This window comes from Anaerococcus obesiensis ph10 (assembly GCF_000311745.1).
Classification (GTDB): Bacteria; Bacillota; Clostridia; order Tissierellales; family Peptoniphilaceae; genus Anaerococcus; species Anaerococcus vaginalis.
The window spans coordinates 1,010,301-1,125,643 of sequence record NZ_HE978531.1 but is presented as its reverse complement, the minus strand read 5'-3'; the positions used below and the strand labels follow the sequence as shown (position 1 = coordinate 1,125,643).

At 29.2% G+C, this 115,343-nt stretch carries 109 protein-coding genes, 1 tRNA gene, 10 pseudogenes and 2 other annotated features (1 of these 122 only partly in view); of the genes and pseudogenes, 102 read left to right on the top strand and 18 right to left on the bottom strand.

All coding sequences use genetic code 11. The annotated features are described in order from the left end of the window. The 17 genes and pseudogenes from nifJ to HGAG_RS05645 all read left to right on the top strand — a co-directional run. Positions 1–1,514 carry the 3' end of a pyruvate:ferredoxin (flavodoxin) oxidoreductase gene (gene nifJ, locus HGAG_RS05720; RefSeq protein ID WP_019118279.1) on the top strand. 2,020 nt of this gene lie to the left of the window's left edge, so 1,514 of the gene's 3,534 nt are visible here — the last part of the coding sequence; its start codon lies off the left edge, out of view; the stop codon is at positions 1,512–1,514. 552 nt (positions 1,515–2,066) lie between these two features. Further along, positions 2,067–3,887, top strand: a complete 1,821-nt coding sequence (gene glmS / locus HGAG_RS05715; protein ID WP_019118278.1) for a glutamine--fructose-6-phosphate transaminase (isomerizing) — start codon at positions 2,067–2,069, stop codon at positions 3,885–3,887. 267 nt (positions 3,888–4,154) lie between these two features. Further along, positions 4,155–4,378, top strand: a binding site (T-box leader). A 62-nt stretch (positions 4,379–4,440) separates the two neighbouring features. Next, positions 4,441–4,761, top strand: coding sequence for a zinc-binding metallopeptidase family protein (locus HGAG_RS12090; RefSeq protein ID WP_244263827.1), 321 nt, complete (start codon positions 4,441–4,443; stop codon positions 4,759–4,761). Continuing rightward, entirely contained in the window at positions 4,761–5,654 is an 894-nt protein-coding gene (locus HGAG_RS10705; RefSeq protein ID WP_234287419.1) for an amidohydrolase, read from the top strand. Before HGAG_RS12090 ends, HGAG_RS10705 begins: the two co-directional genes overlap by 1 nt. Further along, positions 5,647–6,674, top strand: a pseudogene (locus HGAG_RS12415) (methionine ABC transporter ATP-binding protein). The gene HGAG_RS10705 and the pseudogene HGAG_RS12415 overlap by 8 nt, the downstream one beginning before the upstream one ends. Then, positions 6,661–7,326 carry a methionine ABC transporter permease gene (locus tag HGAG_RS05700; RefSeq protein WP_019118277.1) on the top strand — a complete coding sequence of 222 codons (666 nt, stop codon included), beginning with the start codon at positions 6,661–6,663 and terminating at the stop codon, positions 7,324–7,326. The pseudogene HGAG_RS12415 and the gene HGAG_RS05700 overlap by 14 nt, the downstream one beginning before the upstream one ends. Before the next feature lie 20 nt (positions 7,327–7,346). Next, the gene (locus HGAG_RS05695; RefSeq protein ID WP_019118276.1) at positions 7,347–8,219 is read left to right on the top strand and encodes a MetQ/NlpA family ABC transporter substrate-binding protein; all 873 of its coding nucleotides are present in this window, start codon (positions 7,347–7,349) and stop codon (positions 8,217–8,219) included. A gap of 16 nt (positions 8,220–8,235) precedes the next feature. Further along, the gene (locus tag HGAG_RS05690) at positions 8,236–9,081 is read left to right on the top strand and encodes a MetQ/NlpA family ABC transporter substrate-binding protein (RefSeq protein WP_019118275.1); all 846 of its coding nucleotides are present in this window, start codon (positions 8,236–8,238) and stop codon (positions 9,079–9,081) included. Between the two features lie 314 nt (positions 9,082–9,395). Beyond that, positions 9,396–9,899 carry a GNAT family N-acetyltransferase gene (locus HGAG_RS05685; RefSeq protein ID WP_234287420.1) on the top strand — a complete coding sequence of 168 codons (504 nt, stop codon included), beginning with the start codon at positions 9,396–9,398 and terminating at the stop codon, positions 9,897–9,899. Beyond that, positions 9,896–12,484 (top strand): ATP-dependent DNA helicase, encoded by a 2,589-nt coding sequence (locus HGAG_RS05680; protein ID WP_019118273.1) that lies wholly within the window; start codon positions 9,896–9,898, stop codon positions 12,482–12,484. Before HGAG_RS05685 ends, HGAG_RS05680 begins: the two co-directional genes overlap by 4 nt. A gap of 40 nt (positions 12,485–12,524) precedes the next feature. Then, positions 12,525–12,860 carry a PadR family transcriptional regulator gene (locus tag HGAG_RS05675; protein WP_004838007.1) on the top strand — a complete coding sequence of 112 codons (336 nt, stop codon included), beginning with the start codon at positions 12,525–12,527 and terminating at the stop codon, positions 12,858–12,860. Continuing rightward, complete coding sequence (locus HGAG_RS05670; RefSeq protein WP_019118272.1) at positions 12,841–13,551, top strand: pseudouridine synthase; 711 nt, start codon at positions 12,841–12,843, stop codon at positions 13,549–13,551. Before HGAG_RS05675 ends, HGAG_RS05670 begins: the two co-directional genes overlap by 20 nt. A gap of 261 nt (positions 13,552–13,812) precedes the next feature. After that, on the top strand, positions 13,813–14,385 hold the full coding sequence (locus tag HGAG_RS05665; RefSeq protein WP_004838009.1) for a glycerol-3-phosphate responsive antiterminator: 573 nt from the start codon (positions 13,813–13,815) through the stop codon (positions 14,383–14,385). Between the two features lie 11 nt (positions 14,386–14,396). Further along, positions 14,397–15,902 carry a glycerol kinase GlpK gene (gene glpK, locus HGAG_RS05660; RefSeq protein ID WP_019118271.1) on the top strand — a complete coding sequence of 502 codons (1,506 nt, stop codon included), beginning with the start codon at positions 14,397–14,399 and terminating at the stop codon, positions 15,900–15,902. Positions 15,903–16,029: 127 nt separating this feature from the next. Further along, positions 16,030–17,451 carry an NAD(P)/FAD-dependent oxidoreductase gene (locus HGAG_RS05655; RefSeq protein ID WP_019118270.1) on the top strand — a complete coding sequence of 474 codons (1,422 nt, stop codon included), beginning with the start codon at positions 16,030–16,032 and terminating at the stop codon, positions 17,449–17,451. A gap of 11 nt (positions 17,452–17,462) precedes the next feature. After that, complete coding sequence (locus tag HGAG_RS05650; protein ID WP_019118269.1) at positions 17,463–18,722, top strand: NAD(P)/FAD-dependent oxidoreductase; 1,260 nt, start codon at positions 17,463–17,465, stop codon at positions 18,720–18,722. Then, positions 18,719–19,078 carry a DUF1667 domain-containing protein gene (locus HGAG_RS05645; protein WP_019118268.1) on the top strand — a complete coding sequence of 120 codons (360 nt, stop codon included), beginning with the start codon at positions 18,719–18,721 and terminating at the stop codon, positions 19,076–19,078. Before HGAG_RS05650 ends, HGAG_RS05645 begins: the two co-directional genes overlap by 4 nt. A gap of 70 nt (positions 19,079–19,148) precedes the next feature. On the opposite strand, the gene HGAG_RS05640 is transcribed toward HGAG_RS05645, so the two are convergent. Together HGAG_RS05640 and HGAG_RS05635 are read right to left on the bottom strand one after the other, a co-directional pair. Further along, the gene (locus HGAG_RS05640) at positions 19,149–19,574 is read right to left on the bottom strand and encodes a DUF3021 domain-containing protein (protein ID WP_019118267.1); all 426 of its coding nucleotides are present in this window, start codon (positions 19,572–19,574) and stop codon (positions 19,149–19,151) included. Positions 19,575–19,583: 9 nt separating this feature from the next. Then, positions 19,584–20,024, bottom strand: a complete 441-nt coding sequence (locus HGAG_RS05635) for a LytTR family DNA-binding domain-containing protein (RefSeq protein ID WP_019118266.1) — start codon at positions 20,022–20,024, stop codon at positions 19,584–19,586. Between the two features lie 337 nt (positions 20,025–20,361). On the opposite strand from HGAG_RS05635, the gene HGAG_RS05630 reads away from it, so the two are divergent. The 8 genes from HGAG_RS05630 to HGAG_RS05595 all read left to right on the top strand — a co-directional run bounded on the left by HGAG_RS05630 (position 20,362) and on the right by HGAG_RS05595 (position 29,240). Next, entirely contained in the window at positions 20,362–21,291 is a 930-nt protein-coding gene (locus HGAG_RS05630; protein ID WP_019118265.1) for an ABC transporter permease, read from the top strand. Position 21,292: 1 nt separating this feature from the next. Beyond that, the gene (locus tag HGAG_RS05625) at positions 21,293–22,318 is read left to right on the top strand and encodes an ABC transporter permease (RefSeq protein WP_019118264.1); all 1,026 of its coding nucleotides are present in this window, start codon (positions 21,293–21,295) and stop codon (positions 22,316–22,318) included. Positions 22,319–22,325: 7 nt separating this feature from the next. After that, the gene (locus HGAG_RS05620; protein WP_019118263.1) at positions 22,326–23,333 is read left to right on the top strand and encodes an ABC transporter ATP-binding protein; all 1,008 of its coding nucleotides are present in this window, start codon (positions 22,326–22,328) and stop codon (positions 23,331–23,333) included. Next, positions 23,323–24,324: an ABC transporter ATP-binding protein gene (locus HGAG_RS05615; RefSeq protein WP_019118262.1), complete on the top strand. Its 1,002-nt coding sequence runs from the start codon at positions 23,323–23,325 to the stop codon at positions 24,322–24,324. Before HGAG_RS05620 ends, HGAG_RS05615 begins: the two co-directional genes overlap by 11 nt. After that, a complete protein-coding gene (locus HGAG_RS05610) occupies positions 24,308–25,966 on the top strand; it encodes a peptide ABC transporter substrate-binding protein (RefSeq protein WP_019118261.1) in 1,659 nt (552 codons plus the stop codon). The genes HGAG_RS05615 and HGAG_RS05610 overlap by 17 nt, the downstream gene beginning before the upstream one ends. Before the next feature lie 255 nt (positions 25,967–26,221). After that, positions 26,222–26,938, top strand: coding sequence for an ABC transporter ATP-binding protein (locus HGAG_RS05605; RefSeq protein ID WP_019118260.1), 717 nt, complete (start codon positions 26,222–26,224; stop codon positions 26,936–26,938). Continuing rightward, the gene (locus HGAG_RS05600; protein ID WP_019118259.1) at positions 26,928–27,905 is read left to right on the top strand and encodes a COG1361 S-layer family protein; all 978 of its coding nucleotides are present in this window, start codon (positions 26,928–26,930) and stop codon (positions 27,903–27,905) included. Before HGAG_RS05605 ends, HGAG_RS05600 begins: the two co-directional genes overlap by 11 nt. Before the next feature lie 6 nt (positions 27,906–27,911). Next, the gene (locus HGAG_RS05595; RefSeq protein WP_019118258.1) at positions 27,912–29,240 is read left to right on the top strand and encodes an ABC transporter permease; all 1,329 of its coding nucleotides are present in this window, start codon (positions 27,912–27,914) and stop codon (positions 29,238–29,240) included. Between the two features lie 293 nt (positions 29,241–29,533). Here the strand turns inward: HGAG_RS05595 and HGAG_RS05590 are convergent, their stop codons facing one another. Both HGAG_RS05590 and HGAG_RS05585 read right to left on the bottom strand, forming a co-directional pair. Beyond that, positions 29,534–31,021: an NAD(P)/FAD-dependent oxidoreductase gene (locus tag HGAG_RS05590; protein WP_019118257.1), complete on the bottom strand. Its 1,488-nt coding sequence runs from the start codon at positions 31,019–31,021 to the stop codon at positions 29,534–29,536. A gap of 33 nt (positions 31,022–31,054) precedes the next feature. Next, positions 31,055–31,771 (bottom strand): MIP/aquaporin family protein, encoded by a 717-nt coding sequence (locus HGAG_RS05585; RefSeq protein ID WP_019118256.1) that lies wholly within the window; start codon positions 31,769–31,771, stop codon positions 31,055–31,057. Between the two features lie 213 nt (positions 31,772–31,984). Here HGAG_RS05585 and HGAG_RS05580 point away from each other — a divergent pair, with 213 nt between their 5' ends. The 5 genes from HGAG_RS05580 to HGAG_RS05560 all read left to right on the top strand — a co-directional run bounded on the left by HGAG_RS05580 (position 31,985) and on the right by HGAG_RS05560 (position 37,855). Next, positions 31,985–33,016 (top strand): M42 family metallopeptidase, encoded by a 1,032-nt coding sequence (locus HGAG_RS05580; protein ID WP_019118255.1) that lies wholly within the window; start codon positions 31,985–31,987, stop codon positions 33,014–33,016. Between the two features lie 98 nt (positions 33,017–33,114). Then, positions 33,115–34,188, top strand: coding sequence for a BMP family lipoprotein (locus HGAG_RS05575; protein WP_019118254.1), 1,074 nt, complete (start codon positions 33,115–33,117; stop codon positions 34,186–34,188). A gap of 104 nt (positions 34,189–34,292) precedes the next feature. Next, positions 34,293–35,816: an ABC transporter ATP-binding protein gene (locus HGAG_RS05570; protein WP_019118253.1), complete on the top strand. Its 1,524-nt coding sequence runs from the start codon at positions 34,293–34,295 to the stop codon at positions 35,814–35,816. Further along, entirely contained in the window at positions 35,809–36,927 is a 1,119-nt protein-coding gene (locus HGAG_RS05565) for an ABC transporter permease (protein WP_019118252.1), read from the top strand. Before HGAG_RS05570 ends, HGAG_RS05565 begins: the two co-directional genes overlap by 8 nt. Then, a complete protein-coding gene (locus HGAG_RS05560) occupies positions 36,920–37,855 on the top strand; it encodes an ABC transporter permease (protein ID WP_019118251.1) in 936 nt (311 codons plus the stop codon). Before HGAG_RS05565 ends, HGAG_RS05560 begins: the two co-directional genes overlap by 8 nt. Positions 37,856–38,354: 499 nt before the next feature. Here the strand turns inward: HGAG_RS05560 and HGAG_RS05555 are convergent. Together HGAG_RS05555 and HGAG_RS05550 are read right to left on the bottom strand one after the other, a co-directional pair. Continuing rightward, positions 38,355–38,431: transfer RNA gene (locus HGAG_RS05555), tRNA-Pro, on the bottom strand. A gap of 82 nt (positions 38,432–38,513) precedes the next feature. After that, positions 38,514–38,966 carry a 2-thiouracil desulfurase family protein gene (locus tag HGAG_RS05550; protein ID WP_019118250.1) on the bottom strand — a complete coding sequence of 151 codons (453 nt, stop codon included), beginning with the start codon at positions 38,964–38,966 and terminating at the stop codon, positions 38,514–38,516. A 43-nt stretch (positions 38,967–39,009) separates the two neighbouring features. On the opposite strand from HGAG_RS05550, the gene HGAG_RS05545 reads away from it, so the two are divergent. The 12 genes and pseudogenes from HGAG_RS05545 to HGAG_RS05490 all read left to right on the top strand — a co-directional run bounded on the left by HGAG_RS05545 (position 39,010) and on the right by HGAG_RS05490 (position 46,748). Further along, positions 39,010–39,459 carry a ribonuclease domain-containing protein gene (locus tag HGAG_RS05545; protein WP_019118249.1) on the top strand — a complete coding sequence of 150 codons (450 nt, stop codon included), beginning with the start codon at positions 39,010–39,012 and terminating at the stop codon, positions 39,457–39,459. Beyond that, positions 39,460–39,714 carry a barstar family protein gene (locus tag HGAG_RS05540; RefSeq protein WP_019118248.1) on the top strand — a complete coding sequence of 85 codons (255 nt, stop codon included), beginning with the start codon at positions 39,460–39,462 and terminating at the stop codon, positions 39,712–39,714. A gap of 28 nt (positions 39,715–39,742) precedes the next feature. After that, positions 39,743–40,093: a hypothetical protein gene (locus HGAG_RS05535; protein WP_004838035.1), complete on the top strand. Its 351-nt coding sequence runs from the start codon at positions 39,743–39,745 to the stop codon at positions 40,091–40,093. After that, the gene (locus tag HGAG_RS05530) at positions 40,086–40,784 is read left to right on the top strand and encodes an ABC transporter ATP-binding protein (protein WP_019118247.1); all 699 of its coding nucleotides are present in this window, start codon (positions 40,086–40,088) and stop codon (positions 40,782–40,784) included. The genes HGAG_RS05535 and HGAG_RS05530 overlap by 8 nt, the downstream gene beginning before the upstream one ends. Beyond that, on the top strand, positions 40,781–41,569 hold the full coding sequence (locus HGAG_RS05525; protein WP_019118246.1) for an ABC transporter permease: 789 nt from the start codon (positions 40,781–40,783) through the stop codon (positions 41,567–41,569). The genes HGAG_RS05530 and HGAG_RS05525 overlap by 4 nt, the downstream gene beginning before the upstream one ends. A gap of 9 nt (positions 41,570–41,578) precedes the next feature. After that, the gene (locus HGAG_RS05520) at positions 41,579–42,313 is read left to right on the top strand and encodes a hypothetical protein (protein WP_019118245.1); all 735 of its coding nucleotides are present in this window, start codon (positions 41,579–41,581) and stop codon (positions 42,311–42,313) included. A 7-nt stretch (positions 42,314–42,320) separates the two neighbouring features. Beyond that, complete coding sequence (locus HGAG_RS11605) at positions 42,321–42,485, top strand: hypothetical protein (protein ID WP_004838039.1); 165 nt, start codon at positions 42,321–42,323, stop codon at positions 42,483–42,485. 25 nt (positions 42,486–42,510) lie between these two features. After that, a pseudogene (locus tag HGAG_RS10695) lies at positions 42,511–43,249 on the top strand (NAD-dependent protein deacylase). Positions 43,250–43,251: 2 nt separating this feature from the next. Next, on the top strand, positions 43,252–43,626 hold the full coding sequence (locus tag HGAG_RS05505; protein WP_004838041.1) for a hypothetical protein: 375 nt from the start codon (positions 43,252–43,254) through the stop codon (positions 43,624–43,626). 67 nt (positions 43,627–43,693) lie between these two features. Next, positions 43,694–44,875, top strand: coding sequence for a coenzyme F420-0:L-glutamate ligase (locus HGAG_RS05500; protein WP_019118244.1), 1,182 nt, complete (start codon positions 43,694–43,696; stop codon positions 44,873–44,875). A gap of 55 nt (positions 44,876–44,930) precedes the next feature. Continuing rightward, entirely contained in the window at positions 44,931–45,905 is a 975-nt protein-coding gene (locus tag HGAG_RS05495) for a YitT family protein (protein WP_019118243.1), read from the top strand. A 12-nt stretch (positions 45,906–45,917) separates the two neighbouring features. Continuing rightward, a complete protein-coding gene (locus HGAG_RS05490) occupies positions 45,918–46,748 on the top strand; it encodes a glycosyltransferase family 8 protein (RefSeq protein ID WP_019118242.1) in 831 nt (276 codons plus the stop codon). Positions 46,749–46,780: 32 nt separating this feature from the next. Here the strand turns inward: HGAG_RS05490 and HGAG_RS05485 are convergent, their stop codons facing one another. Together HGAG_RS05485 and rd are read right to left on the bottom strand one after the other, a co-directional pair. Beyond that, positions 46,781–47,377 carry a TVP38/TMEM64 family protein gene (locus HGAG_RS05485; protein ID WP_019118241.1) on the bottom strand — a complete coding sequence of 199 codons (597 nt, stop codon included), beginning with the start codon at positions 47,375–47,377 and terminating at the stop codon, positions 46,781–46,783. 61 nt (positions 47,378–47,438) lie between these two features. Next, on the bottom strand, positions 47,439–47,597 hold the full coding sequence (gene rd / locus HGAG_RS05480; protein ID WP_004814307.1) for a rubredoxin: 159 nt from the start codon (positions 47,595–47,597) through the stop codon (positions 47,439–47,441). A gap of 135 nt (positions 47,598–47,732) precedes the next feature. Here rd and HGAG_RS05475 point away from each other — a divergent pair, with 135 nt between their 5' ends. The 9 genes and pseudogenes from HGAG_RS05475 (at position 47,733) to HGAG_RS05435 (ending at position 54,889) form a co-directional block, all read left to right on the top strand. Next, positions 47,733–48,131, top strand: a complete 399-nt coding sequence (locus HGAG_RS05475) for an ATP-binding protein (RefSeq protein ID WP_019118240.1) — start codon at positions 47,733–47,735, stop codon at positions 48,129–48,131. 118 nt (positions 48,132–48,249) lie between these two features. Next, positions 48,250–50,076, top strand: a complete 1,827-nt coding sequence (typA, locus tag HGAG_RS05470; protein ID WP_019118239.1) for a translational GTPase TypA — start codon at positions 48,250–48,252, stop codon at positions 50,074–50,076. A 10-nt stretch (positions 50,077–50,086) separates the two neighbouring features. Then, complete coding sequence (locus HGAG_RS05465) at positions 50,087–50,527, top strand: hypothetical protein (protein WP_004838049.1); 441 nt, start codon at positions 50,087–50,089, stop codon at positions 50,525–50,527. Positions 50,528–50,538: 11 nt separating this feature from the next. After that, positions 50,539–51,177, top strand: coding sequence for a redox-sensing transcriptional repressor Rex (locus HGAG_RS05460; RefSeq protein WP_019118238.1), 639 nt, complete (start codon positions 50,539–50,541; stop codon positions 51,175–51,177). A 7-nt stretch (positions 51,178–51,184) separates the two neighbouring features. Next, positions 51,185–53,106 (top strand): annotated as a pseudogene (gene abc-f, locus HGAG_RS12305) (ribosomal protection-like ABC-F family protein). Positions 53,107–53,160: 54 nt separating this feature from the next. After that, positions 53,161–53,700: an alkaline shock response membrane anchor protein AmaP gene (gene amaP / locus HGAG_RS05450; RefSeq protein WP_019118237.1), complete on the top strand. Its 540-nt coding sequence runs from the start codon at positions 53,161–53,163 to the stop codon at positions 53,698–53,700. 8 nt (positions 53,701–53,708) lie between these two features. Continuing rightward, positions 53,709–54,014 carry a hypothetical protein gene (locus HGAG_RS05445; protein ID WP_019118236.1) on the top strand — a complete coding sequence of 102 codons (306 nt, stop codon included), beginning with the start codon at positions 53,709–53,711 and terminating at the stop codon, positions 54,012–54,014. Between the two features lie 18 nt (positions 54,015–54,032). Next, positions 54,033–54,476, top strand: a complete 444-nt coding sequence (locus HGAG_RS05440; RefSeq protein ID WP_004838054.1) for an Asp23/Gls24 family envelope stress response protein — start codon at positions 54,033–54,035, stop codon at positions 54,474–54,476. Positions 54,477–54,535: 59 nt separating this feature from the next. Next, positions 54,536–54,889 (top strand): Spx/MgsR family RNA polymerase-binding regulatory protein, encoded by a 354-nt coding sequence (locus tag HGAG_RS05435; protein WP_019118235.1) that lies wholly within the window; start codon positions 54,536–54,538, stop codon positions 54,887–54,889. A gap of 16 nt (positions 54,890–54,905) precedes the next feature. Here HGAG_RS05435 and HGAG_RS12065 read toward each other — a convergent pair whose 3' ends face one another. Together HGAG_RS12065 and HGAG_RS10685 are read right to left on the bottom strand one after the other, a co-directional pair. Continuing rightward, on the bottom strand, positions 54,906–55,073 hold the full coding sequence (locus tag HGAG_RS12065; protein WP_244263841.1) for a motility associated factor glycosyltransferase family protein: 168 nt from the start codon (positions 55,071–55,073) through the stop codon (positions 54,906–54,908). 38 nt (positions 55,074–55,111) lie between these two features. Continuing rightward, complete coding sequence (locus tag HGAG_RS10685) at positions 55,112–55,528, bottom strand: thiamine diphosphokinase (protein ID WP_019118233.1); 417 nt, start codon at positions 55,526–55,528, stop codon at positions 55,112–55,114. Between the two features lie 101 nt (positions 55,529–55,629). On the opposite strand from HGAG_RS10685, the gene HGAG_RS05425 reads away from it, so the two are divergent. The 13 genes and pseudogenes from HGAG_RS05425 to yihA all read left to right on the top strand — a co-directional run bounded on the left by HGAG_RS05425 (position 55,630) and on the right by yihA (position 71,691). Then, positions 55,630–56,826, top strand: a complete 1,197-nt coding sequence (locus tag HGAG_RS05425) for an AI-2E family transporter (RefSeq protein WP_004838057.1) — start codon at positions 55,630–55,632, stop codon at positions 56,824–56,826. Then, positions 56,827–57,441, top strand: coding sequence for a hypothetical protein (locus HGAG_RS05420; protein WP_019118232.1), 615 nt, complete (start codon positions 56,827–56,829; stop codon positions 57,439–57,441). Positions 57,442–57,467: 26 nt separating this feature from the next. Further along, complete coding sequence (locus HGAG_RS05415; protein WP_019118231.1) at positions 57,468–59,831, top strand: glycogen/starch/alpha-glucan phosphorylase; 2,364 nt, start codon at positions 57,468–57,470, stop codon at positions 59,829–59,831. A 19-nt stretch (positions 59,832–59,850) separates the two neighbouring features. After that, on the top strand, positions 59,851–60,645 hold the full coding sequence (locus tag HGAG_RS05410; protein ID WP_019118230.1) for a ZIP family metal transporter: 795 nt from the start codon (positions 59,851–59,853) through the stop codon (positions 60,643–60,645). Between the two features lie 380 nt (positions 60,646–61,025). After that, positions 61,026–61,535, top strand: a complete 510-nt coding sequence (locus tag HGAG_RS05395) for an RDD family protein (protein ID WP_019118228.1) — start codon at positions 61,026–61,028, stop codon at positions 61,533–61,535. Between the two features lie 916 nt (positions 61,536–62,451). Next, complete coding sequence (cdaA, locus tag HGAG_RS05380) at positions 62,452–63,267, top strand: diadenylate cyclase CdaA (RefSeq protein ID WP_004838061.1); 816 nt, start codon at positions 62,452–62,454, stop codon at positions 63,265–63,267. Further along, a complete protein-coding gene (locus tag HGAG_RS05375) occupies positions 63,260–64,192 on the top strand; it encodes a CdaR family protein (RefSeq protein WP_019118225.1) in 933 nt (310 codons plus the stop codon). Before cdaA ends, HGAG_RS05375 begins: the two co-directional genes overlap by 8 nt. After that, positions 64,192–65,520, top strand: coding sequence for a CCA tRNA nucleotidyltransferase (locus HGAG_RS05370; protein WP_019118224.1), 1,329 nt, complete (start codon positions 64,192–64,194; stop codon positions 65,518–65,520). The genes HGAG_RS05375 and HGAG_RS05370 overlap by 1 nt, the downstream gene beginning before the upstream one ends. A gap of 49 nt (positions 65,521–65,569) precedes the next feature. Further along, on the top strand, positions 65,570–66,904 hold the full coding sequence (gene tig, locus HGAG_RS05365) for a trigger factor (protein ID WP_019118223.1): 1,335 nt from the start codon (positions 65,570–65,572) through the stop codon (positions 66,902–66,904). A gap of 32 nt (positions 66,905–66,936) precedes the next feature. Beyond that, a complete protein-coding gene (gene clpP, locus HGAG_RS05360) occupies positions 66,937–67,524 on the top strand; it encodes an ATP-dependent Clp endopeptidase proteolytic subunit ClpP (RefSeq protein WP_004838066.1) in 588 nt (195 codons plus the stop codon). 2 nt (positions 67,525–67,526) lie between these two features. Further along, positions 67,527–68,735 (top strand): ATP-dependent Clp protease ATP-binding subunit ClpX, encoded by a 1,209-nt coding sequence (clpX, locus tag HGAG_RS05355; RefSeq protein WP_004838067.1) that lies wholly within the window; start codon positions 67,527–67,529, stop codon positions 68,733–68,735. 43 nt (positions 68,736–68,778) lie between these two features. Then, a pseudogene (gene lon, locus HGAG_RS10680) lies at positions 68,779–71,107 on the top strand (endopeptidase La). Beyond that, entirely contained in the window at positions 71,104–71,691 is a 588-nt protein-coding gene (gene yihA / locus HGAG_RS05345; RefSeq protein ID WP_019118222.1) for a ribosome biogenesis GTP-binding protein YihA/YsxC, read from the top strand. Before lon ends, yihA begins: the two are co-directional and overlap by 4 nt. An 83-nt stretch (positions 71,692–71,774) precedes the next feature. Here yihA and HGAG_RS05340 read toward each other — a convergent pair whose 3' ends face one another. After that, positions 71,775–72,347: a xanthine phosphoribosyltransferase gene (locus HGAG_RS05340; RefSeq protein ID WP_026074055.1), complete on the bottom strand. Its 573-nt coding sequence runs from the start codon at positions 72,345–72,347 to the stop codon at positions 71,775–71,777. 103 nt (positions 72,348–72,450) lie between these two features. Here HGAG_RS05340 and HGAG_RS05335 point away from each other — a divergent pair, with 103 nt between their 5' ends. Together HGAG_RS05335 and HGAG_RS05330 are read left to right on the top strand one after the other, a co-directional pair. After that, positions 72,451–73,737 (top strand): M18 family aminopeptidase, encoded by a 1,287-nt coding sequence (locus tag HGAG_RS05335; protein WP_019118220.1) that lies wholly within the window; start codon positions 72,451–72,453, stop codon positions 73,735–73,737. A gap of 9 nt (positions 73,738–73,746) precedes the next feature. Beyond that, complete coding sequence (locus HGAG_RS05330; protein ID WP_004838072.1) at positions 73,747–74,046, top strand: MTH1187 family thiamine-binding protein; 300 nt, start codon at positions 73,747–73,749, stop codon at positions 74,044–74,046. A gap of 60 nt (positions 74,047–74,106) precedes the next feature. Here the strand turns inward: HGAG_RS05330 and HGAG_RS05325 are convergent, their stop codons facing one another. Continuing rightward, positions 74,107–75,432 carry an NCS2 family permease gene (locus tag HGAG_RS05325; protein ID WP_019118219.1) on the bottom strand — a complete coding sequence of 442 codons (1,326 nt, stop codon included), beginning with the start codon at positions 75,430–75,432 and terminating at the stop codon, positions 74,107–74,109. Between the two features lie 99 nt (positions 75,433–75,531). Between HGAG_RS05325 and HGAG_RS05320 the strand changes: the two genes are divergently transcribed. From HGAG_RS05320 to HGAG_RS05285, 8 genes and pseudogenes are all read left to right on the top strand, one after another. After that, positions 75,532–76,785 carry a hemolysin family protein gene (locus HGAG_RS05320; RefSeq protein WP_019118218.1) on the top strand — a complete coding sequence of 418 codons (1,254 nt, stop codon included), beginning with the start codon at positions 75,532–75,534 and terminating at the stop codon, positions 76,783–76,785. Positions 76,786–76,792: 7 nt separating this feature from the next. Beyond that, positions 76,793–78,448: a putative manganese-dependent inorganic diphosphatase gene (locus HGAG_RS05315; protein ID WP_019118217.1), complete on the top strand. Its 1,656-nt coding sequence runs from the start codon at positions 76,793–76,795 to the stop codon at positions 78,446–78,448. Between the two features lie 286 nt (positions 78,449–78,734). After that, positions 78,735–79,745: a 3-deoxy-7-phosphoheptulonate synthase gene (gene aroF, locus HGAG_RS05305; protein ID WP_019118215.1), complete on the top strand. Its 1,011-nt coding sequence runs from the start codon at positions 78,735–78,737 to the stop codon at positions 79,743–79,745. 1 nt (position 79,746) lies between these two features. Beyond that, a complete protein-coding gene (locus tag HGAG_RS12060; RefSeq protein ID WP_019118214.1) occupies positions 79,747–80,334 on the top strand; it encodes a chorismate synthase in 588 nt (195 codons plus the stop codon). Further along, positions 80,270–80,820 (top strand): annotated as a pseudogene (locus HGAG_RS12055) (chorismate synthase). Before HGAG_RS12060 ends, HGAG_RS12055 begins: the two are co-directional and overlap by 65 nt. After that, a complete protein-coding gene (locus tag HGAG_RS05295; protein ID WP_019118213.1) occupies positions 80,813–81,853 on the top strand; it encodes a prephenate dehydratase in 1,041 nt (346 codons plus the stop codon). The pseudogene HGAG_RS12055 and the gene HGAG_RS05295 overlap by 8 nt, the downstream one beginning before the upstream one ends. Before the next feature lie 8 nt (positions 81,854–81,861). Then, positions 81,862–82,130 (top strand) — a binding site (T-box leader). 52 nt (positions 82,131–82,182) lie between these two features. Then, on the top strand, positions 82,183–82,710 hold the full coding sequence (locus HGAG_RS05290; RefSeq protein WP_019118212.1) for a tryptophan transporter: 528 nt from the start codon (positions 82,183–82,185) through the stop codon (positions 82,708–82,710). Positions 82,711–83,141: 431 nt separating this feature from the next. After that, a complete protein-coding gene (locus HGAG_RS05285) occupies positions 83,142–84,497 on the top strand; it encodes an alanine/glycine:cation symporter family protein (protein WP_456151203.1) in 1,356 nt (451 codons plus the stop codon). Positions 84,498–84,543: 46 nt separating this feature from the next. On the opposite strand, the gene HGAG_RS05275 is transcribed toward HGAG_RS05285, so the two are convergent. Continuing rightward, positions 84,544–84,759: a DUF1858 domain-containing protein gene (locus tag HGAG_RS05275; protein WP_004838081.1), complete on the bottom strand. Its 216-nt coding sequence runs from the start codon at positions 84,757–84,759 to the stop codon at positions 84,544–84,546. Between the two features lie 280 nt (positions 84,760–85,039). Here HGAG_RS05275 and HGAG_RS12045 point away from each other — a divergent pair, with 280 nt between their 5' ends. The 4 genes from HGAG_RS12045 (at position 85,040) to HGAG_RS05255 (ending at position 88,822) form a co-directional block, all read left to right on the top strand. Then, entirely contained in the window at positions 85,040–85,189 is a 150-nt protein-coding gene (locus tag HGAG_RS12045) for a hypothetical protein (RefSeq protein ID WP_019118208.1), read from the top strand. Positions 85,190–85,250: 61 nt separating this feature from the next. Further along, the gene (gene htpG, locus HGAG_RS05265) at positions 85,251–87,095 is read left to right on the top strand and encodes a molecular chaperone HtpG (RefSeq protein WP_019118207.1); all 1,845 of its coding nucleotides are present in this window, start codon (positions 85,251–85,253) and stop codon (positions 87,093–87,095) included. A gap of 9 nt (positions 87,096–87,104) precedes the next feature. Next, positions 87,105–88,490 (top strand): aminopeptidase, encoded by a 1,386-nt coding sequence (locus HGAG_RS05260; protein WP_019118206.1) that lies wholly within the window; start codon positions 87,105–87,107, stop codon positions 88,488–88,490. Between the two features lie 92 nt (positions 88,491–88,582). Further along, positions 88,583–88,822 carry a Veg family protein gene (locus tag HGAG_RS05255; protein WP_019118205.1) on the top strand — a complete coding sequence of 80 codons (240 nt, stop codon included), beginning with the start codon at positions 88,583–88,585 and terminating at the stop codon, positions 88,820–88,822. A 149-nt stretch (positions 88,823–88,971) separates the two neighbouring features. On the opposite strand, the gene HGAG_RS05250 is transcribed toward HGAG_RS05255, so the two are convergent. The 3 genes from HGAG_RS05250 to HGAG_RS05240 all read right to left on the bottom strand — a co-directional run bounded on the left by HGAG_RS05250 (position 88,972) and on the right by HGAG_RS05240 (position 91,478). Next, positions 88,972–89,193: a hypothetical protein gene (locus HGAG_RS05250; RefSeq protein WP_019118204.1), complete on the bottom strand. Its 222-nt coding sequence runs from the start codon at positions 89,191–89,193 to the stop codon at positions 88,972–88,974. Positions 89,194–89,332: 139 nt separating this feature from the next. Further along, positions 89,333–90,673 carry an MATE family efflux transporter gene (locus HGAG_RS05245; protein ID WP_019118203.1) on the bottom strand — a complete coding sequence of 447 codons (1,341 nt, stop codon included), beginning with the start codon at positions 90,671–90,673 and terminating at the stop codon, positions 89,333–89,335. A gap of 16 nt (positions 90,674–90,689) precedes the next feature. Next, the gene (locus HGAG_RS05240; protein ID WP_019118202.1) at positions 90,690–91,478 is read right to left on the bottom strand and encodes a bifunctional hydroxymethylpyrimidine kinase/phosphomethylpyrimidine kinase; all 789 of its coding nucleotides are present in this window, start codon (positions 91,476–91,478) and stop codon (positions 90,690–90,692) included. Between the two features lie 157 nt (positions 91,479–91,635). On the opposite strand from HGAG_RS05240, the gene cls reads away from it, so the two are divergent. From cls to HGAG_RS05165, 14 genes and pseudogenes are all read left to right on the top strand, one after another. Then, the gene (gene cls / locus HGAG_RS05235; RefSeq protein WP_019118201.1) at positions 91,636–93,237 is read left to right on the top strand and encodes a cardiolipin synthase; all 1,602 of its coding nucleotides are present in this window, start codon (positions 91,636–91,638) and stop codon (positions 93,235–93,237) included. Positions 93,238–93,387: 150 nt separating this feature from the next. Continuing rightward, positions 93,388–93,780 carry a GntR family transcriptional regulator gene (locus HGAG_RS05230; RefSeq protein ID WP_019118200.1) on the top strand — a complete coding sequence of 131 codons (393 nt, stop codon included), beginning with the start codon at positions 93,388–93,390 and terminating at the stop codon, positions 93,778–93,780. Beyond that, positions 93,752–94,615, top strand: a complete 864-nt coding sequence (locus tag HGAG_RS05225; protein ID WP_019118199.1) for an ATP-binding cassette domain-containing protein — start codon at positions 93,752–93,754, stop codon at positions 94,613–94,615. Before HGAG_RS05230 ends, HGAG_RS05225 begins: the two co-directional genes overlap by 29 nt. Continuing rightward, entirely contained in the window at positions 94,615–95,868 is a 1,254-nt protein-coding gene (locus tag HGAG_RS05220) for a membrane protein (RefSeq protein ID WP_019118198.1), read from the top strand. The genes HGAG_RS05225 and HGAG_RS05220 overlap by 1 nt, the downstream gene beginning before the upstream one ends. Positions 95,869–95,965: 97 nt before the next feature. After that, entirely contained in the window at positions 95,966–96,406 is a 441-nt protein-coding gene (locus HGAG_RS05215; RefSeq protein WP_004838093.1) for a deoxycytidylate deaminase, read from the top strand. Between the two features lie 7 nt (positions 96,407–96,413). After that, the gene (locus HGAG_RS05210; protein ID WP_019118197.1) at positions 96,414–98,048 is read left to right on the top strand and encodes an ABC1 kinase family protein; all 1,635 of its coding nucleotides are present in this window, start codon (positions 96,414–96,416) and stop codon (positions 98,046–98,048) included. 1 nt (position 98,049) lies between these two features. Next, positions 98,050–98,748, top strand: a complete 699-nt coding sequence (locus HGAG_RS05205) for an acyl-ACP thioesterase domain-containing protein (RefSeq protein ID WP_019118196.1) — start codon at positions 98,050–98,052, stop codon at positions 98,746–98,748. Next, positions 98,741–99,343 (top strand): HD domain-containing protein, encoded by a 603-nt coding sequence (locus tag HGAG_RS05200; protein WP_019118195.1) that lies wholly within the window; start codon positions 98,741–98,743, stop codon positions 99,341–99,343. Before HGAG_RS05205 ends, HGAG_RS05200 begins: the two co-directional genes overlap by 8 nt. Positions 99,344–99,578: 235 nt before the next feature. After that, positions 99,579–99,740 (top strand): hypothetical protein, encoded by a 162-nt coding sequence (locus HGAG_RS11320; protein WP_019118194.1) that lies wholly within the window; start codon positions 99,579–99,581, stop codon positions 99,738–99,740. Positions 99,741–100,450: 710 nt separating this feature from the next. After that, positions 100,451–101,239, top strand: a pseudogene (locus HGAG_RS10660) (VirD4-like conjugal transfer protein, CD1115 family); the annotation flags it as partial. A gap of 83 nt (positions 101,240–101,322) precedes the next feature. Beyond that, the gene (locus HGAG_RS05175) at positions 101,323–101,793 is read left to right on the top strand and encodes a GNAT family N-acetyltransferase (protein ID WP_019118191.1); all 471 of its coding nucleotides are present in this window, start codon (positions 101,323–101,325) and stop codon (positions 101,791–101,793) included. 294 nt (positions 101,794–102,087) lie between these two features. Continuing rightward, positions 102,088–102,204: pseudogene (locus tag HGAG_RS12505) on the top strand (single-stranded DNA-binding protein); the annotation flags it as partial. 199 nt (positions 102,205–102,403) lie between these two features. After that, positions 102,404–102,559: a hypothetical protein gene (locus tag HGAG_RS05170; protein ID WP_019118190.1), complete on the top strand. Its 156-nt coding sequence runs from the start codon at positions 102,404–102,406 to the stop codon at positions 102,557–102,559. A gap of 96 nt (positions 102,560–102,655) precedes the next feature. Beyond that, positions 102,656–102,859 carry a P-loop NTPase family protein gene (locus tag HGAG_RS05165; protein ID WP_019118189.1) on the top strand — a complete coding sequence of 68 codons (204 nt, stop codon included), beginning with the start codon at positions 102,656–102,658 and terminating at the stop codon, positions 102,857–102,859. A gap of 302 nt (positions 102,860–103,161) precedes the next feature. Here HGAG_RS05165 and HGAG_RS11120 read toward each other — a convergent pair whose 3' ends face one another. Beyond that, positions 103,162–104,406, bottom strand: a complete 1,245-nt coding sequence (locus HGAG_RS11120) for a DUF4062 domain-containing protein (protein ID WP_019118188.1) — start codon at positions 104,404–104,406, stop codon at positions 103,162–103,164. Positions 104,407–104,601: 195 nt separating this feature from the next. Next, positions 104,602–104,817, bottom strand: a complete 216-nt coding sequence (locus tag HGAG_RS05155; protein WP_019118187.1) for a helix-turn-helix domain-containing protein — start codon at positions 104,815–104,817, stop codon at positions 104,602–104,604. Between the two features lie 239 nt (positions 104,818–105,056). Between HGAG_RS05155 and HGAG_RS12040 the strand changes: the two genes are divergently transcribed. The 10 genes and pseudogenes from HGAG_RS12040 (at position 105,057) to HGAG_RS05115 (ending at position 115,037) form a co-directional block, all read left to right on the top strand. Next, positions 105,057–105,209 (top strand): hypothetical protein, encoded by a 153-nt coding sequence (locus HGAG_RS12040; protein ID WP_244263821.1) that lies wholly within the window; start codon positions 105,057–105,059, stop codon positions 105,207–105,209. 12 nt (positions 105,210–105,221) lie between these two features. Continuing rightward, a pseudogene (locus HGAG_RS12500) lies at positions 105,222–105,290 on the top strand (GMP synthase (glutamine-hydrolyzing)); the annotation flags it as partial. Between the two features lie 1,005 nt (positions 105,291–106,295). Next, complete coding sequence (locus HGAG_RS11720; protein WP_026074052.1) at positions 106,296–106,670, top strand: hypothetical protein; 375 nt, start codon at positions 106,296–106,298, stop codon at positions 106,668–106,670. 145 nt (positions 106,671–106,815) lie between these two features. After that, a complete protein-coding gene (locus HGAG_RS10645; RefSeq protein ID WP_208853644.1) occupies positions 106,816–107,814 on the top strand; it encodes a hypothetical protein in 999 nt (332 codons plus the stop codon). A 457-nt stretch (positions 107,815–108,271) separates the two neighbouring features. Further along, positions 108,272–109,110 (top strand): annotated as a pseudogene (locus HGAG_RS10640) (KilA-N domain-containing protein). A 636-nt stretch (positions 109,111–109,746) separates the two neighbouring features. Continuing rightward, a pseudogene (locus tag HGAG_RS12495) lies at positions 109,747–110,231 on the top strand (DUF4256 domain-containing protein). 692 nt (positions 110,232–110,923) lie between these two features. After that, positions 110,924–111,859 carry a hypothetical protein gene (locus tag HGAG_RS11705; protein WP_019118185.1) on the top strand — a complete coding sequence of 312 codons (936 nt, stop codon included), beginning with the start codon at positions 110,924–110,926 and terminating at the stop codon, positions 111,857–111,859. Positions 111,860–112,035: 176 nt separating this feature from the next. Further along, positions 112,036–113,367 (top strand): hypothetical protein, encoded by a 1,332-nt coding sequence (locus HGAG_RS11700; RefSeq protein ID WP_208853642.1) that lies wholly within the window; start codon positions 112,036–112,038, stop codon positions 113,365–113,367. Continuing rightward, a complete protein-coding gene (locus tag HGAG_RS05120) occupies positions 113,360–114,238 on the top strand; it encodes a hypothetical protein (RefSeq protein WP_019118183.1) in 879 nt (292 codons plus the stop codon). The genes HGAG_RS11700 and HGAG_RS05120 overlap by 8 nt, the downstream gene beginning before the upstream one ends. A gap of 79 nt (positions 114,239–114,317) precedes the next feature. After that, positions 114,318–115,037, top strand: coding sequence for a hypothetical protein (locus HGAG_RS05115; protein ID WP_019118182.1), 720 nt, complete (start codon positions 114,318–114,320; stop codon positions 115,035–115,037). The last annotated feature ends 306 nt before the right edge of the window (positions 115,038–115,343 follow it).

The following is a 115,343-nucleotide window of genomic DNA, read 5'->3' as shown; positions in this document are numbered from 1 at the left end:
ATGAAAAACGTGGTATAGCATTATTTGTTCCAGAATGGAATATAGATAATTGTATCCAATGTAACCAATGTTCATATATCTGCCCACACGCAACAATTAGACCATTCTTATTAGATGAAGATCAAAAAGCAAAAGCTCCAGAAGGATTTGAAACTAAAAAAGCTATAGGCAAAGGACTTGAAGGTTACGAATTTAGAATTCAAGTTTCTCCATACGATTGTATGGGATGTGGAAACTGCGTTGACGTATGTCCTGCTCCAAAGAAAGCTTTGGCTATGAAACCAATAGATGAACAAATCGAAAAACAAGCAGAAAATTGGGAATATGCTCATGGCGAAGTTGGATATAGAAATGATGAAATAGCTCCAACAAATGTTAAAAATTCTCAATTTAGCCAACCATTGCTTGAATTCTCAGGTGCATGTGCAGGCTGTGGAGAAACTCCTTATGCTAAATTAATCACTCAATTATATGGTGATCATCAAATTATTTCAAACGCAACAGGATGTTCATCAATTTGGGGTTCATCAGTTCCATCAATGCCATATTGTACAAATAATAATGGCGAAGGACCAGCTTGGGCATCATCATTATTCGAAGATGCAGCAGAATATGGTTATGGAATGTTGCTTGCAACAAAATCAAACAAATTCTTACTAGAAACTTTGATGAAAAAATTCTTAGAATTAAAAGTTTCTACACCATTAAATGATGCATTTAACGAATGGTTAGAAAATAACGATGACTTTGAAGAAAGCAAAAAAGCAGCCATAAAAATTGAATCATTAATTGCAAATGAAACTGATAATGAAGAAGCTAATAAAATTATCGAAAGAATTAAATCATTAAAAGATTATTTAGTTAAAAAATCAGTTTGGATTTATGGTGGAGATGGTTGGGCTTATGATATAGGATTCTCAGGAGTAGACCATGTTCTTGCAAGTGGCGATGACATTAATATTATCGTATTTGATACAGAAGTTTATTCAAATACAGGTGGACAAAGCTCAAAGGCAACTCCTCTTGCAGCAGTAGCAAAATTTGCAGCAAGTGGTAAAAAAGTTAGAAAGAAAGACCTTGGATTGATGATGACAACTTATGGTTATGTTTATGTTGCACAAGTTGCAATGGGAGCAAACCAAGCTCAAACATTAAAAGCAATAAAAGAAGCAGAAAGCTATCATGGTCCATCATTAATAATTGCTTATGCTCCATGTATTAACCACGGACTAAAAGCAGGAATGGGCAAGACTCAAAGAAGAGAAAAAGAAGCTGTAGCAAGTGGATATTGGCACTTATGGAGATTTAACCCACTTCTTAAAGAAGAAGGAAAGAATCCATTTAGCCTAGATTCAAAAGATCCTACAGAATCATTCCAAGAATTCCTACAAGGCGAAGTAAGATACGCTTCCCTTAAAAAAGCCTTCCCAGAAGATGCAGATAGATTATATGCAGAAGCTGAAGAAGCTGCAAAGGAAAGATTAGAATCTTACAAAAAAATGGAAAATAAATAAAAATTAAATCCTAAAAATAGTATATGAATCACTAAGTGTTTTAATAAACCAGACTTTCAAAAGTCTGGTTTATTTTTTTATATTATTTTCTATTTAAGTTTTCAAATCGCTTGCTATTTAATTTTTAAAATTATTTTTTGCTTAATTTTTTGATGTTTAATTTTTTGATGTTTAATTTTTGAAATTTTAAAAATTTAAGAGATTGTATTATTTTTGCTTTTATTAAATAATATTTTTAGCGTATGGATATTTTTAGACTGCCAAAAAATTTAAATTTTCTTTTTTTATTTTTTAAAGTTTTATTTAAAAATTTTATAAAAATAATTAGTTTTATGGCACTTTTTTAACTCATAATTTTAGTGTATAATTAAAAAACGAGGTAAAAATATAACAAGCGCCAGATCCTTTTGGGATGACGAGGAATGGAGTTATCGAAAATTCGGCGGGTGCTCCATAGCTTTCACAGGCTCAGTATTTTACAAAAATAAGAAGCAATTCTTATGACAAAGAAAATAAAGTGATACCTCTAAAATTTAATATTAGGAGGATACTATGTGCGGAATAGTATGTTATAAGGGAAGGCTAAATGCCAGAGAAGTTATTATGGATGGTCTTGAAAGGCTTGAGTATAGGGGATATGATTCGGCGGGAATCTCACTTATTGATGGTGGTTTAATTAAAACTGTCAAAAAAAGCGGCAAGGTTAAAGTTTTAAAAGACGAGCTTTCAAAAAATCCTATCGATGGAAATATCGGGATTGGTCATATTAGATGGGCAACTCACGGTGGTCCTTCAGATATAAATTCTCATCCACATCTTTCAAATAATGGGAAAATTTCTGTAGTTCACAATGGAATTATTGAAAATTATAATGAGCTAAAAGAAAATCTAAAAAAGGAAGGATATAGCTTTAAGTCTGATACTGACACAGAAGTTATTGCAGTTTTGATTGAAAAATATTATAAAGATGATATTTTAGAGGCTGTAAAAAAAGCAAAAAATGACTTGAGAGGATCTTTTGCTCTTGGAATTTTGTGCCAAGATGAAAGCGATAGACTTATAGTTTTAAGGGAAGAAAGTCCACTTGTTTTGGGAATAACAGATGACGGCATTCTTGCAGCAAGCGACCTTCCTTCAATTATAAAATATACAAAAGATGTAATTTATCTTGAAAATGGAGATTTGGTTGATATTAAGGGCGAATCTTTTATAATTTATGATAGAAATTTCCAAAAAATCCAAAGAAAAATTTCAAAAGTTGATTTTTCTTTTGAAGATTCAACTAAGGAAGGCTTTGATCATTTTATGATTAAAGAAATATTTGACCAACCAAAGGCGATTTCTGATACAATAAGATTCAAAATGACTGATGAAATGATTGATTTTAAAGAAAATGCCTTTAGCAAAAAAGAAATTGAAAATTTCAATAAAATTTATATAGTTGCTTGCGGAACAGCTTATCATGCTGGTCTTGTTGGTGCCTATGCTTTGGAAAAATTTGCAAAAATTCCTGTAATTTGTGATATTGCAAGTGAATTTAGGTACAATGACCCATTTATTGACGAAAATACTTTGATGATTTTGGTAAGCCAATCTGGAGAAACTGCCGATACTCTTGCAGCTTTAAGACTTGGAAAGATTAAGGGAGCAAAGACTTTGGTTTTGACAAATGTAGTTGCATCATCTCTTGATAGGGAAGCTGACAAAACCATTTATTGTTATGCAGGGCCAGAAATTGCAGTAGCATCAACTAAGGCTTACACTACACAAATAATTTCTCTTTATATGCTTGCCCTAGATTTTTCTTTAAAGCTTGGAACAATTGATGAAGAAAAATACAAGGAAATAATTTCAGAAATGAAAAAAATGCCTGAAAAAATAAAAGAAATTTTGGATGACAGTGAAAAAATAAAAACTTACGCGAATGAGATAAAAGATTTTGATTCTATGTTTTATATAGGACGTGGTCTTGATTATAAATCTGTAATTGAAGGTTCTTTGAAATTAAAAGAAGTTTCTTATATTCACTCTGAGGCTTTGGCTGCAGGGGAATTAAAACATGGAACAATAGCTTTGATTGAAGAAGGAACACCGGTTGTAGTTGTTGCAAGTCAAGAAAATATAATGGAAAAAACCATATCAAATGTAAAAGAAATCATTTCAAGAGGAGCCAATATTTTTTCAATTTCAAGAAAAGATGATCATCTAAAAGAAATTTCTAATTTTACTTTTGAATTGCCAAAGACAATTGACCCTCTTTATCCAGTTTTGTCGGTTGTTCCTCAACAAATTTTGGCATATTATGTTTCCTGTGCCAAAGGACTTGATGTGGATAAGCCTAGAAATTTAGCAAAATCAGTAACGGTGGAATAACTTGCACAAATAATTAAATACAGTATATTATAAATGAATTTATTTTACCAAAACCATGAGAAGCCTTAGGGCTTCTTTTTTTTATCTAAAATTAATTTTAATTTGTATTCTCTTAAAAAATCTGAATAAATTATTTTTAATTTACATGAGCAAAAGTTTGAAATTAATGGGTTTTTATTTATAATATACTAAATAAATTTATAAAAATAAAAAAAGACTTGACAGGATTTTTCAATCATAGTATTATTGACTTATCAAATAGATTTTAAAAACCAGATAAAGAGAAGAGTAGTCGTATGGATTATTGTACAGAGAGCCCTGTTTAGCTGAGAGGGGTGAATAAAAAGTGTGATGAAGATGGTCTCAGATGGGATAAGTCGATATTTAGACTTATACGGGAACTCCCGTTATAGAGTTAGGATATGATAGTATCTGAAGAGGCATTTTTTAGTGCAAAAAAGGTGGTAACGCGGAAAAATTTCGTCCTTATTGTAGTTTATCTACAGTAAGGACTTTTTATTTTGCATAAATTTAGAAAGGAAAGGTTTTGGAAATGACAAATATAAGTGCAAAAGAGATTAAAAATTTGGTAAAGGAAAATTTAGATTTTGCAAAAAAAATCAAAAATTATTTACACGAAAATCCAGAGCTTTCAAGCAAGGAATTTGAAACTCGCAAATTTTTAATAAATGAGTGCAAAAAAATTGGTTTGGAAGTTGAAGAAGTAGAAAATTCCACAGGCTTTGTGGCAATTCTTGATACAAAAAGAAATGGTAAAATTTTGGGACTTAGAACTGATATAGATGCTCTCCCAATTTTTGAAAATGAAAATAATTTAAAAAAAAAGAAGTTGTATCAAAAAATCCTGGCGTGATGCACGCTTGTGGTCACGATTTTCACATGGCTCTTGCCCTTACAAGTGCAAAAATTCTTTCAGAAATAAAAAATAACTTAAATGGAAAAATTTATTTTATTTTTGAAGAAGGCGAAGAAACAGGAGCTGGAATTTATCCAATGGTTAAGCATTTAAAAAATATAAAATTTGATGCAATTTATGGAAATCATATTGATACAGAAATTCCTACAGGAAAATTTGCCATTTCCAAAGGAAAAGTTTATGCGGGTTGTGCAGGGGTTGATTTTGATGTAATCGGCAAGGGCGGTCACGGCTCAAGACCTGATTTATTAATTTCTCCAATAAATGCTCTTGTTGCAATTATAAATAACCTAAACCAAACATGGGCGAGTGGACTTAATCCAAATGAAATTGTAACTTTGGGAATTGGGTCGATAAATGCAGGGGTTGCTTCAAATGTAATTCCTGATAAGGCGAATTTAAAGGCTACCTTGAGATTTTTTGAAGATGAGGTTGGAGAAAAAGCCTTGGAAAAATTAAAAAATGTAGCAGAAAAAACTGCAAGTATTTATGATTGCAAGGTTAAATTTAATGATTACACAAGAGTAGTTGCCTATCCAGTTATAAATGATGAAAAACTTGCTGATTTTACAAGATTTTCTTTGGATGAAATTTTTCCAAATGCAAGAGTTGATGAAGAAATTTCTTTTGGATCTGAATCATTTTATGGCTATGGGAAAATTGCTCCAAGCGTTTTTGTAAAAATCGGTGTAAAAAATGAAGAAAAAGGATGTGGAGCGGGAGCTCACACTGAAAAATTTGATGTAGACAACGACGGTCTTTATTATGGACTAGCTTGTGCCTTAAATTTTTTGATAAATTTTGATAGAAAAGAGAGAGATAATGATTGAACTAAAAAATATAAGCGTAGACTTTGATGGTTTTAAAGCAGTTGATGGAGTTAATCTTAAAATTGAAAAGGCCGATGCCTTTGGCATAGTTGGATTTTCAGGAGCTGGAAAATCAACTCTTGTAAGGTGCATAAATCTTTTGCAAAAACCATCTGAGGGAGAGGTTTTAATAAAAGGAGAAAATCTTTTGAACTTATCTGAAAAAGATTTGAGAAAAAGACGTAAAAAAATTGGTATGATTTTCCAACACTTTAATCTTTTGAACAATCTTTCGGTAATTGATAATGTAATTTTTCCAATAAGAAAGGAAAAAATTTCAAAAGAAGAAAAAATTCAAAAAGCAAAAAACTTTTAGATTTGGTTGGGATTGGAGATAAGGCAAAATCTTTTCCAAGAGAACTATCTGGAGGTCAAAAACAAAGGTGTGCCATAGCAAGAGCCCTTGCATCTGATCCAGAAATTTTACTTTGCGATGAGGCAACAAGCGCCCTTGATCCAAAAACTACCAAGCAAATTTTAAAACTTTTGGGAGAAATCAAAGAAAAAATTGGAATAACAATTGTAATAATCACTCATCAAATGGAAGTTGTAAAAGATCTTTGCAACAAGGTTGCGGTAATGCAAGATGGAAAAGTGATTGAAAAAGGCACAACTCTTGAAATTTTTTCAAATCCAAGACACAAACTCACAAAAGATTTTGTAGAAACTTCAACAAATGTAAATCAAACCCTTGAGGAAGTTAAAAATAATTTAAAAGTTTTGAAAAAAGATGAATTTTTGGTAAAACTTTCTTATGTTGGAGAAGCTACAACTCAGCCGGTTATAAATGAAATTTATGAAAAATTTAAAGTCAAAACCAATGTTTTGGCAGGAAACATAGAATTTATTACAAATGTTCCAGTCGGAAATCTTATAGTGACTTTTAAGGCAGAAAGAGAAAATATCGACAAGGCGATTGAATATTTAATAGCCTGTGGAACAAATGTACAACTTTTAGGAGATAGTAATGGGATACTTTGATTATGCATTTTCAATAAAAGATAGAATTTTTGAAGATATTGGTCTTACTTTTTATATGTTATTTTTATCAGCCATATTTTCAGGAATTTTTGGACTAATAATAGGAGTAATACTTGTAGTAACAAATGACGGAGGAATTTTAGAAAACAAAAAAGTTTATAGAATTTTGGATAAGATAACAAATCTTTTTCGTGCAGTTCCTTTCATAATTTTACTTGCAGTAATTAGTCCTATAACAAATTTAATTGTAGGAACGAGGATTGGACCGACAGCTGCAATAGTTCCTTTAGTTTTTTCTTGCGTGCCATTTTTTGCAAAGCAAGTTGAGCAAGCTTTGGCAGAAGTTGATCCGGGAGTAATAGAGGCGGCGGAAGCTATGGGAAATTCACCATTTGAAATTATAACAGCAGTTTATTTAAGAGAGGGACTTCCATCACTTGTAAGAGCTTCATCAATAACTTTGATTTCGCTTTTGGGACTTACAGCGATGGCTGGAACAATTGGAGCAGGAGGAATAGGAAATCTTGCAATAGCAGTCGGATACAACAGATACAAAAACGATGTAGTTATTATATCGGTCATAGTTATTTTGATAATTGTCTATGCCATCCAAGGCATTGCCAATTTAATTATAAAAAAGACATCACATTAAAAAATATTAGGAGAAAAATGATGAAAAATTTAAAGAAAATTGCCCTAGGCTTGTCACTTGTACTAACTTTAACAGGATGTGGAAATAAAAAAGAAGATACAAATTCAAATAGTAATCCATCAAATCAAGCAAAAAGTGAAGACAGATTTGCCGATGCAAAAGAAATTAAAATAGGAGTTTGTGGCGAAAAAAATGAAGTTTTAGAAGATGTGGCAAAAAGATTTGAAAAAGATACGGGAAAGAAAATAAAAATCGTACCATTTTCAGATTATAACCAACCAAATGAAGCGTTAAATTCTGGAGATATTGATATAAATTCCTTCCAACACAAAAAATTCTTGGAAGATTATAATAAATCACACAAAACAGATATAGTTTCAGTTGGAGACACCTTGCTTGCACCAATGGGAATATATTCTAACAAGATAAAAAATGTAAAAGAAATAAAAGATGGGGATAAAATTGCAATTCCAAACGATCCAACAAATGGAGCAAGAGCACTTTTTCTTTTACAATCAGCAGGATTAATAGAAGTTGAAGGAAAAGAAGGAGATGCAATTACTATTGATAATATCAAGAAAAATCCAAAAAATTTGGAAATAATTGAACTTGATGCAAGCCAAACAGCAAGAAATCTTACAGAAGTTGCTGCATCAGTTATAAATTCTGGAATGGCAGTAGATGCTGGATTTATTCCGACACAAGATTCAATTTATTTAGAAGATAAAGACGATCCAGCAAAAGCAATTTATGTAAATATATTTGCAGCAAGAAAAGAAGATAAAGATTCAAAAACATTAGAAAATTTTGTAAAAAATTATTATCAAACAGAAGAAACTAAAAAATTAATAGAAAAAGAAACAAAGGGATCAGAAATCCCAGCTTGGAAATAAAAAAAGGAGATAAAAAATGAAAAAAATAGGAAAAATTGCTTTAGGACTTGCCCTACTCCTAGGACTTAGCTCATGTGGAAACAAGGAAGAAAAAAATACATCAAATTCAAACGAAAACGCAAAAGAAAAACAAAGCATAAAAATCGGTGTGGTTGGAGAATATAACGACGTATTAAATGAAGTTATAAAAAGATACGAAGAAAAAACGGGAAATGATGTAGAGCTTGTAGTTTTTACAGATTATAATCAACCAAATGAGGCTTTGGAATCTGGAAATATTGATTTAAATGCTTACCAACACAAAAAATTTCTAGAAGAATTTAACAAAGACCACAAGACAGAACTTGTTTCAATAGGAAATACAATGCTTGCACCGCTTGGGATTTATTCCAAAAAATATAAATCACTAGACGAAGTAAAAGAAAATGACGAAATAGTAATTCCGAATGATGCATCAAATGGAGCAAGAGCCTTGTTTTTATTACAAGATGCAGGCCTTATAAAAGTAAAAGGCGAAAAGGGAGATCCGGTAACAGTTGAAGATATTAAAGAAAATCCAAAAAAATTAAAAATCACAGAAGTTGACGCAGCACAAACAGCAAGAAATCTCGATTCAGCTGCTCTTGCAATAGTAAATGATACTTTTGCCCTAGATTCAAAAATTGCAACCGAATATCCAGCTTTAAAATTTGAGGAATCAAAAGCAGATGACACTAATCCATACGTAAATGTATTTGCAGCCAAAAAAGAAAGAAAAGACGATAAAGTTTTAAATGATTTTGTAAAAAATTATTACCAAACAGACCAAACCAAAAAAGACTACGAAAAATTAACAGGAGGAGCATGGATTCCTGCTTGGTAAAAATTAAATAAGACCACCTTAAATATATATAGGCTATGAGTTTTGCTCATAGCTCAGAGTGTAGACAAAGTCTAATTATTAAGAATTATTAGTAATTTAGAATTAAATTAATAATAACCCATCTCGACTAAGTGAGTGAAACGAACGCACGGAGAGATCTCATGAGATTTCTCCGCTCACTACGTTCGGTCGAAATGGGCGAATTTTTAGTTTGTCAACAGACTGGGCTATGAGTTTTCTCATAGCTTTTTTATTTTCAAAACCAAAAGAAATTTTGAAAATTTAATAAAAAATTTTTAATGTATAATGATTGTATGAGAATAGCAGAAATTAAAGATTTAGATGAAATAATGGTAATAATAAATGATGGGAAAAAAGCTTTGAAAAAAGATGGAGTTGACCAATGGCAAAATGGACTTCCTGATAGAAAGGGGATTTTGGAAAATATTTTGACGGGAGAAAGTTTTGTTTATGAGGAAAATGGAGAAATTTTATCTTTTGCTTTTTTAAAAAAATCTTACGAAGAAGATTACAAAAACATTGAAAATGATTTTAAAAATCATGGACCATTTTTTACTATTCACAGATTGAGTGTGAAGGAAAGTGCAAAAGGCAAGGGTCTTGCTAATAGATTTTTTGAAGAAATTATTTCTTATGGAAAAAATTCAAAAATGGAGTCGATTAGGATTGACACTCATCCTGATAATTATAAAATGCAAAGTTTAATTAAAAAATTTTCTTTTGAAAAAATTGGAATTTGTACTGTTGATGACAAAATTAAAAGGTCTAAAAGATTTGTGTATGAGTTGATTTTATGATAAATGAAAAACAAAAATTGATTGTGGAAGATGCAAAATATCCTTGTGCAGTTTTGGCAGGGCCTGGTACGGGAAAAACTTTCACAATTGTTCAAAAAATTATTTCTTTAATAAAAAATGACGGAATTAGTCCTAACAAAATCCTTGTAACTACTTTTACAAAAAAAGCAGCGAATGAGCTTATTGAAAGGGTGGAGTCAGGTCTTAAAAAAGAGAAAATTTTTGCTGATACTTCAAATATGTTGATTGGAAATTTCCATTCCCTTGCTCTTTCTTTTTTGAAAGAATATAAATCCTTTACGAATAAAATTTTTGATCCTTTGGTTATCGACTCTCATATTGAAGGATATTTGATTGAAAAAAATATGGATATTTTTGAAAATCTTCCAAATTTTTCAAAATTTATTTCTTATAATGAGGTCGGACAAATTCAGGGGATTTTTGCGAATATTACCAATAATTTGGTCGACTTGGATGAACTTCGTAATTCTAATAATCCTCGTGATATTCTAGCTTTGGAAATTTATTTGGCATGGGCAAATTTTCTAGATGAAAATGACCTTATAAATTATCAATTGATTTTAAAAAAATTTTATGATCTTTTAAAAGATCCTTTTTATGGAAAAAAAATTAGGGATAGGATTGATTTTGTAATAATTGATGAGTACCAAGACACAAATACTATTCAAGAAGAAATTTCTTTTAGCCTTTGTAAGGGCAAAAACCTTATGGTTTTTGGAGATGATGATCAGGCTCTTTATTCATTTAGGGGAGCAAGTCCTAAAAATTTGAGAGATTTTGATAAAACTTGCAAGATGAAGATGAAAAGAAAGGCTAATTTTTATCATATTGATATTAATTACAGGTCTAATCAGGAAATAATTGACAAATCCAGACAATTTCTTGTAAATTCTAATGCTTTTGACCTTGAAAAAATAAAAAATCTTAAGGCTAATGATGGCGAAAAAAATGAAAATTCTGTTGTAAGGGCTAGGGCAAATGAATATGAAAATATTGAATATATAGTAAAATTTTTGAACAAAAAAATAAATTTGAATCAAATAGCATTTTTGTTTCCGTCTTTAAATAGTGATTATCCAAAATCTTTGCAAACTTATTTTGAAAATCACGGAATAAATGTTTTAAATAAATCATCGAAATTGTTTTTCAAAAGAAGAGAAATTAGACTTTGCCTTTATGTTCTTATTTCAATTTTTTCAAAAAAACCAAAAAAACTTACTGGTTCAAATCCAGATAAGTACAAATGGACTCAAGAAACGAATTTCAAAAAATATATTGTTAGCATTTTCGATGATAAAGAATTTACAAAAAATGAAGAATTAAATGCCTATATAAAGGAAGAAAAATTAATTATTGAAGAAAATAAATCCTACACGGATATTTTATACAAAGCTTTTGGACTTGAAATTTTTAGGGAGATTTTGGATAAAAAAATTGACAAATTAAATTCAATAAGAGAGCTTTCAAATATTGGGAAATTTACATCAATTTTATCAGATTTTACAAATCTTTGTGGCTATGATATAAATTATTACAAAAAATCAGTGGATTTAATTTATGGATATATTTTTTATCTTTTCAAAAATTCAGCCGTAAGCGAATTTGAAAATTTTGATGCTCCAAAAAATTCTGTAATATTTTCTACAATTCATCAAGCAAAAGGACTTGAGTATGATGTGGTATTTGTATCAAGTTTAAATGATAATCCAAGAAAAGATATGCGCGCATTTAGTCCAAAACTAGAGGCTGCAAAAGAAAGTGATTTTTTAAAAAATTATTATAGGAAGTATTATACAGCCTTTACCAGAGCAAAAAATCTTTTGGTTTTATTGGATAATTCCAAAAATTCCTACATTAAAAATTTTGCCTTTTCATTAAATTCGTCTTCAATATTAAAAACCATAGATTTTAAATTCAAAGAAGATATTGTAAAAAAAGAAATTTTGGCATATACAACGGATATTTCAATTTACAAATCTTGTCCATTAAAATATAAATTTATAAGAGTTTTGGATTTTAAAAAAGAAAAATCAAAATCTTTGGAATTTGGTTCAAAAGTTCACTCTCTTGCCGAATATCTTACAAATTTAAAAAAAGAAAATCTTTCTTACCATGCAATAAATGACTTTATAAAGGAAAACAAAGAATTTCAAAAACCAATTGAAAATTTTGTAAATAGAAATTTTCCGATAAAACATTCGGAAATGAATATAAAACTTGATAGATTTTCCTATATTTTGCAAGGAAATATTGATATAATCCTTGAAGATGGAACAATTATCGATATAAAAACTGGAAAGGCAGATGAAAATAATTTAATTTCCTACAAAAACCAACTACTTACTTACTACAATTTGTTAGTTTATAATAATAAAAAAGTAAACAAGATGATCTTATATTTTATTGAAGAAGACAAACTTATAGAAGTAGAAAAATCGGATTTTGATATGAAAAATATAGACGAAATAGGAAAAAATATAGTAGAAAAAAATATTGAAATAAAAACTCAAGATAAGAAACAATGCAAATTTTGTCCTATGGCATATTTTTGCAAAAGAACTTGATTAAGTCCTACTAAAGAATACAATTTTTTAAGGTGATAAAATGAAATCTCAAATGTTAAAAGGAGTTATCGAAGGGGTAATTCTAAAAATAATCAAAGACAAAGAAACTTATGGATATGAGATTGTAGAAACCCTAAGACTTAACGGTTTTTATAATATGACCGAATCTACAGTCTATCCTATTTTGCAAAGATTATCGAAAAAAGGTCTTATATTTTCTTCAAAAGAAAAATCAAAAGTTGGACCAAAAAGAAAATATTATTATATAACAGCAAAAGGCGAAGAATATTTATTAGGATTTATAGAAGATTTCCTAGAATTAGAAGAAAATGTAAGAAATATTTTAGGAGTTAAAAATGATAATGAGAGTAGATAAAATGATTGGAAACGCCAATCTTGATACTAGAAAAAATATAAAGAAAAATGCAAAAAAAGGCGGGCTTGTAATAAACGGAGAAATTATAAAAGATTCATCAGTAAAAGTTGATCCAAATATTGACGAAGTAATCTATATGGGAGAGCTTGTAGATTATTTTGAAAATATTTATATAATGATGAACAAAAGAGAAGGATTAATTTGCCAATCAAACGAACTTGATGGAACTGTAATGAGTGACTTGGATGAATTTTATTTAAATTTAGATTTGGCAATAGCGGGTCGTCTTGATAAAGATACAACAGGACTTTTGTTAATGTCAACCGATGGAAAATTTATCCACAGAGTAATAAGTCCAAATTCAAATATTTGGAAAAAATACGAAGTAGAAACATCAAAAAAAATCGAACCTGCCCTAGTAGAAATTTTTAAAGAAGGCGTATATATAAAAGAAGATGATTATTATGCAAGAAGTGCAAAGCTTGAAATAATTGAAGATAAAAAAGCCTACGTTTACGTAACAGAAGGAAAATTTCATTTAGTAAAAAGATTATTTTCAAATAACGATAACGAAGTAGTAAAATTAAAAAGACTTGCAATAGGAAAATTGCAATTAGATAAGACCTTAAATCCAGGAGATTACAGAGAACTTACACAAGAAGAAAAAGAATTATTTACAAAAGAACAATAAAGATGGATTATTTCCATCTTTTTTATTTGAAAAATTTAAAATTTAAAATGATTTCAAGATTTTATTTTAAAAAATAATAATTAAAAAATAAAAAAATCTTTGAATTTACAATGATAAGAGAAAAATTTAAAAAATAAAAAATATTAGATGAAATTGTTTGCATTTATAAATTTTATGTGCTACAATGAGGGTGTAATAAATATATTTGGAGAAGCGAGCACTTATTTTTTATAAGGCTCGCTTTGTGTATTTGGAGGAAAAATGATTGATATAGTGGATTTGCTTTTTGATAATCCTTGTATTATGGCAATAAAAGATAATACGGATTTGAAAGAATGTATTAAAGATGATTACAAGAATAATAAAATAGTTTTTGTTCTTTATGGAAATATTGAAAATATAACCAATATTGTTGAAAAATTAAAAGACCATGATAAGATTGTTTTTGTTCATGAAGACCTTATTGAGGGACTTTCTTCATCATCTCTATCTTCATCATTTATCAAAAAATACACAAATGCCGATGGAATTATTACAACAAGAAGTCAAAATGCGGCTTATGCAAGAAGAATAGGACTTTTATCCATACTAAGATTTTTTGTACTTGATTCCTTGTCCTATAAAAATGTAAAAGAAACTTTAAAAAAAGCAAATTGTGATCTTGTTGAAATACTTCCTGGTATTATGCCAAAAATACTAGATGATATAGAAAAAAGAACATCTATCCCAATTATTGCTGGAGGGCTTATTAGAGATAAAAAAGATGTTTTTGATGCCCTAAATTCAAAGGCGATTGCTGTATCATCATCAAATTATAATGTTTGGAAAATGTAAAAGGAGTTTGTATGACAAAGTATATTATGGCGTTGGATGCTGGAACCACAAGTAACAGAGCAATTATTTTTAACAAAAAAGGCGAAATAATGTCTGTTGCTCAAAAAGAATTTACTCAATTTTTCCCACACCCTGGTTGGGTTGAACATGATGCTACAGAAATTTGGTCTACTCAACTTGGAGTTTGTACTGAAGCGATTGCAAAATTAGGAATTGAATCAAAAGATATTGAAGCTATAGGAATTACAAACCAAAGAGAAACAACAATAGTTTGGGAAAAAGCTACGGGCAAACCAGTTTATAATGCAATCGTTTGGCAATGTAGAAGAACAGCTGATATGGCTGACAAATTAGTAGAAGATGGTTACAGAGAAACAATTCAAAATAAAACCGGACTTGTAGTTGATCCATATTTTTCAGCAACAAAAATTAGATGGATTTTAGACCATATCGAAAATGGACAAGAAAGAGCAGAAAACGGAGAGCTTTTATTTGGTACTGTTGATACATGGTTAATTTATAATTTAACTCGTGGAAAAGTTCACGTAACAGATTATACAAATGCTTCAAGAACTATGATATTTAATATTCATACTCTTGAATGGGATGATGAACTTCTAGAGATTTTAAATATTCCAAAATGTATGCTCCCAGAAGTTAAACCATCAAGCTATGTTTATGGAAATACTTTTGCTGGATATTTTGATGGCGAAATTCCTATAGCAGGAATCGCAGGTGACCAACAAGCAGCTTTGTTTGGACAAACATGCTTTAACAAAGGGGATGCAAAAAATACTTATGGAACAGGTGCATTCTTACTTATGAATACTGGAGAAGAAGCTGTAAAATCTGATAACGGACTTGTAACAACAATTGCTTGGGGACTTGAAGAAGGAAAAGTAAATTATGCTCTTGAAGGTTCAATCTTTGTTGCAGGTTCTGCAATTCAATGGTTAAGAGATCAATTAAGAATTGTTGATGCAGCTGATGATACAGAATATATGGCTACAAAAGTTGATGATACAAATGGTTGTTATGTAGTTCCAGCTTTCACAGGACTTGGTGCTCCATATTGGGATGCTTATGCAAGAGGAGCAATCGTAGGAATTACAAGAGGAACTAGCAAATACCATATTGTAAGAGCAACTCTTGAGTCCCTTGCATATTTAACAAATGATGTTCTAACAGCTATGGCAAAAGATTCTGGTGCGCCACTTAAAGAATTAAAAGTTGATGGTGGAGCAAGTGCAAATAATTTCTTAATGCAATTCCAATCTGATATGATTCAAACAAAAGTTGAAAGACCAGAAACTCTTGAAACAACAGCTCTAGGTGCTTGCTACTTGGCAGGACTTGCTGTAGGATTCTATCAAGATCTTGAAGAAATTAAAGAAAACAGACTTGTTGATAGAGAATTTACACCAGAAATTTCTGTTGAAGAAAGAGATAAAAAAGATAGAAACTGGCAAAGAGCTATGCAAAGAGCCTTTGGTTGGGCAAATCATTACGAAGAATAATTTTACAAAGATTATATAATGTAATATAATAAAATTAACAATAAAATAAGACGATGAGAAAGCGAGTTAAAGTAGGCCCTACTTTAACTTGCTTTTTTTCATTTAAATTTATTTGAAAGGAAGAAATATGTTTGATGCAATAATTATAGGAGCAGGAGTAACGGGTACTTCTATTGCCTACCAACTATCAAAGAAAAAAGGAAAATTTCTAGTTTTAGAAAAAAATGAAGATGTATGCACAGAAACCTCAAAAGCAAATTCAGCAATTTGCCATGGTGGTTATGATGCAGAGCCTGGAACAATGAAGGCAAAAATGAATGTAAGAGGAAATCACATGATGGAAGATGAAGCCAAAAAATTATCTTTCCCTTACAAAAAAATTGGAACTTTTGTTCTTTGTCACAGCGAAGAAGATATGCCAAAATTGCAAGCTCTTTATGATCAAGGAATTGAAAATGGCGTTTCTGGAATGGAAATTTTAAACAGAGAAGAAGTTTTAAAAATGGAGCCAAATATAACAGATGATGTTGTGGCTGCTTTGTATGCAAAAGAGGCAGGAATTGTTGATCCATTTTTGATGAACATTGCCTTTGCAGAAGTTTCTAATATTAATGGAGTTTCCTATAAATTTTACGAAAAAGTTATAAAAACTGAAAAGAAAGACGGATATTGGGAAGTTTCTACTGAAAATAATACATATCAAACTAAGGCAGTTATAAATGCTGCTGGAGTATATTCAGATGAAATCCACAATGCTGTTTCAGATGAAAAATTTGAAATAAAAGCAAGACGTGGAGAATATTTACTTTTGGATAAGGATACAAAAGGCTTTGTAAATCACGTTATGTTTAATCTTCCTACTGAAAAAGGTAAGGGAATTTTGGTATCTCCAACAATCGATAACAACACTCTTGTAGGACCAACTTCAGATTTTATTGATGATAAACATGATAGACGTTCAACAAGAGAACACATTGAAGAAGTTATAGAAAAATCAAATCACACTGTAAAAAATGTTCCTGTAAGAATGGTTATAACATCTTTTTCTGGAAACAGAGCTCATGAAGTAGGTGGAGATTTTATTTTAAAAGAAAGTCTTGATGGATTTTTTGACTGTGTAGGAATTGAATCCCCTGGTCTTACATCAGCTCCAGCTATTGGGGAATATATGGCAAATCTTGTAAGCGAAAAATTAAATCTAGAAGAAAATAAAGATTTTACTTATGATAGAAAACCTACTCCAAAAACTAGCGAATTAAGTCTTGAAGAACACGACGAATTAATCAAAAAAGACAAGAGATATGGAAAAATCATTTGTAGGTGTGAATCTATAACAGAAGGTGAAATTGTAGATGCAATCAATCGTCCTCTTGGGGCAAGAACTGTTGATGGAATCAAAAGAAGGGTAAGAGCTACAGCAGGAAGATGCCAAGGAGGATTCTGTTTGCCAAGAGTTATGGAAATACTTGCAAGAGAATTGGGCGAAGACTATGACGATGTAGTAAAAAATGGAAAAGATTCTTACTACATAAAAGGACATGTAAAGTAAGGAGCATTTAAATGAAAAATTATGATTTAGTAATAATAGGTGGAGGTCCTGCAGGACTTGGAGCTGCTGCTCGTGCCTATGATGAAGGAATTGAAAATATACTTATAGTTGAAAGAGATGAAATGCTTGGTGGGATTTTAAACCAATGTATCCACAATGGTTTTGGTTTACACAGATTTAATGAAGAACTTACAGGTCCAGAATATGCTCAAAGATTTATTGATGAAGTTGAAAAAAGAAATATTGATGTTTTATTAAATACAATTGTAATAGATTTTGCAAATGATAAAACTATAACTTTGATGAATGAAGAAAATGGAATGTTTACTTTAAAACCAAAGGCAGTTATTCTTGCTATGGGTTGTAGGGAAAGACCAAGAGGAGCGTTAAATATTCCAGGAAGTAGACCGGCAGGAGTATTTTCAGCAGGAACAGCCCAAAGAATGATAAATCTTGAAGGCTATATGCCAGGAAAAAAAGTAGTTATTTTGGGTTCTGGTGATATTGGTTTAATTATGGCAAGAAGAATGACCTTAGAAGGAGCAGATGTTCAATGTGTTGCTGAAATTATGCCTTTTTCTGGAGGATTAAAAAGAAATATTGTTCAATGTTTAGACGATTTTGATATTCCACTTTATTTTAATACAACAATTTCATCAATCGAAGGAGATGAAAGAGTTACAGGTTGTACCCTTTCACAAGTAGATGAAAATATGAAAGTAATTCCTGGAACAGAAAAACACTTTGACTGCGATACAATTTTACTTTCAGTAGGACTTTTGCCAGAAAACGAACTTACCAAAGAAGCAAAAATTGAAATTGATCCAAAAACTAAGGGAGCAGTAGTCTCAGACAGGTTAATGACAAATGTTGATGGAGTATTTGCAGCAGGAAATGTTCTTCATGTTCACGATTTGGTAGATTATGTAACAGAAGAAAGTGAACTTGCAGCCAAAAACGCAGCAGATTATATTAAAGATAATTTCCAAAAATCTCAAAAAGAGCCAATATATTTAAAGGCAGGAGATGGAATTTCTTATACACTTCCACAATATATAAATCCAGATACCATGCAAGATGAAGCTATAATTAGGTTTAGGGTAAACAATGTTTATCAAAATAGAATTTTAAAAATGTTTGTCGACGGCAAAGAAGTAACAAAGAAAAGAAAATTAGTTTATGCTCCAGGAGAGATGGAAAATTTAATTTTAAAGAAAAAAGATATAGATGAAAATGCAAAAGAAATAGAAATTAAATTGGAGGAAATATGAAAAAGGATTTAACTTGTATAAATTGTCCTCTAGGCTGCCTTGTGACAGTAACAATGGATGAAGAAGGAAATATAAGCGATATTACAGGAAATACCTGTAAAAGAGGGGAAGTTTACGCTAGAAACGAAGTAAAAAATCCAGTAAGAGTTGTTACATCAACTGTAAAACTTGATGGTGGAAAAGAATATTCAGTTTCAGTAAAAACTGCCGATGCAATTCCAAAAAATAAAATGAAAGAAGCTATGGTAGAAATAAATAAGGCAAGTATCAAAGCTCCGGTCCATGTTGGAGATATTGTTATAGAAAATATAGCAGATACAGGAATTTCCTTAATAGCTACAGCAAATAGAAAATAAAATTAAATTAAAATTGCATTAACTAATAAAAGTGATGAAAATAGAATTTTCTATTCTCATCACTTTTCTTTTACTTAAATTTTTTATTTAATTTTTCTATATCAGCCTTTATTGAAAAATATATTAATGTCCAAATAATCAAGTAAATAATGATAAAAAATACTAAAGAAATAACAGCAGATTGTATATTTGGTAGCCATTTTAGATAAAATCCTACTATTATAAAATATATGGCTAAAACTGAAAAATGTAAAAGACTTGCCTTTAACAAATTATCTTCTCTTATTATCTTATCTCCGATAAAAGATACTATTCCAAAACCACCGTATAAGATTATCTCAATAATTCTTGCTTTTAAAAGAGAGTCTTGTCCATTTAAAAATTCTGGAACTCCCAAAGTGATTTCTCCTATAGCAAGGGAGATAAATATTTCTATGATACTTCCAATTCCAACTCCTATCAAAAATGATTTTAATAAATTTTTTAAATCTTCCATAATTTCCTCCTAAAATCCTAAGGCTTTTTTAAATTCTTTTAAATATCTTCTAGAAACATAGGAAATGCTTCCATTTTTAAATTCCACTGCTATTGTTCCTTTAAAAGAAAGGTCTAGTTTTTTTACATAATCAAGATTTATAATTTCATATCTTGATATTTTTATAAATTTATTTTTGTTTAGCCTTTCATAAAGTTCATAAAGTCTGATTCTAGATTTATACTCACCGTTTTTGCTTTCAATAAATACATTTTTATCCTTAGTTATGCACCTAATAATTTCTTCATATTCCAAAAGATAAATTTCATCATCTTTAAAAACAACAAGTTTATCAATATTGGTAGTTTCAAGACTTCTTTTTATATTTTCAATATCTTCGTTATATGAAGGAGCATAAATTTTTACAAGACTTTCATCTAAACTTTCATCAATTATTAATTCGACTTTCATTAAATCCTCCCTGTGTTTATATAATACATAAAAATTTTTGCCTTGACTACAATATTTGGATAAGCGGTCATTAAATTTATATAAGCGGTTTTTATCGAAAAATTTGAAGAAAATAAGTGTAGAATAAATAAATATTAAAATAATATTTAGAACCTAGTTTTTATAAGAAAAAATTAAAATAAATTAATTTTTTTGGAAAAATATTTCAACTTTTCGTTTTTTGAAATCGGCGAAAAGTATTGATAAATCTTAATTTATAACGTTATCACATTAATAATTTACTGTGCTTGCAATTTATCTTGATAAAGTATATAATTAGATAAAACAAGGAGGAAATATGATTAAGTACATAATAAAGAGAATTTTACAAGCGATAGCAGTTTTGCTTTTGGTAACTTGTATTACTTTTTTTCTCATGAAGCTCGTGCCTGGTTCACCTTTTGCAAGTGAAAAATCTCAATCGCCTGAGGTGCTAGAGGCTTTAAATAAAAAATATGGATTAGACCAACCTTATTCTGTGCAACTAAAAAGATTTATTGTAAATGCTCTTCACGGAGAATTTGGCGTATCTTTAAAAATGCAAAAAAACAGACCAGTTATCGATATTATAAAAGAAATGCTTCCAACAAGTGTAAAACTTGGACTTATCGCACTTTTGTGGGCGACTTTGGTGGGAGTTCCTTTAGGTGCTCTCGCAGCTTATCACAGAGGCGAAAAGTTGGATTCATTTTTGAGGGTTTTGACAACCATAGGAATTTCCGCTCCTGGCTTTGTAGTAGCAACTCTCCTACTTTTATTTTTTGGTGTAAAATTAAAAATTTTTCCAACAATGGGACTTAACACTGTTGGCTCTTATTTTATGCCATGTTTTTCTTTAGGATTTTATCCTATGTGCTACATAGCAAGGTTGTCAAGATCATCAATGCTTGATGCAATTGGTCAAGATTACATTAGAACTGCAAGAGCAAAGGGAGTTTCTGAAGGAAAAATTTTATTTAAACACGCCCTAAAAAATGCTTTTATTCCAGTTTTAACTTATCTTGGACCACTTACTGCTGGAATTATTACAGGATCTATGGTAGTTGAATCAGTTTTTTCTGTTCAAGGACTTGGTAGATATTTTATTAACTCAGTTTTAAATAGAGATTATCCAATAATAATGGCGACAACACTTTTTTTTGCCTTTATGGTAATTGTTATGAATATGGTTGTTGATATTTTATACAGATTTATAGATCCAAGAATAGACTTAACTAAAGGAGATTAGTATGGAAGATTTATTTAGTTTAAATTCAAAATTAAAATTAGAGGAATATGAATTTTCATCTGATGATTTTGAGCTTGCATCTGAAAGCTCAAAAGAAAATTTCATGACAAAAACTCCTCCAACTTCCTATCTTCAAGATGCCTTACGAAGGCTAAAAGAAAATAAAGTAGCTATGGTTTCTATTGGATTTTTGATAATTGTTTGTATCTTTGCTTTTATCGGACCATTTTTGGTAAAAGGAGATTACACAACTCAATACAGAGGCGATGAAAATTTATTTCCTTGTCTTAGGTATCCTTTTGGAACTGATAAATTAGGAAGAGATTTGATGGTTCGTACAATGTATGGAACTAGAGTTTCACTTATAGTTGGAATTTTTGCATCATTTATTGTTTTGATAATAGGAACAATTTATGGAGCAATTTCAGGATATTTTGGTGGAAAAGTAGATGCTATAATGATGAGAATTTTGGATTTGATTTATTCAATTCCAGATGTACTTGTAGTAATTTTACTATCAATTGGTATATCACAACCTATGAAATCTTTTGTAAATTCCTCATCATCAGAATTTGCAAAAAAAATTGGTGTCCTAGGACCTGCTCTTATTTCAATATTTATTGCCTTTGGTCTACTTTATTGGGTAGGAATGGCAAGAATTATAAGAGGACAAGTTTTAATGCTAAAAAAACAAGAATTTGTTACAGCAGTTGAAGCTTTGGGTGGTTCTAAAAAAAGAATAATTAGAAGACACTTATTTCCAAATTGTATTGGACAAGTAATAGTTATGACTGCCATGCAAATTCCATCAGCAATATTTCTAGAATCATTTTTATCATTTTTAGGAATAGGAGTTTCAGCACCTATGACATCCCTTGGTGCTTTGGCAGCAGACGCTCTTGGAGGAATTTATTCCTACGCTTATAGATTAATAATTCCTTCTTTACTATTAAGTTTGATGATTTTATCATTGAATTTATTTGCAGACGGACTAAGAGATGCCTTAGATCCAAGGTTGAAAAAATAGGTGGCTTATGGAAAATATAAAAGAAAATAAAAAAGAAGTTTTAAAAATTGAAGATTTAAGCATATCATTTTACACACCTGTTGGAGAAGTTAAGGCAGTTGATTCAATAAGTTATACCCTACACGAAAATGAAATTATGGGAATAGTTGGAGAATCTGGCTCTGGAAAATCTGTAGAAAGCTACGGCATAATGGGACTTTTACAAGAGCCAGGCAAGGTAAAATCAGGAAAAATTCTTTTTAAAGGAGAAAATGTTCTTGATTATGACAAAAATAAAATGAGTGAATTTAGGGGAGCAAAATGCTCTATGATTTTTCAAAATCCAATGACTTGCCTAAATCCAGTTTATACAATTGGAAACCAACTTATGGAAGCTTTGTTGGTACACAAAAAATGCTCAAAAGATGAAGCCTATCAAAAGGCTGTTGATATGCTTGATAGCGTTGGAATTTCCAATCCAAAAAGACGTATGAAACAATATCCTCACGAATTATCAGGAGGAATGAGGCAAAGGGTAATGATTGGAATGGGACTTATTTGCGAACCAGATATTTTGATAGCAGATGAGCCGACAACAGCTCTTGACGTAACAATTCAAGCTCAAATTCTTGAATTAATAAAAGAATTTCAAAATAAATCAAAAATGAGTGTAATTTTTATCACTCACAACCTTGCAGTAGTTGCACAAATTTGCGATACAGTTAGTGTAATGTATGCAGGAAGAATTGTAGAACAAGGAAGTGTAGAAGAAATATTTTACAATCCTAAACATCCTTACACCAAAGGACTTTTAAAATCAATGCCAAGAATTGATTCAAAAGAACAAGTAAGGCTTGAAAGTATAAAAGGAACTCCTGTGGATATGCTAAACCCACCAGAAGGATGTGGATTTTCGACAAGATGTGAACATTGCATGAATATTTGTCTAAAAAAAGAACCACCAATGCTTGAAATGGGAAATGGACACAGATCAAAATGTTTCCTACACATAAAGGAGTCAATAAATGGAAGATAATAAATTATTAATATGTGAAAATATAGTAAAACATTTTGAAGTTCAATCTTCCTTTAATAAAGTAAGCAAAGTTCATGCAGTAGATAATGTATCCTTTTTTATAAGAAAAGGAGAAACACTTGGGATTGTAGGAGAATCTGGTTGTGGAAAAACAACACTTGGAAGAACAATTTTAAGATTACACGAACCTACAAGTGGAAAAATAATTTATGATGGAGAGGCAATTTTTGATAGCGAAAAAAATATTCGCCCAGAAATGTATAAATTAAGAAGAAAAATGCAAATAATTTTTCAAGATCCATCAGCATCTCTTGATCCAAGAATGACAGTTCAAGAAATTGTTGGAGAGGCTTTAGACATTCACGGCCTATACAAAAAAAATAGGCAAGAAAGAATAAATGAACTTTTAAGAACAGTAGGATTAAACGAAGAACATTCAAACAGGTATCCTCACGAATTTTCAGGAGGACAACAACAAAGGATAGGAATTGCAAGAGCACTTGCAGTTGAGCCAGAATTTATTGTTTGCGATGAGCCAATTTCAGCCTTGGATGTTTCTATTCAAGCACAAATTGTAAATATGCTTGAAGATATGCAAAATGAAATGGGTCTTACATATTTATTTATAGCTCACGACCTGTCAGTTGTAAAACATATTTCAGATAGGATTGGAGTAATGTATTTGGGAAAAATGGTTGAACTTGTTGATGCCGAAAGACTTTATGAAAACCCATTACATCCTTACACCCAATCCCTACTCACAGCTATACCAGTTCCAGATCCCAAACTTACTAGATCGTTAAAAAGAATAAAGCTAGAAGGAGAAGTTCCATCGGCGATTAATCCGCCAAAAGGTTGTAGGTTTCATGAAAGATGTCCGTATGCGACAGAAATTTGTAAGAAGGAAGAGCCGGAGTTTAGAGAAGTAGAAGAAGGACACTATGTAAGTTGTCACAATTTAGGAGGTAATAAAAATGAAAATGAAGGCTAAATTATTAGTAGGCTTGTTGAGTTTATCAATGCTGTTTACAGGATGTGGAGGAAATAATTCTAAAAGCAATGATAGTAGCAATTCTAATGTTGCAACAAACGAAGAAGAAGGCAAAAAAGATGGAGTATTGGATATAAATATTGCATCAGAACCTGAAACTATAGATCCACAACTAAATACAGCATCAGATGGATCAATAATGATCTCTCACATGTTTGAATCTCTATTAAGATGGGATGATGATGGAAAAGGAAATGCTGTTTTAAAACCAGGTATTGCTGAAAAATGGGATGTTTCAGAAGATGGACTAAAATGGACCTTTAAATTAAGAGATGCAAAATGGTCAGATGGAAAACCAGTAACAGCAAATGACTTTGTTTATGCTTGGAACAGACTTGTAGATCCAAAAACAGGAGCAGACTATGAATATATGCTTGATATGGTAAAAGGATATGAAGATAAAAAACTTGATATCTCTGCTCCAGATGATAAAACTTTTGTAGTAAATTTAAATGTAAAATGTCCATACTTTGAAGAAATTTGTGCTTTTCCTGCAGTTATGCCAGTTAGAAAGGATATTGTAGAAAAAAGTGAAACTTGGACAAACTCTCCTGATACATTAGTATCAAATGGACCATTTAAATTAGAAAAATGGGATCACAATCAAACTTTAACAATGGTTAAAAACCCAGAATATTATGATGCAAAATCAGTTAAGGCTGAAAAATTATCTTTCCATTTACAAGATGATCAAAACGCAATCTATGCTGCTTATAGATCAGGAGATTTGGATTTTGTAAACTCAGCTCCACAAGAAGAAATTAAAAAACTTCTAGATACAAAAGAATTAAAAACTCTTCCATACGTAGGAACATATTTTGTATGTTTCAATACAGAAAAGAAACCATTTGACGATCCAAAAGTAAGAAAAGCATTCTCACTTGCAATTGATAGAAACTTTATAGTTGATCAAGTTACAGGAAGAGGAGAAAAAGCTGCTAGCGGTTTTGTACCAGCAGGAGTTTATGATGCAGATGGAGCTAAAGGCGATGACTTTAGAACAGTTGGTGGAGATTATTATTCAATAAAATCTGACGAATATGAAAAAAATATTAAAGAAGCCAAAAAACTTATGGAAGAAGCTGGATTTAAAGACGGCAAGGGCTTCCCACAAATTGATTATCTATACAATACAGATGATAACCACAAGGCTATAGCAGAAGCTTTACAAAATATGTGGCAAGAAAATCTAGGCGTTCAAGTTAATCTTCAAAACCAAGATTGGAATGTATTCTTAAAAGAAAGAAAAGAAGGAAACTACAATATAGCAAGACACGGATGGATTGCTGACTACAACGATCCAATGAGCTTTATCGATATGTGGTTAACAGGCGGTGGAAATAACGACGCTCAATATAAAAATGAAGAATTTGATAAATATGTAAAAGCAGCTAAAGCAACATCAGACCAAAAAGAAAGAATGGAAAACATGCACAAGGCTGAAGACATATTAATAAAAGATGATTCAGTAGTAGCTCCAATTTATTTCTATGTAAATCCATACATGATGAAACCAAATATCAAAGGAATGTACTACACACCACTTGGATATTTCTTCTTTAAATCAGCAACAGGATTCTAGAAAAAAATATAGTAAGTAGGGAAAATTTTATAAAATAAGTAAAATTTTTAAATCAATTCTTTAAATAGAAATTTAAGAATTTATAAAAAGTCTATGGGTTTTTACTCATAGATTTTTTTTGTGATTTTTTAATGTTTTAAGCTTTATTGGTAAAAAATAAAAAAATTATAGAAATAGTTGATTAATATTAAAAAAAAATTATATAATAAGAAAAACAATTTATTATTTTAGATTAATCAATTAAAAGGATCTTGTATGACTTTTATTCAAATAAAAAATGTAAAAAAATATTATAAGCTTGGTTCAAATATTATAAAAGCTTTAGATGGAATTGATTTAACAATTGATAAGGGCGAATTTATTGCTTTGCTTGGAACTTCTGGATCTGGCAAATCGACTTTGTTAAATATTCTTGCAGGTCTTGAAAGACCTTCTTTTGGAGATGTTTTATACAAAAATATTTCTTTAAATTCTTTGAGTGAGGAAGATATAACTAGATTTAGAAACTTGAATATTGGTTTTGTTTTTCAATCATATAATCTTATGCCTTATCTTACGGCTATAGAAAATGTGGCTTTGCCTTTAATTTTTAAAGGCGAAAGCAAAAAAGAAAGAGAAGAGAAAGCCTACCAAATTTTAAAAGACATGGGACTTTCTAAAAGAGTTTACAATAAACCAAACGAGCTTTCTGGTGGACAACAACAAAGAGTTTCCATTGCTCGTGCTTTTGTGGGAAATCCAAATATTATTTTTGCTGATGAGCCTACGGGAAATCTTGATACAAAAACTTCTTTTGAAATTATGGAATTGATAAAATCAATTGTTAGAAAAAATAATCAAACCCTTATTATGGTAACGCATGATGAGGAAATGACAGAATTTGCTGATAGAACCCTTTTTATGAGAGATGGACTTATAGAAAAAATACATGAAAAATTAAGTATAGATGAGGTATTAAAAAATGGAAAATAATCAAGTTGAAAACACTACAAATTTTAATAAACAAGATGATTCTGCAAGTGAGCAAGCTCAAATAAGAAATAAACCAAAATTAATTATTTCTTCATATAAAATCCAACCAAAAATGGTTGAAGCTGGAAAAGATTTTGATATAATTTTGACTTTGTATAATACGAATGCACAAAATGCTATATTTAATTTGAAAGTTTCTCTTGACCAAACATCTTCAACTGAACAAGTTTCTGGAAATAATCAAGCAGGTTCGGAAACTGCTTATGGGAATGAGGGATCCGTTTTTACACCAGTTGAAAGGTCAAATACTTTTTATAGGTCTGCAATTTATCCTTGGAATTATTCAACAGAAACTATAAAAATGAATGTTTTGCCTAATACAAAAGCTGGCAATTATCAAATGAGCGTTAATTTTGAATATGAAGATTATCTTGGCAATCAATATCAAACTACAGAAAGTATAGGAATACCTGTTGTAGCAACTGCAGCAATAAGTACAAGTGACATAAATATAGATGAACTATTTGTTGGAGAAGATACAAATGTTTCGATGAATATTTACAATACTGGCAAGGATAATTTGACAAATTTTATGTGCAAAGTCGAAGGAGAAGGCTTTGATGTAGATGAAAATAGTCATTTTATTGGAAATTTTGCACAAGGAGCGAGCGAATCTTTTTCTTTTAATATGAATCCTAAAAAAGAAGGTCCTTTAAAGGGAAAAATAATTTTAACTTATGAAGATTCCAAGGGAGAAGTGCACAAGGAAGAAAAAACTTTTAAAAAACAAGTTCAAATGTCCCAAAATGAAAATGTGGATGAAAATGGCAATCCAATAGAATCTACCGAACAAGTAGAACAAGATTTTAATATGGCACCTGTTATAGGAATCGGCTCTATTTTTCTAATAGTTTTATTGATTTATTTTATAAGAAAAAGGAGTAAAAAGAAAAAAATAAGGAATTAGATTTAGATGAAAATTAAAGATAGGATAGATATTGCCTTTAGAAATCTTTTGAGAAGAAAATCTAGAACTATTCTTACCATACTTTCAGTTTTGATTGGAACAGTGTCAATAATAATGATGATTTCCTTGAGTTTGGCGATGGCAAAACAACAAAGAGATATGGTTGAATCTTTTGGAGGATTGGAAAATATAGAAATAAGTTCTGACAAAGCACAAACTTCTATAAATCAAAGTAGCATAGGCAAGTTTAAAAAAATAAAACATGTAAAATATGTAATTCCTCATAAGGATTTATATACAGAAATTTTTTTGAAAAAGAATAAAGATACAAAACTTGAAGCAAATAATGGAATAAGCCTTATACCTGATAAGGTCTTTGCTCAAATAAAATCTGACATGTTAGATTCAGGATCAAATTTAAATCCATCAGATGAAATGTCTATGATTTTGGGTTCAGACTATCACTTATATAAGATGAAAAAACAAGGTGAATCCTTTGAACAAGAAGATGTTGAAGGCCTAAATATTTTAAAAGAAAAATTTATTCTAAGATTAGGTTATGAAGATATGGAAAATAATCCCACAGACGAAGAAGGAAATTCCAAGCCAACTTTTGCAGATCTTGAAATAAAAGTTAAGGGGATAATGAATGAATCAAGTTTTTTAGAAAAAAGTAGAATGTATATAAATGAAAAAACTTACAAAACTTTGCAAAAAGAAGATAAAAAATTGCAAAGCCCAAGCCTTGATGATATGAGCGAAAATGGCGGGAAAAAATCAAATTATTTGTACGAAAATATTACCCTTGTATGCGATGAATATGAAAATGTAAAAGCAGTAGAAGATGAAGTAAAGTCGATGGGTTATCAAACATCATCATCAATAGATATGATAGAAGAGATAAATAAATCCACAAAAACAATAATGCTCATACTTGCAGGAATAGGTTCAATCGCCTTTATTGTAGCAGCGATAGGAATAATAAATACAATGCTTATGAGCATATACGAAAGGCAAAAAGAAATTGGTCTTATGAAAGTAATTGGCGCAAGCGTTTCAGATATAAAGACTATGTTTTTATTAGAATCAGGATTTATAGGATTTTTTGGAGGGCTTGTAGGCTTACTTATTTCTTATTTGTTAGGATTTATAGCAAATAAATTTTTGCTAGCAGGATTCGCCCAAGCCATGGATACAGCTTTGGAATTTAATATCCCAATTTGGCTAGGAGTTATGGCAGTGATTTTTTCATCATTTATAGGAATTCTAGCAGGCTATCTACCAGCAATAAGAGCAACAAAATTATCAGCAATAGAAACATTAAGAAGCAATTAAAAAACCACAGGCATGAAGCCTGTGGATAAGATTGTAAACAAAATAGAAATTTCGCCTACTTCGACCGAACGTAGTGAGCGGAGAAATCTCATGAGATCTCTCCACACTAAAACCAATTTGCTTTGCAAATTTTCCCTTGATTTCACACTAGTTTTAGGGATAAATATGCCAAATCAAGGCATATTTATCAGGTCGAGATGGGTTGTAGCGTAATTTTTTTAATAATTAATAATGAATTACTAAACTACTTTATCTACGTTCTAACCACAGGCGTATAGCCTGTGGTTTTTTTATTATTCTTCTAAATTTTTTTCTTCTAATTCTTTTATGAAATTATTAATATCTTTTTTATTTATTCTAGAAATTCCAGAATGTTCGCTGTCGAATTTTCTGTTTAAAATTTTTTCTCCTGTTTCGTCTTCCATAACTTCTAGAACTCTTTGCCTACAGAAATTTCCTTGGCAAAATCCCATTCCACTTCTTGTACGTCTTTTTATTGCGTCAAATGTCAGACAAGGGATACCCCTGTTCATTGCATCTCTTATTGTTTTTTCGCTAACTTGTTCACATCTGCATACAAGTCTTTCGGGATTTCCAAGTGGCAAATCAATTTTATCTTTTACCTTATTAAAATCTTCAAGCTCTTTGTATTCTATAATAGGTTTTCTATAAGGATTGTAGGAAGGATATTCTTCCAATTTTAAATTTAAATCTATTAAAATATTTTCAACAATTTTGGCAACTTCTGGAGAAGAAGTTATACCTGGAGATTGGATTCCTACAACATTTATAAAACCAGAAGTTTTGGTATTTTCTATTATAAAATCTCCCGTTGATGAAGCAGGTCTAAGTCCTGCAAAGGAGCGGATAAATTTTTTCAAATCTATTACATTATCTTTTACAGATTTTAATCCAAGCTTGTAAATTTCTGCAAGCCTTTCAATGTGTGTTCCAAGATCGATTTCTTCTTCATCAATGGCATCAGGGCCCAAAAGAAGATTGTTGTGGTAGGTTCTTGTTACAAGAATTCCTTTTGATTTTTTAGATGGCGTTTGGAATAAAACTTGTTTTATTTTCTCGCCAGTTCCTTTTTGCATAAGTAAATATTCGCCACTTCTTGGATGGATTGTAAAATTAGTTTCTGTAATCATACTTGAAATTTTTGCTCCATTTAATCCAGAAGCATTAATTACAAATTTTCCTTCATAAGTATTGTCATCAGAAGTTTTTACTTTAAAAATATCCTCTTCTTTTTTTATATCAACAACTTCACTTTGAAGTTTTAATTCAGCGCCATTTTCTATGGCATTTTCTACAAGGGCAATAACGTATTCGTATGGAGAACAAACACCAGCTCCTTTGCAATAAAGAGCAGATATTGCATCATCGGATACATTAGGTTCTATTTGTCTAAGCTTTTCTTGATTAATTATTTCAATATCATCAAGATTATTTTCAAGACCCATTTTGTAGAGTTTATTAAGTTCTTTTTCATCATCTTCATCAAAAGCTAAAACCAAAGATCCGTTTTCCAAAAATCCAAAGTTTAGCTCTTGGTTTAACTTATTAAATTCCACTCTTCCCTTGTAACAAATTCTTCCTCTTAGCTCATCATGGCTTTCAGCATAACCACCATGAACTATGGCAGAATTTGCCTTGCTAGCTCCCATGGACACATCAATTTCTTTTTCTAAAATTAAAATATTTAATTTATACCTAGAAAGTCTTCTTGCAATTGATGCACCAGTTACACCAGCACCGATTATTATTACATCATACATTTTATTCTTCTCTTTTCTTAAAATTATAAAAAACTAAAATATAAAATTAAAAACTGGAACTGCTAAGATACCACCAATTATTGGTCCAACAACAGGAATCCATGAATATCCCCAGTTTGGATCTACTTTGTTTTTGAAAGGTAATACTGCATAAGCAATTCTTGGTCCCAAATCTCTTGCAGGATTAATTGCATAACCTGTTAGTCCACCTAAACTCATACCAATTGAAACGATAAGACCAAATACATATAATTTGTCAACGCCACCCATTCCAGCGCCAGCAACATTACCAAATCCTAAAATAGCAAATACTAAAACAAAAGTTCCAATAATTTCTGATAATAGGTTTCTAAAAGTGTTTGGTATAGTTGGAGCTGTGCAGAAAGTTGCTCTAACTGTTAATGGATCATCGCTTGTTGCGTCATAATGATCTTTAAATAAAATATAAACTAAAATAGCTCCGCAAAAAGCTCCAAGCATTTGTCCAATTATATAAGAAGGAACTGTATTCCATTCGATTCCACCGTTAAATGCAAGAGCAATTGATAGGGCTGGATTAAAATGAGCACCTGTTAATGCACCAAAAATACAAGCTGGAATCATAACTGCAAGACCCCAAGCAAATGTAATTTGAACAGGACCTGCACCTTTTTGTCCACTCTTATTCAATAGAACGTTTGCAACAACTCCATCTCCTAATAAAATAAGTAACATTGTTCCAAAAAATTCACCTAGTATTATGTCTCTCATAATAACCTCCTGTTTTATTACTAAATATAAAAAAAGCAACAAAAATAATGGGATAAATTTGTTGCAAAGTCTCTTTCATATTTAGTTGTGAAAATGTTTACACCAATATTATAGCACATATATTTTTATAATACAAATATTTATTTTATTTTTAAATTTACAAGGAAAAAAATTTAATTTATAATTAAATTATAAGAAAATAAAGGAGTAAAAATGGACAAAAATACAATAATAACTTATATAAAAGAATTATGCACAAGACCATCACCAACTGGTTTTACAAAAAAATGCGAAAAATATTTGATGGAAGAATTTAAAAATTTAGGATACAAGCCTTACCAAAACAACAAGGGAAATGTAATTGTTCCAATTTATGTAGATGAAAAAAATAAAGACGATGGACTTTTATTATCAGCTCATATCGACACGCTTGGTCTTATGGTAAGAAGTATAAAAGAAAATGGAGGAATTCAAGTTACAACTCTTGGTGGCTTTCCATTAAATTATGCAGAATTTGAAAATGTAAAAATTTTTACAAGAGATGGAAAAGAATTTGAAGGAGTTTTTAGATTAAATGAGCCTTCAGTTCATGGATCAGATACACCAAAAATTTCAAAAAGAAATTTTGATGAAATGGAAGTTGTTATCGATGAGCTTGTTGAAAGCGATGAGGATGTAAAAAAACTTGGAATAAATCCTGGAGATTTTATTGCCCTTGATTCAAGATTTAGATATTCAAATGGCTTTGTAAAATCACGTCATCTTGATGATAAGGCATCAAGTGGAGTTTTGCTTGCACTTGCAAAAGAAATTAAAGAAGAAAATTTAAAATTTGATAGAAATATTTATATGATGTTTACAACTTATGAAGAAGTAGGACACGGAGCAAGTTCGGGCCATCCATCTGGAATAAAAGATATGATTGCGGTAGATATGGGAGTTGTTTTCGATGATTTAAAAACAAATGATAGATTGGTTTCAATTTGTGCAAAAGATTCATCAGGTCCTTACAATTTTGATTTAACAAATGATTTGATAAATACATCCAAAAAAATTGGAATTGATTTTGCAATTGATATTTATCCATTTTATGGCTCAGATGCATCTGCTGCTATGAGCTCATTTTATGATTATAGGCACGCCCTTGTAGGCTGTGGAATTTCAGCATCTCATGGCTATGAAAGATGTCACGAAAATGCCTTGATGAATTTGTTTGATTTATTAAAAACTTATATATTAAAATGAAAAATAATTTTATTATTGTAAAATAGCTAGACAGAAAGATAAATTTCATATAAAATAGTATTACACAAAAAAACAATTTCTTAATTTAAGGGGGAGAGATGAAAATTAAAAAAATTATGGCTGGAGCTCTAACTCTAGCACTTTCACTAAGCATTACAGCTTGTGGATCAAAAAAAGATTCTGATAACGGTTCAATGGCTTCTACAGCCTCTAATGCAAATGGAGCAAAAGTATCAGCTACAATGGTAACTGACCAAGGTGGAATAAATGATAAATCATTTAACCAATCTGCTTATGAAGGATTAAAAGCTTACGAAAAAGATGGAAAAATTAAATTTGATTATATTGAATCACACAAAGATTCTGATTACCAACCAAACCTTGAATCAGCTCTTGATAGTGAATCAGATTTGATTTTTACAGTAGGATATGCTCTTTATGATGCAACAAGCAAGGCTGCAAAAGACAATCCAGATCAAAATTACGCAATAATCGACAACGCAAATCCTGATAAAATTGAAAATCTTTTAGGAATAACATTTGCAGATAATGAAAACTCATTTTTAGTTGGATATATTGCAGGAATGAAAACAGAATCTAACAATGTTGGATTTGTAGGTGGAATGGAATCAGCAGTAATCGATAGATTTGAATATGGATTTAGAGCTGGTGTAAAACAAGCAGCAAAAGAAAAAGGAAAAGACATAGAAGTTCAAGTTCAATACGCAAATTCTTATGCTGACCAAGCAAAAGGAAAAAATATTGCTAACCAAATGTATCAAAAAGGTGCAGATGTAATCTTCCACGCAGCTGGTGGTACAGGAATTGGAGTATTTGAAGCAGCAAAAGAAAATAATAAATACGTAATCGGCGTTGACCGTGACCAAAAAGAAGAAGCTCCAGATAATATTTTGGCTTCAACAGTTAAAGGCGTAGGAAAAGCTGTTCAATTAACACTTGATGATTACAAAGATGGAAAATTCAAAGGTGGAGAAACAAGAGCATTCTCACTTAAAGATGGAGATGCTTTGGATATAGCTTATGGAGATAATGACCTAGTAGACCAAGAAGTTAAAGATAAGGTTGAAGATTTAAGAAATCAAATCGTTGATGGAAAAATTAAAGTTCCACAAAACGAAGAAGAATTTAAATCAATGGGTTACGACAAATAAGTAAAAATCTACTTAGAAAAATAAGTAATTAAAAGAGTAGGAAGAAAAACTACTCTTTTTTTTACAAAAATATTTAGAAAATTCTAAATTAATAGTGAGGTATTATGGATAAGTATTTAAATGAAAGCCCAGTTGTTTCATTGAAAAATATTCATAAAAGCTTTGGCGACAAGAAAGTTTTAAAAGGCGTAGATTTTGACCTTCACAAATGTGAAGTACACGCTCTGCTTGGAGAAAATGGAGCTGGTAAAACTACTCTTATGAATATTTTATATGGAATGTTTCCTCAAACTGAAGGAAACATTTACATAAAAGGCGAAGAAATTATAAATAATTCACCAAAAAAAGCAATTAGCATGGGCATAGGAATGGTTCACCAACATTTTATGCTGATAGAACCATTTACAGTTACAGAAAATATAATATTAGGTTATGAAGGAAAAAATTCTTTCATTGATAGAGCTAAGGCAAAAAAAGAAGTTGTTAAATTAAGCCAAGAATATGGACTTATTATAGATCCGGACAGCAAAGTTGCGGATATATCTGTTGGACAACAACAAAGAGTTGAAATTTTAAAAGCTTTATATCATGGAGCAGATATTTTGATTTTTGATGAGCCAACAGCAGTTTTAACTCCTCAAGAAATAAATGAATTTATAGAAATAGTTGAAAAATTAACTGAACTTGGAAAATCAGTTATAATAATTACCCACAAATTAAAAGAAATTAAAGCTATGGCAGATACTTGTACCATAATTAGAAGGGGAGAATACATCGACAAAGTTAATGTAAAAGATGTAAGTGAGGCTGATCTTGCTGAAAAAATGGTAGGCCGTGATGTAAGCTTTAATGTAAAAAAAGAAAAAATTGACCTTGGAGAAGAAATATTTAAGATAGAAGATCTTTGGGTTAAGGACAACAGAAAAGTTGACAAGGTAAAAGGCTTAAATCTTTCGATAAGAAAAGGAGAAATTCTAGGAATTGCAGGAGTTGATGGAAACGGTCAAACAGAATTAATAGATGCAATTTCTGGAATGAGAAAAGCTCAAAAAGGCAAAGTTATTTTAAAAGGAGAAGATATTACAAATAAAGCTCCTAGAAATATAATTGACCTTGGCATGAACCAAATTCCAGAAGATAGACAAAAAAGAGGTCTGGTTTTAGAATATCCAATTAAAGATAATTTGATTTTGGAGAATATAGATAAAGACTTTTCAAAAAATGGAATTTTGGATTTCAAAAAAATAGAAGAAAATGCAAACAATTTGATTGATAAATTTGATATAAGACCAAATGATATAAACGAAAAAGCAGGAAGTCTTTCAGGCGGAAACCAACAAAAAGTAATTATCGCAAGAGAGATTACAAATGATCCGGATTTATTAATAGCTGCTCAACCAACAAGAGGACTTGACGTTGGAGCAATAGAATTTATCCATCAATATTTAGTAGAGCTTAGAAATCAAGGCAAGGCAGTTTTATTAATAAGTTTTCAATTAGATGAAGTAATGGATTTATCTGATAGAATTTGCGTAATTTATGATGGACAAATTGTAGGAGAGCTTGATCCAAAAGAAACTGATGAATACGAAGTAGGAAGATTAATGGCAGGAGGAGATCATGAATAAGAAAGCAAAAACAAAAAGAAAAAATTCTTTTTCAAATTCAAAATTATTATTTACTCTTGTATCAATAATCTTGGGACTTTTGGTAGGAGCTATAGTTCTTTCTCTTACAGGTTATAATCCAATAGAAGCTTATGGAAAATTAATAGAAGGAATTTTTAAATCCCCAAGAAATATCGGCTGGGCTCTTGTAAATTCAACTCCAATTATTCTTACAGGTCTCGGTGTATGTTTTGCTTTTCAAACAGGACTTTTTAATATGGGAGCAGAGGGACAATTTATAATTGGTTCAACTGTAGGATTTTTGATGGGCTACTTACTAAAACTTCCACCAGTAATCCATGTTATTGTTACAATAATTGTTGCACTTTTGGCAGGATTTTTGTATGGAGGACTTGCAGGATTTATAAAAGCAAAATTTGGAATTCACGAAGTAATTTCTACTATAATGCTTAACTGGGTAGCATTTTATTTTCAAAATTTTATAGTTTATCGCTATCAAAAACCAAATTCTATGGGAACATTTGATATAAATGATTCAGCAAAAGTTACTCTAGTTACAAACGCTAGCCAAAAATTTGATGGATTTTTTGGAAAATTTTTTAGAGCACCAATTCATTTAGGAATAATTCTTGCTATTGTTAGCGTAATTATTATTTGGTTTATTCTTGAAAAAACAAGTCTTGGTTATAAATTAAAAGCCGTAGGATTAAACAGAGAAGCAAGTGAGTACGGTGGAATTGATGCAAATAAAAAAATAATCCAATCAATGGCAATTTCTGGATGTTTGTGTTCGCTTGCAGGCGTAACTCAAGTAATGGGTTACACTTATTCACTTCCTTTATTATCAGCTATGGAAAATTTTGGATTTGATGGACTTGCAGTTTCACTTTTGGCATCTAACAATCCAATAGGATGTATTTTCTCAGGATTATTTTTGGGATCATTAAAATACGCAGGAAGTAATTTACAAAGAACAATGGGAGTTCCTAGTGAATTAATTTCTATAATTATAGGAACAATAATTTTATTTACAGCTATTCCTTTAATATTTAGAATTATAAAAGCAAAAGTAAACAAAAAGAAAAATAGAAAGGCGGGAAATAATGCTTAATTTGACAGTTTTAGGATTAATAATTGGAAATACACTTTCAAATGCTACACCAGTATTATTGACTGGCCTTGGTGGAATGATTTCAGAAAAATCTGGAGTAGTAAATATTGGACTTGAAGGAATGATGACAATAGGTGCTTTAGTAGCAGCGACAGTAGGATATTATGTAGGAAATCCATGGTTAGGATTTTTGGCGGGCGGTCTTGCTGGAATGTTTTTTGGACTAATCCATGCACTTGTTTCAGTTACATTTGCAGGAGATCAAACAATTTCAGGTATTGCTATAAATACATTAGCGCCAGGTTTGGCTTTGTTTTTAGCAAGATTATTTTTTGATGGCGCAACTCAAACACCATCAATTGCTTTGGAAAATAAAATTCCTAGATTATTTGACGGTTTGATTACAAATCAAGCCTTAAAAAATATATTTTCTCAATATGCAACAGTTTATATTGCTTTAATATCTGTAATTTTGCTTTATGTATTTTTATATAAAACAAAATGGGGACTAAGGTTAATTGCAGTTGGGGAGCATCCAAAAGCAGCTGAAACTTTAGATATTTCAGTAGGAAAAATTAGGTATCTTGCAGTAATGTTTTCAGGATTTATGGGAGGACTTGGAGGAGCTTCTATGTCACTTGCAGTAGTAAGTGTATTTTCTCCAACCTTAATTGCAGGCCAAGGATACATTGCACTCGTTTGTGTAATATTTGGAAATTGGAAACCACAAGGAGTTTTGATAGGTTCATTATTTTTTGGATTAACCCAAGCTATAGCAACTTATTTAACAGGAACAACCATAAGCCTTCCAATGGAATTTATTTCAATGATTCCATACATTTCAATTTTGATTTTCTTAATTTTATTTAATAAAAAATCAAATGCACCAAAAGCAAGTGGTAAGCCATATTTGACAGAAGATATTTAAAAATAACAGAATATAAAAATAACCCATATCGATCGCAAAATCAAAAGAGAACTCATAGATAGATTTAATAAATGAGATCTCTCCACAAGGTCGAGATGGGTTATTTTTTTTATTATTAATTACTGAAGAAAAAGTAGAATGTTTCTTAAATTTTATTTTAAAAATTTATGTAAATCAAAAAAGATAAAATTTAAAAACTTTAGCAATAAAATAAAATGAACTGTAACCCATCTCGACCGGGTAAATGTGCCTTGATTTGCCATATTTACCCCTAAAACAAAGTGTGGTAGAACTGGAGAGTTTGTGAAACAAAATGTTTTAGTATGAGGGGGGGTGGGAGAGATTTATTTATAAAATTTGCTATGAGTTGTTTTTATTTTTTTATCACTAAAGAATTTATTTTTAAAAATAGGCATAAAAAAAGCACCGCTCGGTGCAATTTTAAAAGGGAAAATTTACGTATTACAACTAAAAAAGCAAGCTTTTGCTTGCAAAAAAATGGTCGGGGTGAAAGGATTCGAACCTTCGGCCTCATGGTCCCAAACCACGCGCGCTACCAAGCTGCGCCACACCCCGATGTCCTAACGACAATATATAATATACCAGCTTTAAAAATATTTGTCAAATATTTTTTTGGAAATTTTTTAAAATTTTAAGATTAGCTAATTTTAGCTTTTAGGTAAGAATAAAATTCTTCAATTTCTTTTTCGCTGAAAATAATTATATCATTTTTCTTTAAAATTTGGCAAGTTATTCCATCGCCTTTTATTAAATTTTTATTAAAATTTCCATCATAAATCAAATCTTTTCCGCAAGATGGAGATTTTGCTTTTAAAAGGGCGATTTTTATATTATTTTTCTTACAAATTTCTAGGGCGATTTGTCCGCCTTTTTTGAAATTTTTCGTAAAATCTACTCCATCAACATTTATAACTTTAGTATTTTTTATTTCACATGGCTTTCTTGGTGTTTTCATTCCTGAATCTACTTCTGGGCATACATCTATAAAATTTATTTGTGGAAATTTTTCTTTTAAATTTTTTATTTCGTTATTTTTTCCGTCATAGCGACAATTTATTCCCAAAAGACATCTTGATATTAATACATTCATATTTTTATCCTTTCTGATATAATTATAGCAAAGGAGTAATTAAATGAAAATTAAAAACTTTTTTTATAAATTTATTTTAAGTTTTTTTCTTATTTTTGCTTTTACTGGATGTGTAAAGCATGAAAATATTAATTCTAATGAAGAAGTTGAATGTACAAGTCTTCTTGAAGATAAGGCTTATTATAAAAAAGATGATGTGGTTGATTATATTAAAGCTTATAAAAAACTTCCTCCAAATTTTTTGACAAAAAAAGAGGCGAAAAAACTTGGTTGGATTCCTAAAAAGGGAAATTTATGGGAAGTTACTGATAAGGGAGTAATTGGCGGAGATTATTTTGGAAATTTTGAAAATAAACTTCCAGAAGCTAATTACAAGGAATGTGATGTAAATTATTTTGGTGGAAGACGTGGTGGCGAAAGACTTATTTATGATGAGGATTTTAATATTTTTTACACCAAAGACCATTACAAAAGTTTTACCAAGGAGAATTAGATGATTTGTTTGGATGGAAATAAATTTAAGTCAAGGGATGAGGCCTTTTCTTATTTGAATGAAAAAATTGATTTTGAATATGAAGTAAATAATCTTGATGGGCTTTTTGATGAACTTTCTATGCTTGATGAGAAAATTGTTATTAAAAATTATCCTCTTATTTATAAAAATTTGAATGATTATGGGGAAAAATTTTTGTCTTGTTTTATGAAGGCAAGTCTTTGTTTTGATTTGGAAATTGATTTTCTATCATAGATTAATATAGTAAAGAAAAGGAGCTAATATGGAAGATAGGTCAGTAAATAATGAAATTAGAAACTTTGTTGCCAAAAATATTATAAATAATTTTCTAAAAAATGGGGATAAGTTTTATGATAAGGAATTTCTTATTAATAAATTTAGGGTAAATCCTTCTTATGTGGATAAAACTTACCAAAGACTTTTGGATGAGGATTTGATTGAGGCGAAAAGTGATTATTATTATATGAAAATTGATGAAAACAAAAGAAATGCCCTAATTGTGGAATTTGCAAATGGATATTTGAATGAATTTTTGAAAAATATGAATTCAATAGGAATTACAAATGAGGGAGTTTATGATTTTGTATCTTTGAGGATGAATGCTAATGGATAATATATTAGAAATAAAAAATTTGAAAAAAACTTATGGCAAAAAAAATGTGCTTGATGGGATTGATTTAAAACTTGAAAGAGGGAAAATTTTGGGACTTATGGGTCCAAATGGTTCAGGAAAAACTACTCTTTTAAAATGTATTATGGGCCTTATCAAGCCTAATGATGGAGAAATTTTAATTGATGGGAAAAAAGTAGGAGTTGAAACTAAAAAAATCATCTCTTATTTGCCTGATGCCTACCATCTTTATGACAATTTGACAATTGAGGATACGGTAAATCTTTACAAGGATTTTTATGATGATTTTAATATGAGAGTTTGCAAGGAACTTTTTGATTTTATGAAAATTCCAAAGGAAGGTTATTCTGATAAATTGTCAAAGGGAATGAAAGAAAGACTTCTTTTGGCTTTGACTCTTTCTCGTGATACAAAATTATATATTTTGGATGAGCCAATCGAAGGAGTTGATCCTATTGCAAAGGATATGATTTTATCTGCAATTATAAAAACTGTAGATATTGGTAGGACAATTATTATTACAACCCATCAAATTGGAGATTTGGAAAATCTTTTTGATAGGGCTGCCTTTATCCAAAGAGGACAAATTCTTTTGGAAGAAGACGCCGAAGATTTGAGAGATAAATATAAAAAGCAAATGGTAGATTTGTATAAGGAAATTTTTGTAATATGATTAGATTTTTGAAATATGAATTAAAAAGGTCAAGGGGATTTTTTCTTTTGATGGCATTATTTGCCATACTTTCTCAAGGTCTTGTTGGAATATTTTATAAATTAAATAGCTTTGAGTTGGAAAATAAAAACACTTCATTTTTTATTCTCCTTATAGCTCTTGCCCTTATAATTTTGTCAGTTTGTTTGATATTTTTTACCATTAGATACAAAAGAGATATTTTTGACAAGTCATCTTACATAACTTTTACCATAAATATTTCTGTAGCTAAGATTATTTTTGCAAAATTTTTGGCAAGTCTTGTGATAGGCTTTTTAAGCCTTGTAGTTTTTGTTGGATCTTTAATTATAAGCTCAAAATTTTTGGGGATTTATGATGATTTAATAAATATATCTATAAAGGTTCTTATGGTATATATTTTTGTTTTAGAAATCTATTATTCAATTGCCTATCTTCTTTTGGTTTTTGGAATAACCCTTTCAAAAGTACAAATTTTTAGAAGATATTATTCATTTGTATCAGTGGTTTTGTCCATTGTTTTATTTACAATAATAGTTTGGCTTTTAAGAAATATTTACACAATAAGTCCTGTGATTTTAAGATTTAAAGACTTTGCCATCCAAAGGATAATAAATATAAATGGAGTAGATATTTCCATGCTTTACAATGGAGTTGACGGAAAAGTTTTGGGAATAAATATTTGGATGTTGACATTTTCTATTTTGATAATAGCAGTTACATTTTTTTACAATGTATTTTTGATAGAAGAGAAGATTGATTTTTAGGAGATTATTATGAGAAAATATTTAAAGTATGATGCAAAATCGAATATGAAATTTTTCATCTCAACAATTGCAAGTTTTGTAATTCTTTTAATCTCAATGATGTCAATCAAAACAATTGGAGCATTTTCAAGAACACTAGAAATAAATTCAGCCATAAATTCAATAGAAATAATTGTAGTTGTAGTTTTTATCCTAACAATTTCCTATTTTATTATAAATAGTTTTTACAAAGACCTTTACACAAACAGGTCAATACTTACATTTTCCTTGCCAATAAGCGCAAGAGAATTTATTTTGGCAAAACTAATAGTAATAAATATTTTCTATTGGCTTTTGGTGTTTTTGTCAGTGTTTTTATTCTATATAGTAGGAACATATTTAAATACAAAAATACTTTTATCTTTGGTCTTTATAATGATTTTGATAAATATAAGTGCTCTTTTAGTATTTTTATATATGCAAATGGATAGGTATTTGTTTAAAAGAAAAATTTCAGTATTTTTAATTTTTATAATGACAACAGCCATACTTGCTCTTTCATTTTTCATAAATAAAAATTTCTTGCTTTTACACAATAAGATTATTTTAAAAGATTATAATTATATGGCTTTTGTTTATTCATATATAAAATACAAGGGAGAATCATATATAAATTTGACAGGATTTATTTATTATATTTTGATATTTCTAGGATTATTTTGGATAAATGCAAAAATATTAAGAAAAGATTTAGACTTATCGTGAGGACTTTATGAATAAAAATATGTATATAGGAATTGTAGGAGGAGTAATTATTTCAATAATTTTAAATAATGCCTACAATTTTCCAAACAAAGAAATGGTTGCAGTAGTCTGTGCAGTAATAGGCGCATTTTTTGGAGCAAGCATTGATAATAAATTTAAAAAATCTAAGTAGGGTATAGTCATAGTAAGGAGATATTATGGATAATAAAATTAATGAAGTTAAAAAAATCATAAAAGAATCAAATAATATTGTATTTTTTGGAGGAGCAGGAGTATCAACAGCATCTGGCGTTCCAGATTTTAGATCTGCAACTGGACTTTATAATAGAGAAAATAATTCATCATATTCGCCTGAATATATGCTTAGCCATGAATTTTTTGTAAATCATCCTGATGAATTTATGGAATACGCAAAAGAAAATTTGATGATTGAAGGAATAAAACCAAATGATTGTCATCTTGCTTTAACAAAACTTGAAAAAGAAGGGAAATTAAAGGGAATTATTACCCAAAATATAGATTCTCTCCACCAAGAAGCAAAAAGCAAAAAATGTTATAGAGCTTCACGGAAATTTGAGAGATTATTATTGCACATCTTGCGGTAAAAATTTTGATTTATCTTATGTAAAAAAATTTAAAAATGTAGTTAAGTGTGATGAGTGTGGCTCAGTTGTTAGACCTGATATTGTTTTGTATGGAGAAAGTTTGAACAATGATAACATTAGCTATGCGGTAAAATTAATTAGCGAAGCAGATGTATTAATTGTCGGTGGAACAAGTTTAGTTGTTTATCCTGCGGCAGGTTTGATAGATTTTTATAGGGGAAACAAACTTGTAGTAATTAATCAAGATCCTACCCCAAAAGATAATAAAGCAGATTATCTTTTAAAAGGAGATATATCAAAAATAATGAAAGAATTAGTAGAAGGTGTTTAATTTTGAAAAAAAGACATGGAATTGATGAGCTATCTATAGGACTTGTGTGGTTTGCAATTGGCTTAATGCTTATAAATTATTTTTTAAAAATTAATTTTTTACAAGCAATGCCACTTGTGATAGTTTTTTATGCTATATTTAGGACTATATCAACAAACGAAATAAAAAGAAACAGCGAAAATTATATTTTTAAATTAAAATTTTTAAATCCTATTCAAAAAAAATATAGGAGTATTAAAAGGAAAATATTTGGAGATAAAAAATATAAGTATATTAAATGCAAATCATGCGGACAAGAATTACGTATTCCTAAAGGCAAAGGAAAAATAATCGTAAAATGCCCAAAATGCAAGACCAAACAAAAAGTAAAATCATAAAAAAAATAAAAATTTTATCTTTATTTTTTAAAAAAATTAATGTATAATACGTGAGGAAGGAGCATGTATGGATAGATTAATAGGAACAGTATCAATGGGTGTTAGGACACCTATTATTGAGACAGGAGATAACTTAGTAGATATTGTGTTTGATAGCGTAAACAAGGCTGTCGAATCAAAAAATATCGAAATAAATGATAAGGATGTAGTTTGCATTACAGAATCCCTTGTAGCAAGAGCTCAAGGAAACTACGCAACTTGTGAACAAATTGCTAAAGATATAAATGATAAATTTAAATCTGACGAAATAGCAATATTGTTTCCAATTTTAAGTAGAAATAGATTTTCAATAATGCTAAAAGCTTTTGCTTTGAGTGGAAAAAAACTTCACATTTGCTTATCTTATCCACAAGATGAGGTAGGAAACTACATTATGGACAGAATGGATTTATTTGAAAGTGATGTAAATCCTTATTCAGATATTTTGTCAGAAGAAGAATTTAGAAAACTTGCAGGAGATTATAAACATCAATTTACTGGAGTTGATTATATTTCTCTTTATAAAGAAATGGCAAAAAACAGCGAAGTACATTTCTTCAACAATCCAAAAGATGTACTAAAATTTACAAAAAGTGTTTTGGTTTGTGAAATTCACAATAGAGATTTAACTAAAAAACTTCTAGAAAAATCTGGTGCTGAAGAAATTTATGGTCTAGATGAAATAATGACAAAATCAGTTGATGGCTCAGGATATAATGAAGATTACGGTTTACTTGGCTCAAATCTTTCAACAGAAGATGTTGTAAAATTATTCCCAAGAGATGGCCAAAGTTTTGTAGATGAACTTCAAGAAAAATTTATTGAAAAATATAATAAAGAAGTTGAAGTGATGATCTACGGAGATGGAGCATTCAAAGATCCGGTTGGAAAAATTTGGGAGCTTGCAGATCCAGTTGTATCTCCAGCTTATACAAAAGGACTTTCTGGAACACCAAATGAATTGAAAATAAAATATATAGCTGATACAGAATTAAAAGACTTATCAATAGATGAAAGAACTGCAAAAATGAGAGAAAGAATTTCACAAAAAGCAGCTGATTTAAAAGGAACAAATGAAACCTTAGGAACAACTCCTAGACAAATCACAGATCTTTTAGGCTCACTTTGCGATTTGACATCAGGCTCAGGCGATAAGGGAACTCCTGTTGTTCTTATACAAGGATATTTTGATAATTATTCGAATGACTAAAAAAAAGCCGTTAGGCTTTTTTTTTTAAAGTTGGAGGATAAAAAAATAAACAAAAATGAATGAAAATATAGATCCTAATAATTATTCCGACAAGGAAAAAATTAAACATATTCTTGATAGAAATGCTGCAATAAAAATACTTAGAAAAGATAGAAAAAAAGATAAATTTGCCCACAAGCCCTTGAGTGAAAAAAAGAAATTTTTACTTATGAGCTTTGCTGCCATACTTATGGCAAATGGAACACATTTTTTTAAATATCCAAATCATTTTGTAATAGGAGGAGTAGAGGGGGCATCCATACTGCTTTCAAATAGTCTTGCCTTATCTCCTGCCTTTATGACTTTGATTTTAAATGTTACTTTGTTAGTTTTGGCGTATTTTATTTTGGGTAAAAATTTTGTTTTAAAGACTGGCTATGTATCCATATTAAATTCCTTAACGGCCCTTGCTCTAAGCAAAGTCTTACCTCACACAACGCCATTTACTGATAATAAATTATTAGAATTATTTTGTGCAGTTTTAATACCAGCTCTTGGCTCATCAATTTTATTTAATTTATCAGCATCAAGTGGTGGTACAGATATAATCGCTATGATTATAAATAAATACACAAATTTAAATATTGGAAAATCACTTTTGATGGGAGATTCTATTCTAACAATTTTATCAATCAAAATATTTGGAGTAGAAATTGGACTTTTATCTTGCCTAGGTCTTTTGATGAAAGGCGTTGTAGTAAATCAATTTATATCATCATTTAATACAGCAAAACTATTTTTGATTATTACATCCAAGCAAGAAGAAATAAGTGTATTTATTAGAGATAAATTAAATAGGTCGGCTACAGTTTTGGATGGAACAGGACTTTATTATAAAAAAGACCAATCAGTGTTTTTGTGTGTAACAAATGATTACGAGGCCGTTTTATTTAGAAAATATATAAAAGAAATTGACCCACGCTGTTTTATAACAGTCTTAGATACATCATCAATAATAGGCAAGGGTTTTTATACGACAGACCTTCAATAGAAAGGGAAAACTATGAATATATTGGTTTCATGTGATGAAAATTATTTAAATCCTCTAAAAACTATGCTATATTCATTATTTAAAAGTAATGATACAAATTTTGAAATTTATTTGATTCATAAAGATATAAGAGATGAAAAAATAAAAGAAATTGAAAAATTTGTAATAAAAGCAAGCTCAAAAAGGGCAAAATTAAATCCGATAAAAGTTAAAAATCTTTTTTTAAATGCAAAAACAACTTTTTATTACACAGAAGAAATGTATTATAGGCTTTTGGCTTATAAATATTTGCCAGAAAATTTAGATAGAATTTTATACCTAGATCCAGATGTTTTAGTTTTAAATTCTTGCGAAAAACTTTACAATATGGATTTAAGAGATAATTATTTTGCAGCAGCAACTCATACTATTCCAACGGTTCAATCTGCGAATGTAGCAAGGCTATCTATTTCATCAGGACATAAAGATATAGAAAATTATTTTAATTCAGGAATTTTGATGATAAATTTAAAACTTGCAAGAAATAGTCAAAGCTATGAAAAAGAAGTTTTAAATTATGTAAAAAATACCAAATCTTTGGGGCTTATAATGCCAGATCAAGATCTTTTGAATGTAGTTTTTAGAAATAAAATAATAAAAATTGACGAAATAAAATATAATTATGATGCAAGAAGATACTTGGCTTACAAATTGAAGGATAAAAAATATAATTTGTCCTACATAATTTCAAATACATGCTTTTTGCATTTTTGTGGAAAAAGAAAACCTTGGTTAGAAGAAAATAATCTAGGCGTATTTACATCGCTTTATTTATATTTTTGGAAAAAAGCAATGAATATATAAAAAACTCCTAATTTTTTTGATTAGGAGTTTTTTTATGCTAAAAATAATTTTAAATGATACATTAAATATGCTATAATCACAATTTCAATAAATTTAGCCACAAACATTATTTTTAAATAATCTTCAAATTTTAATTTTTTAAATCCTGCAACCATTGATAAGGCGTTGTCAGGAGCAAAGGGCATGGCGCTTGTTAGAAACAAAACTTTTTTAAATCTTTTTGTGCTTTGTCTTGTTGCACTTTCGTATTTTTTAAGGCTTTTTTTTGGCAAAAATAAATTCAAAAATCTTTTACCATAAATTCTAGTTAAAGTGTAATTTAAAACAGCAGTCATAAGACCTGTTATGTAATTTAAAAATAAACCAAATTTTTGACCGAACAAGGCAAAGCCTATTACTATAAAAATCGTCGTTGGAATAAAAGGAACAAATCCAATCAAAACTTTTAGAATTATAAATATTAGAGGGGCAAGATAAGTAAAAGCTCCAATATAATCGTATAATTTATCCGAATTTGTAAGTATTCCCAATTTGTACAATCTATAAAGAAAGGTCAAAAATAAAATAGAAAGTCCAAGGCTTATAAAGATTTTAATTTCTTTGCTATGTTTTTTTAAAAAATATTTCATAAAAAAATCATGAATACGAATTTATAAAAAAGAGAGGCGATTGCCTCCCTTTTAAAAAATCTTATTCTTGTTCTTCGAACATATCCTTGCCAACTCCGCAAACTGGGCATACCCAATCTTCTGGAAGGTCTTTGAATTCTGTTCCTGCATCGATTCCGTTATCTGGATCTCCATTAGCAGGATCATAGATATATCCACAAGCTGTACATACGTATTTCATAATATTCTCCTTTCATTTGTTATACATACATTATACTACAAAAACAAAAAAAGCAATAATTTTGACTTTTTAGACAAAAATTAACAAAAAATTTTTATTTGGGTATAAATTTATTAGTAAGAGATGAGGGGTAAGATGGAACTTATTAGAAACACAATGCCTACTGACTTAAAAATGATAAAAAAATTTAGGGATGGGCTTGTTTTAAATTTAAAAAATAAAAATATAGATGAAAATTTAATTTTTAAAATAAGATTGATCTTGGATGAACTTATAATAAATTCCTACGAGCATGGAAATAGGTGTGAGTATGATAAAATTATTGACACAACTTTTATTATGGATGATACTTGCTGTTTGATAAAAGTAAAAGATGAGGGAGAAGGAATAGATTATCTTTTTGAAAATGATGGACTCCATGATCACGGCAGGGGAATTAAACTTGTTTATAGTTTAGCAGATGAGCTTATTATTAAAGATAATATTATAATCGCTTTTGTAAAAAGAGATTCCAAGAGAAAATTATATATATAATACTTGGTAAGTTTTTTTTATCAAGTATTTTTTTTGTTATTTATTGATAATCTTATCACATATGATATAATAAATTGATGAATAAATAGTTTATATTAGTTAAGAAAGAAGTGATTTAATGAAACGTGAAGATATAAGAAATGTGGCGATAATCGCCCATGTTGATCATGGTAAGACAACTCTTGTTGATGGTCTTTTAAAAACTAGCGGAATTTTTAGAGAAAATCAACAAGTTGATGAAAGAGTTATGGATTCAAATTCTATTGAAAGAGAAAGAGGAATTACAATTCTTTCAAAAAATACTGCGATCAATTATAAGGGAATAAAAATAAATATAATTGACACTCCAGGACACGCCGATTTTGGTGGAGAGGTTGAGAGAGTTTTAAATATGGCTGAAGCTGTAGTTTTGGTTGTAGATAGTCGTGAAGGTCCAATGCCTCAAACAAAATTTGTTTTGAGAAAGGCAATCGAATTAAATCTTCCTGCAATTATTTGTATAAATAAGGTTGATAGACCTGACCAAAGAGTTGAAGAAGTAATGGATGAAGTTTTGGATTTATTTATTTCCCTTGAAGCTGATGAATCATATCTTGATTCTCCATTTGTTTTTGCATCAGCCAAAGAAGGTTGGGCAAGTTTAGAATTTGGTGAAGTAAAAAATGATATGACAGATCTTTTGGATACAATAATTGATTACACACCAGCTTTTGAAGCTAAAGAAAATGCTCCATTTAAAGTTTTGGTTTCAACGACAGACTATGACAATTACCTTGGAAGAATTGCAATTGGAAAAGTTGAAAGTGGACAAATAAATAAAAATGATTCTTGCATAATTGTAAATTACAACGACAAGGATAGAAAAGTAAAATCAAAAATTGTTACAATTTATGAATTTGAAGGACTACAAAGAAGTGAAGTTGAAAAAGCAGATTTCGGTTCAATTGTTGCCTTATCGGGAATGGAAGATATAAATATAGGAGATACAATTTGTACAGAAAATGATATGGAGCCAATAGAATTTACAAAAATTTCTGAGCCAACACTTTCAATGACATTTTCTGTAAATAATTCACCATTTGCAGGACGTGATGGAGATTATGTAACAAGTAGGCATATTAGAGATAGGTTATTTAAAGAAAAAGAAACGGACGTATCACTTAGAGTTGAAACAACAGATTCAACAGAAGCATTTAAGGTTTCTGGAAGAGGAGAGCTTCATCTTTCAGTTTTGATAGAAAATTTAAGAAGAGAAGGATATGAATTCCAAGTTTCAAAACCTGAAGTTATGTTTAAAAAAGATGAAAATGGAAAAATACTTGAGCCAATGGAGCTTGCAACAATTGATGTTGACCAAGAATACACAGGTTCAATAATAGAAAAATTAGGTCTTCGTAAAGGAGAGCTAATGGATATGGCTCCAAATTCATCAGGATACACAAGAATGGTATTTAAAATTCCTGCAAGAGGACTTATAGGTTATAGGCAAGAATTTTTAACAGATACAAAAGGAACTGGAATTTTAAATACAGAATTTGATTCTTACGAAAGATATAAGGGAGATATTGCAAAAAGACAAGCAGGTTCACTTATTTCTTTTGAAACAGGAGTAGCAACTACTTATGGACTTCACGCTGCCCAATCAAGAGGACAACTTTTTGTAAAACCTCAAGATGAAGTTTATGAGGGAGAAGTCATAGGTTCAAATGCAAAAGGAATTGACATCGACGTAAATGTCTGCAAAAAGAAAAAACAAACCAACGTCAGAGCATCAGCAGCTGATGAAGCCCTTGTTTTATCTCCTGCAAAAATTATGAGCGTTGAAGAGATGATGGAATTTGTGGAAGAAGATGAATTAATCGAAATTACTCCACACAATTTAAGAATTAGAAAAAAAATCTTAGATAATAATTTAAGATATAAATCAAAAAAATATAGTAAGTAAGGAGCTAAAGATGAAAAAGAGATTTGAAAGATTTCTTTCAAGTACTCTGCTTTTATCAGTATTAGTGGTTTTAGTATCAAATTTAATCCTAATTCTTACAAAAATTAACCCACAAGTAGTAAATAATGTTTGGAGTATCTCCTTCATTATTTCTTGGGTTATAATGCTTATTTATCCTCTTTATATATTAATGGAAAAAGAAACAAGAGGCTATTCAATTTTTGTAGCAATAATAAGCATTATAGTTTTTGCAATCCTAAGCTACCACGCCCTACTTGTGGTAAGCAACTATACACCATTATTACCAAAATACATAGCAGTAGATGAAAGAATATCAAGTTATTGGCAAGAGTTGTTTTATAGTGGACTAATAATTATTTATATAGTTCATCTTTTGAATGTAATACTTTTGAACAGATTAAGGTCTAAAGAAATAAAAAATAATGATTAACGGAGGTTGTTATGAAAAAAGGGTCAAACGTTTCTTTATCAGTAATAAAAAGGTTACCAAAATATTATAGGTATTTAGAAGCAATTAATGAAAAAGGTATTGTAAGAGTTTCATCTAAAGAACTTTCACAAATTACAGGCTTAACAGCAAGCCAAATTAGACAAGACTTAAATCACTATGGCTGCTTTGGTCAACAAGGTTATGGTTATAATGTAAAAGAATTAATGCAAGAGCTTGCAAAAATTATTGGAGTAAACAAAGAATATTCTATGATAATAATCGGTTTTGGAAATATTGGCCATGCTCTTTTCCAATACTCAGGTTTTAAGACTTTAGACTACAATGTAAAAGCAGTATTTGACAAAAACAATGAAGAAGTTTCAACAGAAAATTTAAAAGTTTTGTCAACAGATGATTTAAAAGAATATTTAGAAAAAAATGAAATAGATATAGGAATTATCACAACGCCAAAAGATGGCGCCCAAGAAGTTTGTGATATTCTTTGTGAAGGAGGAATAAAAGGAATTTGGAACTTCGCACCAGTTGATTTGAAAACAAAAAACAATGTGGTAATAGAAAATGTTCACCTAGATGAATCATTATTTACCCTAACATATTTTATCAACACACCAGAAGATTTCATTTTCTAAAAAAATTATGATTGTAGCGTCAGTATCAAATTTAGAAAAATCCTATCCAACCCAATACGTATTTTCAAACGTATCATTTACGATAAATAAGGGAGATAAAATTGGCTTAATAGGAAATAATGGTTCTGGAAAGTCTACACTATTTAATATATTGACAGGAGAAATTTCCAAAGATTTTGGAAAAATTCATATACCAAATGATGTAAGCCTTGGTTATTTGAAACAACAATTAGGGCTTATGTCAGATAAAAGTATATATGATTATTGCTTGGAAGTTTTTAAAGATCTTATAAAACTAGAAGAAAATATTAGAGATCTTGAAATAAAAATGAGCGAGGAAAAAAATCCAGATAAGCTCAATGAAATAATGATTGAATATGCAAAAAAAAGCGAAGAATTTGAAAAACAAAATGGCTATTCCTATAAGTCGGAAATAAGAGGCGTACTTATAGGAATGGGCTTTAGCGAAGAAGATTTTTCAAAAGAAATTTCGCTTTTATCAGGAGGACAAAAGGCAAGGGTTGAACTTGCCTGTCTTTTATTGGAAAAACCTGACCTAATTTTATTAGACGAACCGACTAATCACCTTGACATAAAGGCGATTAATTTTTTGGAAAATTTTGTAAAAAATTTTAAGGGATCAGTTATAGTTATAAGCCACGATAGATATTTTTTGGATGCAACAGTTTCAAAAATATTTTTGATGGAAAATGGTGGATTAAAAATTTATGATGGAGATTATACATCATTTATGGCTCAAAGAAAAAAGATTTGAAAGTCCAAAACCATCTTTATAAAACCCAGCAAAAAGAAATCAAAAGGCAAGAAGAAATAATTGATAGGTTAAAAAATCTTGGCGGTTCAAAAAGAAAAAGAGGAATTTCTCAATCAAGATCAAGACAAAAACTTTTGGATAAAATGGAAAGGGTAGAAAAGCCTGATAACTTAAATGAATCCATAAATATAAGATTTACTCCAAGAATAATTTCGGGAGTTGATGTATTAAGTGTAGATAAACTAAAAAAATCTTACGATAAGGATATTTTTGAAGATATTTCTTTTAATATCTATAGAAACGATAGGGTGGCAATAATTGGAGAAAATGGTGTAGGAAAAACTACTCTTTTTAAAATTATTTTAAACCAAGAAAGAAAAGATGATGGAGAAATAAAATTAGGCTCTAGCGTAAAAGTTGGATATTTTGACCAAGAACAAAAATCCTTAAATACAGAAAACACTTTGTTTGAAGAAATAAGAGAAGCTTATCCTGATCTTACAAATTATGAAATTAGATCATATCTTGCAAAAATAATGTTTTACCAAGATGAAGTTGATAAACCAATAAATGAATTATCTGGAGGACAAAGGGCAAGAATTTCTCTTTTAAAACTTATGCTTTCAGATTGTAATTTTATTTTGATGGATGAGCCAACCAACCATCTTGATATAGATTCAAAAGAAGCCCTTGAAGATGCGCTTATTGCTTATGAAGGAACAGTTCTTGTAATAAGCCACGACAGGTATTTTTTAAATAAAATTGCCGTAAAAATTCTTGATATGCACAAGGATTATATAAAAGAGTATTTGGGTAATTACGATTATTATGTAGAAAAATTAAAAGAAGAATCATTAGAAGATGAAAAAAAGCCAATAATGACACAAACCCAAATAAAAAAAGAAGAAAAAAAGAAAAAACTTAAAAGGCTTGAAGTAAAAAAAATAAAAGAAAAAATAGAAAAATTAGAAAAAGAATCCAATACAATTGATGCAAAAATTCATAAACTTACAGTAGAAAGCCTCAAAGAAGGTTTTTATGATGATGAAAAAAAAGTCATAGAAACTTTTGCTAAGATAAAAAATCTTGAAGAAAAGAAGCAAAGATACCAAGATAGGTGGTTAGAATTATCTTTGGAATTAGAAGATGACTAAAAAAGTTTTGTTTCAAAAGCTAAAGCATGGGTAACTTATAAGTAAGGAGGCTTTATGGGAGGATTTAAAAAATTTTTGTGGTCACTTATGACCATAGCTTTGATAATAATTTCCGCCATACTTGGAACACTTGCTCTCGCAGACGATGGAGTAAGGCATGATTTATTATCATATTTAGAAATACAAAATTACAGATACGTACTTCTCGGTGTTGCTATAGCAATTTTGATTTTTGCAATTATTCTTTTGATAGATATTATAGCAAATCAAAATGATAAGCGTGAATATCTAGTAGAAGATAATACAGGCGATATTTTTATTACAAGAAATTCCTTGGATTCAGCAGTAAATTCTGCAGTAAATAAATTTATGGGAACAGAACTTACAGATTCAAAAGTTAAAATAATAAAAGGCGAAACTGTAGAAGCAAAAATTAAATGTGACGTTTTTGGAGATAGGGACTTTGAGGATTTAGGTAGAAAAATTCAAGCTGAAGTTGAAATGGGACTTAGAATGCTTACAGGACTTGAAAATGCAAATGCCCATGTTCAATTAAATAAAGCTCATAAAAGTCAAGAAAGAGAACTTAGGTAGGTGGTATTATGGAAAAAGAAAAAACAAAATTAGATTTAGAAAAACAAGTAACCGCCTATGATGTAGAAATGAGAAAACTTGATATAAGAGAGAAAAAAGAAAAAGAATGCAAGGAATTTAAAGAAAAAAATAAACACAAAATTATTTCTTTGATTTTGGGAATTGCAACAATAGGTTCGCTATTTGATTTTGGATTTTTTAGAACTGTTGGTATTTGGATTGTGCTAGGATTTTGTTATTGCTTGGGCGGATGGCTCGACAAAGATCCTAAGGTTATAGGATTTGTAATTAGCTTATTAAAAAAATTTCAATAAAAAAGATAGGGGAAAATTATGACAGAAAAAACATTTGACAAAGATTACGAAAAAGGAATCGAAGAGGATCAAGAAATCGAAAAAGAAGTTTCAAAACTTACAATTGCTGATAAGGTTGTAGCAAAAATTTCTAGAATTGCAGTAAATAAAGTTGATGGAATTTTGGATATGAAGGCAAGTTTTTTTGATTCAGTTTCATCAGTTTTCCAATCATCAAGTGAACAAGATACATCAGGAGTAGATGTTGAAGTTGGACAAAAAGAAGCAAAAGTAAATATGCAAATAATCTTAGAATATGGAAAATCTGCTCCACATATTTTTGAAAATATCAAAAAAGTTGTAAAAGAAAATGTAAAGCAAATGACAGGACTTGATGTTGTAACAGTAAATGTTGATGTAGTTGATGTTATGACAAGAGAAGAATACAAATCTAAAAAATCAGATAACGACGATAGAAAGTAAAAAAATAAAGAGGTTGCAAGGTCAACCTCTTTTTTAAAGATTAATTTAAGGAGAAAAATATGAAAGCATTATTAATAGGATATAAATCTTGCTCAACTTGCAAAAAAACTGAGAAATTTTTGGAAGAAAAGAAAATTGATTATAAATTTCAAGATGTGAAAGAAGAAAAGCCAGAAAAAGACCAAATAAAAGACTTGTATGAAAAAAGTGGTCTTGAAATAAAGAAATTTTTCAACACATCCGGACAAATTTATAGGAAGTTGAATTTAAAAGACAAATTAAAAGATATGACAGAAGATGAAAAATTAGATTTATTAGCATCAGATGGCATGTTATTAAAAAGACCAATTTTACTTTACGGCGATGATGTCGTAGTTGGTAGATTAAATATAGAAAAATATTTTGATAAATAAGGCAGGAAATCCTGCCTTATTTATATACATTTTTGTTTTCATAAATTACAAGAATCATTCCCTCATCAAATTCTATTTTAAATTCTTTTCCTATTGGCTCATTTGATACGCCTAGGTGCATGTCGTTTTTTAGGGTGAAATTTTTTAGCTCGTATTTTAAATTTATTAAATTTAAATTTTCTATTTTTTCTGTTATGGAAAAAAGAGAAATATAGGTGTTTTCTATTTGTTTTTTTCTTGAAAATTTTTATCTATTACAAATAATTTTTGATTTTTATTTTTTAATTCTATATCAATTCCTTTTTTCTTAAATTCTTCCATTATTTTTATATTTGCAATAGTGTGGGAAATTCTTCCGCCAAGTCCTCCATAGACAATTATTTTTTTGTAGCCTTTTTTTATTGCAAAATTTATCGCAGCGTACAAATCGGTTTCGTCTTTTTCGGGTTTTAATGTAATTTTATTTTCAAAATCTGGTTGTTGTGCTGAATCGAAATCTCCGATTATTGTATCTATTTTTATTCCGATTTTTTCTATATATGTATAGCCTTTATCTGCTCCTATTACGTAATCATCTTTTCCTATTTTATCAAAAAATCCGTCGAAATCTCCGCCGGCAAATATATAACATTTTTTCATAATCCACCTCAAGCTTATTATATCATTATTATAAAATGGAAGATGAAAAATTTCTATGGTAGAATATAGGTAAATGATTAATAGGGAGAAGGGAAACTTTAATGAAAAAATTAGATGAAAAGAATTCACAATTACTAAAAGTTATTCTTATATCTATTTTGGTATTTTTTGCATTTTGGTATATTGAAAATGTTAAGAATGGCTTGACGGTATTTATTGCTGTAATACAACCTTTTTTGATTGGATTTATGCTGGCTTTTATTATTAATTTGCCTATGAATTTCTTTGAAAGAAAAGTGTATTCTAAAATTTTTAAAACAGAAAAGACAAAAAAGTTAGTTCCAGTTTTTTCACTTATATCTTCTTGGATTTTATTTATTTTGGGTATTGTAATATTTTTGAATGTATTAATTCCAAGAATATCTAAGGCGGTAACTGCTCTTATTGAAAGATTTCCGTTATTTTTAGATGATTTGATAGATTTATTAAATAAAAATAAATTAACAAAAAATTTTGCCGATGATGCTCAAAAATATATAAATAGTGTTGATTGGAACAATGTCTTAGTTCAAGTTAAGGATTATTTTGTTGGAGAGGCGGGAAATATTTTTGATAAAACAACTTCAATTATAAATTCTGTATCATCAACTATTATAACCATAGCTGCTGCTACAATATTTTCGGTATTTGTATTGATTAATAAAAAAGATTTGAAAATTTTAGCTAATAGAATTATTTATTCCTTATTTAAAAGGAGTACTGCTGATGAAATTAACAAGGTGGCAAGTCTTTCTTATTCTTCATTTGCATCTTATATTAATTCCAAAGCTCTTTCTAGTTTGATACTTGGAATTTTGGTTTTTGTTGGTATGTTAATTTTAAAAATTCCTTTTGCGGCTATGGCTGCAATATTGGTTGCAATAGCAGATTTTATTCCTTATGTTGGACCACTTATTGCAACTGTCATAATGATGATTTTAATTTTTATAGAATCACCATTTAAGTCTTTGGTATTTTTAATATTTTTATTAATAGCCCAACAAGTTCAAGGCTCAATAATTTATCCGGCTTTGGCTGGAAAAACTATAGGTCTTCCATCAATTTGGGTAATTGTATCTATAGCTATTGGTGGAAGTTTGTTTGGAATTGTTGGTATGCTTGTATCAATTCCAATTGCATCAATTTTGTACACTTTGATGAATGAAAAAATGGATAAGACTTTGGCAAAAAAAGAAATTTCAGAAAATGAAATTAAAGAATTATCAGAAAAAGTTCACTACAAAAAGGAAGAAAAATAGATGAAATTAAAAAGATCTAAAAAAGGCGAATTTGTTCCAGTAATTAAAAATAATAAAATTTACTATGGTGGCTACCAAAATGACTTAAAAGAAGTAGGAGTGAGTAAATTTTATAGGGATAGGTCTTGTGTAGTTACGGCATTTACAAACACTTACCTATATCTCTACAGAAAAGATGAAAAATTTAGCCTAGATCAATTTAATGATTACCAATATTGGTTTTTTCAAATTATAAAACCAAGAGTTTATGGAGTGCCAACGGCAAGGCTTTTGGATTTCAAATTAAATAAATTTAGAAAATCCTACCATTTGAAATTAAAATCACACATATTAGAAGATAATCCAATAAAAAGAAAATCAATGGAAGAGATTGCAAATTTTATTTTCCAAGCCATAGGAAAAGATCTGCCAGTTATATTTTTTAATTGGGTCAGTAGGTCGATTAGGGTGATGAAACATCATGGAGTTACAATTACAGAAATAGAAAAATGCGAAGATGATTATAAACTTACAATCTCATCATGGGGAGAAGTTTATAAGATTTCATTAAAAGAATTTTTGGAACAAAATAGAACATATACTGGTTTTATTTATTTTGAAAAAGATAATATATAAAAAATTTAAAATATAGGAGAGAAAAAATGAACAAAAACAAATTTATGGAAAGTTATATCGAAAATTTACAGAGAATTACACTAAAAAATTTTGCAGAAACTTCAGACAAGGACAGATATTTTGCTCTTTGCGATACAATAATGGAGCTTATCAATCAAGAATGGAGAAATTGCAAAAATAGGACAAGAAGATCAAGAAAAGCCTATTATTTTTCTGCGGAATTTTTGGTAGGAAGATCTCTTGGAAATAATTTAATTAATCTTGGAATTTATGATGAAGTAAAAGAAATTTTAAGTGAGATTGACATTGATTTTGAATCAATAGAAAATTTTGAAGATGATGCTGCTCTTGGAAATGGTGGTCTTGGTAGACTTGCAGCTTGTTTTATGGATTCAGCGGCAACCCAAAAGCTTGATATGTATGGATACGGAGTAAGATACAGAGAAGGACTTTTCAAACAAAAAATAGAAAACGGCTTTCAAGTTGAAGGTGGCGATCATTGGATAAAAGATGGCGATGGCTGGTCAATAAGAGTTGAATCCGATTCAAAAATTGTAAAATTTAGAGACCAAACTGTAAAAGCAGTTCCTTACGATATGCCAATGCTAGGTTTTGAAAATGAACAAGTAAATACATTAAGACTTTGGCAAGCAGAACCATTTGAAGAATTTGATTTTTCATATTTTAATAATTTTCAATATGATAAGGCAGTTGAAGAAAAAAATAGGGCTGAAGATATAACCAGAGTTTTATATCCAAATGACATGCAAAGAGAAGGAAGAGTTTTAAGGTTAAAACAACAATATTTCTTCTGCTCAGCATCAATTCAAGATATGGTTTCAAAATACAAAAGATATTTTGACCACGATTTACAATTTGAAGATTTTTCAAAATATCACATAATCCAATTAAATGACACCCATCCAATTATTGCCATACCAGAGCTTATAAGAGTTTTAGTCGATGAAAATGGAATTGAATTTGAAAGGGCTGTAGAAATAACAAAAAATACATTTGCATTTACAAACCACACAGTTTTACAAGAGGCTCTAGAATCTTGGCCAAAAGATATAATGCTTGAAGTATGTCCAAGATGTTTTGATATAATTAAAAAATTAAATGAAAATTTAGTAAAAGAATTTAAAGAAAAAGGACTTTCAGAAGAAGCTATCGATCCTTATAGAATTATAAGATTTGACCAAGTGAGAATGGCAAATCTTGCAATAGTAATGAGTAAGTCTGTAAATGGAGTTGCAAAACTTCACACACAAATTTTAAAAGACGATACCTTTAAAAATTGGTATAAATTAATGCCAGAAAAATTCAACAATAAAACAAATGGCATTACACCAAGAAGATGGCTAGTATATTCAAATATAAAATTATCAAATTTCATCACAGAAAAATTAGGAAGCGATGATTGGAAATACGATCTTACAAAATTAAAAGACCTAGAAAAATACCTAGACGATGAAAAAACTCTAGAAGAAATTAATCAAATTAAATTTGAAAATAAAAAAGAGTTGGCAAAATATATTTTGGAAAATGAAGGAATAAGTATAAATCCAAATTCAATTTTTGATATACAAGTAAAAAGAATTCACGAATACAAAAGACAACATTTAAATCTTCTTCACATTATAAATTTATATCACAAATTAAAGAAAAATCCTGATATGGATTTCTACCCAACAACATTTATTCTTGGAGGAAAAGCAGCACCAGGATATTTTAGAGCAAAAGCAATAATAAAACTTGCAAACGAAATTGCAAGAGTTATAAATAACGATGAAGAAGTAAATGACAAAATAAAAGTAGTATTTGTAAATAATTATAGGGTAAGCTACGGCGAAAAACTCTTCCCAGCAGCAGATATTTCAGAGCAAATTTCAACAGCAGGGAAAGAAGCTTCAGGAACAGGCAATATGAAATTTATGCTGAATGGAGCCTTGACCCTTGGAACTTATGATGGAGCAAATATAGAAATTTTTGAAAATGCAGGAGTTGAAAATAATTATTTATTCGGAGCAAAAGTTGAAGAATTAAATGAAATTTATGATTCCTATAATCCAAAAGAATTTTATTACAAAAATGAAGACATCAAAGATGCAGTAGATACACTTTTATCAGGAGAGTTAAACGATAATGACTCATATATGTTCCTAGATATTTACAATTGTCTAATAAATCCACAAGGTGGAGAAAAAGCTGACACATATTTTGTCTTAAAAGATTTTGAAGATTACAAAAAAACACACGAAAAAATAAATAAAGAATATTCAGATAGATTAACATGGGCAAGAAAGAGCCTAAAAAATATTGCAAACGCAGGATATTTTTCATCAGACAGAACAATTCTTGAATATGCAAAAGATATTTGGAAATTATAAAAAATAGAAAGAGAGAAAAATGAGCAAAGATTTAGTAATAGGATTACTAATTCCATTTATAGGCACAAGCCTTGGGTCGGCTATGGTCTATTTAATGAAAAACGAATTATCAAGTAAAATTCAAAAATCCCTATCAGGCTTTGCCGCAGGCGTAATGGTTGCGGCAAGTATTTGGTCGCTTTTAATACCAGCAATGGATATGGTAGATCAAAAGCTAGGAAAAATGGCGTGGATTCCTGCTGTGGTAGGATTTGCCGTTGGAATTATATTTTTATTATTTTTAGATAATGTAGTTCCCCATCAACACGTTGATAGCGATGTGGCAGAAGGACCAAAAAATGATTCCTTAAGAAAAACAACAATGATGGTACTTGCAGTTGTAATTCACAATATTCCAGAAGGAATGGCAGTAGGAGTAACATTTGCAGGAGTTTTGTCAGGAAATACAGGTTTAACAATGGCAGGAGCAATGGTGCTTTCACTTGGAATAGCAATTCAAAATTTTCCAGAAGGAGCAATAATTTCTATGCCATTAAAAAGTCAAGGAATAGGAAAAAATAAATCATTTATAATGGGAGTTTTATCAGGAGCAGTAGAGCCGGTAGCAGCAGTTCTTACAATATTATTATCCCAAATAATGATTCCAATTTTGCCATATCTTTTAAGCTTTGCAGCCGGAGCGATGTTTTACGTAGTAGTAGAAGAATTAATACCAGAAGCAACAGGCGAAGGCGAAGATCATTCAAACCTAGGAGTAATTTGGTTTTCAGTAGGCTTTTCAGTAATGATGATCCTGGATGTCATGCTTGGCTAAAAAATGTGCCGGTGGCACATTTTTTACAAGCATGCCGCGGAGTAAGTACGAAGAATTAAAATTAAGTTTTAAAAAAGTAAAAAACCAAATTAAGTTTAACGCGACCAAAGAGCGTATGTTAGGCTAGAAATTGTGCCTGTGGCACAATTTCTACTAATGCCCCGCGGAGTAAAATCGAAGAATAAAAATTTAGTTTTAAAATAGTAAGAAAATCAATTAAGTTTAACGCGGTTAAATAGCGTGCTTGGGCTAGAAATTGTGCCTGTGGCACATTTTTTACAAGCATCCCGCGGAGGTCGGCATATGAGATATTATGAAAGCAAGAAGGAATTAAAAAATGAGATAAAGAAAGCTTTTGACACTGAAAGGATAAATAAATTATGCTTATGAATAATAATCCAATATCATTAAAAAAACGAATGAAAGAATTGTTTTTTGATTATTTACTTATTCTTTTGTATTTAGCATTTTTATTTGGAGTAAGCATGGCAGTTTATCATCTGTTTTTTAAAGGAATCCCAAAAATGAACGAACTACAATCACAATTAATTGCCTTATTAACATCAGTTATTCCGATTATTTTGATTTTTTCTTATTTGGATTATTCAAAAGAGGGCAGTCTTGGTAAACGCAAAGCGGGGTTAAAAGTCGTCTATAAACATAAATCTTTAAAATCAAGCTTTATAAGAAACTTAATCAAATTTTTACCATGGCAAATAGGACATATGAGTACGATTCATGGAATTTATACTGGCTTTGATGTATGGGCTATCGTGTTGTTTTTTATAGGTATCGGATTTGCTGTGCTGCTATTATTAATGGGTATTATACGTAATGATAAAAGACATTTGGGTGATTTATTGGCAAATACACAAGTACAAAATCAATAGGAATGATTAGAAAATAAAAGTTGAGATTTAAATGAGAGTTATTTTTAATGAAAAATAGTGAAGGTAACTATTAAAATGGATGTCGATATATGAGGTCTTATAAGAGTAAGGAAGAATTAAAAGATAAGCGTGTTGATGAGGTTAATCGGAAACAGGCAGAAAATCTTGACTATCAATTTCTTAATATTACGAACGAATTTCAGACGTCTAATATTGCAAAAAATGAATAAAATAAAATTATATCAGGGATACAAAATTATATCATGCAATAAAAAGGAATAGATATAAAGATAGAATCTATACAAAAGGAAATATCAGATATTATTGAAGAGAATTTTATAAATTTTAACAATGAAACTTTGAAAGGAATAGCAGAAATGTTATCTCTTTTTTATTACAAGAAAGGAGTTTTATATAAAAAAATTAGAACAGATAAGATAAGGGTCAAAAGAAATATAAAGATAAAATATATGTCTATGACAAGTAAGAAATAGACGGTCAAATAAGGCAAAGGGTTGAAATTCACTACAAGTTTATTGGTATATTAAATTTACCACTTCGGACTACTAACCAGAGTAAGTACGAAGAGTAAAACTCTAATTTTAAATTATTAAAGATTGAATTAAGTTTAACGCAACCAAAGAGCGTATGTTAGGCTAAAAATTGTGCCTGTGGCACAATTTCTACTAATGCCCCGCGAAATAGGTACAAAGAAATAAAAAACAATTTAAATTAAAAAATAAAAATCAAAAAAATACCAAGTCAAAAACTTGGTATTTTTTTTGTAAAAAAATTTCCCCCAAAAAATTTTAAATATAAAAATTTCAAAAAATTTAAATTTTATTTCATTTAAGCCTTTCCTTTCTACAAAATTTTATAATAAAGTATATAATATAAATAGACTTAGGAGGTAGACATGTCTTACATAGATAATTTTGTAGCGTATTTATCGCTAATTAGGATTACAGATATAATTGATATAACGCTTATTGCTTTTATTGCATATAAATTGTTAAAGCTTCTCAAAAATACTAGAGCTGAGCAAGTTATGAAGGGATTTATTTTTGTTTTAATCTTTGCATCAATTGCTGATATTTTTAAATTAAATACTGTTTCATGGCTTATGAATCAATTTTTTACTGTTTCTTTGGTATTTATAATTGTAGTTTTTCAACCAGAATTAAGGTCTGCTTTGGAAAGAATTGGTAGGGGACGAAGCTTTTTTGTTAGTGATTCTTACAATAAGAATGAAAGATCTATTGATGAAATTGTTTCTGCTATGAGCTCCTTGTCTAGGCAAAAAATTGGTGCTTTGGTGGTTATTGAAAGAGAAGTTGGACTTAACGATATTATTGAAAGTGGAACTAATCTTTCTGCTGAAATTTCCAGCGAACTTTTGATAAATATTTTTATTCCCAACACACCTCTTCATGATGGGGCGGTTATAATTCGTGATGATTTGATTGAAGCGGCAGCTTGTTATTTGCCATTAACTACAAATAATACTTTGTCAAAAGAACTTGGCACTCGTCACAGAGCAGCTATTGGAATTAGCGAAAAAAGTGATTGCCTTGTCGTTGTTGTTAGCGAGGAAACTGGAACAATTTCTATAGTAAGCAATGGTGTTATAAATAGATATTTTGATGACGAGTCTTTAAAAGATAGGCTTATGAAAGAGCTAAGAGATGATGAGAATAAATTGAATTTTAAAAGGAGGATTGAAAATGAATAATAAAAATGACAGAAAATTGATTGTTTTATCAATTCTTGTTGCTGTCATTATGTGGGCTTTTGTAATGACTTCAACAAATCCTTCTTTATCAAAAACTATAAGAAATGTTCCTTTAACAATCAAAAATCAAGAAGTAATGCAAAAAGATGGCTACGCCCTGGTTGGTAAAGATGAGGTGGCAAGTGTAAATGTAAAAGTTGAAGGTTCAAGATCAGATCTTGCATCATTGTCAGCAGAAGATTTGGTTGCAAGCATAGATTTGGGCGTTCCAACAGAAGGAATAAAAACTTTAAATGTAAATGTTGATGTTCCGTCAGGAATTAGGATTGAAAGTGTAAGTCCGTCAAACATTAATTTAAAAATGGAAAAAATTGTAAAAAAGGATTTGACTGTAGATATAAAAATTTCTGATAGGCTAAAAGAATCAAAAATTATTAATGTAAGCGAGCAATCTACCAAAAAAATCACTGTATCTGGCCTTAGAAATTATGTTGATAAGGTTGATAAAATTGTACTAAATATAAATGAAGAAGAATATCTTGATGGGAAAATTCATGATATTGGAGTAAAAGCTGTAGATAAAGATGGAAAAGCTGTAGAAAATGTAGACTTGTCACAAAATGATGTGTCAATTTCTTTTGATGTTCTCCAAAGTAAGGAAGTAGGCGTAGAATTAAATTACGACAATCTTCCAAAAAATATGCAAATTGAAGAAAGTAAAATTTCTCCAAACAAGGTTATATTAAAGGGAGAAAAAAGTATTGTTGATAAAATAAGTGCAATTAAAACTAGAGAAATCGACCTATCAAATTTGAAAAACGACGAATTTGAACAAAGAGTAGAACTTGAAATCCCACAAGCTGTCGAGCTAAATGAGGGAGATTATTTTGTAAATGTCTATGTGAAATTAGGAAAGAAAAATTAATGTCCTATAAATATTTAGTAAAAAGACTTGAAGATTCTGGTTTTGAAACTTATATTGTAGGCGGAGCACTAAGGGATAAGCTTTTGGGAGAGAAAATCCACGATATTGATTTGACAACAAGAGCTAGACCAGAACAAATAATGAAAATTTTTTCTGATATGAAATTAATAGATATAGGGAAAAAATTTGGAACAATAAAGGTTATTTATAAATCCGAAGAATTTGAAATTACAAGTTTTAGGGCTGAATCTCTATACAAAGACAAAAGGCATCCTGATAAAATTTCCTTTTCAGATACAATTGAAGAAGATTTAAAAAGAAGAGATTTTACCATAAATGCCATGGCAGAAAGAAATGGCAAGATAATAGATTTATTTGATGGGAAAAAAGATTTAAAGGATAAGATAATAAGAGCTGTTGGCAATCCTTACGAAAGAATAGAAGAAGATTATCTAAGAGCTTTAAGAGCAGTAAGATTTGCTACAGTTTTGGATTTTGAAATTGAAGAAAATTTTAAAAATGCAATAAAAAATAAGAAAAATAATATAGAAGAAATATCAAAAGAAAGAATTAGGGATGAAATTAATAAAATTTTATTATCTAAAAATCCATCAAAAGGAATTAGATTATTAGAAAAGCTTGGTCTTTTGGAATATATATTTCCAGAAGTTAAAAAAATGATAGGCTTTAATCAACATTCCTCCCACCATAAATTTGATTTATTTGAACATTCTATGAAAGTATTGGATATGACGCCAGCAAATTTAAAAACAAGAATGGCAGGGCTTTTTCACGATACAGGAAAAATTGATACATTTTTTCTTGATGAAAATGGAGAGGGTAGATTTTTTGGACACCAAGAAATATCAAAAGAAATAATTAAAAATAGACTAAAAGATTTAAAATATTCCAAAAAATTTATAGAAAACACATCACTATTGGTAGAAAGGCACATGGATAATACCAATACATACACAAAAAAATCTGTAAGAAAGCTTTTGAGAAAAGTTGGAGATGAAAATATTTACGATTTGTTTGATTTGCAAAAAGCAGATGTTCTTTCGACAGTTCACGATAATACAGAAAATATTTCAAATGCAAAAATACTTTTAGAAGAGATTTTAAATTCAAATACTCCAAGGAAAAAAGATCAAATTGATTTTTCAGGAAATGATTTAATAGAAATGGGATTTAAAGAGGGAAAAAAACTTGGAGAGATTTTAAATGAAGTTTATAATTTGGTAATGGATGAAAAATTAGAAAATAAAAAAAGTGAAATTGTTAAATATATAAAAAATAAATACAATAATCTTGATAGAAATTATTAGAAGTAGTATATTAAACTAATGAGTATGTAGTGTTTTAGGAGGCAAAACGATGACAGAATTAAAATCACATGAAAATAATATAGCAAAATTTGACTTAGTAGTAGCTGCTGAAGATTTTGAAAAAGCAGTTAATAATGTTTATAAAAAAAATAAGTCTAGATATAGGGTAGATGGATTTAGAAAAGGAAAAGTTCCAAAAAGAATTATTGAAAAAATGTACGGAGTAGAAGTATTCTACGATGAAGCAATTCAAGAAGTTTTCCCAGAACCTTATAACAAGGCAATTGATGAATTAAATCTTGAAGTAATAGATCAACCATCAGTTGATTTTGACGATATAGAAAAAGGAAAAGACGTTGTATTTAAAGTAGAAGTTGAAACAAAACCACATCCAACACTTGGAGATTATTCTGAGCTTGAAGTTACAGAAATCCCAACAGAAGTTACAGATGAAGATGTAGAACACGAACTTAAACACCAACAAGAAGAAAATGCAAGAATTATTCCAATAGAAGACGGCGAAGCTCAAGATGGAGATACAGTAAATATCGATTTTGATGGTTTTCTTGATGGAGAAAGATTTGAAGGCGGAAAAGCTGAAAATCATGATTTAGTTCTTGGATCAAAATCATTTGTAGGCGATTTTGAAAAACAAGTTGAAGGCCACAAAGTTGGAGAAAAATTTGATGTAAATGTAACTTTCCCTGAAGATTATCAAGCAAAAGAATTCCAAGGAAAAGATGCAAGATTTGAAGTAGAAATCAATTCAATTTCAAGAAAAGAACTTCCAGAAATTGACGATGAATTTGCAAAAGATATTTCTGAATTTGAAACATTAGAAGAATTAAAAGAAGATACAAAGAAAAATCTTAAAGAAGATAAAGAAAAATTTGTAAAAAATCAAATTCAAAATGAAGCAATCAAAGCTTTGGTAGAAAAATCTGAAGTAAGCGCTCCAGATCCATTAGTAAACCAAGAAATTGATCTTGAAATGCAAAATCTTGACCAAAGATTACGTCAAATGGGAATTTCTTTACAACAATATATTGAAATGACAAAAATGGATATGTCTGCAATTAGAGATCAATATAGAGCTGTTGCAGAAGATAAAGTAAAAGCAAATCTTGTAATGGACGAAGTTGCTTTGAAAGAAAATATTGAAGTAAGTGATGAAGAAATAGAAAATGAAATAAAAGATGCCGCTAAACAATATGGAGTAGACGATTACGAAAAATTCAAAGAAATCTTCGAAAAGAATGTTTCTAGAGATACAGTTATAGAAAATGTTAAAAGAAGAAAAGCTGTAGAACTTCTAGAAAAAAATGTAAAATTAGTTCCAGCTAAAAAAGAAGAAGAAAATAAAGAAGACGAAAAAGAAGACTAGTAATCATAAACTCCAAAAGATAAGGAGATTTTATGAACGCAAAAAACTTTTTAGTTCCTACAGTTATAGAGCAAACAAATAGGGGCGAGCGTGCTTATGATATTTACTCAAGATTATTAAAAGATAGGATTATTTTTCTAACAGGTCCTGTTGAAGATGGAGTAAGTGATATAATTATTGCTCAACTCTTATTTTTAGAAAGCCAAGATCCAAATAAGGATATTCAATTTTATATAAATTCGCCAGGTGGTGTAGTTACAGCAGGACTTGCAATCTATGACACAATGAATTATATAAAACCAGATGTATCTACAATCTGTATAGGTCAAGCTGCATCAATGGGAGCAGTTTTGCTTTCATCTGGAGCAAAGGGAAAGAGATTTTCTCTTCCAAATTCAAACATCCTAATCCATCAACCATCAGGTGGAGCTCAAGGTCAAGCAAGCGATATTCAAATCCAAGCTGAGCAAATTTTAAAAATGAAAAAAAGATTAAATAAAATTTTGGCAGATAATACTGGTCAAAGTATTGAAAAAATTCAAAAAGATACAGACAGAGATTTTGCTATGGATGCTTATGAAGCAAAAGAATATGGCTTAATAGACAAGGTAATAGAATAAGTATGGGTAAAATGGAATTTGAAGAAAATAGATGTTCCTTTTGTGGGAAAAGCGCTGATGAAGTTGATAGATTAATTGCAGGACCAGATGCCTTTATTTGTAATGAATGCATTGAGCTTTGTTCATCAATTATTCAAAGAGAAGAATTAGTTGAACACAGCCACATGGACATTGATCTTGCCACACCAAGTGAGATAAAAGATTATTTAGATCAATATGTAATCCAACAAGAAATGGCAAAAAAAACACTATCAGTTTCAGTATATAATCATTACAAAAGAATAAATTCAAATTATGATAGCAAAGATGATGTTGAGCTACAAAAATCAAATATTTTGATGCTTGGACCAACTGGTTCTGGAAAAACTCTTCTTGCTCAAACTCTTGCCAAGAAATTAAACGTTCCATTTGCAATTGCAGATGCAACAAGTTTGACTGAAGCAGGATATGTTGGAGAAGATGTTGAAAATATAATTTTGAAATTAGTTCAAGCTGCTGATTATGATATTGAGCTTGCCCAAACAGGAATAATCTACATTGATGAAATAGATAAAATAACTAGAAAAAGTGAAAATCCTTCAATTACTCGTGATGTTAGTGGAGAAGGAGTTCAACAAGCACTTTTAAAATTAATTGAAGGAACTGTTGCAAATGTTCCTCCACAAGGTGGAAGAAAACATCCAAGCCAAGAATATATCCAAGTTGATACAACAAATATTTTGTTTATTGTTGGTGGAGCCTTTGATGGAATTAAAGATATAATAAAACAAAGAACCAACAAAAAGTCAATTGGTTTTGGTTCAGAAGATAGTGAAAATAAAGAAGTTTCTTTGGCAGATGTTACAACTGAAGATCTTTTGAAATTTGGATTAATTCCAGAATTTATTGGAAGAGTTCCAATAGTTGTTTCACTTGAAGATTTGGATGTAAATAGTCTTGTAAAAATTTTACAAGAGCCAAAAAATTCTCTATTAAAACAATATCAAAAATTATTTGAGCTTGATGGAGTAAAATTAACTTTTGAAGATGAAGCAGTCAAAGAAATTGCCGAAAAAGCCTTCAAGCAAGAAACAGGTGCTAGAGGACTTAGGACAATTTTGGAAGATTTGCTTTTGGATGTAATGTTTGAGATTCCTTCAAAAGATCATATAAAAGAAGTTATTGTATCAAAAGGTGCTATAAAAGATAAGAAAAAATTAATATACAAATAAAAAAGGGAGACATTGGGCTCCCTTTTTACTACAAGGAGATAAAATGAGCTTTATCTATAAAATAGATACAAAAGAATATCCAATGGTTCCTGTTAGGGGCTTGTGGGCTTTTCCTGATACAGTAGTCCACTTTGATTGCCAAAGAGCAGTTTCAAAAAAGGCTGTAGAAGATGCTTTGTTAAATGAATCTGAAATTTTTTTGGTAAATCAAAAAGATATTTTAGAAGATAATCCGAAAAAAGAAGATATTTATGATTATGGAACAATTGCAAGCATAAAACAAACTTTTAATTTGCAAAATGGAGAGCTTAGGGTTTTGATTGAAGCAAAATCTGTTGGCGAAGTTTTGGATGTAAAAATTGAAGATGGATTTTTTAAGGCAGAGGTTAAAGAATATATTTTCGATGAAGAAAATTTTGAAAGTAACGAAAATATAGAAGCCTTGAAAAAAATGTTGGTTGAAGATTTTAGATCTTATGTTTCAATTGACAATTCTATTCCACCAGAAATTGCTTTTTCTTTGGTAGAAATTGAAAATATTGATAAACTTGCAAATTTAATAACATATTATCTTCCTTTAAGTCCAAAAGAAAATTATTCCCTTTTAAAAGAGCTTGATATTGAAGAAAAACTTATTAATCTTCATAGGCTTATTCAAAAAGAAATTGAACTAAAAGATTTGTCAAAAAAAATAGATTCTAAGGTTCAAGAAAATATTAATAAGGGACAAAAAGAATATTATCTTAGGGAAAAACTTGATGTTGTTAAAAATGAATTAAATGATTTGACAGGAAAAGATTTGAACGAGGCGGATGCCTTTAGGAAAAAATTAAAAATTAAAAATCGATAAGGAAGATAAGGAAACTTTATTAAAAAGTATTGATAGACTTGAAATGATTCCTGAAATGAGCCCTGATTATGGGGTTATAACTTCCTACCTTGATTTTGTTTTATCTCTTCCTTGGTCCAAAAAATCAAAGGATAATTTGGATATAATTCATGCCAAAAAAGTTTTGGATGAAGACCATTATGGACTTATGGAAGTTAAGGAGAGAATTTTAGAATCAATTGCTGTAAGAAAGAAAAAAGGAGACAACCAAGCTGCTGTAATTTGTCTTGCTGGCCCTCCTGGAGTTGGAAAAACTTCTATTGCAAAATCAATTGCTCGTGCTTTAAATCGTAAATTTATTTCCATGCGTCTTGGTGGAGTGACTGATGAATCAGAAATAAGAGGTCACAGAAGAACTTATGTTGGGGCTATGGCTGGAAGAGTTTTATCAAATATATCAAGAATAAAAGTAAAAAATCCAGTATTTTTGCTAGATGAAATTGATAAGTTGGGTTCAGATTTTAGGGGAGATCCTTCATCAGCCCTTCTTGAGGTTTTAGATCCTGAACAAAATGATAAATTTATTGACCGTTATCTTGATATTGGTTTTGATTTATCAGAAGTATTTTTTATAACAACAGCAAATGATATTTCAAATATTCCTCCAGCACTTTTTGATAGGCTTGAAATTATAGAAATTTCTGGTTACACTCAAAGAGAAAAGGAAGAAATTGCCAAAAGATATTTGATTAAAAAAGAAATGGAAAACAACGGTCTTTGTAAAGATGATTTGAATATTTCAGATCCAGTTATAGAAAAAATCATAAAATCCTACACAAGAGAAGCAGGAGTAAGGTCACTTGAAAGAAATATTGCAAAAATATGTAGACGTGCTGTAAAAGAAATTCTTGAAGGAAAAGAGAAGGTCAATGTTTCTATGAGAAATTATGAGAAATATCTTGGCAAGGAGAGATTTTTTGAAGACCAAAGACTCAAAGAAGATAAAATTGGAATTGCAAATGGACTTGCTTGGACTCAAGTTGGCGGAACAATTTTAACAATTGAAGTAAATGCCATGGACGGAAAAGGGGCAAATTTATTTACAGGAAGTTTGGGAGATGTAATGAAAGAATCAGCCCAAGCTGCAATTTCATATTTGAGAAAAAATTCAAAAGAATTAGAAATCGATCCAGATTTTTATAAAAATAAAGACATTCACGTTCACGTTCCAGAAGGAGCAACTCCAAAAGATGGCCCATCAGCAGGAATTACAATGACAACTGCAATTGCATCAGCTCTTACAGGAAAAAAAGTAAGATCGGATCTTGCAATGACGGGCGAAGTTACAATCACAGGAGAAGTTTTGCCAATCGGAGGACTTAAAGAAAAAGCCCTCGCAGCTTATGCTTATGATATAAAAAATGTAATTATTCCAAAAGAAAATGAAAAAGATATTGAAGATATTGACAAGGAAGTTAGGGAAAAAATAAACTTTATAAAGGTATCAAGAGTTTCAGAAGTTTTAAAGGAAGCCTTGCTATGAAAATAAAATCAGTAAATTTAGATCAAGTTGCAGGATTTCCCTCCCAATTTCCAAATGATAATTTTGAAGAAATTGCCTTTGCAGGAAGATCTAATGTGGGAAAATCTTCATTTATAAATTCATTTTTGGATAAAAAAAATCTTGCCAAAACTTCATCAAAACCGGGCAAGACCAAAACCATAAATTTTTATAAAATAAACGATAAATTTAGGCTGGTAGATCTTCCAGGCTATGGCTATGCAAAAGTTTCAAAAACAGAAAAAGAAAAATGGAATAATTTAATCCACCAATATTTATATGAAAGAGAAAATTTAAAAGAAGTTTTTCTTTTGGTAGATATAAGACACGCTCCAACAAAACAAGATAAAGAAATGTATGATTGGATAATAGATTCTGGCTTTACAGGATTTGTTATAGCAACAAAATACGATAAAATTCCTAAAACACACTTAAAAAAACACATAAAAGAAATAATGAAAACTTTAAATATTGATGATGAAGGATTGATTTTTGCCTATTCATCAATAACTTCTCACAATAAAAATGTTTTATTAGAGCAGGTTGAAGTAATAGTAAATTCATAAATTTAAATTTTGAAAATCTCACGAAAGTGGGATTTTTTATTTTTTAAATTTAAAATAAAAAAGATGGCAAAAGCCATCTTAGATTAATCTATAAATTCTATTTCTTTTCCGTCCATGTGAGAAATTCTTGCAAGAGAGTAAACATCTATGCCCATATCATCAAGAAGTTTTCTTCCGTCTTGGTAGGATTTTTCTATAACTATTCCAATACCAGCCACATTTGCACCTGCTTGTTTACAAATTGCAACCATAGCCTTGGCAGCTTGACCATTTGCCAAAAAATCATCTATCAACAAGACATTTTCATTTTCGTGTAAGTAATCCTTGCTTACAATAAGTCTTTTCATCTCTTCTTTTGTATAAGAATAGCAAGTTGAAGAAAATGTATTATCATCGGTTGTAAGAGATTTTTGTTTTCTTGCAAAAACTACATCGCAATCAAGGACAAGACCTGTGATAACTGCTGGGGCAATTCCTGATGATTCAACTGTCAAAATTTTATTTATATTTTTGTCTTTAAAATGCTCAGCAAATTCTTCTCCCATTTCTTTTATCAATTTTGGTTTTATTTGATGATTTAGAAAAGAATCAACTTTTAAAATATCTTTGCCAAGAACCTTACCATGGCTTAATATTACTTCTTCTAATTTTTTCATTATAAACATTTACCTCCGTACTCTTTTTATTATTATAAAGCAAAGTTTAACAAAAAGTCAAAAATCACTTTTATAAAGCTATCTATAGGGTAATATATATTATATGAATAGAAATGAAATAATCAATGACTTAATAGAATTTATTGACCAAAGTCCAATAAATTATTTTGCTGTCAAAAATTCTATTGATCGTTTAGAAAAAAATGGTTTTAAAAAACTAAATGAAAATGAAAAATGGAAACTAGAAAAAGGCGGAAAATATTTTGTAAGTCGTGACGATACAGCTTTAATTGCTTTTAGTGTGGGAGATGATCCAAGAAAGGGGTTTGATATAATTGGATCTCACACAGATTCTCCAACTTTTAAAATAAAATCAAATCCAGAAATGACTTCAAATGGATTTTTGAAATTTAATGTTGAAGGCTATGGGGGAATGATTGTATCTTCTTGGTTTGATAGGGATTTGTCTTTGGCAGGAAAAGTTGTTTTTGAAGAAAATGGAGAATTTAAATCAAAACTTGTAAAAATTGAAAAAAATCTTTTGACAATTGCAAACTGCGCAATTCATATAAATAGAGAATTAAATTCTGGATATAAGTACAATATGCAAGATGAACTTTCTCCAATTATAAAAACTATCGAAGATGATTTTAAAAAAGAAGGATTTTTGCAAAAATTATTGGCAAAAGAAATTGGAGTAGATGAAGAAAAAATAATAGATTTTGATTTGGCACTTTTTGATAGGCAAAAAGGATCTCTTATGGGAAGTGATGATGAATTTATTCATATTGGAAGACTTGATAATCTTGCAAGTGTCCACCAATCTCTTACAGCTTTAATTAATAGTGAAAATAAAAAATTTAATATGTGCGTATTAAATGACAATGAAGAAATTGGATCAGGCACAAGGACAGGAGCATCTTCTCCATTTTTGGATGAAATTATGGAAAGAATTGTAATGAATTTGGGTTATAATAGGGAAGATTATTTTATTTCTCTTTCTAATTCATATTTAATTTCAGCAGACCTTTCTCACTCAATTCATCCAAACTATAGTAATTTATTCGATTCTACAAATAATACAAGAATAAATATGGGTATAGGAATAAAGGTAGCTTCTAATGGTGCTTATACAACAAATGTAGAAACTAGGGCGAGATTTTTAAAACATGCAAAAAATGTTGGAGCAAAAGTTCAAACTTTTCACAACAGATCTGACAAGGTCGGTGGCTCTACAATTGGTCCAATTGTTTCTTCCAAATCCGGAATAAAATCAATCGATGTCGGCACACCAATTCTTGCTATGCACTCAATAAGAGAGTTTGGCGGAGTAGATGATCACATAGAAGCTATAAAAATATTTGAAGATTTTTACAATAAAAAATATTAGGAGGATATTATGGCAGTTATAGAATTAACAGTAGTACCAATAGGAACAAAAGAAACCTCAGTTTCAAAATATGTAGCAGGATGCGAAAAAGTTTTGAAAGAATATGAAGATTTGGAAGTAAGATTAAATCCGATGGGAACAGTTATCCATGGAGATATAGACAGGGCCTTTGAAGCAATCAGAGCCTGCCAAGAATCAGTTTTTAAAAATGGAGCAGATAGAGTTTATTCAGTAATAAAAATAGACGACAGACGCGACAAAAAAGCAAGTCTTGACCAAAAAATAAAATCAGTTGAAGATAAGATGTAAAATATTTTATCTTAATTTAAAAATTCCCCAAAATTAATGGGGAATTTTTGTTTGCTTATTTTACGAAAATAATGGAAGTAAATATCTTAGTAAAAATACTAAGGCAAGGACATAAACAAGTGGGGAAACTTCTTTTCCTTTTCCTGTTAATAATTTTACGCTTGCGTATGAAATCATTCCAAAGGCGATTCCTTCTGCAATTGAGTAAGCAAATGGCATCATTATTATTGTCATAAAGGCTGGGAATGATTCTGTGAAATCTCCAAAATTAATATCAACAATTGAATCTATCATAAATAATCCTACCATTACAAGAGCAGCTGCTGTTGCTTGAGCTGGAATTATTGTGATTAATGGATAGAAAAATATTGATAGGAAAAAACAAAATCCTGTTGATAAAGCAGTTAGTCCTGTTCTTCCACCTTCTGCAACTCCAGTTGCACTTTCTACAAATGTTGTTACGGTTGATGTTCCTAAAAGTGCTCCTATTGTTGTTCCAATACTATCTGCAAAAAGTGCACGACCAGCATTTGGCAACTGTCCATTTTCATCTAACATTTTTGCTTTTGTTGCAACTCCTGTAAGTGTTCCTATTGTATCAAATAAATCTACAAATAAAAATGCGAATACAACAGAAAACATTTCAAGTGAAAACATTGATGAAAAATCTAATTTGAAAGCAATTGGACTAAGTGATGGTGGCAATTGAATAATTCCGCCTTCTGGGAGCTTGCTTACTCCTGTAAATAGGGCAATAATTGTAGAAATTATGATTCCTATTAACAAGGCTCCTTTTGTTTTTCTTGCTGTTAAAACTGCCATAATCAAAAGTCCTATAAAAAATATAAAACTTTCTTTGCTAACTAAATTTCCAAGTCCAAGGCCTACATCATTTTTTACAATTACAGTAGAATTTAATAAACCAATTAGAGAAATAAATAATCCGATTCCTACTGATACTGCAGTTTTCAAACTTCTTGGTATGGCATTAAAAATTGCTTCACGTACATTAAAAAATGTTAAAAATACAAAAATAATTCCTTCAATAAAAACGGCTGCTAATGCAAATTCCCAACTTTTTCCCATAGTCATTACAACTGTGTAGGTAAAAAATGCGTTTAGTCCCATGCCTGGTGCAAGGGCAAAAGGAAGGTTTGCGTAAAGAGCCATAATTAAAATTGCAATTATTGATGCAATTATTGTTGCAGTAAATACTGCGCCCTTATCCATTCCGGCATCTCCCAAAATTTGTGGATTTACTGCCAAAATATATGACATAGTCATAAATGTTGTAATTCCTGCCATAATTTCAGTTTTTACATTTGTTTTTTTCTCTTTTAATCTGAAAATTTTTTCGGCAAGTGATTCGTTCGAATTTTTTTCCATAATTCCTCCTTTTTTTCGAGCATATTATATCATAATTACTTTAATTAATCACTTTATTTTTTTATAAATTTCTCATATAATGTATTCAAGGAGGAAGTTTTGACGACAAAAAATATAATTGAGTTATTTGTAATGATTTTGGGGATTTTGCTTTCTGCATTTTTTTCATCTTCAGAAACTGCTATTACTTCTGTAAACAAATTTAAATTAAGGCAACTTGAAGAAAAAAATGTAAAAAACGCATCATTGCTTAGAAAACTCGTTGATGATAGCCAAAACACAATTACAACAATTCTTGTTGGAAATAATATTGTAAATATTGTTACTACTACCATAGCTGCATTATTTTTTACTGATATTTTTGGAGCTGCTGGTGCTTTTATTTCTACAGTTGTTGTAACTATAACAGTTTTAATTTTTGGAGAAATTACTCCAAAGCTTGCAGCTCAAATTAATAGCGAAAAAATAGCTCTTAGATTTTCAAAAGCTATTTATATTGTTTCTATAATTTTAAAGCCTACGGTATTTTTATTGGGATTATTTACAAAATATCTTACAAAAAAATTATCTGATGGGGCTGATAATTCTGATAAGGTTACAGAAGAAGATTTGAAAACTATTGTAGATGTTGGGGAAGAGCAAGGCGTTATTAACAATGAAGAAAGTGAAATTATAAATAATGTTTTTGATTTTGCTGGATCTTTTGCATCTGATATTATGACTCCAAGAACTAATATGGAGGCAATAGCTATTGATTCGACTAAGGAAGAATTGGATAAATTTTTAATTGAATCTAAGCATTCAAGAATTCCTGTTTATGGCGAAAGTATTGATAATATTGTAGGCGTTTTGCACATGAAAGATATTGTTACTTTTGTCGCTGAGGGCAGAGAGCCAAGGCTTAAAGATATGCTAAGGCAAACTTACTATGCTTATGAAAATATGAATATAATTGATCTTTTTAAATCAATGAAAAAAATGAATGTGTCCCTTGCTATTGTTGTTGATGAATACGGCGGAACGGAAGGGCTTGTTTCGATTGAAGATATTATTGAGGAGCTTGTTGGAGATATTTACGATGAATATGATCCTGATGATGAAAAAGTCTACAAGGTTTCTGATAATGAATTTATAGTTGATGCAAGTATGCACATAAATGATTTTAATGATTATTTTAATAGAGATATTAAAGAAGTTAAAAATGATTCGGTTGGAGGTTTGGTAATTGATTATCTTAACCGTCTTCCTAAAACTGGAGATATTGTAAAGGTTGATGATGTTACTTTGATTTGTGAGAAGGTTGAACGTTACAAGATAAATTTACTTAGAGTTAAATTTGATAGCGAAAGTTAGAGGTATTATGAAACAAACAGTTTATATTACAGGTCACAAAAATCCAGATACTGATTCTATTTGCTCAGCCCTTGCTTATGCAAATCTAAAAAATAGGCTGGGAGATAGCGAGGCGATTCCGATTAGACTTGGTCATGTAAATCAAGAAACTCAATTTGTTCTTGATTATTTTGGAGTTAAGGCTCCTCTTCACAAGGATTCTATGAAACTTCAAATAAAAGATATTGACTATGACAATTCTTATAATGTTGATGAATCTCTTCCAATTAGAAATGCTTGGTCAATAATTCAAGAAAATAAATTGAACTCTCTTTTTGTAGTAGATGATAAGGAAAGATTAATTGGAGTTGCATCTTTGTCAAACTTAACCCATTCTTATATGGAAGTTTGGGATGATAGAATTATTGGAAGAACTCACACGCCAATTGAAAATATAGTGGATATTTTATCTGCAAAGCTTATGGTCAATCCAAAAAAACCTAGAGATTTTACAGGCAAAATGATGGTTTATGCCATGAATGAAAAAGATTCTCCAGAAACTTCTTTGGTTGGAGATGGAGATTTGGTTATAACAGGAAATAGGCTTGAAGCTCAAGAGTATTTGATAAATAAAAATATTTCTTTAATTATTTTAACCAATGGCTCTGATATGAAAGAGGAGCTAAAAAAAGAGGCTGAAAAAAATAATATTACAATTATTTCAACAGAATATGATACCTTTATGACTGCAAGACTTTTGCCAATGGCAGTTCCAATTGCAAATGTTATGAGCACAGAAAATTTGGTTTATTTTTCTCCAGAAGATACAGTTGATACAGTTCGTGAAGTTATGGGAAAAACTAGATTTAGATCTTATCCAATTGTTGATGCAAGGGGAAAAGTTCTTGGGGCAATTTCAAGATACCATTTGATTTCTGATGAGAAGAAAAAATTAATTTTGGTTGACCACAACGAAAGAAACCAATCAGTTGATGATATTGATTATGCAGAAATAATTGAAATAATTGACCACCACAGAGTAGCTAATGTTGTAACAAATCAACCCTTATTTTTTAGGGCAGAGCCTGTGGGTTCAACTGCAACCATAGTTGCAAAAATGTTTTTTGAATCAGGAATAAGACCTACAAAAGAGATTGCCGGTTTACTTTCAGCAGCAATAATTTCTGATACTCTTTTATTTAGATCTCCAACAACAACAGAAACTGACAAAAGAGTTTTAAATAGACTTACAAAAATTGCAGATATTAATCCAGAAGATTTTGCTATGAAGATGTTTAAGGCTGGAACAAGTCTTAAAAATAAATCGCCAGAAGATTTAATTGATGGAGATGTAAAAGCATTTACAATTGGAGATGACAAAATTAGAGTTGGACAAGTTATGACAATGAATCCAGAAGAATTAAATCCTATAAAAGATAAATTAATTGCTCTTATGAAAGAAAGATTAAATGCTAAGGGAGAAAATACATTTGTCCTTGTTCTTACAGATATTTTCAATAAAAAATCTGAATTATTAGTCGTGGGAAACTATCTTGATGATATAGAAAAAGTTTTTGGAAATAAGGTAAACAATGGAACAATTTCAGCTCCTGGTGTTTTATCCAGAAAAAAACAAGTTATACCAAAAATAACTGAAGCTATTATGAATTCCCACAATAATTAAACTTTACTGAAAAAAATTTCTATGCTATAATATAGAAAATTTAGAAAACAGGAGAAAATAATGAAAAACTTAAATTTTGCACAAACTAGCTTTTACTTTTTTAACTTTACTTTTGACAAAAGTAAGGCTATTTATCATGTGCAAAATTTTAAAACATTTTAAGTTTTTTTGAATTTTAGCTTCTTGGTAATAGCCAGGAAGCTTTTTTATTTTTAAATAATAAATTAGCTTAAAAAATTACATAAAAAATTTTAAAAGAAAAAAGAGATTTTATTAGGAGAAGAAAATGATTATTAAATTAAAAAATGGTGCAAATGAAAAAGAAGTACAAGATCTTATAAAAGAAATTGAAGATATGGGGCTTAAAGTAAGTAAGGCAGTTGGTTTTAAAACGACTATTTTGGGACTTTTGGGAGATACATCCAAGGTTTCAAAAGATGATATGAAATCAAAAAGTGTTGTTGATGATGTAATAAGAATCCAAGAGCCTTATAAAAAAGCAAACAGAAAATTTCACCCAGAAGATACAATAATTACTCTCGAAAATGGAACAAAAATCGGTGGTGGATCTTTTGTTTATATGGCAGGACCATGTTCAGTCGAAAGCGAAGAACAAATTGTATCAATTGCAAAAAAAATCAAAAAATCTGGTGCAACAATTTTAAGAGGAGGAGCTTTTAAGCCAAGAACAAGCCCATATTCTTTTCAAGGTTATGGCAAAAAAGCTATTGATTATCTAATAAAAGCAAAAGAAGAAACAGGTCTTGCCCTTGTTTCAGAAATTATGGAAATTAACCAATTAAAATATTTTGACAATGTAGATATTCTTCAAGTTGGAGCAAGAAATATGCAAAATTTTGATTTATTAAAAGCACTTGGAGAAGTTGATAAACCAATTTTATTAAAAAGAGGCCTATCTGCAACTTATGAAGAATTATTGATGGCATCAGAATATATTATGAGCAGGGGAAATACAAAAGTTATTCTTTGTGAAAGAGGAATTAGGACTTTTGAAACAGCAACAAGAAATACTTTGGACGTAACTGCTGTTCCATTTTTGCACGAAAAAACTCATCTTCCAATAATAATCGACCCATCTCATGCGGCGGGAATTTCAAGATATGTAAAAGATTTATCTCTTAGTGCAACGGCAGTTGGGGCAGATGGACTTATGATAGAAGTTCACGAAAATCCTGCAAAAGCATTTTCTGATGGAGCTCAATGCGTAGTTCCAGATGATTTTGACAAAATAGTAAAGGCTACAAAAAAAATCCATGATTTAAGAAAGGAAATTTAAAATGAGTCAAAGCTTTGGCAAAAATTTAAAAATAACCATATTTGGCTCAAGCCACCAAGAATATATGGGTGTAGTTATGGATAATATGAAAATTGGTTTTGAAATTGACATGGAAAAACTTAATAATTTTATGCAAAGAAGAGCTCCAGGAAAATCAAAATTTACCACAAAAAGAAAAGAAAGTGACAAGATAAATTTTATTTCTGGAGTAAGAGATAATAAAATAATTTCAAAAACCATAACAGCAATAATAAAAAATGAGAATTACAAATCCAAAGATTATGAAAATTTAAATGATATTCCAAGGCCATCTCATGCAGACTATACTAGTTTTATAAAATATGGAAATGATATGGATATGAATGGGGGAGGACCTTTTTCTGGAAGATTAACTGCACCGTTTTGTCTTGCAGGAGGAATTGCCAAGCAAATTTTAGAAGAAAAAAATATAAAAATTTCATCAAGGATTAAAAATATTGGAGGAATTGAAGATAAAAATATTGATTTGGCAAATCCTCCTATGGATGAATTGGAAAAAATTTCTCAAAAAGAAATTCTTGTTTTGGACGAAAAAAAGAAAAGAAATTAGAAATCTTTTAGAAGAAGTAAAAAAAGATGGAGATTCTATTGGAGGAATTTGCCAAGTTTTTGGGGAAAATATTCCAAAAGGACTTGGAGATCCGCTATTTGATTCTTTTGAGGCAAAAATTTCCTATCTTTCTTATGGGATTCCTGCTCTTAGGGCGGTTTCTTTTGGTTTGGGACTTGATGCAATGAAAATGAAAGGTTCTCAGCACAACGACCAATTTGAAATTAAAAATGGACAAGTAAAAACTATAACAAATAATGCTGGTGGAGTTGTTGGAGGAATTACAAATGGTATGCCTGTAGTTTTTGATTTAATTTTCAAACCGACTCCGTCAATTTCTATTTGTCAAAAATCATTTTCTATAAAAGAAAAAAAGAAAAAATATTGCAAATTAAAGGACGACACGATCCATGCCTTGCCCTTAGAACTCCTCCTATTGGAGAATCTATTTTAGCTTTAACCTTATTGGACTTGTTAAATGATTGAAAATATTGAAAAAATTATTAAAAATTTAGAAAAAGAAAATTATAAAAAAGAAGATTTGGAAAATCTAGATAAACTTGTAAAAGGAAAATATAAAGATTATATGATGAGCCTTTGTGATGGAAAATTTTCGAAATATTTACAAGATAAATTTATAAGAGAAATTTTTCCTAAAGAAGGAAAAATTGCTGTAGGAGGGGCAAAAGGCTCTTATGCCGATCAAGTTTCCCATATTATTTTTCCCAAAGGTAAAATAAACTATTACAAAAAATTTAACCAAATCCTTGATTCAATAGATGAAAATATATGTGATTTTGGAATTTTGCCTTTAGAAAATTCATCTTTTGGCTCTGTAAAAGAAGTTTATAATCTAATGCTTGAAAGAAATTTTTTTATAATTGGAAATTATAAGCTAGATATAAATCATTATTTGTTGGGAAATTTAGATGCAAAACTTTCTGATATAAAAACAGTTTATTCTCATCCGCAAGCTCTTGGCCAATGTGGAAAATATATAAATAAACACGGATTTATTCAAAAAGAATATTATAATACGGCTCTTGCGAGCAAATATATAAAAGAGAAAAATGATAAAAAACTTGGAGCTATTGGCTCAAAATTTTGTGCTAAGGTTTATAAATTAAAAATAATTGACGAAAATATTCAAAATGAATCAAATAATTATACGAGATTTATTATAGTGTCTAAAAATTTAAAAATTTATGAAAAGGCAAATAAAATTTCTGTAAGGCTAAAAGCTTTTGATAAGCCGGGTTCTCTTATTAATATTGTAGAAAAATTTAAAATTTTGGGTGTAAATATGACTAAGCTTGAATCTTCTCCAATTCCTGGTTCTGATTTTGAATTTGTATTTTATTTTGACTTTGAAGGCTCTATTAAAGAGAAAAGAATTAGGAGTCTTTTGGATTTTTTATATGAAAATACTAGAGATTTTGAATTTATGGGAGCTTATATTGACTTTAACAAAGCATTTGACAAAAATATAAATTCAATATATAATCAAAATAACTTATAAGTTAAAATAATAAAACTTTGATCAGAAGTAAGTAAGTTTTATAAATCTTTTATAGAGAGTTTGTGTGTGGTGGAAACAAGCAAAGAAGTAAAACCGAATGGATCTGAGAGTGCTAAGGTGAAAAAAGTACCCAAGGCCGTCTTCCCACGTTATAGGGATATGATATGAAATTATTTTAAATTAGTATCAGAATAAAGATATGTAGGATTTATTAATTTATTGAAATTTATTTTACATAAAAAGGATGGCACCGCGAATTCAACCATTTGCTCCTTTGGAGTAAGTGGTTTTTTTATTGGAAAATTTTAAAATATTTAAAGGAGAAAATTATGAAAACAAAAACTATAACTCAAGCGTCAATTTTACTTGCAATAGGAACAATACTTCATTTGATACCAGGCTTTGTGGGAATGGTAAAACCTGATTTTATGTTGGTGTGTGTTTTTACAATTATTATTTTAAATAAGGATTTTAAAATGTCACTTGCAGTAGGTCTTGCTGGTGGAATTTTGGCAGGAATTACAACGAGTGCACCAGGTGGTTTTGTGCCAAATATTACAGATAAAATTATTTCATCCTTATTTGTATATTTTGCTGTAAAATTTTTTGAAAAAATAAAAATAGAAAATATTTTTTCGATTGGGAGCCTATATTTTCTTGGAACTGCAATATCTGGACTTGTATTTTTATTTTTGATGAATATAACAGGAGCTTTACCAGAAGGATTTGGTATAAAATTAATGTTTGTAAGCCTAGTTCTTCCAACTGCTGGCATAAATATTCTTGTAGGCTTATTTTTTGATAAAGTTATGAGCACGTATAATAAAAATTTTGCAAGAAGCCTAGCTCAGATTTGATTTAGAGCGTAGACAATTTAAATTAAGGAAAAATTTTTGATTTTTATAGGATAAAAATTCAGAGCGTAGACAAATCCTCAAGCACGAATATCGGACTTCAAAAATTGTTGATTTCTAAATTCCAAAATTCTAAAAACGCAAACTCGCTAACGCTCAAACAGTGCGTTTTTTTGACGAATTTTAAAATTTGAAATCAAATCAATTTTTTCCGTATGATATTCTTAGCATGAGGATTTGTATACTTTGTCAACAGTCTGGATTTTTATAGGATAAAAATTTTTTTAATGGAAAAAATATAAATTATTATTTTATTTTTTTAAAAAACCTTTATAATAATAAGAATAAACTTATATTAATTAGAAAGAGGTTAGTCCGTTTTGGAAATTATAAAATTAAATGCTAAGTTGGGCGATTTTTTGTGGGGTTATCCTATGATTATCGTCTTGATTTTTGGGGGAATAGTTTTAAATTATAGGTCAAATTTTTGGGTTTTTAAAAATTTTTCTTATATTTTTAAAAATACTTTTGGAAGACTTGTTAAGGATTCAAAATCTGATGAAAATTCTATTTCTCCTTTTGAGGCGGTTTCGACAGCTCTTGCTGGAACGATTGGGGCTGGAAATATTGTAGGAGTTGCAACGGCAATTGGCTTTGGTGGTGCTGGGGCGATTTTTTGGATGTGGATTGCAAGTTTTATTTGTATGACAACAAAAATGGCTGAAGTTACTATGGCTGTTGCTACAAGAATTTCAGATGATGATGGAAAATATATTGGCGGACCAATGTATTATATCGAAAAGGGAACTGGCTCAAAATTTTTGGCGAAAATTTTTTCGTTTTTTGCTTTTATTGCAATTATTGGAACGGGAGCTTTGGTTCAATCAAATTCTATTTCTGAATCTTTAAATGCTATGACTGGTTTAAATTTGCATCTTGGTGGAATTTTAATCGTTATTTTTATGCTTTTGGTTCTTGTTGGTGGGATAAAAAGAATTGGAGCTTTTGCATCTAAAATTGTGCCTATAATGTCAGTTTTTTATATTGTAGCTTGTATTTTGATTCTTATTTTGCAAATTGAAAATTTAATTCCAGCTTTTAAAGAAATTATTATTGGAGCTTTTAATCCAAAAGCTTTTGCAGGAGGAGCAACAGGCTCTGGGATTTTAATTTCTATTAGGTGGGGGCTTGCAAGGGGAATTTTTTCTAATGAAGCAGGTCTTGGTACAGCACCCATGGCTCATGCAACAAGTCATACCGACCATCCAATTAGACAAGGAATGTGGGGAGCGATTGAAGTTTTTATTTCTTCAATGATTATTTGTACCATGACTGCCCTTGTAATTATTACAAGTGGAATTTATAAAACACAAGGCCTTGAAGGTGCTGCCCTTACGGCTGCATCATTTTCAAAATCAATTTTTTGGGGAAAATATTTGGTCTCTTTGGCTTTAGTGTTATTTGCTTTTACAACGACAGTCTCTTGGTGCTATTATGGGCAAAGATGTGTAAAATATTTGACAGGATCAAGTAAACTTTCTGATTTATTCAAATATATTTATATTATTTTTTGCTATCTAGGCTCAATCGGCGGTTTGAAATTTGCTTGGTCGGTTGCTGATACAGCAAATGCTTTAATGGTTGTTCCAAATATTTTGGCACTGATTATAATGAGCAAGACTTATAGGAAAATTTTAAATGATTTTGATAAGTACAAAGATTCAGAAAAAAAAGGAAATTATTTTTGGACTTATGATAATAAGTGGGAAAAATATTTTGAAAAAAATTAAAAATCAAAAAAGACTTTTGCATTGGTATTTGCAAAAGTCTTTTTTTTTATTTATTTAATTTTTCAAGCAAGAAATCTGGATCAATTCCGTGAACCATACAAGCTTCATCTAAGGTTTCGTACAAAGATGAAGGACAAGCAATACAACCCATTCCTATTGAAAGGAAAGTGTTAATTGATTCTGGTTTTGCTTGGATTATATCTCCGATTAACATATCGTGTGTGATTTCCACCTTCTCTTTTTTTCTATCTTCTAAAGCCATAAAAACCCTCCTTTATGTCTAAAAATTATTTTACTATAAGAGAAATTAAAAATCAAAGTAAAATACTAGGAATTGGGGTACAATTATTTTGGTGATGTTATGAATGAGAAAAATTTAAAAAATATTATGGAATTAAGGAAAAAACTCCAAGATCTAGATGAAAATTTGGAAAAAATAAAAAGAAAAATTCATTTTTTTCATTTTTTCTTAAATCTTTATTTTTTCTTTGATTTTTTTATTAATTATATCTTTGGCTAAGACAAAAACGCCTACAAAAATTATGGTTTTTGTTGGAGCTTTTATTATTTCAAATTTTGTTCAGTCGATTTTAATTTCAAAAAAACAAAATGAGGAAATTGAAAAAATAAAAAGGGAAAAAATTAAAATTCAAGCTGAAATATTCAGCCTTGCCAAAGATTTAGAAAATTGAAAAAAATTTTAGAGTAAGTATAATATTAGCAGTCGGCAATGTGAAGTGCTAAGGAGGATTTATGAAAAAAGAATTTAAAGCAGAAGCCAAAAAAGTTATGGATTTGATGATAAATTCAATCTATACAAACAAGGATATTTTTCTTAGGGAATTAATATCAAACGGCTCAGATGCTATTGATAAATTATATTATAAAGATTTAAAATCAGATAAAAACGTAGACAAAAAAGATTATTATATCGAAATAATTCCAAACAAGGAAGAAAGATCTTTAACAATAAGGGATACTGGAATTGGAATGGATGAAAAAGATTTGGAAGAAAATCTTGGAACAATTGCAAAATCTGGTACAGAAATTTTCAAAAAAGAAATTGAAAGCGAAGATTTAAATAATCTAATTGGACAATTTGGAGTTGGATTTTATTCAGCCTTTATGGTAAGCAAAAAAATTATCGTAAATACCAAAAAAGATGACCAAGCTTATAAATGGGTAAGTGAAAATGCCGAAAGCTATGAAATTGAAAAATCTGACAAAAAAGAAAATGGAACAGATATTACCTTATTTTTAAAAGAAAATACAGAAGATGAAAACTATGATATTTATCTTGACAAATATAAAATCAAAGAACTTGTAAGAAAATATTCAAATTACATCAGATATCCAATCAAAATGGAAGTTACAAAGTCAAGAAAAACTAAAGATTCTACAGATGAAGATCCAAAATATGAAGATTATAAGGAAGTAGAAGTTTTAAATTCTGAAATTCCAATTTGGAAAAAATCCAAAAAAGATTTGACTGATGAAGATTATATAAATTTCTACAAGGATCAAGGATTTGGTTTTGATGATCCTTTATCATGGATTCATTTAAACATAGAAGGAACTGTTGAATTTAAGGCGATAATTTATATTCCAAGAAAAGCTCCTTTTGATTTTTATTCAAAAGATTACCAAAAAGGTCTACAACTTTATTCATCAGGAGTAAAAATTAAAGATAGGCACGAAGATTTACTTGAAGATGAATTTTCTTTTGCCAAAGGAGTTGTTGAAAGTGATGATATTTCCTTAAATATTTCAAGAGAAACCCTTCAAGAAACAAGAGAATTAAGATTTATTGCCAAACAAATAAATAATAAAATCAGATCTCACTTAATGGATTTGATGAAAAATGATAGGGAAAAATACCAAATATTTTTCAAAGAATTTGGTAACAATTTGAAAGTTGCAATTTATGAATCATTTGGAGGGAAAAAAGATAGGCTAGAAGATTTACTATTATTCAATTCCTACAGAAAAGACAAAATGATTTCATTAAATGAATACAAGAAAGATTTGAAATCAACAGATGAAAATATCCTTTATACAGTTGGAGAAAATTTAGAAAAAATCAAAAATTCCCCAGCCTTAAAATCAGTAGATGAAGACAAAGATGTTCTTTTACTTGATGAAAAATTGGATGAATTTTTGATAAAAATGCTAAATACTTACAAGGAAATTCCTTTTAAATCAATAAATCAAGTTGAAGAAAACGAAGGTGAAAACGAAGAAAACAAAGACTTGGTTGAAAAAATCAAGGAAATTTTACCTGAAGAAGTAGTAGATGTAAAAATTTCAGATAATTTATCAGAAGATGTAATTTCAATGATAAAACAAAGGGGAGATGTTTCAATTGAGATGGAAAAAACTTTAAAATCTCAAGTAAATGCCCCAGATATTAAGGCGGAGAAAGTTTTAGAAATAAATAAAAATTCCAAGGCCTATGAATTATTAGAAAAAGATTTGAAAGAAAATTCTGATGAATTTAAAATGATAGTAAATATTTTATTTGATCAAGCAAAACTTATAGAAGGACTTGAAATTGATAATCCTCTTGAGTATGCAAAAAATATATGGAAATTAATTTAGGAGAAAAAAATGACAGAGTACAAAAGAAAAAATGTCTGGGAAAATTTATCCCAAGACCAAGAAAAAGAATTAGAAAGTCTTTCAAAAGATTATATGGATTTTTTGGACAAGGGAAAAACTGAAAGACTTGCTACAAAAGAAATTATAAATTTAGCAAAAAAAGCAGGTTATGTTGACCTTGAAGAAAAAATAAAGGCTGGAAAAATAAAGACTGGCGATAAAATCTATGCAGTAAATAAAAATAAAGCTGTAGCTATGTTTCATATAGGAAGCGAAGATTTATCAGATGGACTTGCTATAGTTGGAGGTCACATCGATTCGCCAAGGCTTGATTTAAAACCTGTTCCGCTTACAGAAGAAAACGGACTTGCTTATTTAAAAACTCACTATTATGGGGGAGTAAAAAAATATAATTGGACAAATATGCCCCTTGCCCTTCACGGAGTAGTTTTTACAAAAAATGGAGAAAAAGTAGATATTTCAATCGGAGATAAGGATGATGAGCCAGTATTTTTTATCTCAGAGCTTTTAATTCATTTATCAAGACAATTGATGGAAAAATCTGCAAAAGAAGTTATAACAGGCGAGCAATTGTCAATTATAGTTGGCAATAGGCCACTATTAGATGAAAAAGAAAATCCAGTTAAGAAAAATATTTTAAAAATTTTAAATGAAAAATACGGAATTGAAGAAGAAGATTTTATAACGGCAGAACTTGAAGCAGTTCCAGCTGGAAAAGCAAGAGAGGTTGGTTTTGATAAATCAATGATAGCCTCCCACGGCCATGATGATAGAGTTTGCTCATACGCAGCTTTGAGAGCTTTGCTTGATATAAAAGAAAGTAAAAAAACTTTGGTAGGACTTTTTGTTGACAAGGAAGAAATTGGTTCAGTTGGAGCAACAGGAATGACTTCACAATTTTTTGAAAATACTCTTTTAGAAATTATGAATTTAAAAGAAGAATTTGATTTGATTAAATTTAAAAGGGCATTGAGAAATTCAAAAGTTTTATCAGCTGACGTAACCTTGGCAGAAGATCCAAACTTTAAAGATGCAACAGAAAGTCAAAACTCAGCACAAATTTCTCACGGAGTTGCCTTAACAAAATACACAGGCTCAGGTGGAAAAGGTGGATCAAATGATGCAGATGCAGAATATTTATCACAAGTTAGACTTGCTTTTAATAAAGATGAAGTAATTTTTCAAACAGGAGAGCTTGGAAAAGTTGATCAAGGTGGTGGAGGAACAATAGCCTATATTCTTGCAGAATATGGAATGGATGTAGTTGATTGTGGAACGCCAGTAATATCTATGCACGCACCAATAGAATTAATTTCGAAAGCAGATTTCTACTCAACTTTTACAGCTTATAGAGCCTTTTATAAAAATATTTGACAAGAATTTTAATCTAGCGTATAATATTACGCTAATTTGACTTATCCACAATTTTGTTGTATAATATATACAAATGCATGGAAGGTGGATATATGGAATTTAAATCAGTTAGTGAAATAAGGTCAGAAGTTAAAAAAAACGTAGGAAAAGAAGTTACTTTAAAAGCTGATAAGGGTAGAAAAAGAATTGTTACCAAAAGCGGTATAATTTTAGACGCTTTCCCAAGTGTATTTACAATAAAAGTAAATAATGATTTTGATGCAGAAAGAACTGTATCATACAGCTACTCAGATGTTTTAACATCTACAGTTAGATTACAAATAAACAATTAATTATAGATTAATTCAAAAAATCATCCTAATATTTTGAGGATGATTTTTTTGATTTTAATTTTATTAAAAAAATTAATTTGAATTTTGATTTAAAAAATTTCAACAAAAAAGAGCAAGAAATTCTTGCTCTTTTTTTGTTTAAAATTTAATTATTTATTTGATCCAGCGTCTGAAGCAGGTGTACTAGCATCGTTTGATGATGGTGTGCTTGCTGCGTTTGAATCCATTGTACTAGCGTTAGAATCAGATTTTTCTGTAGTTGTTGTTGAAGCTGGTGTGCTTGAAGCGTTTGATGTTGTGTCAGCTTTTTTTCCACATCCTACTAAAGCAACTGTTAATGCTAATACTGGTAATACTTTTTTAATTTTCATTGTTTAATCCCCCTGTTTAAAAAAATATACTTACTATCTTAACCGATAGTAAGTATAATATACCAGATTTGAAGAAAAATTCAAATATTTATGTGAAAAATATTTTTATTTTATAATATATAATTAAAATCTCATTTAATTAAATTTCTATATTGACCCAATCGCCTTTTCTAAATCTTGTCCATAATCCGATAAATCGTGAAACTTGATCTGCTAGAACTCCTATCCAAATTCCTTGAAGTCCCAAATGAATAATATTTACAAAAAATAATGTTGCAGCAGATCTTATAAAGGTAATTGAAATCAAACTTACGGCAAGTGTATATTTTACATCGCCTGCTGCTCTCAAAGCTCCTCCAAAAATTATTTCAGAAATTTGGAAAATAACTATGAATATAAGATAAAAAGTTATTACAGAGCCCATAGCTATTATTTTGTCATCATCAAAAAATAATCTGAAAATATTTTTTCTAAACAATACAAAAATAACAGATATTATTATTGAAATTGTTAAGCCAATTTCTTGGCAAGTTTTTCCATATTTTATTGCTTCTTCTTTTTTTCTTGCTCCGAGGGCATTGCCTGTAAGGGCAACTGCTGCAACCTGCATACCATCCCCGAATGAAAATGAAAGAGAAAGCAAATTCATTCCTACATTGTGAGCTGCAAATTGGTCTGTTCCAAGTTTTGCGGCTGTGATTGCTGTAACCAAAAATCCAATTCTTGCTGCTATATTTTCTATAAAAATATTTGAGCCTAGTCCAAAAATTTCTTTAAATATAAAATTTGAGAAAGTAAGTTTATATTTTTTTATAAGCCCAAAAGACATATATGATGATCTTCTAAAAAGAGAAGAAAAACTCATAACTGCTGCAACAAAAGCTCCCAAAACTGTTGCGATTGCAGCTCCTTTTACTCCTAATTTTGGAAAACCAAAATTTCCATTTATAAGTAAATAATTGAAAAATATATTTATAATAGAAGAAACTAGATTTGTTGTAAAGGCTATTTGTGTATTTCCACTTCCCCTTTGGCCTGCATTTATTGTCATGGAAATTACATTAAATATCATTCCTGCCATTATAATTTTAAAATATGAAACTCCCAAATCGTGAGTGTCAGGAGATGAGCCTGCAAGTTTTATAATTTGTGGAGTAAATATTACAAAAATTGAAGAGATTATTATACATAAACTAACAGCTACAATCATTGCAGTAACCATAGTTTGGTTCGCCATTTTTTTATCTTCTTCGCCTTTTCTTCTTGCAACTAGGGCTGAAACTGAAACGGAAATTGCAATAAAGAAGGAAAGGGCGATAAATTTTGGCTGGGTTGTAAGTCCAATTGCAGCAACTGCTGATGAACCGATTGATGAAACCATAAAGGTATCAATTAAGCCTGCCAAAGAAATAAAAAATGACTCCAAGACAGACGGCCAAGCAATTTGCAAGGCCCTTTTCCAATATTTATTTTTAATCAAAAAACTACCTCACTTTCTATAATTTTTTCAAAATTTCATTTATACTAATATCATTTGCTTTATCATCAATCTTAATTTGCATATCAAGAATACAAGCTATCATATCCCTTGTATTTTTAATTGCAAGTAAAAAATCATTATTTTTCAAATAATTTGCCAAAAAAATTGAGTCAAACAAGTCCCCGCTTCCGCCAAAAGACTTGTCCAAAAATTTATAATCTTCTTCTATAAAATATTTATCCTTAGCCAAAATAAAATGTCTGTTTCCATCTTCAACACTTGTAATAATAAATTTTTTACCGATATTTTCATAATAATCTACAATATCATGAGCTTTTTTAAATTTATTATCAGTCAAAAGCCTTGCCTCTGTGAGATTTGGAATAATTATATGGGCATAATCTGCCATATATTTATAAATTTCTACAATATTTTTATCAAGACCACTATAGATTTTTCCAGAATCTCCCATGATTGGATCAAGTACCATAAATAGATTATTTTCTTTTACAAAATCACAAATTATTTTTGCCTGATTAAAATTTAAAACAAAGCCCACAAAAACTGCCTTATATTTTCTGTTTTGCTTTTTATAAACTTCAAGAGTATTGGTCAAAAAATTACTAGAATCAAAAATTTCTATGGGTTTTAGAGAAAACATATTTGAAATTAAAGCTGTAGGTACAAAATCTACATCAAAAGAATAAAAATTTAATACACTTTTGCAAAGACTTCCACCAATATTTCCACTTGAAAGAAAGTCATTAATAAGCAAAATTTTTTCATTATTTTTACAAGATTTCATATAACTCCTTTAAAAAAAATACTAATTCATTCTTATAGAACTATTATAGTTATATTAATGAAAATAAGCAAATAAGAAGATTTTTGTTAGATTTTTTAATAAAATATTTTAAATTTTTATCCTGTTAAAATAAGGCGAAATTAGGTATAATAATATCATGAAAAAGTATAATAACAATATGAAAAAATATAATGAAAAAATTAAAAAAATATTAAACGATAACAAATTTGTTGAAAAAACAAAATCATCTTTATTGAAAGTTGTTTTTGGCAGGGCGGGTTTGTATGTTTTATTGGTACTTGCTCAAATTTTTATTTTTATGGCAATACTTAGACATCTTTCAATCGACCCATCTGTAATTTTTGGATCATCAGCATTAATAGCGGCAATTTCTTTGCTTGTGATTTTGTCAATGGATGTAAATCCTTACGAAAAGCTTTCTTGGTTTTTTCTAATTGCAGCTTTTCCTACTTTTGGAATTATGTTTTTTATCTTATCAAGAATTGATATAGGAAAAAAAATCGAAGAAAGCTCAATTATGGATAGCGAAGAAGAAACCAATTATCTGCACACAATCGATGAAGATTTGGTAGAAGAATTAAAAAATGAAGATAAGGAATTTTATAATTTAGTAAAATATTTAAATGATTACGGCTCATATCCTGTAAGCAAAAATAATGATGCAAAATATTACAGAGTTGGAGATGACGCAGTTAATGATATTATTGAGGCGATAAGAAACGCCAAGGATTTTATTTTTGTAGAATTTTTTATAATACACCAAGGATATTTTTGGGGGACAATTCTAGAAGAGCTTGCACAAAAAGCAAGTGAGGGTGTTGAAGTAAGACTTATGTATGATGGAACAAATGCAATTTTAAATCTACCAAAAAATTTTCCAGAAGAGATGGAAAATCTTGGAATAAAATGCAAAGTTTTTTCTCCAATAATTCCAATTATATCAACCTACCACAACAACAGAGATCATAGAAAAATTTTGGTAGTAGATGGCAAAGTAGCTTTTACAGGCGGAGTAAATTTGGCTGACGAATATATAAATGTAGAAGAAAGATTTGGCCATTGGAAAGATACTTTTATAAGATTAAAAGGCCCAGTAGTTCAATCATTTACAATTATGTTTTTGCAATTGTGGGATAGCGAAGAAAAAGAAGATTTAAAAAGATATTTACAAACATATTCACAAAAGTCACAAGGCTATATGATTGGAGTTGGAGATAATCCGATTAGAAAAGAAAGATTTTTCAAAAATATTTATATGCACATACTAGATACAGCTAAAGACTACGCCTATATCATGACACCTTATTTAATTATAGATAATGAAATGACAAAATCTTTAACTTTTGCAGCAAAAAGAGGAGTAGATGTAAGAATAATTCTTCCAGCTATTCCAGACAAAAAAATTCCATATATGCTAGCAAAATCTCATTACAAAAAATTAATTGAATCCGGAGTTAAAATTTATGAATATTTGCCAGGATTTATCCATGCAAAAACTTGGGTTTCCGATAATGAAAAAGCAGTAGTAGGATCAGTAAATGTAGATTATAGAGCTCTTTATTTAAATTTTGAATGCGGAGTGTATATTCACAAACATCCAGTAATAAATGAAATATTAAAAGATTTTGAAATAAGTTTTGATATAGGAAAACAAATAAGCCTTGACGATGTAAAATCTTATCCAATTTATAAAAAAATAATAGCTTTCATAGTAAAACCATTTGCCCCATTAATGTAAACCTAGTTTTATCTAGGTTTTTTTCTTTGAAAAATTTTAAAATAAATTTCAAAAAAATATTTGACAAGAAAAATATTCTAGTTATAATTGAATTAAGAAGTGTATGGAGATACACCATACACCATACAGAAATTATAGGAAGGGGTTTTTATGTTTGATTTAAATAGCTCATCTCAAATTCCTTTGAATGAACAAATCGTTGAGCAAACAAAATTAATGATTGCTCAAGGAATTTTGATTGACGGCGACACTATGCCATCTGTAAGAGATTTATCAAAAGCTCTTTTGATTAATCAATCTACCGTTCAAAAAGCCTACAACAAATTAAAAGAAGAAGGAATTTTGCTTACAAAAAAAGGTCTTGGGACTTTTGTAAGTTTAGATGATGAAATAATTGATGTAAAAAAAGAAAAACTTGAGAAAAAACTCTACGATATTTTTTTGAAATGTATTTTTTATGGAATAAGTTTTGAAAAGATTAAAAATATTTATGAAAAGAGCAAGGAGGACTCTAATGGCTGTGGAAGTAATGAGCCTTTATAAATCTTTTGGGGAAAATAAGGTTTTGGAAGATGTAAATTTTTCTTTGGAAGAAGGAAAAATATATGCTTTGGTTGGAAGAAATGGCTCTGGCAAAACTACTCTTTTGAAAGTAATGGCTGATATTTTTCAAAAAGATTTGGGCAAGGTTAATGTTTTTGGAAAATCTTGTGCGGAGGATAAGCACATATTGGAAAATATTGTTTATTTGCCTGATAGGTTTGATTATTTTGATTATATATCGGTTGAAAAAATGCTTGAATATTATGAAGTTATTTATCCGAATTTCAACAAAAAATTTGCAAAAAAAGAGCTTGAAAAAAATAATATAGATTTAAAAAAATCTTTGAGATCTTTTTCAAAAGGATATAAAAATTTGATTGGGCTTTTGGCTACTATTTCTACAAATGCAAAAGTTGTTCTTTTGGATGAAATTCTTGATGGGATGGATGTTTTAAATAAGGAGATTATTCTTACTTATATTTTGGATTTGAAAGAAGAAGGAAGAACTGTTCTTGCATCAAGCCACGAGCTTGAGGAATTGGCAAAAGTTGCTGATGAAACTCTCTATCTTTCTAAGGAAGGAAAACTTACAAATCTTTATCAAAATAAGGAAAAATTTGTTAAGTTGCAAGTGGTTGTAAAGGATGAATTAGATCCAAAAATTCTTGAAAAATCTGTTTTGAGATTTCATTTGGGAAGAGTTTATACAATTTTGATTGATAATAGAGAAAATATTCTTGATGATATAAAAAGAAATGAATCTATTGTACAATTTGATGTTTTGGAATCAAAAATTGAGGATAATTTTTATTGGGAGAAGGGAAGGAGTAAATAATGAAAGACTTTAAGAAAGAAATTAAAATTCTTACAATAAGAAATGGATTTTGGATAATTCTTGCTGTTTTAGTTAGCCTTCTTTTTTATGGAGTTTTCCAAACAAATACCTTGGAAGAAAAACATGATTCTTTGGTTAGTGTTACAAATAAAATAAATATCATGGCAAATACAGGCAAGAAATACAAAAAAGATGTAGTAATAGATAAAGAATTCTTTGAAAAAAATGATATTATTTTTAAAAAAATGGCAAAAAAATATGAATATGGCAAGTATGATAATTTTAATTTTTCAAAAGCAAGTGAAGAGGAAATGAAAAAATATGATGAGTATTATTTAAAAAATGGAGAATATTTGCAAAACCTAACTAGCTATAACTATTTGTCAAAAGAGATGAAGGAAAAAACGAACAATTTCTTTTCAATTCCTATAAGTATTACGGGTATGATTGTGGTTTTAGTTTTGGGATTTTTATTTTCATCAATGGAGCATTCAACTTCTTATTATGAATTTGCCAGAACTTATCCATGGACAAAGAAAAAAGATTTTCTAATGAAAATTATATTTGGGCTTGTAATTATTTTTGGCTTTGTTTTGATAAGCTCAATTTTAAATTATATGATAGTAAAAACTTCAAATGTTGAAATTTTAAAAACTGGCGTCAAATATATTCCAGGAAATTTGAAAAATTTTGGATTTTTGTCAGCTATTTATCTTACAATTTTGTCAGTAGGTTTTATGGCAGGAAATATTTTAGGTCATGTTGGACTAGGCGTAATGACTTTTTTCTTTATTGATATTGTAAATGCTATATGGGACAGTTTAAATATGTTATTCAAAGGCGAATCTTTATATGAAAGGTCTTTAATATATTTAATTGAAAATAAAATTCCTAATGACACATCTTATTTTAACAAAATTATTAAAGTTATTTTAAGACCTGCTTCAAATTATGATAATTCTTACTTAGCCTTGGCTGGATTAATAATATTTTCCTTGCTTGTATTTATAGTTTCATATTCTTTGATAGAAAAAACGAAAACAGAAAAATCTGGAAAGATGGTTTTGTTAAAACCTATAGAAAATCTTGCGAAAGTTTTAATAATTTTGCTTTGTGCGTGCGGTGGAACTATGATTTTTCAACAATCTGTTTTCAAAGGATTCTCTATAATTAATTTTGTAATATTTGCATTTTTAATTTTTGTATTTACTAAAATATTTAATATTTTGTTTAAATTAAAATTAAAAGTTTAAAAAATTAAAAGGCTGGAGTTTATCTTCAGTCTTTTTGTGTGATTAAAATTTTAAATTTGGTAAAATAGAATAAAGAAAAAAATTAAGGAGTGAAATTATGGCAAAAGATAGGTTGACTTGGAATGAATATTTTATAAAACTTGCTCACATGGTTGCTCTTAGGGGAACTTGCGACAGGGCTTATGTTGGTTGCGTTCTTGTAAATGGCGAAAATAGAATTATTTCTACAGGCTACAATGGTTCAATAAAAGGAAATCCGCATTGCGATGAAGTAGGGCATACGATGAGAGATGGTCATTGTATTGCAACAATTCATGCAGAAATGAATGCGCTTTTGTATTGTGCAAAAGAAGGAATTCCTGTCAAAAATTCTATTTGCTATGTAACTCATTTTCCTTGCCTAAATTGCACAAAAAGTTTGATTCAAGCGGGCATTAAAGAAATTTATTATTCAAATGATTATAGAATTGATCCTTATGCAATAGAACTTTTGGAGAAAAATAAAATAAAATATGAAAAGATAGAAAATAGAAATTGAGAATAAAATGGGATACAAAAAAAGAAAACTTGAGATAATAAAAAAATTTATAAGTCTAAATATTATTTTGGACGGCAGAAAACTTTTGAAAAATAAGGGAGAAAATTCAAAAGATTTAAGCGAGCTTGAAAGTCATTTTGGCAAAAATTTGAGGAGCTTGTTCGAAGAATTGGGACCTGTTTTTGTGAAATTTGGACAATTATTATCTACAAGAAGAGATATATTTTCAGAAAATATAATTACAGAGCTTGAAAAATTACAAGATGATGTAAAAGAAGAAGATTTTGAAAATATAAAAGAAGTTTTTTATGAAGAATTTTCAAAAGATATTTATGATGTCTTTGATGAATTTGAAAAAAAACCACTTGCATCAGGCTCAATTGCCCAAACCCACTTGGCAACTATAAAGGTCGGCTCTCTTGAGAGAAAAGTTGTTGTCAAAATTCAAAGAAAAGATATGGACAAAAGAGTTGTTGAAGATTTGAAAATAATGAATGATCTTTATAAAAAACTCGAAATAAAACTTGAAGGAATAAAATCTTTTAATTTTGGAGAAATTATCCAAGAATTTTCTCTTTCCCTAATTAGAGAAATTGACTTTGAAGTTGAAAAAAATAATATAAAAAAATACAGAAAATTAAATATTCAAAAAAAAGACCTCCTTTCTCCTGACGTCTATGATTCATATTCAAGCAAAAAAGTTTTGACAATGGAATACATTGATGGCAAATCTATAAGGTCAGTTTATGAAAAAAGGTCAGATATTAGAAAAGAATTAGCTGAAAAAATCATAGGAGCTTATGTAAATCAAATGTTTACTTATGGATATTTTCACGCTGATCCTCATCCTGGAAATATTTTTGTAGATGATAATTTAAATATTTATTTGATAGATTTTGGTATTGTTGGAAATTTATCGGAAAATTATCGCTATCAAATAATGAAAATATTTTTGGGAGCAAGTTTTAATGAAGTAAAACTTATAACTGATGCCATAATTGGCATGGGACTTTTGGAATTTGATTCCAAAAAAATTGGAGATTTTGAAAAAAGAATACAAAAACTTTTGGATAAATACATGGTGATGAGCCTAAATCAAATGAAACTTGCAGATTTGATTAGAGATTTTTATACGCTTTTGGTGGATTATTCCATAAAAATACCATCAGAGCTTACAAATTTTGCAAAAACAGTTTTAATTTTGGAAGGCTTAATCGAAAAATTAGTTTACAAAGAATCATTCCTAGAACTTGCCCTTCCAATAGCAAAATCTATGGTATTTAAAATTTTTAGTCCAGACTTAGTTATTGATAGAATAAGACCAAAAATGTATGATACCTACTCATTAATAAAAGAATTTCCACAAACAACCCTAAATATTTTAAGGCAACTAGCAAGAGGAGATTTTAGGATAATCGACCAAAAAAGCGAAGAAGAAAGAAAGTCCTATGAAAAAACTGAAAATCAAAAAACACAAGCTATAATTTTTCTAGGACTTTGCCTAATAATTGCATCATCACTTTTTGGCTTGGCATTTGTAGAAATTGATAAAAATATTTTAAAAGCACTCTTGGTAACAAGTTTATTTTTGGGATTTTTTATGGCATTTGCCATAATCAAAAATATATACAGAAAGGAATAAAATGAGAAAAACAAAAGAATTTGAAGTAGAAAGATTTCTTGCAAATAGCGAGGGATATTTAAAAAATAAATATCTTTTGTCTTTAATGTTTGAAGTATCCTTTGATCAAGCAGAAGAAGTAGAAGATGGAAAAATCATGGAAGATAAGAGGTGGATAGTTTATTCTTGGGATATAAAAATCAAAAAGCCCATAAAAGCAAAAGATAAAATAAAAATTACCACCTTCGCCATTGATATGAAAAAATTCTACGCTTACAGAAACTTTATCATAGAAAGAAATGATGAAGAAATTGTAGAAGCCTATTGCGTGTTTTTGCTTTTTGACCTTAAAAAAATGCGACCAATAAAAATTCCAAAAGAAATAGCAAAAGCCTACCAAAAAGAAAAAGCCATATATGAAGAAAAATCACACGAATATGGCGATAAATTTACAAATTTAGAAAAAATTCAAATAAGATATACAGATATAGACACAAATTATCATGTGAATAACGCATCCTACATGGATTTATTAAGAGAAATTACAAAAGTCAAAGACCAAGATATAGAATTTATAAATATAGTTTATAAAAATGAAATAAGAGATAAAAAATATATACTTGGAGAAAAATCCAAAAACAAAAATGAAATTTCATATAGATTTGTAGACGATGACAAAAAAATTTATACCTACGGAAAGATAGTAAAAAGAAATGTATAAAGAAAATTACGGAAACATTCCAAACAAAGACAAAATAAATTATTATTTAATAGAAGATAACCAAAATATAGGAGCTTGGGTAAGAAGATCAAAAATTATAGGCAAAACAGCAAAAATGATGGCAAAAGAATTAGGACTAGACAAAGACATAGCCTTTGCTTGTGGCTCACTTTTTGAAATTGGGAAAAAAGAAAATAAAAACAATTTAGAAAAAAATATAAGAGGATTTTATATTTTAAGAAAAGAATCATATTTTTTTCCAGCAAAAACCAATCTTAGCCATTCCTTTATAATAAAAGATATAGACTCCTTTATAGGAGAAGATAATCTAGAAGAAAAAGATAAAAAAATAATAAAAAATTTTCTCCTATCCTACACCTACACAGATTACGATAAACTAATCCAAGTGCTAGACAATTCAATCACAGATAAATATATAGGAATAGAAAAATATCAAAAATATTTAAAAGAAAAATACAAAAAAATTCCATACGAAAAAGAAAGATTAAAAATACTAGAAAGCTACCAAAAATATTTTGAAAATAAATTAAAAAATCCAATAGAATATTATACAAATAAAAATATAAAAAAATAAAACGACTCAAAGCAAATACGATTTGAAAGAGTCGTTTTTTGTTTGTATAAGCCCCCTCAGTTAGACTTGGGAGTCAGTATAGCTTTAGCAATGATAACCAAACAAAAATACCTCAGTGATATAATAAATTTGCGGTCTGCCAACTGCAAAATAAAAAAATCAATGAGGTATTAAATGACACTCATAGTTTATCACATACTAAATGGAGTTGTAAATATTACCATGATAGAGACCAATGAAATGGCTCTCTGCTAGGGATCTAAAAGGAAAGGAAAAAATGATTATGGAAAAGATGATGAATACACAAACAGATGGGAACACATTTACAAAGAAAATCGGGCAGATGGTCTATGTTGTCCGTTATCATTTAGATGAAGAGGCAAAGGAAACAATGTAGGAGAAGATCAACTGGATGTGATGGTTACAGAAGCAAGCCGAATGGCAGTGTATTAGAATTAGGTGGATGTAATTGAAGAAAAAATATGATATTATGAGAGTAACAAATTTGAATCTGTGGAGATGTTGAGATGATAAAAAAATACAAAATAGGTTTTGATATATGGGGATTGATTACTTTTATTATTATTATGATTCCCAATTTTATTTGGTTCGCAGTTCCAGCACCGAATGATATTTTAAGGGGAGAGTCAATTACAAAAACAGTAGATGTAATAGCATCTATATGTCAGGTGTTAATGGTAATGTCGTTATGTATATTCATTAATCAAGACCGTAAAAAAATAAGTATCACACGATTTATTATGGCCACAATTATTTGTTGTCTACTGTATTTTTCATGTTGGATATTTTATTATGTAGGTGTGACGAATGGCATTGTTATATTGGGTTTGACTATTTTTCCATGCTTGGTATTTCTGTTTTTCGCTATTGAAAGAAAGAATATGATTGCTGTTATACCTATTTCAATATTTATGGTATGCCATTTGATTTATGGAATAGTTAATTATATTATTTAAGAAACTTCAAGTTTGTAGAATACAAAATTTAATATGAAATGTGAGATAGAGCGTATGGAAATAATCTATACGTTCTATTTTTTTGCCTTTTTGAAAAAAGTGATTAAAAAACTATTGACATTTTGTTACTGGAAAAACTGAAAAGTCAATTCTAATATCTTGTGGAGCAAGACTTGCACCTTTTGATATAAGAGAGCTTAGAGAACTAATGAGCGAAGACGAACTAGAAGTTGATAAAATTGGAGATAGGAAAACTACCTTGTTTGTAATAATATCAGATACAGATGATACCTTTAACTTTGTAGTTTCAATAATGTATTCTCAATCATTTAATCTACTATGTGATAAGGCAGATGATGTGTATGGTAGAAGACTTCCAGTTCATGTTAGGTGTCTACTTGATGAGTTTGCAAATATAGGATTAATTCCTAAATTTAAAAAAATTGATTGCAACAATTCGTTTAAGAAAAATATAAGCAAGTATAATACTGCAAGAACAATCTCAGTTAAAAGAAATTTATAAAGAAAATGCAGATACAATAGTTGATAACTGTGATTCCACACTCTTTCTAGGAGAAAAAACATTAAAAGATTATCAGAAACATTATGAAAAGAAACTATAGACTTAAATAACACATCAGAAACAAGACCAAATCAAAAATCTTTTGGTCTAAATTACCAAAAAACTGGTAAAGAACTTATGAGCCAAGATGAGATAACTGTAATGGATTGTGTAAAATATATCTACCAACTAAGAGGAGTAAGACCTTTCTTATCTGATAAATTTGATATTACAAAACATAAGAATTATAAGTTATTGGAAGACTATGATAAGAAAAATGTTTTTGATATTGAAAAGTATATTACGCGAAAGGGCAAAGCTAAGATAAATGGTAATACAGTGATAACAGGATTGTAATATTTACTGTAAGAGTCTACACATACGAGGGACTATATTATATAATAGAACTAGATAAATTAGAATTTGAGGGGGATGTTGAAATGATATTCATTCAGGAGATACCTGTTTCAAAAATCAACGAGTATTGGGATATTCAGTTTCAGTATTTGGTAAATGACGGGTTTATAACGACAGAGGAAGAAAAGAAATACTTCCAGAGCGCGGAGTATCGAGATGTATTGCAAAGTCATATGTTGCGCACTCTGGACACTTTACACATGGTATATTTTGTGCGTGATGGAGTTAAAATAGGCGCTTCTCAGTACTGCACTTACAAAAGCGAGGACGGAAAATGTTTCATTCTTGATTTTTGGGTGTTCCCAGAGTATAGAGGGAACGGGACAGGACACAAATGTTTCCAAACGCTTATGGAATACACAAAAAACGACGGCGCAATTTATTACGCCCTTAACTACGCAAAAGAGGATTCGCATAGATTTTGGACATCGCTTGGTTTCTCTGACAATGGAATAGATGAATATGGCTCCCCATTAATGATAAAAAGAGCTTAACAAATCTCAGTTTGTCGAGCCAAATAATTAAATAGAAACGCAGGAGATGATAGATAATTAAACTCTATCGTCTTTTTTTATACTCAAAATTAGGAGGTTTAAATGGTAAGGATAAGAAGCCTCACTTAAAACAATTTAATATAAATTTAATATATAAGACATTTAGCGATTGAAATATAAGTTCAGTCGCTTTTTTAATTGAAATTTATATATCAATGATAAGAAATTAATTGATAGAGAAATGATAAATTTAATGCAAATTTAGTTAAAGAAGCTGGATTTTCAGAATTTTAAAAAGGAGATCTAATCCATGTCTTTGGATATTTCAAAGAAAACAAAAAAGGAGATAAGATCTACAAGAATTTTATAGTTAAATCACTAAACAAAATAGAAAAAAGACAAGAAAACTAGGAGAAATAATATAGAATTTCGCAGCTGGAGTTGTATTTTAAAGGAAGTTGCAACTGCAATTGTTGCAGGTTTATTTTAGCTTTTAATGACTTATAAAATACTATATTATTGATTATTTTTTTAAAATGAGTAAAAATTTATGATTTTTTTATTTTTTTAGATTTACCTCTTAATAATTAAATAATCAAAGGAGAAAGTTATGTCTAAGAAAGTACTTGAAATAAAATATCTAAACAAATCTTATGTTAAAAGAAAAATTATAAATAATTTAAATATGAATGTATTTAGAGTAAATGTTTATAGTTTTTTTGAAAAAAAGAGAGGGAAAACAACTGCTAATAGAATGATAACATAACTTATATAGCTTATAAGGGTAGATTCTGGAGAGATTTTAATAAATGATAAACCTGTAATAAAAAATTGGGATCAAGCAATTAAAAATATAGGAGCTATGGTAGGAGCTCCTAAGTTTTATGGAAATCTATCTGGGCATGGATATTTAAAATTAATGGCAAAACTAATTGATGGAACAAGTGATAAAGATATTGATAAATCACTTGAATTAGTAGGTTTAAAAGATAGGGGTAAAGAAAAATTTGTATCATACTCTTTGGGTATGAAACAAAGACTTGGCATATCTAATGCCTTATTATGAAATACTAATTTAATAATTTTGGATGTAAACTGGTGCAACAGAAAAACCTGTATATAGAGTGTATGCAGTTAATATGAAATAGAATATAGGTACTATATACACAAATAATGTGGAAAAATGTGTATGACGTTTATATAGAAAATAACATTGAAAAGGAGTTGCTGAAATGGGAGAACGAAAGATTTTGATGTGTCCTTTGGAGATTGTCATACACAATTTTTTATCATATGTCCCCTTTCACTGGTTTGAGACAAGAAAAGGGAGGATAAATAATGAATAAGAAAAGAAATCCTTTCTATGATTTATTTAGCCTGTAAGGCAACGGTATATCCAGAGCCTGGTAAAGCCCATTTTCCAATAGTTATTGTATTTACATCATCTTTACGATATTCAGATGTATACTTTTCGTAGGTGTGTACATTGAAGGAAGAAAATGTTCCCGTTTTTAGTTGATATTTCTTATTAGTATCTCCTTTAACTATTATTGTTGTTAGAAAGCTTCTACATGGAAATACTAATTGATACACATGAAAAAAATGTTTAAGTGAAATTATATGGGAAGTTTTATGTACAAGTATAACATTTGCATCGTATATTAAAGGCATCTGATTTTGTATTGAATATGGGAATTGCCTTTTTTCGCTGTCGCATAAAATGGAAGTATGTATTTGGGAAGAATAATCAAATCCATTGATAGTGTATTCTTCGTGTCGATAACTTTTAGCTTGTTCTAAAGTTTCAAATCTTGGATTGTTTGAATAATAGTTAATTCCTTCTTTTATATTTAAATATTCAATTCGGGTTGTAATTGAGACTTTTAACTGATCGTCAATGATTTCCAAAACTATTTCCCTATTGAAATTATCAATATATGTCTGCTTTTTTATATTATGAATAATTTTATCAGAAATATTATCTATAAAATCATAAGCCAGTCTAATATCACCATTTCTTTTGATGAGTTCATAATTAATACCTTGCTGTAATTGTAAAAGTTTTTGATCATCTACAAGAGATATTTCATTAAGGTTAAAATCATTACCACGAACCCAACCAGGACGTTTTCTCCTTTTAATTTCTTTATGAAGAGATTCAGAGACTTCTTTAGCTAATTCATCTGCAGAACTCCACCATTGAACAGTGCGACCATGTTTGGCTATGTTTTTGAAATCTTCAAGCTTTTTACTTTTTAGGGGATCTGCTTCTATAAACTCTTTTTTTAAAGGGATATCGTCTCGGATAATAAAAACAAGAGTTGGAAGACCTATTTGTTGCGCATATCTAAATTCTTTTTCAGTGTAGCTTATACCAATGTCAGGTCCTTCTTCAAATACAGAGCCATAGCGCTGAGCCAAAATAAGAACGTAAAAATCGGAACTATCAATGGTTTCCTTAATAATTTCCCACTGATCTTCATCAGAAGCATTAAACATTTCCATTCCCACAGGGAAATTCATCATTGAAAGTATTGCATCACGAACTTTGGTACGAGGTTCAATAAGGTCATTATAAGTGGAAGATATAAAAATCTGATATTTTTTATCCAATGTAATCACTCCTTTAACGAAAATTTTGCACAAACAATAAGATATAAAATGTTGTCATATTATATATTATAATATGATATTTGTAATAGTAATAAAAGTTTAACAAGCAGTTAAATCAACCGCACTTTAGTTTATATTTAGCAAATATATATTTAAAGATGCTATTATATACATAGGGAGTCGGGGAATGACGAACTATAGCAAGCTGGAAAAGAATGCATTGATATCGATATAAAAGAGTTTTGCAAATGCAACTAATTCAGATGCTTTAATGTTCATGCGATTTGTTTCCAGTTTGGCATAGGTACTTTTGGTGATGGAGATACCCATAAGATTTAACTTTGCGACTACCTGGTCTTGAGTCATATTGTTTTCATATTGAATTGCTTGGATATTTTTACCAATATCCATATCATGTCTAATCTTTTGCTAAATGATGAACTCCCCTTATAAAATAAAAAGTTTCGTAATACAGAAACATATACATTGATTCTAAATAGTTTAAATTTTATAATGATTCGTTATAAGGAATTATTTTTAACAAGAAGAGGTAAAAGTATAATGGATGTGAGATGGGAAAGAGAAAAATTTTAAATCTATGTGGTAAAAGGAATCGAGCATTATTGTCAGGTGAAAAAAGAATGACATTTATGGATATGGAACGATTGACATATCTGACAGAATTTTTTGAACTGGAAAACTACGGAATCGACTTATGTAAAGAATTTGGGGATGATGTAAAAGAGTCGTTGGAAGCAATGATGAAAATATTAGATAAGACGGAGTGTACAGAAGATCTATGATTTTATGACGAAGTAAAAGGAGTAGGAAGAATAGTCTACGACATAACAAGAAAACCACCAGGAACAATTGAATGGGAATAATCGCAAAATTTTCTAAAATGGCTTGATTACAAGCTATAAAGAGAATGAAAAATGGCTTCTGGTACTTAAATGGTACTGGAAGTAAAAAAGAATAATTGAAATAATAGTTCCGAGGGGTTTACATTTGGACAAAAAATCAGACCGTAGTTTCAAACTGCGGTCTTTTTGAGTACATATTTTATTTTAAAAATTTTGATTTTATATAATTATGTAGGGTACTATAAATTAGATCATTAAGTAAGTTGAATTAAATATTAAAAAAATATAAAGACTATAACAGGATGTTTGAGGAAACATTTAGATTATATAGCAGGCAAGTAAATTATGCGACAATAAAATGTCGGTTTGAATAAGACTGAAAAGAAAGTGATAAAAATTTTGATAGAAAATATAAGTTTTGAATAAATTGAACTTTCAGAAAAAATAGGTGTAACAAAGAGGGAATCTTTTGAAAGGATATTTAAATCTTTTCACGAAAAGAAAATCATAGAAATAATCGAATAAAAGCGTGATGGTAATAGGATTGATTGAGGATAAAAATTTTTTATGTAATGTTATGTATCTTTGATTTTATGTATAGAAATTACGTTATATTTATTGCTTGATAATTATGATAGAGTCTGTATAATTGTGTGAAAATAAAATGTTATTTGAAACTTAAACTAGTATAATATTTTCAACCATAAAACAAATTAGGAGTAACAAATGGTCCCATTACATTTTACGTTAAATATTAAATATAGAAGATATTAAAAATTTAATAAATGATTAAGTAAAAACGTTATCGAAAATCTGAGAATTGTTATATGCTAATATGATGAATGCTGGCTATTTCTTAATTGATTAAAAATAACGATGATTAACTAAAGCCAAGGTAGTAAAGAAATTATAATAGAAGTTGATAATAACTATAGTATTTAATTGAAAATATGAGTAAAAGTAATAGTATTTTTAGTTTTTAGGTTAGAAGATAAAATTTTGATTATATAGCAAATAGGAGGATTTATGAAAAAAGTTGGATTTTTGTTTGGTGCTGGAGCAGAGATTTGTTACGGTTTTCCAATAGGTGGGAAGTTTGCTTTAGATATTTTTAGACAAGATGTATCTATTAGTAAAACAGAATTTATCGAAATGAGAAACTCTATAGATGGCACTACTGCATATGCAGGAAACTGGTTGCCTGACGATTACAAAACAAGAAGTGTAAGTTCATATGGGAAATCGGTAATTGAAAAAATAATCAAAGATACTCTTGATCATAAGCGTGAGCTTATAATTAGAAATTTGAATGATTTCGATTCATATGCTAAAAATGTAAAAAAAAACATAAAAACGATAGAAGACATATATGATGTTATAAGTAAAACATTAGATAGATGATGTTATAAGTAAAACATTAGGTAGACAAGTAAGTAATTGTAAACTGAATGCGGTTATATCTTTTAATGATGCATTAAGTAGAGGTAATGGTATATTCAAAAGTAGCTATTTTTCAGCTCTATTATTAATATATAAGAATAAAATAATGGGAGAAAATTTGCAATTCGAACTTAAAAAGATTATTATCTCTATTTTACAGTTACAGATAGGAGCATTAGGATCAAGTCTCGTGAAAGATATTAATGATAATATATTTCATAAAAAAGATGAAGATATTGATCTATTAGATGATATAGGTGAAGTGTTGAGGCTAAATTATCAATCATCAGGTGTATTAGGAGTAGAATATTTATACGACAATTTTAAAAAAGAAAAAATAGAGTCTTTAGATGATCATTCAAAAATAGTATATTTTGCAAAGAGTATACTAGAAGATATTTTTTCATCTGTATTAGATTATAAATCATTAATTGATTCTAATTGGCATTATTTGTATTGTCCTAAAGACGAGTGGGCAAAATTTTGCAAGATATCTATATTTTTATTGACTGTCAAAAACTATATTAATCAGAATCCTCCATCAAGTATCTCTGATAAGGGATATTATGATGATTTGAAGGATAGCATCGATAAATCAAAGTTAAAAATTGCTAAGATAGCAACAACTAATTATAATAAGATAATTATAGATAAACTAAATGAAGATATCACCTATTTGAATGGATCAATAGAGCAGTGGTATGATCCATACTTAAATAAAATAGATACAAAAGAAAAACTGAAAGGAAAATTTATTGTTCCCTTATTATTTACTCAAAGTGGAACAAAGCCTATAACATCTATTTTTAAATCTTGTGAATATGTAGATTTATATAGAGAATGGAAAAAAGCTGATTGTATTGTTATAGTAGGATTTGGATTTAATAAAGATGATGAGCATATTAACGGGATTATAAGAACATTGGTTAATGATGATGATAAAAAAGTAATAGTAGTAGGAAAAAATACCTCAAAAAAAGAAGCCATAGAACGACTAATAATAGAAAAAATAGATAATATAATAGTTTGCAATGTAGATGAACAAAGGAAAATTGAAGATAAGCTCTGGATTGACTATTTACTTGATAAGATAAACGAATTATAATAATTAAAGATAAGCAATGTGAATTAAAATGGGAACATTTGTAAAAAAGAATAAATTGAATAATAGTTCCAAGTACTTTACATTTGGACAAAAAATTAGACCGTAGCTTCAAGCTGTGGTCTTTTTGAGTGTATATATTATATAGAATTTAGCAAACAAAAAAATAATGCGACAATAAAATGACGGGTTGAGTGTCGGTTTGAATAAGACTGAAAAGAAAGTGATAGAAATTTTGATGGAATAATCAGTTGTATGGAAAAATAAAGTGGAAATAGGGTACAATAAAAGCAAATAAATTATATATATGGGTAAATAGTGGCTTATAGAATTTGACAATTAGTGATTTTGGATATAATCTTGTAATAAGGTTAGGTCAGGAAGCATACGGTGCCCTGGCCATTTTTTTTATGTTATAATACAAGTAATAAAGATTAATCCAGAATAAGGAGGGAGTATATTGTCAAAAATTAAAAAAGATCAAATATCAGCTAAGGGATTTTCAATTCAGGTTTATACAGAAGATTTTAAAAATGACTATATAAGTCTTACTGATATAGCAAAATATAAAAACAAGGAAGAACCCAATGTAGTTGTTTCGAATTGGATGCGAAACTATAATACAATAGAATATCTTGGTATTTGGGAGCAGTTAATAATCCAGATTTTAACCCCCTCGAATTCGAGGGGTATTTAAAAGAGGCTGGTAGTAACGCTTTTACTTTATCACCCCAAAAATGGCAGAAAACCACTAATGCAGTAGGGCTATTTGTAAAGTTAGGTAGATATGGTGGCACATATGCTCATAAAGATATAGCTTTTAAATTTGCTTCATGGATATCTGCAGAATTTGAACTTTATATAATTAAAGATTATCAAAGACTTAAAGAAGATGAAAACTCAAAACTATCTCTTACTTGGAATCTACACAGAGAAATATCTAAAATCAATTATAAGATTCATACAGATGCCATTAAAGAGTATTTATTAAAAGACCTTACAGATGAGCAGTTATCATTTAAATATGCAAGTGAAGCAGATATGCTTAATGTTTCACTCTTTAATAAAAGAGCAAAACAGTGGCGTGAAGAAAATCCGGACTTAAAAGGAAATATGAGAGACTATGCAAGTCTTAATGAACTATTAGTACTTGCTAATATGGAATCCTATAATGCAATTTTAATTGAAAAAGGATTAGAGCAAAGAGATAGAATGATTGAACTTAGAAATCTTGCAAAGACACAACTTATATCTTTAGAGAAATTAAACCAATTAGACATTAAAAAACTACCTAAGTAAAATTATTATAGAGTTATTGTCCGGTACTGGTACTGGGACGGGACTAAAAATTTGAAAATGTCCTATAATTAGGTGGATTTGGTGATATTAGAAAAAATAGAACCTAGTATTTTGAATGATTTGGGATATATCGTACGTTTGGAAAAGAAGAATGGGAATAAAAAATACACTAAACCGTAAGTTTTAAACTTGCGGTTTTTATATTATAAATTATGTGATTAATCAAAATATAATTTAACTAAATATTTCGAAATATTAGATAGTAATTAAACTATACACATTTGATATAATAACTAAGAGGGATAATTCTATTTTAGTAAATCTTAACAATATTATGTAAGAAATTAAAAAGCTTATTCTGATAAAAATCAGTTGTTTACACCAGATCACATTAGTGATTTTATGTGTAAATAAAAACTCGTGAATTTTAGATCTTTTTAAGCACATAAGAAGAAGATAAAATAGACTATTTGTCCATAAAGTTATACTAAGCAATTAATGAGATAGAATACCTACTAAAACCAGTAGCACAAATTATTATAGATTAAATATTATAAAAAATAATTAAGGAGAAAGCCTAATGGAAAAAAAGAAAAGAAATTTTTACAAACATCAGAAGAAAGATTCGAGGCAAATATGCATAGACATAAAAATATAAAATGGGATTTTGTTCAAAGCTTGCTTGTGTCTAATAAAAATCTTTATGATAGGATCTTAAAGATGGAAGAAACAGGCGGAGAGCCTGACTTAGTAGACTTGGAAGTCTTTGGAGGCTTAGTTTATGTGGATATGGCAAAGGAAAGTCCGAAAGACTGTCGTAGCCTATGCTATGATAAAAGGGCTAGGGAAAAAAGGAAAAAAATCCACCACTTTCATCAGCTCATGAAGAAGCTAAGAAAATTGGGATAAGATTAATTAATGAAGAAGAATACTATGCCCTTCAAAACCTTGAAGACTTTGATATAAAAACAAGCAGTTGGGTAAGTACTCCAGATGATATAAGAAACTTAGGTGGGGCATTATTTTGTGGCAAAAAATATGGTAGAACATTTACCTACCATAATGGTGCAGATTCATATTATCAATCAAGAGGGTTTAGGGCCTGCGTAAAAATTGAATAGAAATAATTTGTTTATTAGCAATAATAGATTTTACTGAACTTGGAGATAAAAAATAACAGAAAACCCAGATGTCAATAACTAAAATGTGTTAGTAAATGATTTTATAAACTTAATCAGGAGTATTTAATACTTATTAACTGGAGTTAATGGTACGTTTTACAATTTATATAGAAAAGGAAAAACTTATAAAAGACATGATGGAGTTGATGACGGTTCTTTTAAGATTGTTGATAGGGAAGCTGAGAGGGGTAAAAATTTAAAATCTTTTATCCGATATTAGCATGGGACTAAAATTCTAAAAATGTCCTATAACTAGACGGATTTAGTGATATTAGAAAAAACAGAATTAATTAAAGAGGATTTATAATTATAAAATATACATATATAGCTATTTATTTTTCTATATGATTGAGTATCTATTTTTAGTGTCATAATTATAACAACTGAAAATAATAATAGTGGAACTTTTGTTTCAAGATTTAGACTAGAATATAAAGATAGATTGTTGTAATTTTAGAGGGGTAAAAATTATTAATTGTAAAACAAATATTTTAAACATCATCCAAGTTAATAATAAAATTGAATGTAAGTTTAATATATAATCTAAAAATAAGGTTTTAAAAGATTAACGACAACTTGATTTTATTTAAAGGATGAGATTTTATATTTAAATTTGAAATAGGTGGTTAAAATTGAAAACAAAAATATACTGGAAAATTCAAGAAAAAATAATTAATTTAATTTTTAAAATTAAAAAAATTAAATTTCGTTTTGATAATATCGGACAGTCATACAAAGAATATAGGTCATTTACCGAAATTCTTTTCAGTAAATTTTTTTCAGGTGCGATTAAAGCAATTATATTAGTGCTCATTTTAGGAAAAATTGATAGTGAACTTTTGGACTATGGAATAAAAAATAGTATTAATGGTAATATATTTGCTGATGTAATCATAGGAGAATTAAGTGTTTCTGGTGTAATTTTAGGATTGTATTATTCTAATATTTCAAGTATATATTCCACAAAATATGCTAGTGCTCCTAAAAAAATAGCTCTTGCCTTTCAATATGATAGATTAACAGTCAAATGCTTAAATAGCATTAGTGGTTTTATTATTTTTGGAATAATTATATTAGTTAAATTATTATTGGAATATAACGTTGGCTGGATATCTGGAAGTGTGCTAATAATATGGTCAATATTTGTGGTAATTTCTTTTGGAATAACAGGAAATAGAATATATCAGCTATCGGATGTTTTGAAGATTGCAGATGATACGTACATTATTTTAAGAAGAGTGGTTTCTAAACAACTTAAACAAAAAATGTACATTTCTGATGTTAACTATCAGAATTATTTTATGAAGATGTCCTCAGATAAAATTGAGTTACTAAAAGCTATCCAAAAGTATGGATGTAATTCTGAATTTGCAGATAGTTCTTCCGTTCTTGATTTTATGTGTTCAAATCTAGAATTAATTGAGCAGTATTGGTTAATTAAAAGTGATCTTTCTAAGGATTCATTTTGGTTTAAAAGAGAATGTAAATATAAACAGTGGCATCTTATTAATGATATAGAGGTATCAATTGCGCTGAATACAGGAACACCATTGGTACAAAAAAAGTAATAGATAATTATTGGTTTGAAGATGAGTTGATGTCGATAAATCGTGAGTGTGTTAAATACTTGATAAAAAAGAATGATTTTGGTATTTTATATAGTTATTTTGTTTTATTCAGCTCAATTTGCAAATCAGCAATTGAACATAAAGAAGCAAATTATTATATTGGACAAATAGATTGGTTGAAAAATGTTATTCAAAATTCAGCAGATAATATTAATATAGAACACAATATTTCTTTTGTAGGTATTGTTGAGTATATTTCTCTTCTATATTTAGATATAATTCTAGAATCAAGCAAGTATTTTCAAAATTTTGATATTGATAAAATAGTTAAATCAGTAATAAATGGAATTGATACTGGAAAATCATATAAATCTATAAAAGCAATAAGAGGACGAGAGTATATAGAAATATATAAGAACATATTGACTGAAGCATATATTGAGGGTCATCGTATAACTCCTGATTGGCTAATAAAGCAATTTGTAGCTAAAGAAGAATTTATTTACGTCAATTCATTGTTTGATGTGGTTAAGGAAGGCATTGAACATGCATATTCATTGAGCAGTTTTTTTGTTGAGAAAAAAATGTATTATGAAGCATGTATTTTACTTGCTAGATTCTATGAATATGATTCTAAGTTGTCAAATTTTTATAAATTTGCAAATCAGGTTGAAAAAAATTTAAAAATATATCATCTAGATCCTGAAGATAAATGGGGCGAGAGTAGATTAGAAGGGGTTGAGGAAAGGTTTTTGGATTATAAAAAATATATCCCAGAGATGCTTATGAAATCATCAAGAGCTTTTGCAATAAAGAATTGGGATAGAATAGAAGAATATCCAGACTTTTTGGGCGAATGTTATAATCACGTTGCTGAAGACATCGTTGAATCTATTGTAAACTCAGATAAAAAGCAGTTTGAAAGGTATTATAAAAATCTTACAAAGATGATGCTTTTATATCAGGAGTATATTAGATCTGATTTTATAAAAAACAAAGACTTGTATAGGATAGAGTACACATATTATATATTTACATATCCGATTGCTGAATGGGCGCAAATTGGTGGACTTGGAATATTGTGGGGAGAATTTTTTAAAGATAAAGAATGGAGTAGCATCGTAGAAAAAGCTTCGAAAAAAATACTATGTATGGAAGAGAATGAGCTAAAGTCGATAGATTTGGCAAGCAAGTTGATTGAATTCGTATCAGAACGTAATAAATTCATGTTCGGTATAGGTGCAAGAGATATTTTAAAAACAAGACGTAATCAATTTGTTGAAAATGCAATAAGAGAGTTTTCTAATATAGAAATTGAAAGCGAAGGATTTATGAAAGAAATAAAAACAGATAGTAAATTAATAAAAGCATTCTGCCCTAATTTTTTGGATATGGGATTTTCAAGTGATCCTTCTGAGGTATTTTGGGTGAAATGTGTTAATCCATTACTTCCTGAGGGAAAAAGGTATCATACTAGATTTTCATGGGAGGATGATTTAAATGAATAATAGAAGAATAAATAGAAAAATTAAAAAAATATATAAATCTCCAATTAATAATTTATATTCTAATAAATTTTATACTGATTTATTTTATGGATATGAGTATTCTTTAAGCAAAGACAGCCTAAACTCAAGAGATTTTTATAGAATTAAACCTAATGATATTAATGTTATTAAATTATTTGTAGACTTTTATTATGATTTTTCATATAAATTTGGCGAAGTTATAGAGAGAGTTCTTTATAGCATGGCTATTTATGGAAAGTCGTATATTTTTATAAGACCGGAATATATAAAAAATGTCGATAAAGAAGGAAATATTAATGAAATAATTAATGCTTTGCATATTGAAGAAGTAAAAGGAGTACTTAAGAGAAAAACATTTTATTATAAAAATAATTCGAATGAAATTTTTGAAATTAACATTTGTGAAGGAACATTAATTACATTTAACTTAAAGGACCTAGGATTTAAAAAAAACTATTTTACAAATATTGTAAAAAGATTGTCTAAATATGATACAACATTTAATTCCATAGATTTAATAAACAACGAATCAACAGATTTTAATGTGCATATAAATAAAAACAGAAAAAGAGTTCTTAAGCAAGCAAAAGATATAGGATGGAGCTTAGATAAAGATGGTTTTTCAGATAGTTATATTTTGTATAAAGAAATACAGATGAAGTTATTTAAGATTAGAATGCTTAAATATGCGCTTAATAAGATTAACCATGTTCTAGCAGAGGAATATATACTCAATAAGGATTTTAAAATAGAAGCATTAATAAAAAATATAGATTATGAAGATTCATGGGATAAATTTCAGAAAGGAGAACTTACATTTTCAAAGCTGAGCAATATTTTATGGAAATGAATCTTTGTTTAATGTATTTTTACATAATGAAAAATAAATATTTATAAATTACATGAAATAAATTTTAGAGGTCGTCAAAGTGAAATTATTTAATAAAGAAATAAATGAGAAAATAGCTATAGATTACTTAAAAGCATATGATACTAGATATAAAAACTTAGTAAAATCAGAATGTCCAGACTTTATTTCTGAAGAAGATAGTATAGGGGTGGAGGTTACTATTGTTGAATTTGATGATTTTATTGATAGTTTTAAATATGTAGGAAAAACTTTAAAAGAATATATACGAATGAAAGATATTAAACCAATACAAAAGAAAAAATTTGCATCTATTAATAAAATAATAAATGGTAAATATTCATCGGACATAAAATGTGATTTAAATAAATTTATTGATAGTTTCTATTATAAAAATGGAGATTGCATACTAAAGATACACTCTATTGAACAATATAGAAAGCTAGATCCATGTACCAACTTATATCAAAAGTCATTATTTCCAAATGAAATGATTATAGAAGACCAAAGAATTATTTGCTACTTGCCATCTGTATTTTGGATTGGGAAATTAGTAGATAAATATATAGATGCTGTAAAAGTAAAAAATCAAAAGTTAAACCATTATAGAAGATTCGATGAAAATTCATTAGTGCTAATAAATTATACTGCGGAATTAGAGGAATCTTTAGCTTTTGAAAAAAGAATTAAAGAAATAGATGGAATAAAATTTGATAAAATATTTGTAATAAATGTATTGTTTGATAAGCAAATATATGAAATAGATATAAGAAAATTTTAGTAATTGACAGGAAAAATTTTAAATAATTCAAGTAAATCCAGGTTTTAAAAAGATTTCTTTCTAAAATTTATTTAATTTATTATAATGTAAAAAACATATTTTATTAAAATCAAAGTAAAAATTAAGTTTTAAAAGTGTTATCTATGTGATTTTAAAATAAAAATAAATCCTTAAATGCAACTATTAGGGGTAAATAATTTTGTGTATCAACCTAAATCCTGATAAAAGGTAAGGGTTGATACATTTTTTATGTATCAATGTTTGTCCGTTCCTATAGGAATGGCGCTTTACTTGATTTTACACAAC

Bases quoted from the DNA above. Each gene is read 5' to 3' on its own strand.
- HGAG_RS05295 (WP_019118213.1), top strand. From the start codon at position 80,813: ATGATTGAAAATATTGAAAAAATTATTAAAAATTTAGAAAAAGAAAAT.
- HGAG_RS05530 (WP_019118247.1), top strand. From the start codon at position 40,086: ATGGATAATATATTAGAAATAAAAAATTTGAAAAAAACTTATGGCAAA.
- HGAG_RS05685 (WP_234287420.1), top strand. From the start codon at position 9,396: ATGAGAATAGCAGAAATTAAAGATTTAGATGAAATAATGGTAATAATA.
- HGAG_RS12040 (WP_244263821.1), top strand. From the start codon at position 105,057: ATGGATATGGAACGATTGACATATCTGACAGAATTTTTTGAACTGGAA.
- HGAG_RS05655 (WP_019118270.1), top strand. From the start codon at position 16,030: ATGTTTGATGCAATAATTATAGGAGCAGGAGTAACGGGTACTTCTATT.
- HGAG_RS05620 (WP_019118263.1), top strand. From the start codon at position 22,326: ATGGAAAATATAAAAGAAAATAAAAAAGAAGTTTTAAAAATTGAAGAT.
- HGAG_RS05525 (WP_019118246.1), top strand. From the start codon at position 40,781: ATGATTAGATTTTTGAAATATGAATTAAAAAGGTCAAGGGGATTTTTT.
- HGAG_RS05340 (WP_026074055.1), bottom strand. From the start codon at position 72,347: ATGAAAAAATTAGAAGAAGTAATATTAAGCCATGGTAAGGTTCTTGGC.
- HGAG_RS05675 (WP_004838007.1), top strand. From the start codon at position 12,525: ATGAAATCTCAAATGTTAAAAGGAGTTATCGAAGGGGTAATTCTAAAA.
- HGAG_RS05610 (WP_019118261.1), top strand. From the start codon at position 24,308: ATGAAAATGAAGGCTAAATTATTAGTAGGCTTGTTGAGTTTATCAATG.
- HGAG_RS05575 (WP_019118254.1), top strand. From the start codon at position 33,115: ATGAAAATTAAAAAAATTATGGCTGGAGCTCTAACTCTAGCACTTTCA.
- HGAG_RS05275 (WP_004838081.1), bottom strand. From the start codon at position 84,759: ATGGCTTTAGAAGATAGAAAAAAAGAGAAGGTGGAAATCACACACGAT.
- HGAG_RS05635 (WP_019118266.1), bottom strand. From the start codon at position 20,024: ATGAAAGTCGAATTAATAATTGATGAAAGTTTAGATGAAAGTCTTGTA.
- HGAG_RS05325 (WP_019118219.1), bottom strand. From the start codon at position 75,432: ATGGAAAAAAATTCGAACGAATCACTTGCCGAAAAAATTTTCAGATTA.
- clpP (WP_004838066.1), top strand. From the start codon at position 66,937: ATGAACGCAAAAAACTTTTTAGTTCCTACAGTTATAGAGCAAACAAAT.
- HGAG_RS05590 (WP_019118257.1), bottom strand. From the start codon at position 31,021: ATGTATGATGTAATAATAATCGGTGCTGGTGTAACTGGTGCATCAATT.
- yihA (WP_019118222.1), top strand. From the start codon at position 71,104: ATGAAAATAAAATCAGTAAATTTAGATCAAGTTGCAGGATTTCCCTCC.
- HGAG_RS05250 (WP_019118204.1), bottom strand. From the start codon at position 89,193: ATGAAAATTAAAAAAGTATTACCAGTATTAGCATTAACAGTTGCTTTA.
- HGAG_RS05335 (WP_019118220.1), top strand. From the start codon at position 72,451: ATGAATAGAAATGAAATAATCAATGACTTAATAGAATTTATTGACCAA.
- HGAG_RS05645 (WP_019118268.1), top strand. From the start codon at position 18,719: ATGAAAAAGGATTTAACTTGTATAAATTGTCCTCTAGGCTGCCTTGTG.
- HGAG_RS05425 (WP_004838057.1), top strand. From the start codon at position 55,630: ATGAAAAAATTAGATGAAAAGAATTCACAATTACTAAAAGTTATTCTT.
- HGAG_RS05465 (WP_004838049.1), top strand. From the start codon at position 50,087: ATGAAAAAGAGATTTGAAAGATTTCTTTCAAGTACTCTGCTTTTATCA.
- HGAG_RS05475 (WP_019118240.1), top strand. From the start codon at position 47,733: ATGGAACTTATTAGAAACACAATGCCTACTGACTTAAAAATGATAAAA.
- HGAG_RS05625 (WP_019118264.1), top strand. From the start codon at position 21,293: ATGGAAGATTTATTTAGTTTAAATTCAAAATTAAAATTAGAGGAATAT.
- HGAG_RS05650 (WP_019118269.1), top strand. From the start codon at position 17,463: ATGAAAAATTATGATTTAGTAATAATAGGTGGAGGTCCTGCAGGACTT.
- HGAG_RS12090 (WP_244263827.1), top strand. From the start codon at position 4,441: ATGACAAATATAAGTGCAAAAGAGATTAAAAATTTGGTAAAGGAAAAT.
- HGAG_RS11605 (WP_004838039.1), top strand. From the start codon at position 42,321: ATGAATAAAAATATGTATATAGGAATTGTAGGAGGAGTAATTATTTCA.
- HGAG_RS05435 (WP_019118235.1), top strand. From the start codon at position 54,536: ATGAAAGCATTATTAATAGGATATAAATCTTGCTCAACTTGCAAAAAA.
- rd (WP_004814307.1), bottom strand. From the start codon at position 47,597: ATGAAATACGTATGTACAGCTTGTGGATATATCTATGATCCTGCTAAT.
- HGAG_RS05545 (WP_019118249.1), top strand. From the start codon at position 39,010: ATGAAAATTAAAAACTTTTTTTATAAATTTATTTTAAGTTTTTTTCTT.
- HGAG_RS05215 (WP_004838093.1), top strand. From the start codon at position 95,966: ATGGCAAAAGATAGGTTGACTTGGAATGAATATTTTATAAAACTTGCT.
- cls (WP_019118201.1), top strand. From the start codon at position 91,636: ATGAAAAAGTATAATAACAATATGAAAAAATATAATGAAAAAATTAAA.
- clpX (WP_004838067.1), top strand. From the start codon at position 67,527: ATGGGTAAAATGGAATTTGAAGAAAATAGATGTTCCTTTTGTGGGAAA.
- aroF (WP_019118215.1), top strand. From the start codon at position 78,735: ATGATTATTAAATTAAAAAATGGTGCAAATGAAAAAGAAGTACAAGAT.
- HGAG_RS05585 (WP_019118256.1), bottom strand. From the start codon at position 31,771: ATGAGAGACATAATACTAGGTGAATTTTTTGGAACAATGTTACTTATT.
- HGAG_RS05220 (WP_019118198.1), top strand. From the start codon at position 94,615: ATGAAAGACTTTAAGAAAGAAATTAAAATTCTTACAATAAGAAATGGA.
- HGAG_RS05225 (WP_019118199.1), top strand. From the start codon at position 93,752: ATGGCTGTGGAAGTAATGAGCCTTTATAAATCTTTTGGGGAAAATAAG.
- HGAG_RS05120 (WP_019118183.1), top strand. From the start codon at position 113,360: ATGAATAATAGAAGAATAAATAGAAAAATTAAAAAAATATATAAATCT.
- HGAG_RS05595 (WP_019118258.1), top strand. From the start codon at position 27,912: ATGAAAATTAAAGATAGGATAGATATTGCCTTTAGAAATCTTTTGAGA.
- HGAG_RS05415 (WP_019118231.1), top strand. From the start codon at position 57,468: ATGAACAAAAACAAATTTATGGAAAGTTATATCGAAAATTTACAGAGA.
- HGAG_RS05680 (WP_019118273.1), top strand. From the start codon at position 9,896: ATGATAAATGAAAAACAAAAATTGATTGTGGAAGATGCAAAATATCCT.
- HGAG_RS05565 (WP_019118252.1), top strand. From the start codon at position 35,809: ATGAATAAGAAAGCAAAAACAAAAAGAAAAAATTCTTTTTCAAATTCA.
- HGAG_RS10685 (WP_019118233.1), bottom strand. From the start codon at position 55,528: ATGAAAAAATGTTATATATTTGCCGGCGGAGATTTCGACGGATTTTTT.
- glpK (WP_019118271.1), top strand. From the start codon at position 14,397: ATGACAAAGTATATTATGGCGTTGGATGCTGGAACCACAAGTAACAGA.
- HGAG_RS05520 (WP_019118245.1), top strand. From the start codon at position 41,579: ATGAGAAAATATTTAAAGTATGATGCAAAATCGAATATGAAATTTTTC.
- HGAG_RS05700 (WP_019118277.1), top strand. From the start codon at position 6,661: ATGGGATACTTTGATTATGCATTTTCAATAAAAGATAGAATTTTTGAA.
- HGAG_RS05460 (WP_019118238.1), top strand. From the start codon at position 50,539: ATGAAAAAAGGGTCAAACGTTTCTTTATCAGTAATAAAAAGGTTACCA.
- htpG (WP_019118207.1), top strand. From the start codon at position 85,251: ATGAAAAAAGAATTTAAAGCAGAAGCCAAAAAAGTTATGGATTTGATG.
- HGAG_RS11720 (WP_026074052.1), top strand. From the start codon at position 106,296: ATGAAAAAAGTTGGATTTTTGTTTGGTGCTGGAGCAGAGATTTGTTAC.
- HGAG_RS05285 (WP_456151203.1), top strand. From the start codon at position 83,142: ATGATTATCGTCTTGATTTTTGGGGGAATAGTTTTAAATTATAGGTCA.
- HGAG_RS05420 (WP_019118232.1), top strand. From the start codon at position 56,827: ATGAAATTAAAAAGATCTAAAAAAGGCGAATTTGTTCCAGTAATTAAA.
- HGAG_RS05240 (WP_019118202.1), bottom strand. From the start codon at position 91,478: ATGAAATCTTGTAAAAATAATGAAAAAATTTTGCTTATTAATGACTTT.
- HGAG_RS05170 (WP_019118190.1), top strand. From the start codon at position 102,404: ATGTCTAAGAAAGTACTTGAAATAAAATATCTAAACAAATCTTATGTT.
- HGAG_RS05640 (WP_019118267.1), bottom strand. From the start codon at position 19,574: ATGGAAGATTTAAAAAATTTATTAAAATCATTTTTGATAGGAGTTGGA.
- HGAG_RS05600 (WP_019118259.1), top strand. From the start codon at position 26,928: ATGGAAAATAATCAAGTTGAAAACACTACAAATTTTAATAAACAAGAT.
- HGAG_RS05290 (WP_019118212.1), top strand. From the start codon at position 82,183: ATGAAAACAAAAACTATAACTCAAGCGTCAATTTTACTTGCAATAGGA.
- HGAG_RS12060 (WP_019118214.1), top strand. From the start codon at position 79,747: ATGAGTCAAAGCTTTGGCAAAAATTTAAAAATAACCATATTTGGCTCA.
- HGAG_RS05260 (WP_019118206.1), top strand. From the start codon at position 87,105: ATGACAGAGTACAAAAGAAAAAATGTCTGGGAAAATTTATCCCAAGAC.
- HGAG_RS05490 (WP_019118242.1), top strand. From the start codon at position 45,918: ATGAATATATTGGTTTCATGTGATGAAAATTATTTAAATCCTCTAAAA.
- HGAG_RS05580 (WP_019118255.1), top strand. From the start codon at position 31,985: ATGGACAAAAATACAATAATAACTTATATAAAAGAATTATGCACAAGA.
- HGAG_RS05690 (WP_019118275.1), top strand. From the start codon at position 8,236: ATGAAAAAAATAGGAAAAATTGCTTTAGGACTTGCCCTACTCCTAGGA.
- HGAG_RS05330 (WP_004838072.1), top strand. From the start codon at position 73,747: ATGGCAGTTATAGAATTAACAGTAGTACCAATAGGAACAAAAGAAACC.
- HGAG_RS05570 (WP_019118253.1), top strand. From the start codon at position 34,293: ATGGATAAGTATTTAAATGAAAGCCCAGTTGTTTCATTGAAAAATATT.
- HGAG_RS05230 (WP_019118200.1), top strand. From the start codon at position 93,388: ATGTTTGATTTAAATAGCTCATCTCAAATTCCTTTGAATGAACAAATC.
- HGAG_RS05445 (WP_019118236.1), top strand. From the start codon at position 53,709: ATGGAAAAAGAAAAAACAAAATTAGATTTAGAAAAACAAGTAACCGCC.
- HGAG_RS05205 (WP_019118196.1), top strand. From the start codon at position 98,050: ATGAGAAAAACAAAAGAATTTGAAGTAGAAAGATTTCTTGCAAATAGC.
- HGAG_RS05485 (WP_019118241.1), bottom strand. From the start codon at position 47,377: ATGAAATATTTTTTAAAAAAACATAGCAAAGAAATTAAAATCTTTATA.
- HGAG_RS05255 (WP_019118205.1), top strand. From the start codon at position 88,583: ATGGAATTTAAATCAGTTAGTGAAATAAGGTCAGAAGTTAAAAAAAAC.
- HGAG_RS12045 (WP_019118208.1), top strand. From the start codon at position 85,040: ATGGTTTTTGTTGGAGCTTTTATTATTTCAAATTTTGTTCAGTCGATT.
- HGAG_RS05155 (WP_019118187.1), bottom strand. From the start codon at position 104,817: ATGGATATTGGTAAAAATATCCAAGCAATTCAATATGAAAACAATATG.
- HGAG_RS05615 (WP_019118262.1), top strand. From the start codon at position 23,323: ATGGAAGATAATAAATTATTAATATGTGAAAATATAGTAAAACATTTT.
- HGAG_RS05210 (WP_019118197.1), top strand. From the start codon at position 96,414: ATGGGATACAAAAAAAGAAAACTTGAGATAATAAAAAAATTTATAAGT.
- HGAG_RS05410 (WP_019118230.1), top strand. From the start codon at position 59,851: ATGAGCAAAGATTTAGTAATAGGATTACTAATTCCATTTATAGGCACA.
- cdaA (WP_004838061.1), top strand. From the start codon at position 62,452: ATGTCTTACATAGATAATTTTGTAGCGTATTTATCGCTAATTAGGATT.
- HGAG_RS05605 (WP_019118260.1), top strand. From the start codon at position 26,222: ATGACTTTTATTCAAATAAAAAATGTAAAAAAATATTATAAGCTTGGT.
- HGAG_RS05665 (WP_004838009.1), top strand. From the start codon at position 13,813: ATGATTGATATAGTGGATTTGCTTTTTGATAATCCTTGTATTATGGCA.
- amaP (WP_019118237.1), top strand. From the start codon at position 53,161: ATGGGAGGATTTAAAAAATTTTTGTGGTCACTTATGACCATAGCTTTG.
- HGAG_RS05315 (WP_019118217.1), top strand. From the start codon at position 76,793: ATGAAACAAACAGTTTATATTACAGGTCACAAAAATCCAGATACTGAT.
- HGAG_RS10645 (WP_208853644.1), top strand. From the start codon at position 106,816: ATGGGAGAAAATTTGCAATTCGAACTTAAAAAGATTATTATCTCTATT.
- HGAG_RS05395 (WP_019118228.1), top strand. From the start codon at position 61,026: ATGCTTATGAATAATAATCCAATATCATTAAAAAAACGAATGAAAGAA.
- HGAG_RS05630 (WP_019118265.1), top strand. From the start codon at position 20,362: ATGATTAAGTACATAATAAAGAGAATTTTACAAGCGATAGCAGTTTTG.
- HGAG_RS05495 (WP_019118243.1), top strand. From the start codon at position 44,931: ATGAATGAAAATATAGATCCTAATAATTATTCCGACAAGGAAAAAATT.
- HGAG_RS05535 (WP_004838035.1), top strand. From the start codon at position 39,743: ATGGAAGATAGGTCAGTAAATAATGAAATTAGAAACTTTGTTGCCAAA.
- HGAG_RS05375 (WP_019118225.1), top strand. From the start codon at position 63,260: ATGAATAATAAAAATGACAGAAAATTGATTGTTTTATCAATTCTTGTT.
- glmS (WP_019118278.1), top strand. From the start codon at position 2,067: ATGTGCGGAATAGTATGTTATAAGGGAAGGCTAAATGCCAGAGAAGTT.
- HGAG_RS05165 (WP_019118189.1), top strand. From the start codon at position 102,656: ATGGTAGGAGCTCCTAAGTTTTATGGAAATCTATCTGGGCATGGATAT.
- HGAG_RS05175 (WP_019118191.1), top strand. From the start codon at position 101,323: ATGATATTCATTCAGGAGATACCTGTTTCAAAAATCAACGAGTATTGG.
- HGAG_RS05670 (WP_019118272.1), top strand. From the start codon at position 12,841: ATGATAATGAGAGTAGATAAAATGATTGGAAACGCCAATCTTGATACT.
- HGAG_RS05200 (WP_019118195.1), top strand. From the start codon at position 98,741: ATGTATAAAGAAAATTACGGAAACATTCCAAACAAAGACAAAATAAAT.
- HGAG_RS05550 (WP_019118250.1), bottom strand. From the start codon at position 38,966: ATGAATGTATTAATATCAAGATGTCTTTTGGGAATAAATTGTCGCTAT.
- HGAG_RS05370 (WP_019118224.1), top strand. From the start codon at position 64,192: ATGTCCTATAAATATTTAGTAAAAAGACTTGAAGATTCTGGTTTTGAA.
- HGAG_RS10705 (WP_234287419.1), top strand. From the start codon at position 4,761: ATGCACGCTTGTGGTCACGATTTTCACATGGCTCTTGCCCTTACAAGT.
- typA (WP_019118239.1), top strand. From the start codon at position 48,250: ATGAAACGTGAAGATATAAGAAATGTGGCGATAATCGCCCATGTTGAT.
- tig (WP_019118223.1), top strand. From the start codon at position 65,570: ATGACAGAATTAAAATCACATGAAAATAATATAGCAAAATTTGACTTA.
- HGAG_RS05500 (WP_019118244.1), top strand. From the start codon at position 43,694: ATGGATAGATTAATAGGAACAGTATCAATGGGTGTTAGGACACCTATT.
- HGAG_RS05540 (WP_019118248.1), top strand. From the start codon at position 39,460: ATGATTTGTTTGGATGGAAATAAATTTAAGTCAAGGGATGAGGCCTTT.
- HGAG_RS05695 (WP_019118276.1), top strand. From the start codon at position 7,347: ATGAAAAATTTAAAGAAAATTGCCCTAGGCTTGTCACTTGTACTAACT.
- HGAG_RS05440 (WP_004838054.1), top strand. From the start codon at position 54,033: ATGACAGAAAAAACATTTGACAAAGATTACGAAAAAGGAATCGAAGAG.
- HGAG_RS05560 (WP_019118251.1), top strand. From the start codon at position 36,920: ATGCTTAATTTGACAGTTTTAGGATTAATAATTGGAAATACACTTTCA.
- HGAG_RS11320 (WP_019118194.1), top strand. From the start codon at position 99,579: ATGAAATGGCTCTCTGCTAGGGATCTAAAAGGAAAGGAAAAAATGATT.